Genomic DNA, 115,343 nt, shown 5'->3' on the forward strand with positions numbered 1-115,343 from the left:
AGACGGAAAGCTCATTGGCAATTGGATTGATGATCAAGAAGAGCTCGTTTGGGAAGGTTTGGATTACTCATGGGATAGAGCCAATTTCCCTTGGGGTTCAGCACAAAAAAGCGAACATAACCTATTGAATTTTGTTGATGATGAGGATGATGAGTTCAGCTGGAAAAGTTTAGATTATCCATGGAATGAAGCAAATGTTCCTTGGGTATCAGATCAAAAAAATGGGCGCGATATATTGATGGCGGATTGGTTTAAAGGTCGCACCCTTTATCTGGCTTTAAGAGATAACGATGATAAGCTGATTGGTTATCGAAGATGTAACATTGTCCAGCAAGTGACAAGAGTTTCAGATGGAGTTTACAGTCATTCAGGTCATCACTTTACACCCTTTATAAAGGGTACAAAAGTTTTGCTTGCTGCACGAACGCAATTTCATGATGTTGATAATAAACAAGCAGCATCTGTCTCTATTTTTGTTCATGCGACCCCTGCAAAACACATCTCGCCTGGCAAACTGTGGTTAAAACCTGATGAGCTTATTGGTGGCGTGGAGATTCTTAAAACCCCTATTTCTCTATCTTTACGTAAAGATATTCGTGAACAATTCAAAATTTTATTGAGGTTTTAATATGGAGCATGAAAGCGGTTTACCGTTTGCAATTGACCGATCTGTAGGTAAAGACGAGCAACAAAGTGTTGTATTTTATGGAGAGCGCCCTTTTATTCAAAGTGCAGAACTCAATGAAGTTCAAACCATTATTCGCGGCCGTCATGACCGTTTAGGAAGACTTGTGGCCAAAGAAGGTGACCGTATTGAGCGTGCAGATGCTTTTGTTGATCAAGAAAACAAAAAAGTTACTTTGACAGAGGGAAAGATCTTTATTGCAGGTGATATCTTCCCTGTATCAGAAGCCATTTTAGACAATATTCCCATGCTTGGACGTATGGAGATTGGTGTAAAGCTTCAAAAACAATGGATAACCCATGAAGATGATCCACAATTATTAGGTCAAATTCCAGGTACATTGGCAGAAGGTGAACCAGGAGCAGCAAGGGAAACAGCAAAGCTTGTATGGGCTTTGGAAAATGACGAACAAGAAGGTGCTTTCTTCCCTGTCTATGTATTGCAAGATGGCATTTTGATTGATCAAAAGCCCCCATCATTGTTAGAGCCTGCCTTGCAAGCCATTGCAACTTATGACCGTGCTCATGGGCATTACATTGTCAATGGTTGTCGAGTAACAGCCTTAGGGCAAAATGATGGCAAACAAATATTTAGTATAGAAGAAGGTGAAGCTAATATTAATGGTTTTAAACGCAAACGCCTTGCTGCTTTAAGACATGAAGAGCCAGAAGATTACTGTGAAGGTGTCGTGCCAAGTGAAACGCATCTGTTTACAAATAAGAAAACCAAAGCAGATAAATCAGAGGAGACAAGCTTTACTTTTGAAACTTATTATTTTCCTATTGCAGCTGTTCACTCTATTTTGCTCACAAAAGAAAAGACCACCAATGTCACCCGCGGTGCGGTAGCCTCAGGGCGTGATGGTGTTCCTGATAAAAGTATTGTGAGTTTTATAAAAGTCGTTCAAGGGGATAAGGAGTTTAAAGAAGGTGTAGACTTTAAAAAGACTGGTGATACGATTGACTGGTCTTTACTTGGTGATGAACCTAAAACAGGCAGCACTTATGAGGTCACCTATCATTATCGTACAAAGGTGGATGCCGATAAGATCACAGCGCGGGAAATTACTGTCTCAGATGGTGCTGAAGGTGGAGATATCATTGTCAGTTACACCTATAAACTCCCCCGTATTGACCGCATAGGTTTAAATTCTCAAGGTGATGTGGTTTATATTCAAGGGATTTCAGCAGACAATCCTATAGCACCTAGTGTTCCTGATGATATATTATCACTTGCAACGATCACAAATAATTGGCTTGATTATCCACGTGTAGATAATAATGGCACGCGTGTTGCCCCTTATGCTGAAATGTGGCGCTATTTTAACCGTGTTCTTGATCTTGATCGGTTGTTACAGCTTGAAAAGATTAAGAGTAATGTTGATTCAAAAGAACCTGTCTCTAAAAAAGGGATGATTGCCGATCCTTTTCTTGATGATAGCCTTCGCGATGAAGGAATCGAGCAAACAGGTGCAATAGGTCATGGCTTATTACGCCTTGCGATTGAGCCTACATTTTACTACGCTACCTTAAATGAGCCTGTTACCCTTGATTGGGAGAATGAAGTGATCATTGCGCAAGAGTTGATGACTGCTTGCGAGAAAATCAATCCTTATCAAAACTTTGATCCATTACCAGGCACACTTGCCCTCACCCCTGCAACTGACTTCTGGCGTGTTCAACGCACAGATTGGCTTTCAGGTGTAACAAATGAACTGTCTATGGGCAGTCGTCCTGGCGGTGGGCGTGAAACAGAAGTAAAGGATGAACTGGTCAGTACACATCAAGAGCAAATTGATTTCTTAAGGCAAATTGATCTCAACTTTAAGATTGAAGGCTTTGGTAAAAGAGAGGTTTTAGAAAGTCTAACATTTGATGGCGTTAGTGTTTTACCAAAGGAAACACTTGCTGCCAATGCTCAAGGCATTATTGAAGGGAAATTTAAAATTCCTAAAAATATCACAGCAGGAACAAAGAACGTCATTGCTGTTGGTAAAGGAAAAACGACGGCTACGGGCCTTTTTACGGGTCAAGGTACGATTGATGTGAAGGTTATGCGGCGTGTAACAACAGTGCGTGTATGGAAAAAATCTGATCCACAAGCGCATGTCTTTACACCTGATGAAACGCGGCAAATAACAGGCATTGATTTTCATATTTGCAAGATTGGCAATCGTTCCAATGATTTGATGATTGACTTAGTCACAACGGACAATGGCTATCCTACAGCTGACATTCAAGCACAAGCTTTCTATTCGATGAAAGAGGCTGAAACGGGATGGGCTGCAGCACGCTATAGTGTCCCATTGACAGTACAAAACGATCGCTTAACAGCTTTTGTCATTAAAACAGATGATGGCGATCATTCTGTTTCTCTTGCAAAACTTGGAGATTTTGATGAAGAAAACCAAAGATACGTCTCCAGTCATCCTTATATCACAGGACCTCGTTTTTCCTCTGTTAATGCACAAACATGGACAGCTCACCAAGATGAGGCCTTAGCATTTCGTGTACTTGCTGCTCGTTATACACAAACAGAAAAAACTGTCGATTTAGGTGAATTTGATCTTAAGGAATGTTCTGATTTACAGGTGCGTGCAGCAATTGAACTGCCCTCCAGTGAATGTTCTGTCATCTTTGAAATTGAACGCAACAACGGTACAATTTATCAACTCTTACCGTTCCAATTACTTAGTTTAACGGAATACATCAGTGAAAAAGTCCAGTTACGAGCCATTTTAAAAGGGACCGAGAAGCTATCGCCAGTGTTGTTTGCTCCCGTTGAATTGATTGCGGGTAAGATTAAAAAGGAAGCAACTTACGTCACACGTGCTTTTTCCTTTGGCGAAAAGTCGAGACTAACCAGCTATATTAAAACTTTTTTACCGGGTGGCTCAACTTTCAAAATGGAGATCCAGCTGGATGATGGTGATTTTACTTCTTTGAAATTAGAAGAAATAGAACAACTCCAACAACCACTTTGGACGGAACGTAAATTTGTAAGTGAAGACAAAACAGCTGAGCAAGCGCGTTTGAAACTGACATTGACTGGCGGTCCTGCTGCACGTTCCATGGTGAGTGATTTTGGTGCAGGAATTATGTAACAAGGGTTAATATAATGGCGAAAACAAAGAAATTAGGAATGGAATTACCATTAGAAGGTCGCTTTATCAGTGCTGAGTTTCCTATTTTACGTGAAAACCTGACAATCATTGACCAAGCCGTTTCTGATCTTGATGAAAAAGCAGATGGTAAAGCACCTTTACAGCACACTCATGTGATAAGTGAAGTAAGCGAACTTGAAGATGCGCTAAGTGGTAAGATGGCATCAGATAAAACCTTTGCTCTGATTGATTTAACTGATGTTAAAGGTGCTAAGAATGCAGCTGAAAATCATGTTTTATATAAATCAGGTAAGGATCGCTTTGCATTTGGCTCTGCTCTCTCACTCTTAGGCGAACATCAGCATACGATTGAAGATATTGTAGCTCTTGAGGAGTATGTAGAAAGCATCAACGAAGGATTAACAGGTTATGGGCGTTTGTCGGGTAAAAATGAATGGGAAGATACGAATGTTTTTAAAGGAAAAGTTAGTATTGAAGAAGGTGTTGAATTAACTGAAACCTCCTCTTTAACTTTGAAACAAAATGATAAAATAGTGACGAATTTAAACGCAACTGGAAGTTTACTCAAAGGACCTCTTAGGGTTGATAGTAAACTCGTTTATACCAAACCGCAATTGGATGAAGCTATGTCAAAAGAAATCGAAAAACTGAAACAGTCTCTAACTGATGAGAGTACGAGTTGCTCTAATCTTGCTGATGTTGAACTACTTATCACGCAAAGTATGAGAATCCAATGGCCATATTGGGTCACTGATAAAACCAAAGTTGAGATCCAAGCATGGGGCGGCGGCGGTGCCGGTGGTGGTGCAAATAGTGATGATTATCCAGGTGGCGGTGGCAGTGGTTGCGTTGTATGGTATGGTTATAAATCAAGCTTAAATGGACATGCGGATATCGTCATTGGTAAAGGGGGATCGGGAAGCAGTTCTGGAGGACACACAATTATAGGCAATAATTTTATTGCAGTTTCTGGTGGTGCTAGTGGCCGCTCAGGCGGTTCCAATTATTCAGGAGCTGGTGGTCCTGGGGGAGTTGGAGGAAACTTTGGCTTGGTAACTGATGAACGCCCCGGTCTTGTTAAAGGTTGTGATGGTTACGGTGGAGGGAGTGGACAATATAAAACAAGAAGTGGTTTTGGTGGTAATGCAGGTAATGCCATAAAAGGAGCTACTGGAGGACAAGGCACAGGTGCGCATCTTACAGGCTCTTCAGGTCGTGGATTTGGTGGTGGTGGTAGTGGTGCTCATGGAGCTAGTGGTACTAGTGGTAAAGGATCTGATGGCGCTGTCCTCATAAGACCATGGAAGAATTAATTAATGCTTTAAAGATTTTTACAAAGGAGTTTTTATGCAATACGCAGTTGTGGAAAATGGTGTGGTAACCAACATTATTGTTGCACCAGAGGATTATGTTTACCCATTTGAAGGTGAGGCCATTGTCTCAAATGAGGCCCAAATTGGTTGGACTTATAAAGATGGACAATTTTATCCTCCTGTTGATGAGGGAAGCGTTTTAGAGTCGTCTGTAGAGTCTGTGAAATAAATTGTATGAAAGGATAATCATCTAAGCTATAAGGCTTTCAAGAGGAATATTAAATTGTTGGTGCAAATTTTTAATCATACGCAGAGTTAATTTTCTTTTGCCGTTTAATATTTCATAAACACGATTTAAATGACCAATTGCAGGAACTAAATCTTTAGCACTCAAGTTCATTTGCTCCATTCTAAATTTAATTGCTTCAATTGGATGAGGAGGAGAAACAGAAAAATGTTCCGTTTCATAAGCCTCAATTAACAAAACAAGGATCTCCATTTTATCAAATTCTGAAGTATTCATTTCAGGTTGATTATCAAACATTGTAGATACAATTTCTAATGCTTTTTGATAATCTTCTTCAGTGCGAATGGGTTTGATATTCATTGCTAAAACTCCTTTAATTCTACAGTATTAGCATCAATAGCATCGTATTGTTTATGCGTTCCTATGAACTTTATATAAAGCCAACCTGCTGGATAAAAAATTGATACAATTAAGCGATAGTCATTGCCTTTAATATTAAAAGCAACGCGATTATTTTTTAGTATGCTCGCACTTTTATATTTCTCTTTAATATCATGAGGAGAACGCCACTGTGCATTTTTTGCTTCATCTACCCACGCTTTTAAAGGTTGCTCAGCATCAGGATGTTGTATCCAAAAAGTCTGAAGTGTGGAAATTTTAATAATCTTCATAAGGATATCCTGACTTTTTATTTAGATTAGTACCATTTTGGGACTAAGTCAAGATCTTTTAGAAATTTCTCCAAGGCCAAATAGATTTATTTGGCCTTTATTTTTTAATCAGCCAATCATTTTAAGGAGCACAAAGAATGGCATCAAGTTTTTTACATGGTGTTGAAGTCATTGAGAATGACGACGGCACACGTCCTATTACGCCAGTTCAATCGTCAGTTATAGGCATTGTAGGCACAGCACCCAATGCGGATGAGGACGTTTTTCCTCTTAACACACCGGTGTTAATATCGGGATCTCGTTCCAAAGCAGCCAAACTCGATAAATATAACTTAGGTAAAGGTACACTACCCAATGCTGTTGATCTGATTTTCAAACAAGCAGGTGCCATTGTTGTTGTGGTGCGAGTAGAAGAAGGCAAAGATGAAAACGAAACATTGACAAATGTTTTAGGTGGTGTCAATGCCAATGGCTCTTACGAAGGTATCCATGCTTTAGTAGGAGCACAATCCATTGTTGGGCAAACGCCACGCATTTTAATTGCCCCTGGTTTTACCCACAAACGTGCTGCTGGTGTGTCCGCTATAGGTGTCTCAAACGGAGGCAGTGGCTACACATACGCTACTGTTAAAATAGAAGGCAATGCTAAGGCGACAGCTTATGTTTCTGATGGAGAAGTGCAAAGTATTTCAGTTGATGAGAGTGGAAGTGATTATGAAAAAGAACCCCGCATCACCATTGAAGGTGATGGAGAAGGTGCCACAGCTATAACCATCATCGAAAAAATGTCTAATCCCGTAGCAGGAGAGCTGATTAGTATTGCTGAGCGTTTGCGTGCTATTGTTGTAATTGATGGACCAAACACAACGGATGAAAAAGCGATTGAAGCCAGCAAAGATTTTGATTCCAAACGTGCCATCATGGCTGACCCATTTGTAAGCGTCTTGCGTAATGGAAAAATTTCACAAGAACCATCAAGCTCAGTAGTTGCCGGTATTATTGCTAAAACAGATTTCACTCACGGTTTTTGGCATTCCCCTTCAAACAAAGTGATCAATAGCATTAGTGGCACAGCACGGCCCATTGATTTTGCCATTGGTGACAGTTCTAGTCGTGCTAATTTGCTTAATGAAAAGAATATCACAACAATCATTCGTGAGAATGGCTATCGTTTATGGGGAAATCGCACACTTTCATCAGATCCAAAGTTTGCTTTTATATCCGTGGTGAGAACTGCAGATATGATCAATGATGCCATTTTGCATGGGCATATGTGGGCAGTCGATCGAAATATCACAAAGACTTACATGAGTGATGTGAGTGAAAGCGTTAATGCTTATTTGCGTGACTTGAAAACACAAGGCGCCATTATTGAAGGGCGTTGTTATCCCGACCCAGAACTTAATACACCAAGCGCCATTGAAAGCGGAAAAGTCTATTTCAATGTCGAATTCCAACCAACCACGCCAGCAGAACGTATCACGTTCCGTTCGCGTATTGTTAATGATTACATAGAGGAGATCCTTTAATGATTATACCCAAATTACCAAGAGCTTTGAAGCATTTTAACATTTATGTTGATGGGATTCCCTATAGAGAAAAATGTGACAGTGTTACTTTACCAAACTTAAATTTCGTTGTTGAAAGTTTTCGTGCAGGTGGCATGGATGCGCCCATTGGAATTGAAATGGGAATGGAAGAGCTCACACTTTCTATGACTGTTGCAGATTGCTCTAAAGAACTTTTAAGGCTTTTGGGTAAATCCAATATTGATATTTCTCTGCGTGGGTCAGCTCAAGCGCAAGGCGCATCAGCAGAGAAAATTGTAATCTCCATGCGTGGATTTTGCAAAGGCTATGAATATGGCCAATGGCAGCCGGGCGCTAAGTCTACCACAACGATCAATTATACATTGAATTATTTCAAATATGTTCAAGGTGGAGATGAAATCGTTGAGATTGATATTCCCAACATGGTGAGAAAATTCGATGGCATTGATCAATTAAAAGAACATAGAGAAAATTTAGGATTATAAAATGATTAAACAACAAAACATTACTTATAAATTGTCTTTTCCTTTTACATTTGAAGACGAAGATTATACTGAAATCACCTTCCGTCCCATCACAATAAAAGACATAAAAATCACTAATAAAAAGAAAGAAGGCATTGATCAGGCAGCTGCTATGATCGCGCGTCTTTCTGGGTGGTCTTATGATGCTGTTGATGAACTTGACGCTCGTGACCTGAAAGGTATCTCAGAAATTTTGGAGGGTTTTACCGAGCGGCTGGATACCTAACCTGGGAAACAGCCGCTAAACTCATGGCCGACATTGCTGTCGTGTTTCATTGGCCCCCATCAGAGATGATGGAAATGGAACCTTAAGAGCTCTGGTTTTGGCGCAATGAAGCCGCGGAAAGGTATAAGAAAAAATGAGTAAAACAGTTGCAGATGCTAAGGTGCGATTGACCCTTGAAGACAAGATAACCGCACCCATTAAACGTATTCAAAAGCGTTTGACGCACTTATCAAATACATTAAGAGTCCCTCGCCTTATGGCTGCGACACGCAAAATGACAGCAAGCTTAAAAGGGGTCAACAATGCTCTTGGTACAGTAACCAACCGTGTTTCTATGTTATCAGGAGCATTAGGCCTTGCTGGTGGCGGTCTTGCTGCAAGCTTGACTGCAGTGACTATGAAAACCATGCATATGGGTGATAGTCTTCACCATGCATCGCGCCATTTAGGCATGAGCGTTAAGGATCTTCAGTTATGGGGAGATGCGGCAGATAATTCAGGTTATTCTGCCGAGAAATTCCAACAATCCCTGGCTGTTTTAAACAGGCGTTCAGCACAAACTTTAGCTGGACAAAGAAGAGGGATTATGGAGTTTCAGGCGCTTGGCATTTCTGTAAAAGATGCCTCTGGAAAGCTTAAATCAAACTCAGATCTATTGGAAGAAATTACCGATAAGATGAGTAAGATAGACAATCAAGCGCAAAGACAACATATCGCCGCCTTGCTTTTTGGCGGCGATGGTAAAGAAATGGCCGCCATGCTTTCGCAAGGTATGGAGCCCATTAAAGAGTTATTTGAAAAGGCAAAAAAGAGCGGTTGGCTTATGGGGGCCGATGTTGCCCACTATGCCGCAGATTTAAGTGATAAGCTCGGAGCCTTTAAGAAAAAACTGGGAGGTGTTGCTACTTTTATTGGCGCACACTTCATGCCGGTGATCAATGATATGATTGATGCCTTTTCAAAGCTGATTGATGAAAACCGTGATCTCATTCAAACAACTGTCGCAAATTGGGCGAAGATTGTAAGAAAAGCTATACAAGATTTATGTGATCCAACTTCTGAGTTAAGGCAAAACATCACAAATGTTACTGAAAGTATTAAAGGCTGGTTTAAATGGTTAGAGCCACTGACTGGCGAAATAAGCCTCTTTAAAATAGCTCTTGCAGCACTTGTTTCCTTCATTGTAGGGCCACTTATAGCAGCGATTGCTTCACTTACTGTGGCCTTTTTTACATTTGGTACAGCCGTTATGACAACACCTATTGGGTGGATTGCAGCAGCTATTATAGGGCTCATTGCAGCAGGAGTCGCGCTTTATGTTTATTGGGATAAAATCAAGAAATGGTTTAGTGCGCTATTAGATGGAATTTCAGATGCTTTTTATAAATTTGGAGCCATCATTATACTTCTACCCGGTGGTTGGATTATAGGGCTCATTGCAGGAATATATAAGCTTTATAAACATTGGGAAACGGTCAAAGCCTGGTTTATTTCAGCGCTCAATAAGATTTGCGATGCCTTTGTTAAGCTGGGTGACTTCATCATGAAGTATACGCTTATCGGTTATATCGTTAATGGTATTAAGAAGCTTGTTGCAACAGCTGTTTGGCTTTATGAAAATTGGGATGAAGTCATGGCCTCCTGTGGGCGGTTATGGGACTCTCTTGGGGAGACAATTAATCAATTTTTTGAATGGTTTTCTAATCTCAATTTATCTGAAGCCGGTTCCAATCTGATTATGGGCTTGTGGGATGGCATTAAAAGCAAATGGAATGCTATGGCACAATGGCTTCATGGTGCGGTGCAAAAATTAATGAGTTGGATGCCTGATTTTGTCAAAGACAAGTTAGGCTTCAACGTTACAGTAAGCAAAAGCACGACCGAGAGTTTAAAGAATCTCACACAAGAGACAACAACATACGCACAAAAGATTATTCATTCAACTGTTGTTCCAAACATCCCTCCTGAACAACGTGATTACAGAAATGGAGAATATGTTAACGATGGAGGCAAACAACCTTCCGTAGTGGTATTTCAAGCGCCTGAACCGATTATGCCATATAAGGAACATAATAATAAGCCCACTAATATTGATGCATCTATTACGATTAGCGGTTTAAACATCAATGGGGGCAACGGCTCTCCACAAGAGATCAGTGCTGCTATCAAAAAAGCTCTTGCAGATCAGGCTAGACAGCAACGTTTAGCGATTAACTCAAGTTTTTCGGATTAAGCATCATGATGTTAGCATTGGGGGATTTTATTTTTTCTGTTCAAACAGCTGCCTATCAAGAACTTGAGATGACTTATGATGTTCCATGGGTAGAACAAGGACGTCTAGGCAGTAAAGCAGCGTTTCAGTTGCCGGCCATTGCCAATGCAGAATATTCTCTATCAGGCGTGATTTATCCGGGTTTTAAGAGAAGTTATGGTCAGTTAAACAGACTACGGAGTATGGCTCATATGGGGCCACATTTGCTGGTCAGTGGAAAAGGCAAAATTTTCGGCAAATTTGTTATTCTTTCCGTAGATGAAAAACAGAGCTTTTTTCGTCTAAACGGGGATCCACGCAAGCAAGAATTCACATTACAACTTAGAGAATATGGTGGAGATGGAGGCATTTGGTGAGTGATATTTACGTTACCAAAGATGGAGATATGGTTGATGCCATTTGCTGGAAACACTATCCAAAGGGTCAGCAAGCACTGGCTGTTGAGCGTGTTTATACAGTTAATGATGGACTTGCAAATCTTGGACCAATTTTAAAAGCGGGGGTCACAATTGTTTTGCCTTCCCTACCCTATCCTCAAGCAACACCCGTCATTAAGCTCTGGGGGAGTAAACAATGAAACCTTTCTGCAGAGTAATGTCTAATGGCGAGGATGTCACAAAAGTTTTGATGGATTATGTTTTATCCATTGAAATAACCGATGAAGCAGAAGACAAAAGTGACCGGATCACCATAGAGCTCGATGACCGTGCTCGTATCAGTGATAATGGTTTTTTAGAGATCCCTTTAATTGGGACAGTTCTTTCTATAACACTTGGCTATGAAGACGGTAAAGCGCGTGACATGGGATCCTACCTGATTGATGAAATATCTGTCAGCAGTCCACCACAAAGTTTAAGTGTGACGGGACGAGCGGCTTCTATGAATACATCTTACCGAACTCCAAAAAGCCAGTCTTATCATCAGACAACACTAGGCAAGATCATTCAAGAAATAGCAACGCGCAATGGCTATATTCCCGAGGTTGATCCTTCTCTTGCAAAGATTGTCGTACGTCACATTGATCAAACGGGTGAAAGCGATATGGCTTTTGCAGCACGTCTTGCTGCAGAATATGACGCTGTAACAAAACCTATGGATAGCAGACTTGTTCTGGCCAAACGTGGTGAAGGCAAGGCTACCACTGGAGAGATGTTGCCTGTGGTCGCTATTCATGAAAGGATGTGTAGCTCTTGGGATTTTAAATATAGTGCACGTGATGAAGCAGGTGAAGCACAGGGCTTAACACCAGGTGAAGGAGATGATCAAAAAGCTGCATCAGCAGCACAAAACCCAGAGATAATTGAAGAGTATGATGAAGGTGTTATTCATATGGATGAATCCCCTTTGCGTTCATTAGCTCGGTCAGCAAAACCACTTCAAAAACAAGACAAAGTTGAAAAGCAAGAGGAAGAAAAAAAAGGAGGTGTGATAGCAACCTATCATGATTTACGCAGTGGTGAAAAGAAAGAGGTCAAAACCGGTCAGGCGCCTTTTCATGAATTAAAATATACCTACCACAATCAATCAGAAGCCGTTGCTGCTATTGCCGCTTATCGTAATAAATCATCACGTGGTAAAGCTACCTTTTCGTGTGATATGGGCGGAGATCCGTTCATTCAATCTGAAATGAAGCTTATTCAAACACCACCTTTCCGTCCTTACATCCCCGAGCAATGGCGCATTAAAAGCGTCAAACATAAGTTGGATACAGCAGGCGGTTATACAACAAGCATAGAGTGTGAGCTGTTTAATGAAGAGCAAGAGAATACGGCGCAAAACGTCATAAACACTACACCAGATAAAGATGACACAATAGATGATAACGCCCCGCCTCATGCTTCTGATGAAGGTGAAGGTGTTATTCATATGGAAAAGGAAAATACATGACAGAGATTGTAGAGAAATTACTCAATGGTGACTGCAAAACACGCACGAAAGGTCTGATTAAATCCTTAGCACAAGAGATCGGGTGTGAAGAAGCTGTAATTGCTGCGATTGTTTCTGTTGAGTCAGCTGGTAAAGGTTTTGATGATGAACGGCGTGTAAAAGTACTTTTTGAAAAATATCAGTTTTATAAGAATTTACCCCCTCATAAGCGTAAACAAGCTGTCAAAGAAGATCTTGCTAGAAAGGAATGGATAAGCATCCAAGATGGGGGATATAAAGAACAAAAAACCAATACTCAAGCTTTAGAATTGCTCATTGCAGCTATGACCATTGATGAAGAAGCTGCTTTAAAATCTGCTTCTTATGGTGCAGGTCAAATTTTGGGAAGTAATTATGGTATGCTTGGTTGGAAAAGTGTTCAAGATTTTGTTACCAGCATGTGTTCGTGTGAAGATGAACAAATAAAAGCAATGTTTACTTTTTTCAAAAAACGTGGCCTTGCTTCAAGTTTACGAGACAAGGATTTTAATGCCATTGCGCGTGCTTACAATGGAAGTGGTATGGTCGAAGAATATGGCCGACGCATGCGTAGTGCTTATTGTGCCCTCACAAAAAAAACAGCAGCAGTCAGTAATCCTATTCGTGCCACTGGTTTACGACTAGGATGCAAAGGTTACCGTGTTGAAGCACTGCAAAAACGTCTCAATGATCTTGGTTATCCTGTTGCAATTGATAGTGATTATGGACCAAATACACGCAGTGCAATCTTTGCTTTTCAAGCTGATCATAATTTAGAGGTTGATGGTGTTGTTGGCGCTAAAACTCAAGCAGCGCTAGATGTGGCCACTCCAATGATTAGCCCCCGTCGGTCTGGTGTAAGCATGGCTTATTTAAGAAAGAAGGGTACAAACATTATCAAAGATGCAGATAAAACCGAAATGGTAGGTAAAGCTGTTGTTGCCGGTTCAACTCTCATGGGAGCAGAACAAATGGGAGTATTTGATAATCTCAAACTCTGGACAGGAAAAATGAGTGCTCTTGTAGAGCCACTTGCTCACATTGGCAAAGCAATTTCAGATCATTGGTGGATTGGCGCTATTTTTATAGGTTTAATTGTTGTGGTTGTCTCAGGTCGCGTCAAAAAAGCTTATCTAAACGCTTACAAAAAAGGCAGAGCTATCTAGGAAGTTAGTTTAAGCAAAAAGGAGAGCCGTGAGTGAAAAAATATTTGGCGATTGCAATAACAACATCCGTCACTTTTTTTATAGCTTTAGCAAAGGCCTTTCGTCTTGGAAAGAAAGTTGAACAACACAAACAAACAGAGGAATCTTTAAAGGCAGCTACAACAAGGTTAGAAATAGAAAATGAAATTAATAAGAAACATGACGATGATATACGTGCTGCTCTTTCTAACTGGGTGCGCGACAAATAAATACACTTCTTGTGTCGGGTGGTTGCCTATTTATTTGGATAGAAAAGATCTCAATGCGATCAGTTCAAACTTAGCGCGAGACATTTTAAAACATAATGAGCACGGTAAACAGTTATGTGAGTGGAAGCCTGTTAACAAGAATTCAAATCGTTCCTGATACAAATGTAGCCCACTGTTCTAAGAGATCATGTCGTTGTTCTAAAAAATCTGTTCGCATGTAAGCTTTTGTCACTGAACTACCAACTGAATGAGCAAGGACAGTTTCGGCAATCTCAAATGGTGTTGATGTTGTTTCTGCTATCCAGTCTCGCAAACTTGAGAGAAAACCATGAGGACGATACTTTAAGCCACAAGATGCCATATACTTTGCCATACTTGCAGCATAAATCGGTGTGCCTTTAAGACCAGAAAATAGAAAACCATTTTTTTCAAAGAGGAGAGCTTTTTCAATGACTCTTAAAGCTTCACCACTTAGCGGTACACGAAAGTCTGAAACTTTTCCCACAATACCCTTCATATTTTCTTTTGGTATCGTCCATATATTTTTATCAATTTGCTCAAGACGCAAATATCGCAAGGGATACGACCGTACTCCAGTCAAAATCAATAATTTCAGTGCTAAATTTGAAAGGAGATCATCATTTAAGTTTTGATAAAAAGCCGGAACTTCCCGCCATGGCATAGCAGGAATATTTGTTGATATAGCGCGTGACTTTCCCAAAAGAGCGCGTGCTTTCATACAAGCCTGTAAATCAACATCCAAGCCAAGAGCAGCAGCGTATTTCAAGCAAATATTGATACGATTAAGTGCTTTTTGCGCTGTATCTCCCTTTTTATGCCAAAGTGGAGCAAGAACATTGCGAATAATATTCGCTGTTAATTTTTCTATAGGAAGATTGCCTATATGTGGAATAACGTGTAACTCTAGTGGAGAAAACCAACGACCATTTTTACCTTCATTTTTTAACTCAGCTTTTTTACTCTCAAAAGCTGCTTGAGCAATTTCTTGAAAAACATTACTTTGCTGCCTTAAAATGCTTTGTTCTCGAAACACAATAGGATCATTGCCATCTTTAAGAATATCGCTATAATGTTTAGCAAGCTCGCGTGCTTCTTTTAAAGAAATTTTGGTAACAGAACCAAGCCCCATTTCACGGCGTTTATTGCGGTATGTATAACGAAAAAACCAAGCGCGTGTATTGTCTTTTCGAACATTCAACCACAAACCTGCTCCATCACAATGCTTGCCCTGAGGAGATGTCTTTACAAAGGATGCTGATAACCTATGAATCGCCCTCACTTAACTCTCCTTTCTAGACCACCTTTAAGTCCACCTTTATTTTTTGATATTAGATTTTTTATTTAATCATTAATTTTCTTACTGCATCATAAAAAGCTATATATAGCAACACGTCTTTGCACTATTTTATGTGATTGGATTCTACTTGCTAAAATATACTTCGCCGCCGTCCGCACCATTAATTATATAAAATATTTTTCTATTCCAGTTTTATTGGAAGTGATAAAAAATCACTTTAAATCATCTTATATAAAGAATTATAGCGTTATCAAACTGCGCAGTAATTACCAAAATTGTAAATAAAGAGTCCTGTTAAAGCATTTTTTATCATGCCTTTTTGGCAATTTACTAATAATGCTCCGCTAAACAGTTAGGGCTGCCACTATGAACTGGATGCAATTGCCCTAAACACTTTTTAAAAGCAATTTTAAGTTCTACAGTTTGAACATCTTTTGTAGTTAATGAAATTTAAGATCTATATAGCTTTTCCAAGCAACTGATTTTACATATCTGAATTAAGCATAATAAATGCGTATCAGCCGTCTTCTTATTTTCTCTCTGATCTTCTTGAAGATTGCTCAATCTTTTTTATGAAAAAGCACCAAAATTTTTACAAATATATCATCAATTCTATAACCAAATAGATCAGAAAGCTTTACTATAAAACCTTCCAACAAGCGCCTTATAATAAAAGAATCACAAACTATTTTACTTAAAAAATACTCTACTTTCGTCTATCTCTATAGTATCGTCTGCTTTTATTGCGTAATTATCCTTATTGGAAAAAGTAATAAAACAGCCCTTTGTACAAACTGTAATCATTTGGCCAGTATCTAGTGAAATATTTGAACGTGCACTTCCTTCAGCAATAATAAGCAACTGTACTGTTAAACCATTATTTTTCACAGTTGCTGCAAAAACTTTCATAGAAAAAACACTGAACAGTGTCACCGTAATAAAAATATAAAAATATTTTAGCACTCTAAAATCCCTTCTTCAAAAAAACGTTTATAAAGCATAAAGCGAAGAGCATTGTTTACCTTAGAAGTAGAAGTGATATTAGGTACGTAAATAGCCAAGGTAAATGAAAAGTTTTGTTTATCAAATCCAGTAAAATTCACCTGCGGTGCGGGGTTTTTCAAAACCCCTTCCGTCGCAGAAGCAATCTCTAGCAATATTTGAACGACGTATTCTGGATCAACATTAGTTGCAACAGTCAAGGGTATATCAATTCGCCCCATTTTGCTACGACGTGTCCAATTATTTACGTTGTTATTGATGAGATTTGAGTTAGGAATAATGATTGTCTGGCGCTGAAATGTCTCAAGTTCAGTTGCACGCACACTAATACGTTTGACAATACCACGAACTGATCCTGATTCTACATAATCACCTAATTTAAATGGCCGCCCAATTAAAATAATAAGCCCAGATACAAAATTTTGGACAATATTTTGCAAACCAAAACCGATACCAAGTGAAAGCCCTCCAGCAACGAGCGCCAAACTACTAAGATTAAAACCTGCTGTTGACATTCCTAACAAGACCGACAAAGCGATACCCCCATAGCTTATGACCGTTTTGATAGAATTACGCACACCCAGATCGAATTCTCCGCGCTCCATTACTGTGCCGTCTAGCCAACAAATAAATAGACGAATAATGAACAAACAAACAAAGAAAACAATTATTCCCATGACAATAGAAATCAAAGAAATAGATATATTTCCAATCTGAAAACCTGTCATTAATTGCCAAAATAGTGCCCCTATTTCAGAATACGAAAATCCAAACTTCCCAATAATCGGTATTGTACAAAGTACAAACACGACCACATTAAGAAGAATACTAATAACAACTCCTAATTGATCCATCGTTTTTTCTTCGAAATGAAACCATTTCATCAAAGTGTGACCAATTCCTGTTTTGATAAATTCCCCTTTAGATGCGATAGCACGTGTACTTTGTATCCCCAAATACATCAAAATTAAAAATGCACTACTGGTCACAATCAGCTGCACGACAAACCGTGCCAAACCAATATAACCTAAAAAATCCATCACAATAAGAAATAATCCCAATACAAAGAGAGGAATACGTATATAAAGTGGCCAAGGTAGTGGTTTTATTTCTTCATTTTGAAAACGCTTGCGCCTAAACTGCAAAGGTATAAACGCAATGATAAACAACAAAACTCCTACAAGAAAAACAGCAATAAAGCTTTTAGCAATTGTTAAAGAAAGAGATGCTGAAACCGCCCAATAAATACTATCAAAAACAGCATCAAGCGCTAAAACTCCACCTAACAAAGTAAGCAAAATTATCAATTGATATGCTGGCGATGGTGCAATATTCAAAAGGCGGATAGGCGCCATTTTTGGTGATAAAAGAGCAACTGCTATACGGTTTATCAAGAAGACCATAATAACCTGGTGCCCAATTGTATGAAATACTTCTGTAAGCTTCCCCAAAGTCAAACTGAAATGGTGCAATAGGAAAAATGTCAAATAAATGCAAAGAACACATACAAATGAAGGCAAAAGAATTGAAATAAAAGCAACCAATAAACGCTGTAGATAAGGGACTTCGTCATTACCTTTGATAACACGGGAGCTTACGTGCGCAATACTTTTGTGCGAAAAATAAGAAAGACCTAAAGCAACAATCAGTGGAATAAAAAAGGTAGAAAGTAATTGTAATGGTTTGAAATGATACACAAATTTCCACCAAGAGTTAAACAACGAAATAAAATCAAATGAAGCCTCTTTGGTTTTTGTAATAATATCTTCAAGCATTGACATTGAAAATTCAAATTTGTACGTAAGGGCGCGCGTAAACAATGCTCGAGATTGAGAAATAGCACGTTCCGTCATCTTATTTGCAGTCAAAAATATCTCTTCAAACTGACATACTATACTATTAATTTTAGCCTTTTGCTCTATCAGACTAGAGCGTTCTTTATTTTGGCTTTCTAAGTCTGTTTGACCATCTTGTAGTTCAGCCGACTGGCTAAGAAGTATATTAATGTTATTAAGAGGAGCGCGTAAAACAAATGCAGCTTCTAAAGCACGCTTACTTATATCTTGTGCCTGCAACCGCCATTCTTTTAAAATGTGCTCATCTTCTGATTCACTTTCAAAGTTTTTTTGTAAAGACTCGATATCTTGCTTAAGAGTCTCAAGAATTGGCTGTTGTTGCTGAACAATTTCTTCAACCAATTGTGAAGTTATTGATTGCCCAATTTCTGTAGTTGGAGATGCTAAATTTCCCCATGAAAAAGCGCTAAATAAAACACTAATCGTGATGATTGAGAAAAAAACATATAATTTTTTTTTAAAGAATAAATACATATCCGCCCTAAAAATAAGTAAAAAGAGTAATTCCTTTTTAAATATGGCATAAGATAATATTTCCAACTCTCATAAGAATAATCCCATAAAAGCCTCCCCTCACCCAATAATGCTAATAAAGGAGACTAAATAGACCTAAAATTAATAAGACAAAAAATAATTTAGCATGTTTTTTGCTCTTATATTGCAAAAAATTTTCTCTTTTGTACAATTTGTTTTTTTGTGCAACATGAGCAATGTAGCTGCTTAATAACTTAGAAATGCGTATGCACTTGATCAGAGTACGACATACTGATAATGTAGTAGGTATTATGGTTTTATCTAGAAAATAAATACAATCAACTGAATTTCACAATGATTACAAACAAAAATGTATAACAGCTTATACCCACTATGATTGACCTGTTGCAACTTTCTAAACAGGCATTGAATATATTTTCAAATCCTATAATTATTGCTCATATAAGGTGTTATAGTCTTCAAAAATAATACTTTTTAAATTAACATGCTCCTTCCGTTGTTTGAGCTGCAAAATTATCATTTTAATTTTACTTTGCGCGCTTAACTTCAATAACTCTTACAGTGTTCTATTAGTTGGAATATATCATGCGTACACCTGGCTGGCTAATTACTCTCTATTGCCTTATCCTTTTAAGCGGCATTTATGTTGCATTACCTAATTTATTCTCACAAGAACAAATTAAAAACTCTAAATTCCTGCCTAACACCCACGTGACGCTTGGACTTGATCTTCAAGGAGGATCTTCTCTCTTACTGGAAGTTGATGTAAAAACATTAAAGCGTGATCAGTTACGCACAATTTTAGACAATGTACGCACAAAACTGCGTGAACAAAAAATCCGTACATCCAATATTCGTATCATTGAAGATGACATTATTATTGTTATTTCAGATCCTACACAAAATCAAAAAGCTGTTACTGCTTTAGAAACATTGATCATGCCGATACAAAATAGCTTTGGTACCACAACCAATGATATCGCTATTAGCACTCAAAATGAGAATATCCGTGTAACATTAACTGAATCTGGTATTAAGGATCGTATTAAAAACACTGTTGAACAAAGCTTAGAAATCATTCGCCGACGTATTGATCAAATAGGTGTAGCTGAACCAGCCATTCAAAAAGTAGGAACTAATCGTATTATGGTTCAATTGCCTGGTCTCCAAGATCCAAAGCAATTACGTGATCTTCTAGGAACAACCGCAAAAATGACCTTCCATCTTGTTCCTTCCAATGTGGATGTAAACACCCCACCTATAGGTGTTTCAATTCTCCCTGGGTATACTGATGAAAGTCAACATTATGCAATTTATGATCAAATTGCTTTGGATGGAAATGTACTAAAAGATGCACGTGCAGGTTTTGACCCGCAAATGCCAGGGCGTGCTATTATCTCATTCACCATGAATTCAATTGGTTCTAAAATATTTGCGGAAATAACACGTAAAAACATTAACCGTCCCTTTGCAATCGTTCTTGATAACAAAGTTTTGACCGCTCCTGTTATTAATGGCGTTATCCCTAATGGACAGGGTCAAATCACAGGAAATTTTGATATAAAAGAAGCATCAACCCTTGCTGCTTTACTGCGAGCTGGCTCTTTGCCCGCACCATTAATTGTTATTGAAGAAAGAACTGTAGGCCCAGATCTTGGTGCAGACGCTATTAAAATGGGACTTTATACAGGAATTATAGGCTTTATTCTTGTCGCCATTTTCATGTTTCTTCTATATGGCATTTGGGGCATTATCACCGACATAGCGCTAGCATTACATACTATTTTGACACTTGCAGCATTAAGTCTTCTCGGTGCTACACTCACACTGCCAGGTATTGCTGGTATTATTTTGGGTATTGGCATTGCTGTAGATGCCAACATTTTGATTAATGAACGTATTCGAGAAGAAAGTCGAAAAGGCGTCAGCGCCTTTGCTGCCTTAGATCGCGGTTTTAAACAAGCTTTTGCGACCATTGTTGATGCCAATGTTACAGCTATTATTGCAACCATTTTACTTTTTTGGTTTGGTAACGGCCCTGTTCGCGGTTTTGCAATCACAATGTTACTTGGAATTATTATTTCCATGTTCACTGATATCACCATAGTGCGTATCATCATGGTTTGGGTTGTCCGTAAATGGAAAATAAAGACGTTGCGTATTCAACCCTTCTTTGACTTTACCCTATACAATACAACTTTCCACTTTATGAAAGCCCGTTTTATAGGTATTGGTATTTCAATTATTTTATCACTTGCTTCAATTTTTCTGTTCTTTAAACCTGGTTTGAATTTTGGTATCGATTTTATTGGTGGCAGCCAAATGAGTATAACAACAAAGGCACCAGCAAATTTGGCTACCCTGCGCTCAACACTTTCCGCCCTTAATATTGGTGAAGTAAAATTACAAAATATTGACAACGCACACACAGTTTTAATTCGTATCCAGAAACAAAACGGTGATGAAATACAACAAACCGTTGCCATGGATAAGGTTAAGGCAGTCATACAGAATATCTACCCAGATACTATATTTGATCAAATAGAAATTGTTGGCCCTAAGATTTCAGAAGAATTTGTTACAGCTAGTGTTATTGCTGTTATACTAGCAGCAATTGCTATGTCACTCTACATTTGGTGGCGCTTTGAATGGTTCTTTGCAGTTGGAGCAATTGTTACACTCATTCTTGATATCGCAAAAATGATTGGTCTTTTTGCTTTGTTTCAATTTGATTTTAATTTGACCGCTATTGCCGCCCTTTTAACGATTGTTGGCTACTCGATTAACGATAAAGTAGTTGTTTATGACCGCATGCGTGAAAATATGCGTCTTTATAAAAAAATGCCTATGTATCAGTTGATAGACCTCTCGATTAATCAAGTTTTTACACGCTGTCTCTTCACATCAACCACTACAATATTAGCCATGTTGCCTATGGCATTATGGGGTGGAAGTGCTGTCTATAATTTTGCATTGCCTATGGTCTTTGGTATCATTATTGCCACATTATCTTCTATCTTTATTGCAGCACCTATTTTATTATTGTTAAGTAATTGGGGTATAAGCAAAATAAAAGAGAAGGCATAAATAATAAAACCCAATAAACCTAATTGGCACATCAATTCATATGACGTGCCATTTTTCTCTCCCTATAAAAATACAATCGTTTTAAATAACCAAAAAATCTCAAAAAATTATATTCTATGATATGCTACCAGTTACAATTATTGTTATTGAATTCAATGTTGAGCATCTCTTTCTGAAATAATTGCTTATCATTTACGTATTTCATTACTGGCGAGATACTTGTTCTCTAAGGATTATTAGTACATAACCAAATACAAGCAGTTCTAAAATAGAACTCCCTCTCTTATCAATCAACTCATTGAAAAATTTGTCATTTTTTGATATTTGGTGTTGAAGTGCATTTTTATTAAAATGCTTGTATCTATCAAAGCCATTGCAACCTTTGTTATCATTATACAAATGGCGTTTGCTATCTTTAAGGTTACGTTCCTACCTGGACTATGGATTGTAGTTTTTAGAAAATTTTTTATCCCCGCAAAATTAAATTCAAACTCAGAATCTCTTGAATAATGCCTCTATGATTTGATCTTTGCAGAAATAGCTCTTTCTATTGTGCTCAAATCTTTCCGTTTTCATTAACTTTGGAAAATTAAAAATATTTAGAGAAATTTTCACGTAAATTAATGAAATACGCAAATAATTCTTAATATTAATAAAAATTCTAGCCTAGAGTTCCTATTCACTATTTAAAAAATCAGTCATGTTGTGATGAGTGATTACAACTGTATTGGCAAATAGATTTGCGCTTTTCCTTAACAAACAAAGGTAAGTATTTGATTTAAAAATATTTTTGCCAGTAGAATAATTGCAGATAAAATCGAAACAATTAGCAAAAAATACCATAAAACAAGAAATTATTGATGCAACTAATATTTAGAAATATACAAAAAGATGTTATTGTACTATTGAAGTAGGATAATGCATAACCAATATACCCAACCTTAAAGCTTATACACTACTTACAACAAAAACAGCTTGTTTTATTAATTGATGTGTAGCCATTGTAATGATAATGACAAAAAAGCACTTGAGATTATGGAAAATTTAGCAAAACAATGATTTGCAACCTAAAATGAATAATCACGAATTATGTGCATAAAAGTCATAAATAAAAACCCGGAAATGGATAAAAAGTGTGAAATTAAAAAAATTTATATGGCCATTTATCGGTATTCTAACAATGCTGATATCGATCCGTATTCTTTATATAAAGCTATCAACTATTTTTCTAATTGATGTACTGGATCGTTTAGCCGATTTAAAAGTACATCAGTGGTTACTGGCCTGTTTTTGTTCACTCATCGCTTATGCAGCTCTTGCTGGATATGACCGAATTGCTTTGCAACATCTTAGTCGTAAAATTTCCTGGGTATTCATTGCCATCTGTTCATTTACCACTTATGCTCTTTCACACAATATTGGAGCTTCAGTTTTTTCTGGTGCTGTTGTACGCTACCGTGCTTATAAAATGAAAGGGTTAAGTGGAACAGAAGTTGCAATATTAGTTGGCTTTTGCTCCTTTACTTTTGTAATTGGTACAATCTTGCTTTCTGGCATCGTTTTAATTCTGCAGCCTGAAATTATCACGCTCATTTACGAAGATCTTCCCGTATGGCTTGGCACAATAATTGGTGTAATTTTACTCGCCTTTATAGCGCTATACACTTTCGGCAGTTGGTTTCAGTTAAAACCTTTACACATAAGCAAAAAAATTCAACTTTCTTATCCACGGCTTAAAATTGTTATCCAACAGCTTCTGATTAGCCCATTAGAACTTTTAGGAGCAGCGGGAATTATATATGCCGTACTGCCACACAATACTGATATTTGTTTTATCTCTGTACTCGGCGTTTTCCTAGCATCTTTTACCATTACCCTGCTCTCTAATGCCCCTGCAGGAGGCGTAGGTGTACTTGAAGCTTTATTCATGGCAGGTATGCCTCAAATAGATCCTACTAATGTTATTGCAGCACTTATTGTATTTAGAATGCTCTATTTGATTATACCGCTTATCATTTCACTATTCTTTGTAGCAATTTTTGAGATTCACCAATATCGAAAACGAACGCAGCATACCTAACTTGAAAAAAGCTAAACTCATTTCACTTTTTTTGCGTTCAAACAAATAATAAGAATTGTGCTAATTTTAACTAATACTAAAATCAGTATATTTACTTGATTTTCCTATAAATGCACAACATAAACGATATACTAAAATAAACGTATATTTTTCACGATTATAGATACCAATTTAAATTCAAATAATATTTATAACCTCATAACAATGTATTGATCAGTAATTATTCCTTACATAAATATATAGAAATTAACGGAATAAATACTACTTTTTTAACATAAATCTTTTTAATACTTCTATACTTTTATATATTCATAAATTTGTATAAGCCTATTAAAAGCATAATAAAAAAATTGGTTATTCTTTTTATTTTCTAAACCATTACTTCTTTTGCTACAAAATTAAGGGGAGAGATGAGCACTTTAGAAATATTTCGACGGTCCATTTCAATTACTTTAAAACACAAACCTTCAGTTTCAAAACTTTCATCTTCATTTGGTAAATGGCCAAAATGCCAAAGCATAAACCCTGCAAGCGTAGTATAACGGTCTGCCTCATCAACAAAATCACGCTCAAGATAACTACTTAAATGGCGAATATCCGCACACCCCTCAACAAGAAAACTTCCATCTTCAAGTCGCTCCACCACAACATGTTCTTCATCATCATCAGGAAAATCACCAGCAATAGCCTCAAGAATGTCCGTTGGTGTTGCAATACCTTCAAAAGATCCATGCTCATCCACAATAATCGCAAGCTGGATTGAAGAATGGCGTAATTGCTCCATCAATCGTAAAACACTCGTATTTTCATGAACAACAAGTGGTTCACGCATAGCTTTTTGCCAATTAATCTTTTGATCTTCAGCCCAATTTAAAAGCAGATCTTTAGTTAAAGCAACGCCAACAAATTCGTCCACTTTTTCGCGCGCAAGAATTAAACGGCTATGTTTAACTTTTTGCAATTCTTCACGCATCTCACTCTCATTGCCGTTCAAGTCCAACCATTCAATCTCATTACGGGGTGACATAATAGAACGCACAGGACGATCAGCTAAATCTAGAACACCACGTATCATTTCTTTTTCTTCTGGTCGAAAAAGCTCAGAAATAGCCGCTTGTTCAACAATGACATCTACCGTTTCACTCAGATTACCGTCTTTTTTTCCTCCCCCTAAAAGCCTTAACACAGCATCAGCTGTCCGCTCACGTAAATCATTTGTTGTAACCATCTTTTCACGATTACGACGCCCAATTTGATTTAAAACCTCAATAAGAACTGAAAAACCTATAGCTGCATACAAATAACCTTTTGGAATGTGAAAGCCCAGTCCTTCAACAATGAGAGTAAAGCCAATCATCATCAAAAAACCAAGACAAAGAATGACAATAGTAGGATAACGACTAATCAAACGCATAATGGTGCCAGATCCCCACATCATTACACCCATTGCAACAACAACCGCTATGTACATAACAACTGCCTGATCTCTGGCAATCATGCCTGTTGCAGTAATAATACTATCAAGAGAAAACACTGCATCAAGTACAACAATTTGAACAATCACTTGCCAAAAAACAGCATAAATAACACCAGTTTTCCTTTCATGTGCTGCCCCCTCCAATCTTTCATGTAACTCCAGCGTTCCTTTTGCTAACAAAAAAGCTCCACCACTAATTAAAATGAGGCTGTGCCAACTAAAACCAAAGGATGCAATAGAAAAAATTACTTTATCAAGACTCATTACCCAACCAATAACCATGAGAAGGCAAAGCCGCATAATTAATGCTAAAGTTAAACCTACCAAACGTGCACGATTACGTAAATGTAATGGCAATTTTTCTGCTAAGATTGCAATGAAAACAAGGTTATCTATTCCTAAAACAATTTCGAGGAAAATCAACGTAACCAAACCAAACCACACATGGGGATCAATGACCCATTCCATTATAGTTCATCCTTTGAAAAGGTTGTAAAAAACTTAAATGCGCATCGTTGATGAAATAAATTCATAAGCTTTCATTCGCACAATTGATCGATAACATTGAATGCAAATAAATTGCACCCAAAAGCAGGTAGCCACAAGGCATTATTTAAATTCATATGAATGTTGACAAGATTCATACCGTGAAAGAAAAGCTTACATCGTTTGATATTATAAGAAAATTCTTCTGAATTTTGTTCGGGCATTACGCTCGACAATCCTTTAGCACCGTTCTGCATAGATAATTAGAACATTTATTAGTAGAATTATCTTATAATGGATATTTTTGTACAAGATCAAGAAAAAATACTATATAAAGCTTATATGCCTTACTGGTTTAGCTACAAATTTTATTTATCTTACAAAAAACAATGAGACCATCTAGACATCCTCCTCTAGGAACGTTATAGAACCCCTCATTCTCTTCTTTGGAAGAACCCTGGGTGATTAGCTCAGTCGGTAGAGCAGCTGACTCTTAATCAGCGGGTCGTGGGTTCGATTCCCTCATCACCCACCATTTATTTATAAGATTTTATTGTTAAATTTTGTGATAATATCACAATATTTCTATTTAAAATTGAAATTCCTTCCCATTTTATTACCAAAAATTTTCAATATTTATTGTACCTGTTCTCTATCATTCCCTTTTAAATTTTATAGCAAAAATGCTTTATAAGAGTCATCCATTATATTAAATAATATAAGCAAACTAGACACTATGAAAAAACTATAAATACAATAAACTTTCTCAATAAAAATAAATTGACATTGAAAACATATTTACGAATGTTTAAATAGACTATATCAATTTTTATTAAAATTTGTTGATTATAACTCATTTCAGCACACACTCATCTTACCAACAAACTTTACTCATAAAAAAGTATAGTAAGTAAAACGGCTATAATCATGTTCCCTTTGTGTAGAAAACATAATTACAGTTATCACTTGAATAACAAATTTTCACGCTTATTTTATCAACCATCAACCTGCTTTACAAAAGTAATTGGTAAATTGCTATATTACAAAATACCAATTACTTTATTAAGAGTAATATCCTAAAGTTTATAGATTAACTTCCATTGTTCTATTTGAACAAATTGATGAGTTTTACCAATATTATATCACTATATTCACTTTTCTTCTCTATGAACCACTGACCTTTAAAGTTATTGAAAGTGTTTTTCTACTTTACGACTCACTTGTATCATGCTTCCATATGGGAAATTGTCTTTTTGTTAGCGTAATTTAGTCTTAAATAATAAAGGGGATCTCCTAAAAATGGACCATAAACCAAATTTAGCTGAAGATTATAAAAAGGAATTACAACGTGGATTAGATAATCGCCACGTACAACTTATTGCTATTGGTGGTGCTATCGGAACAGGTCTCTTCATGGGATCAGGCAAAACAATCAGCGTTGCAGGCCCCTCAATTATACTAGTTTACGCCATTATTGGTTGCATTCTCTATTTTGTAATGCGAGCTATGGGAGAATTGTTACTTTCTAATACACAATATCGATCCTTTATGGACTTTTCATCCGAACTATTAGGGCCGACTATTGGTTTTTTTATTGGTTGGACTTATTGGTTATGTTGGATTGTAACCGGAGTTGCAGATATTATTGCTATCATTAGTTATGCACAATTTTGGTGGCCTACACTCAACCCATGGATTCCCGTTCCTATTTGTATCCTTTTCTTCTTAATGTTTAACCTTGTAGCCGTAAAATTATTTGGTGAACTTGAATTCTGGTTCGGTCTTATCAAAATCATAGCAATTCTGGTATTAATTATTGTTGGATTTTATATGGTTTTTATCGGTTTTACTTCCCCCAATGGCACTGTTTCCTCTCTTAGTAACGTATGGAATGATGGAAATGTCTTTCCTCGAGGAATCACTGGATTTTTTGCTGGATTTCAAATTGCTATTTTTTCTTTTACTGGCATTGAACTTGCCGGAACAACTGCAGCTGAAGTCAAAGAACCTGAAAAGATATTACCAAAAGCAATCAACTCAATACCTATTCGTATTGTACTCTTTTACATCTTCTCTCTTTTTGTGATTATGTCAGTCATACCTTGGTATCAAGTTGTTCCAGATAAAAGTCCATTTGTAGAAATGTTTTTGCTTGCTGGTATTCCAATCTCTGCTGGCATAGTCAATTTTGTCGTTCTTACATCAGCAGCATCTTCTGCAAATAGTGGTATTTTTTCTACTAGCCGTATGATATACGGCCTTGCTACTAAACAGGGAGCTCCTGCTTTTTTAGGAAAACTTTCCAACAATCACGTTCCAGCCAATGCATTAGTCTTCTCTTGCCTGTGCATTTTATTAGGCTACATTTTCTCATCGTTATCTCCAACTGCTATAGGTGCTTTTACAATCGTTACAACCATTTCAGCAATTTTATTTATATTTGTATGGTCCGTGATTTTAATCAGCTATATTACTTACCGCCGCAATTACCCTACGCAACATAATGCATCTACCTATAAAATGCCAGGAGGTGTTTTTATGTGCTGGGTTACTTTGGCTTTCTTCGCCTTTATTATCTCTTTATTGACGCTAGAATCCGATACTTTAGCAGCTTTAAAATACACATCACTTTGGTTTGTTTTCTTAACTGTTATGTATTTTATATTTGGAAAGAAGAATTTTATCAGACACAAAAAATAAAGGCTATGCGTAAAAGCACATCATAAAAAAGGGTTCTTGTTACCTAGTTTTATATTGAAGCTTTTTTACGCATAACCCAATAAAACTCAGTTACGTTCCTTATCAACCAAAGCATTAGAGCTAATCCAAGGCATCATAGCGCGTAGTTTCTTACCAACTTCTTCAATAGGATGTGCATCATTTAAACGTCGAATGCTTTTAAAACGGGCTGCGCCAGCTTTATATTCTTGCATCCAATCTGATGTAAATTTACCTGTTTGAATATCTCTTAAAATACGTTTCATCTCTGTTTTGGTTTTATCAGTGATCACGCGTGGACCAGACATATATTCCCCCCATTCAGCTGTATTGGAAATTGAATAATTCATGTTTGCAATACCGCCTTCATAAATGAGATCAACAATCAATTTAACCTCATGTAAACACTCAAAATAAGCCATCTCAGGTGCATAACCTGCTTCTGTTAATGTTTCAAAACCTGCACGAATAAGCTCAACAAGCCCACCACAAAGAACAGCTTGTTCTCCAAAAAGATCTGTTTCACATTCTTCTCTAAAAGTTGTTTCAATCACACCGGCACGTCCACCACCAATACCACAAGCATAAGATAACGCCACATCATGCGCATTACCTGAAGCATCTTGCGCAATCGCAATTAAGCAAGGAACACCACCACCGCGTTGATATTCGCCACGCACTGTATGGCCTGGACCTTTGGGTGCAACCATCACAACATCAATGGTTTCCTTAACCTCAATCAAGCCAAAATGAATATTCAAACCATGAGCAAAAGCAATCGCCGCTCCATCACGCAAATAATTATGAACATGCTCTTTATAAATATCAGCCTGCAACTCATCAGGTGTTGCCATCATAATAAGGTCTGCCCACTGTGCTGCTTGAGAAACATCAACAACTTTAAAACCATCTGTTTTGGCTTTTTTAGCCGTTGCCGATCCTGGACGTAAAGCAATTTGTATATTTTGAACACCAGAATCCTTTAAATTTAACGCGTGTGCACGTCCTTGTGAACCATAACCGATAATTGCTACTTTTTTTTCTTTAATTAAATTAACGTTGGCATCACAATCATAATAAACACGCATGAAAATATTCCTTTATATCTACACTTTAATTGAAGCTTAAATGTCTTTCACTCAAATAAACAAAAGAGTAAAAAACCACTCTACGTATTTTGCACCTTACAAATGCTCAAACTTCCACTCACAATAAGACGGTAATTAAATAATTTTTAAATTCGCATATTGCAAACAACCAAACTATAAATTCGAAGATTTTTTTTAAAAATATATTTAGATCTCAAAATAAATAGTAAAAAATCATAATAAACATAATAACCTAGTCATACTTTGGCGTTAAAACCAATCTTACCTACCCTATGATAAAATACAACCACTCTTTAAAATGATTGATAATCATCTGTATAATTCTACTTAGTTAACAAAAATAATTTTTTAAAGCTTATTTCTTATTTTTACTTTCAGGTTAAATAGGGAAATACCATGTTAAACGACTGATAACAATTATAAAAACACCGGCTATATAATAAAATATTTCCGTCAACCATAAGCAGTGCACTCAACACATTGTAACATTTTGATTCTACACTTGTTAAAGGTTTTTATTTTAACTTAAAATGAATATCCAATTCGCTATTTGGAATAAAGCTATTAAATCGCAAATAATATCAATTGCGATTTTTTAATGACTATGATTTTGGATAAATTATAAACAAGCAATTTTTCCGATTTACAAGAAAATTTTACCCCACATTAACAAACTAATGTAAGTAAAATTTATACTAATAAACGGGTGAAACGCTGAACAGTCTCATGTATTCCATATTCTAACGCATCGGCGATAAGCCCATGGCCAATGGAAACCTCATCAAGCCAAGGTATTTGATTAACAAGAGCAGGAAGATTAGAAACTGTCAGATCATGTCCCGCATTGATACCTAATTGCAATTCTCTGGCTTTTTTTGCCGCCAATACAAGTTTATCTAATTCCTGCTTCTGTTTTTCCTTATCTTTAAATGCTCCACCATAAGCTCCAGTATAAAACTCTACACGATCAGCACCAATCGTTTTAACAATATCAAGACCCTCTACAACTGGATTAGCAAATAATGAGACACGAATTTTCTTTTCTTTTAGGCGTTGTACAATAGGTATTAAAAACTCCGCATCATTAGAAAAATCCCAACCATGATCGGATGTCGACTGAGCTGGATCATCAGGCACAAGTGTAATTTGATCAGCATATTTTTCTGCCATATCTAAAAACGTATCACTTGGATAACCTTCAACATTAAATTCAGCAGTGGGAAAATTATTGTTAATTAAAAAACGTATATCTGGTAAATCGGAAAAACAAATGTGTCTTTCATCCGGCCGTGGATGAACCGTCAACCCTGCTGCACCAGCTGTAAGTGCTTTATACCCAATATCTGTAACACTCGGCCATGGCAGATGGCGCCGATTACGTAAAACAGCAACAGCATTGAGATTAACTGAAAGTTTTACTGCCATACACACTTCCATTTCTATTAAATTTTAAAGACAGAGAAAAATACAATTCCCTGTAAAACCAGGCAATAAAAATTATTATCCTATCGAACAATTGTTAACTGTTTTGCTGCGCGCGTAATCCCCGTATAAAGCCAACATGCATTCATATCACGAAATGCAAAACTTTCATCAAATAAAACCACATTATCCCATTGAGATCCTTGAGCTTTATGAACAGTCAACGCATACCCATAATCAAAGTCATCGTATCTCTTTTTTATTTGCCATGAAATTTCATCTTCAGGATTTTCAAAAATTGCTTTGAGCAGTTTAATTTTTACAACTCCCCATTCGCTCTCTTCCGAATTAACAAGAAGATGAATCCCTGGTTTAACAAGTTCCTTCTTTGAAGTCATAACTGTCCACAAAGAGCCATTCAACAAACGTTTTGTTGAATCATTGCGCAAACACACAAGCCTGTCTCCAACCTGCGGATATTTTTCTATAAACCCCTTTAACTCACGCAAACGCCTATTATAAAGATAGCGCGTTCGATTCAGCCCTACCAAAAGTTGATCAGCATCTAATACCAATTGTTGATCAAGCTCTTTGCGCTTAACAACACGCGCTAGCCCATAATCTCCATAAGCAATATCACGCCCCTCACGTACATCCATAGCTAGGCGAATAATTGGATTATCATACGCTTGTCGATGAATTTCTGATAAAAGAAAATCTGGTGTACCATTAGAAAAAAAACCGCCCCCTGATATGGGAGGCAACTGACCTGGATCACCAAGGACAAGAATTGGCGTGCGAAAACTCATCAAATCACGTGCTAATTGTTCATCTACCATTGAACATTCATCCACAACAACAAGCTTGGCCTGCGCAATTGGACTTTGTCGATTTAATGAAAATGTTGGTGTTATAGATGTTTTACCTGTGACTTCATCAGAAACTTCTTGTTCACCACGAGGACAATAAATCAATGAATGAATGGTACGAGCATTACTTGCCCCCTTAGAACGCAAAACTTGTGCTGCTTTACCTGTAAACGCAGCAAACTGAACAGAACCATCTATTGTTTCTGCAAAATAGCGAGCAAGTGTTGTTTTTCCCGTTCCTGCATAGCCAAAAAGGCGAAAAACAGGAGAGGTCCCGTCTTTCAACCACGCGGCTACAGCCTTCAGCGCATTATCTTGTTCTGATGAAAACTGCATGGTCTATCAAGACAAGATTCGCACAAAAAGAGCAAGCATTTTGAAAATAAAAACTATTATCAAAGATAAGCTTATCCTTAGGTTTCTTTAAAATCTCAGCTCATTTTTGAGCCAAAATTTAGTATATTTTATAAACTTCAAAAAACGTAGAGCATTTACCAAATTGATCAATGTTAGATAGGTTTTCAATAATTTAAAAATTAAAATAATCCATTGTCATACTAATTTTACACAAAATACTTTCACCATTTACAAAGCTTTGTGCCTGTTCACGCCTATACCCCCTTAATCAAGTCTACTCTTGTTGAAGAAAAATATTCCACTTGACCGATAAACAGTCAAACCAACACAATATAATAAATGGCAATAATTTCCATATTCTAAAAATAAATCAATGATATATGCTTAAATACCCGACTTATTATCAACTTAAGACCGACATACTAATTTCTATTAATCATGATCACGAATAGTGAAATACGCTGAAATAAAATTCTTAATTGAATATAACAGATTTCAAACTCTTCATACGAATAATTTTCCTGTAACAGGAACAGCATTAGCAACTACTTCATCATTGGCCTCATCAGGCAACAGCATATCATTATGTGCACACCCAGACGGGATCATAGGAAGACAATTTTCTAAATTATCAACACGGCAATCAAATAAAACCGGTTTATCGCAATCAATCATTTGCTGAATTTTATCATCAAGTTCATCTGGTTTTGAGCAACAAATACCAACTGCTCCATAAGCCTGCGCCAATTTAACAAAATCAGGCATCGATTCTATATAAGAATTAGAAAGACGATTACCGTGTAATAATTGCTGCCACTGACGAACCATACCCATATACTGATTGTTCAAAATAAAAACCTTTACAGGTGTATTATGCTGAACTGCTGTTGCAAGTTCTTGAATATTCATCTGAATTGAAGCATCACCAGAAACACATATAACAAGTGCATCAGGATGTGCAATCTGAACACCAATAGCAGAAGGAAAACCATACCCCATTGTTCCAAGACCACCAGAAGTCATCCAACGGTTTGGTTCCTCAAAACGACAATATTGTGCAGCCCACATCTGATGTTGCCCAACATCAGTTGTAATATAAGTATTGGCATCTTTGGTAAGAGCGTGAAGCCGTTCAAGAGCATATTGCGGCATAATAACATCTTTTTTCTCGACATATACTAACGAATTACGAGCACGCCATTGATTAATTTGTGTCCACCACTCATCCTGAATTTTCTTATTCAATACAGGTTGTAGTGCACGCAAACATTGTATCATATCTTTTAAAACATAGGCGACATCCCCAATAATAGGAACGTCTACTTTAACTATTTTATTGATAGAAGAAGGATCAACATCAACGTGTATAATGCGCGCATGAGGTGCAAATGCATCAAGCCGCCCAGTAACACGATCATCAAACCGCGCGCCAAGAGCTAACATGACATCACAATGATGCATGGTCATATTAGCTTCATAAGTTCCATGCATTCCGAGCATTCCAAGCCAATTTTTGCCAGAAGCAGGGTAAGCACCAAGCCCCATTAATGTTGAAGTAATCGGAAAATCTCCCAATTGAACTAAATCACGCAAAAGTCGTACAGCTTCAAGTCCTGATGAAATAACACCACCACCAGAATAAATAACAGGCCGTTTAGCTTCTGCTAAAAGAGAAGCAGCATGTTCAATAGCTTTTGCATCGTCTTTTGGTTGGGCATGATAATGTGTAGATGTCATAGTTTGAGGCGCCCTATAAACACCTGAAGCACATTGAATATCTTTAGGAATATCAACTAAAACTGGCCCTGGACGCCCCGATCGAGCAATATGAAATGCTTCATGAATAATTTGTGCAAGATCATTCACATCTTTAACAAGCCAATTATGTTTAGTACAAGACCGCGTAATACTAACTGTATCCGCTTCTTGAAAACCATTTGTTCCAATCAAAGTTGTAGGTACCTGACCAGAAAAACAAACAATAGGGATAGAATCCATCAATGCATCTTGCAAAGGAGTTACAGCATTGGTTGCTCCCGGACCAGAAGTTACAAGCATAACGCCAACTTTTCCGGTACTGCGTGCATAGCCTTCCGCCGCATGGCCTGCTGCTTGTTCATGACGCACTAAAATATGTTGAAATGAATCTTGTTTATAAATCGCGTCAAAAATAGGAAGAACAGCTCCACCAGGATAACCAAAAATATATTCAACCCCCTGATCAATGAGAGCCTGAATTACCATTTCAGCCCCTGACATTATCTTCCCATCTGCTCTATCTTTTGTTCTTGGATGATCTGTCATTTTTTCTACTCGCCTACTCTACAGCATAACAAAAAAGGCTCCAAAGGAGCCTATAGCATATAAGGAGAAAATATCATAAACCGAACTTCTTATCTTCATAAGCAACTATGATAAGAGCACTTTCTATAGATGAGGATTTTAATTTCATTAATGTTATTCGTCAATTGAAAATTGCTTTTTGAAAAATTTTTAATTCAAAATATTCTCTTTTCCTTAAACGATTTTGATATTTTTTCCTACTCTTTGTTTTATGAATAAATGAGACTCCATTTGTCATCAAATTGGTTATTAAACCACGTCATTTGCCTTTTTGCATATCTTCTAGTTTGCATTTTTGCTTCTTCAATAGCATCTTCAAAACTTTTATACCCATCTAAATAAGCCATAAGTTCACGTACCCCTATAGCTTTCATCGCTGGTAGTAAAGGGGAAAGCATGAGTTTCTTCATAGCAATTACTTCTTCTAACACTCCTCTTTCAACCATATGGTTAAACCGTTCATTAATGCGTTCATAAAGTAATTGACGTGGGGGAATAAGAAGAATTTTCTCCAAACAATCTTGCGCAATTAAGGATTTTGTTTTTTTCTTTTGCCACCAACTTAATCTCTTACCTGTCGATTCATAAACTTCCAAAGCACGAACAATTCGTTGTCCATCTTGTGGAGCAATTTTTTCACAAAGAACAGTATCAACCTGCAATAACTCACGATAAAGACTTTCAGCTCCTTCTTTATAAAGTCGCATTCGCCATTTTTCTCGTATAGCATCTGGAATAGAAGGGATTTTTGAAATCCCCTCTAAAAGCGCACGAAAATAAAGCCCTGTTCCCCCGACAAAAATAAGTGGTTTCAACGGAAATGAGCTTAAAAGCTTTTCAACATCGCTCAACCATTGCCCTACCGAATAGTTAAAAGTGGGACTTACATAACCATAAAGATAGTGTGGAATAATCAAAGTATCAGCTTTTGTTGGCCTTGCTGTTAAAATATTCAATACATCATAAATCTGCATAGAATCAGTATTAATGATAATAGCATTCTTTTTTTGAGCTATTTTTAATGCAAGTTTTGACTTTCCGCTTGCCGTTGGACCAGCTATCAATGTAACCATTCTCTGTGTCATGAATGGAAGCCTTTTATATCCATTAATCAATCACTCAATTGCAATGCTCATCATTAATATGGAATTCAGTATTTACCTATGACGTTATAAATAAATTTTTCAAAATGTGAATACAAGAAGCATTGATACATTTAAATAAAGAGAAAAAGCTAACGCAACGGTATTTTTATTCTTTAAAAAGTAAAACAAGCAATGTGATAATTCTAAAATAAGATTAAAGCAATTATGATTAATAGATAAATTAAAACTACTCTCTATAAAAACTTTTTCTTGTAGGTATGAACTTCAATTACGATAAAATATATTCTAAATGGGCTAAAAAATTAGAATTTGCATACAGATATTATTAACATCATGCGTTATCTATAAACAATAATAGCTTTTTTATCAGCATTACGCATAAAAGCACTGCCTTATAAAAATTATTTCTTACAACGAAAACAAAGGTATTGCAAAGCAATCAATCCATTCGGATTGTTACAAATCGCAATTCTCCATCAGGACGAGCAACAATAAATAAAGCGTTTTTGCGTCCTGCTTCACGCAATTTATGAAAACGTTTTTTAGCATCATCAACTGTTGTGACCGTACTTTGATTGATATCAACTATTACCTCACCAACACGAATACGTTTTTTATCAGCCGCACTATCTCGTGCTACAGATGTCACAACTAATCCATTAAGCTTATCAGTAATTGAATAACGTTGGCGTAAATCAGAGTTAAGTGCCGATAATGTCATCCCCATAAGCTGAATTGTAGTAGGATCTGCGCTACTTTTTTTCTTATCAGATTTTTCCGCTTTACTTTCATCTGAATCAGTTTCAACTAAACGACCAAGTTTAACTTTTACTGTTTTTTCCTGCCCATCACGTAAAACCGTAATATTTACCACTTTCCCTACAGGACTTTCTGCTGCTAAACGCGGTAAATCACGTGCATTCTTTATTTTGGTATTCTCAAAATAAAGAATAACATCACCAACATGTAATTGACTATTATCTACTTTTGCATGTTCGATTTTACCCGCAACTAACGCCCCAACAGCCTGATCCAATTTCAAGCTTTCTGCAATATCATCTGTCACAGGTTGAATACGAATAGCCAACCAACCGCGTCTTACTTCCCCAAAATCACGCAATTGATTGATAATAGAAATAGCCATATCAGATGGTATGGCAAAACCAATCCCTATCGATCCTCCAGAAGGCGAAACAATTGCTGTATTAATGCCAATCACTTCACCATTTCTATCAAATAATGGACCCCCAGAATTTCCTCGGTTAATTGCTGCATCTGTTTGAATAAAATTATCATAAGGACCAGCATTAAGATCACGATTACGTGCAGAAATAATTCCAACCGTTACACTACCACCAAAACCAAAAGGGTTACCGATAGCCATAACCCAATCACCAATACGTACTTTTTCTGAATTACCAAAACGTACAGCTGTTAATTTTTTGCTTCCTGGTGTTACTTGAAGTAAAGCTAAATCTGTCTTACTGTCTTTTCCAAGTAATTTTGCTTTTAGCTTTGTGCCATCAGTAAAATTAACCTCAATATCATCAGCATCCACAATAACGTGGTAATTTGTAACAATAAGCCCTTTTTGAGCATCAATTACAAAACCTGATCCAAGGGAACGTACTTTTTGAAACTGACTACCCTCCTGACCATCTTTTGGTGTAAAAAAATCATCAAAATACTCCTGTAGTAATGAATCTTTCGAAATAACAGGAGCAGGAGTATGTTCATCTTGCTCAGTCCCATCAACTATTTGCGTTGTAGAAATATTCACAACTGTATCTAAAAGGGTAGCAGCTAAATCAGGAACTGATAGTGATATATCTTTCTGTAAGGTAACATTAGACCAACTTACTGATCTTAATAAAGACAAAACCATACAGATAATGATTACCGTGACAAAGCGTTTCAGTAACATATTTCTACCTATAACATGCGTTTGCTCAATGCTTAAAAAGCATTATCAAATTCATTTCTGCAAAACTAACATGTTCGTTACAATACCATACAAACTTCATCATAAAAGAAAATGGCCACACGTTACGCTTTTAATGAAAAAGCAAAGTCTACAGCTGTGATCTATTCCTTCATTTTTTTATCAGTTTTATTACCCCATATCAACCATCAGTGCTAACATTTGATTTTGTTTGCGGTAAATTACGGAAATAGAAAAAGAAATCCTCCTTTGGTGAAATCACCATCGAAGTTTGCTCCAAATTCTTATACTGCTCCATTGCCAACCAAAAATCATAAAACGATGGATTGGTTTTTCTGGCATTTAATAAAAGGCGAATACTTTCAGCCTGCCCTTCACCACGTGTAATTTCAGCATCACGTTTTGCTGCTGCTACAATTTCTTCATATTCACGGTTAGCTTCTGCCACAATACGATCTCTCTCTTGTTGACCACGAGCACGAATATTTTCTGCAGCTGCTTCACGTTCAGCCGCCATTTGCCGATATACATCTTCAGAAACAGCATCAGTTAAATCGGTTTTACGAATACGCACATCAACAATGGTAATACCCAACGAACCTGCATCCACAGAAAATTGTCGTTGTACCTCAGCCATCATTGCTCCACGTTCGTCCGATAAAGCTGCTTTGAATTCTCTTTTACCGTAAACAGCGCGCAAAGCATCAATAAAACGCGGTGCAAGATTTTCACGTGCAGCAATGTGTGGCCGACCCGACGCAATGCGTTGCAAGAACAATTTAGGGTCCGTAATGCAATAGATAAAGAATGCATCCACTTCATAATAGGCACCACCACGCACTTGCACAGATTGTGTAGGCAAATCATAACGCAACAGCCGGTTATCAATAACAACTGTCTGATCCAAAAAAGGAACCTTAAAATAAATACCAGGATCAGATTCTACTTTTACGATCTGTCCAAAACGCTTAATCGCCATCTGCTGACGAGGATAAACAATAAAAATAGATGCCCATAAAGTAACAAGAGCAAATACTATAACACCCAAAATAAAAAAGAAACGAGATTGCTGCATAATTAACGCCCTCCAGAAACACTAGACCCCAATAATGATGAGGAATGTGTTGATGTTGTCGCTGTTTTTTCTGATGAATTACGCAACAATTCATTCAGTGGTAAATAAGGTATTGCTGGAGAATCTGTTTGATTCAAAACTAATTTATTAGGTGAAGAAAGAATACGCCCCATTGTTTCCATATAAAAACGGTAGCGAACAGCCTCAGGCGCAATTGCAGCCTCACGAGCTATAGCTTGAAAATGTTGAGCACGCCCCGTTGCTTCTTCAATCATCCGTGCTTTTTCACCTTTTGCAATTTCCCGTGTGCGTGAAGCTTCACCATTAGCTAAACCAATCTTAGTAAAACGCACACGATTACCCTCCTCAATCATCCGCCCACGTTCTTGCTCTGCTTGTTGGACAGAGTTAAACGCAGCAGCAACTTTAGTAGGAGGAGCAGCCTCACTAATTGATACACGGTTTATTTCAACACCAAGTTGATATTTATTTGCAGTCAACTGAATAATCTTTTTGACATCATCAGCCACTTCTTCTTTCTTATCGCGTAAAACATCATCAACAGGTCGTGACCCAATCACTTCGCGCATTGCACTTTCAGCAACCTGACGTACTGTTCCTTCTTGATCGCTCACATTAAACAAAAATTGGCTAGGATTTGAAATCCGATAATATATAGAAAAATTTACATTAACAATATTTTGATCACTTGAAAGCATCAAGCCTTCATTTTGTTGCGTCTGATTAGACTGACCACCAATTGCGATTGTTTTTTCCGTTAAAGGCACTTTCATATAGGTTTCAATTGGCCAAAAATGAAAATGCAAACCATCACCAACAATACCTGCTTTAGGAACACCAAAGCGCAACTCTACTGCTTGTTCATTTTGCTGCACAATATAAACAGACTGGAATAGCCAAAAAAGAACAGCAAGCAAAAATAACACAATAAAAATACCACTCTCACCAAACTGCTTAAGCTGATGCTGCCCTTTACGCAGAATATCATCAAGATTAGAGCCATTATCACCGCCGTTATTGCCACCAGAACCAAAAGGATTCTTAGGCGGTAATTTTTTATCACCACCAAGTTTATTTCTATCGCCACCCCATGGGCCACTGCCATTTTGATTTGTCCAGGGCATCATTACCTCTTTAATTAGTGCTATGAATCACAACCAACCATTTTCAAAACTTAACCATTGACCTTATAGAAGGTCTATGACCTGTTTACAATCAATCGATAAATTCTTTCATTTAAATGGCTACTGCCGTTCATAAATTACAAAACGCGTCGGATAATTGTCTTTGTCTCCTTGTGGAATATATTGTGTTTCAATAATAGTCCACTTTTCTTTATCAAAAATGGGAAAAAAACTATCACCTTCAATAGATGCAAAAATTTCTGTTAAGAATATTTTATGAGCAATCATTAATCCTTGTTGAAAAATTTCACCACCCCCAATAATAAAAACTGCATCTGCACCATTTTGAGTGGCCGCCTCTTCTGCTATATCACAAGCTTGAGACAAAGAATGAGCAATAACAGCACCTTCAGCTGTAAAAGTACGATTGCGCGTAATTACAATATTTGTGCGCCCTGGTAAGGGGCGCCCAAGAGAATCCCAAGTTTTTCGCCCCATAATAATGGGCTTACCCAAAGTCAAAGCCTTAAAACGTTGCAAATCTGTTGATAAACGCCAAGGCATTGTGCCTTCACAACCAATAACACCATTTTGGGCAACAGCCGCAATCAAATAAATTGGAAGCTTCATACTGCCACCGGCGCTTTAATATGGGGTTGAGCTTCATAATTAAGCAAGTTAAAATCCTCAAATTTAAAAGAAAAAAGATCTGTTACTTCTGGATTTATAAACATTACAGGTAAAACACCCGGTGTACGGGATAATTGCTGTTTTGCCTGTTCAAAATGGTTAACATAAAGGTGAGCATCACCAAGAGTGTGAATAAAATCCCCCACTTTCAAACCAGTAACTTGAGCAATCATCATCGTTAATAACGCATAAGAAGCAATATTGAATGGAACCCCTAAAAAAATATCTGCCGAACGCTGATAAAGTTGGCATGACAATTTACCATCAGAAACATAAAATTGGAATAAACAATGACAAGGTGGTAAAGCCATTTCCTCTATTGACGCAGGATTCCACGCTGATACAATCAAACGACGCGAATCAGGATTTGTGTTAATCGTATCTAAAAGATTACTGATCTGATCAATATAATGCCCATCAGGTGCAGGCCAAGAACGCCACTGAAAACCATAAATAGGACCAAGATTTCCATCTTTATCGGCCCACTCATCCCAAATAGATACGCCGTGTTCCTTTAGCCACGCAATATTTGTGTCACCTTTAAGAAACCACAAAAGTTCATAAATAATTGAACGCAAATGCAACTTTTTTGTTGTTAAAAGTGGAAAACCTGCTTGCAAATTAAATCGCATCTGATATCCAAAAATTGATCGCGTTCCCACACCTGTCCTATCTGAACGATCAACACCGTTACTTAAAACATGGGATAAAAGATCAAGGTAAACTTTCATAAAAGTATTATGGCTGATTCTATTTATTACAGGAAATTGAAATTTTAAAATTCATAAAAACACAATTCAAATAAACCAAAAAGCATCTTTCATAGGAAATTATTATTATGCGATTTAAATTTTGATGACGCAAAAGATAAAATACTGTAGAAGGAAATAACCCAATATGAACTCAAGAGGGATAATATGGAAAATAATGTAACTTTAGCAGCACATGATACAAAAAAACGTATCATGTCTATTGTATCTAGTGCATCAGGTAATCTGGTAGAATGGTATGACTTTTATGTTTACTCCTTTGCTTCTATTTACTTTGCGTCGCAATTCTTTCCCTCAGATGGTGATGTTGTTGCCCAACTCTTAAAAGCTGCCGCAGTCTTTTTCATTGGTTTTCTTATGCGTCCAATCGGTGGATGGCTTTTTGGTTATATCGCTGACCGTTATGGCCGCAAACGTTCAATGCTTATTTCTGTTTTTATGATGTGCGGAGGTTCATTTTTAATCGCTATACTTCCCACATACGAAACTATCGGAGTAACAGCAGCAGTTCTTCTTCTCTTACTTCGTATGCTTCAAGGACTTTCTGTTGGTGGTGAATACGGTACGACAGCAACTTATATGAGTGAAGTTGCTCTTAAAAATCACCGGGGCTTCTTTAGTTCTTTCCAATATACTACACTGATTGGTGGTCAGCTTTTAGCTAGCCTTGTTATATTTATTCTGGCACTTTATCTTACAGAAGATCAGTTGAAAGCATGGGGCTGGCGTATTCCATTCGCCATTGGTGGACTAGCAGCGATTGTTGCGATTTTTTTACGTCGTACTCTCCATGAAACAACCACTGAAGAAAGTCGTTCTAAAAAACAAGCAGGTAGCCTTATGGAACTTCTGCGCAACCATAGAAAAGCTTTCTTTTTGGTTATTGGTTTTACAGCTGGAGGATCGCTCACATTTTATACCTACACAACTTATATGCAAAAGTATTTGATCACTACCAGCGGGTTTGATAAGCACACAGCTACAACCATAATGACAATAGCTCTTTTTGTTTTTATGTTATTCCAGCCAGCATTTGGTGCTTTAGCTGACAAGATTGGAACAAAAGCTTCACTCTTTATGTGGAGTCTTTTATCTGTCATTTTCACCATTCCTGGACTTAAAATAATTGGTAATACCGACAATATGTGGGTTGCCTTATCAATTATTATTGGAATGCTATGCATTCTAAGCTTCTACACATCCATTTCTGGTATCATAAAGGCAGACATGTTCCCCTCTTCCGTACGTGCAATAGGGGTTGGTTTATCTTACGCCATTGCTAACGCGCTATTTGGTGGTTCTGCTGAATCTGTAGCACTTGGATTAAAAGATATTGGATATGGATCTGTCTTCTATTTTTATATAACCGGTATGATGATAATTGCATTCATCGCAATTGTTTTGATGCCAGATCCTCGAAAAAATGGATATCTTCAAAAAGATGAAATCCAGTAAGTTTTTCATTTTTTAAAAAGATCGATTAAAAAGCCCGGTTTTCTCGGGCTTTTTTTTGATTGTTCTATAAAAACTTGCATTAGAATTTCATCAAGTGCATTTGCTTTTCTAGTAACTATAACAAAAAGCTGTATATTTTTTACGATTTCCCAATCATACCACCACTTTTGAAATAGCCATTTCAGTGCTTTGCTTTTATCACCCAATAAGTTTTGAATTCACTTCACGCTCTCTTTTATCCAGCAGAAAATGGCTGCATTTAGTTTCTATAGGCAAAGCTAAGCGATATCTAAGCCATTTTTAGCCAATCTCATCAAAATCGTTTTATATTAAACTACTCCACTAAATTATGTGTCATTTCATACATAAAACTAAGAATGAATAATTACATTTTACAATCACATTATAAAATCTTGAAACCTACCAATAATGAAAAGATTTAAAATATTAACAATTCCCCCTTTCCCAAAGACTGTTCTTCATCTATATTTAAAAGTGCTGGTTTTCCAGCTATGGTAATAAACGGACAATGGAATAAACTCATTGGACCCGGGGGCGGTACCCGGCGCCTCCACCAAAATATAATCAACAAGCTTATACTTTGGTGGGGGCGAAATAGGATCGACAAGGGTGTAAAGATTGCTCTTTTACTCGGCATTGTACCACCGTCATCGGACTAAATTAGTAGTTGCAAACGACAACTATGCGGAAGCACGTCTCGCTGCTTAAGCAGTGCGAAGGCTTCAAATTAAGCCTTAAACCGTCGCAGGTTTAAGCGGGGTTCGGAGGCACCTGGCAACAGAAGCCTTCACTTTTATAAGTATTTATTTTGACAAACAAGATATACGAATTGTTATCAAATATGTGGTAGAAAAATATTGCCAGCTTTAAAAAACGTTTCATTGCACTTATATTACTTGCGCTTCAACAATTGCATAAATTAAAAGGAATAAACTTCAATGGTTCAAGATCAAATCCGTTACGATATTCTCGTTCAGGATGCGCTCCGTGGAGTTATCCGCAAAGTTTTGTTAGAAGTGGCTAAAGCAGGTCTTCCGGGTAATCATCACTTTTTTATTACCTTTTCAACAAAGGCACCAGCAGTAAAAATCTCTTCTCGACTCAAAAGTCGTTATCCTGATCAAATGACAATCGTACTACAACATCAATTTAGAGACTTGAACGTATCAGAAACCGCTTTTGAAGTTACTTTATCCTTTGGAGAAATTACTGAAAAATTAATTATTCCTTTTACCTCCATTCAAGTTTTTTATGACCCTGTAGCGGCATTTGAAGCGGCATTTGATTTGCCTGCTAATCCCACTTCTGAAGAAAATGAAAATCCAGAAAGTGCTCCACATACACCCGATATTTCTTTAAACAAACAAAAAACAGAAAATGAGCTTATAAAAACACAGAATCCCAAAAGGGATAAAGAACCTTCAAACAATGATACCAAACAAAGTGCTGATGTTGTTTCTTTAGACTCTTTTCGAAAAAATAAATGAACCTGTCCATGACTAAAGTAATTAACCTTCGTCAATTTCGAAAACAGCAGAAACGTATTGAGCAAACTATTCATGCAGAGGAAAATCGTTATCGTTTTGGACGAACAAAACTTGAGAAACTTTTTGATAAAAAAGAACTTTTAAAAGCTCAAAAATTTCTTGATCAAAACCGTCTATCTAACAGTGAATGAGAAAAAATGAAAATAAATGTTTGGTCAAAAACTATTCGCTTATATTGATAAGCCTTTTACAAGTAGATTTTTAGAATAACCATTTTGGAGATAAAAACAGTTCGCAAAAAAATAATTTTTATATTTAATGACCCTTAATATTGAAAATAAAAGACTGAAAAAATTTAATATTTCAGTTTTATTATTGTGTTTACCGTACTTTATAATCTCTCACTTAATAGTTTTAATACTGCTTTTGTTTCATTTCTGTTATTTTTATAAACTCATTCACCTGAGAATGTTGAGATTTTCTCCGAGAAGAATTTTAAAACTAGCGTTTCAATCAAAAAAATAATACATAAAAAATATAATGAATGACTTTTCTAATCACGTACCATTTTTTGAAGATGAAGAGCTCCCCCATAAGCCTGAAAATAATTCTGAATTAACTCCCGGTGCTATAGTAGCAAAAGAAAAAGCACAATACGAGCCCGAATATTTGGAAAAACTTAACCCAGAACAACGAGAAGCTGTTATAAACACAGAAGGGCCTTTGTTAGTTCTTGCCGGGGCTGGTACGGGAAAAACACGTGTTCTTACCACACGCATTTTTCATATTTTGCACCTTGGTCTTGCCCACCCTAAGCAAATATTAGCGATTACTTTTACAAATAAAGCAGCACGTGAAATGAAAACCCGCATTGCTGAACTTGTTGGTGAAGCTATTGAAGGTATGCCGTGGCTTGGAACGTTTCATTCCATTGGTGCAAAAATTTTACGCCGCCATGCAGAACTTATCGACTTAAAAAGCAATTTCACCATTCTTGACACTGATGACGTTGTTCGTCTTTTAAAACAGCTCATTCAAGCTGCAGGTTTAGATGACAAACGCTGGTCGGCACGTAGTTTGGCAACGATGATAGATGCTTGGAAGAACCAGGGGCTTTCACCAGATCATATTTCAGAAAGTGATTCTTATGCCTTTGCTAAAGGTATGGGGCGTGAACTCTATCACAGTTATCAGGATCGGCTAAAAAGCCTTAATGCTTGTGACTTTGGTGATCTCTTGCTCCATTCCATTAACATCTTCCAACATAACCCAGATATTCTTCATGAATATCATGCTAAATTTCGCTATATCCTTGTAGATGAATATCAAGACACAAATACAGCGCAATATCTTTGGCTTCGTCTTTTGGCGCAACAATCTACAAGACAGCAGGTCAATCTTTGCTGTGTTGGTGACGATGACCAATCCATTTACGGATGGCGTGGTGCTAAAGTTGATAATATACTGCGCTTTGAAAAAGACTTTCCTCCTGCAAAAATCATCCGTTTAGAACGCAACTATCGTTCTACATCGCATATTCTTAAAACGGCCTCTCATTTTATTTCTCACAATCAGGGAAGGCTTGGAAAAACGCTTTTCTCAGATAAAACAAATAACGAAGAGAAAAAAGTAAAAATCCATGCCGCATGGGATTCGGAAGAGGAAGCACGTGCCATCGCGAAAGAAATTGAACAAGTACAACAATCTGGGCATTTTTTAAATGACATGGCTATATTAGTGCGAGCATCATTTCAAATGCGCGCATTTGAAGAGCGTTTTATAACACTTGGTCTTAACTATCGTGTCGTTGGTGGTCCACGTTTTTATGAACGAATGGAAATACGTGATGCCTTAGCTTACTTGCGTGTTGTTGCTCAACCTTCCGATGATTTAGCCTTTGAACGTATTATCAATACACCCAAACGTGGCTTAGGAGAGACAACACTACGCCACCTTCATAATAATGCACGTGCACGCGCTATTCCTCTCTTTTCTGCTGCTATTGAAATAATTGAAACAGATGAACTAAAACCTAAAGCACGAAATGCTTTACGCAACATTATTGAAGACTTTCATCGCTGGCAAAACCTATCACCACGCACACCACTGACAGAGCTTACTGAAATGATCCTTAATGATTCAGGCTACATGGAAATGTGGCAAGAAGATCGTTCGCCAGAAGCACCAACACGCTTAGAAAATCTTAAAGAAATGATTCGTTCTATGGAACAATTTGAAAATCTTCACAGTTTTTTAGAACATGTTTCATTAGTTATGGATGTTGAGCATAACGAAAATATGGATGCAGTTAATATTATGACCCTTCATTCAGCTAAGGGGCTTGAATTTAAAACAGTTTTCCTTCCTGGCTGGGAAGAAGGACTTTTTCCCAATCAACGCTCACTAGATGAAGGTGGCCGTGCAGGACTAGAAGAAGAACGCAGACTTGCTTATGTAGGTCTAACAAGAGCACAACAAAATCTGCATATATGGTTTGTCTCTAATCGACGCATTCATGGGCTTTGGCAATCTAGCCTTCCCTCTCGTTTTCTAGATGAATTGCCAGGAGAACATATAGAAGTGCTAGAAAATGAAACATCTTATGGTGGTTACGGTCAGTACTCAAAACCAGGGTGGAAAAGTGCACATAAAAATCAAACAGAAGCAAGACATAATAATTGGAGTGCACAGTCATCCAGTTATATTAAGAAAACTGATTATGAAAATAGTGATTTAGATTTTAGTCCCATTCAATTTCATCAGAAAAAAAATATTGAAAGAAAAGCCACTTCCCAATCCGCGTCTGATACACCATCAGCTTTTTCAATTAATGATCGCGTTTTTCATATCAAATTTGGTTATGGTCATATTTCAGCAATAGGTGGTAATAAATTAACTATTTTGTTTGATAAAGCCGGTGAAAAACGTGTTCTTGATGACTTTGTAACTAAAGCTTAACACAAAAACCATTAGCACGCTTATTTCCAAATAACTGCGCTTTACGCAATTTTATTATCGTTTAATATCAGGATGGTTTTTCCAACCTTTAAAAAATTTTTTTAAAATTCATTCATCCTGCATCAGTTGTTATTGCATTACAAAACAATAAAACAGCATGCTGATTTTAGATAGTAAAATGACCCCTCACATAGAAAATACAACACTTCATTGCTCATTATTGCTCATCTGCGATATGATAATTTTGTGATCTATATTTTTTATGAAACTTACAGCACAAATCACGCTTCATAATGTTGAAACAAAGATTGCAAAACTAATCTGTCAGCATTATAGCATTCCTGATGCTTTAAAATTAAGCTATAAAATTCAAAGAGGTTAAGCTATGAAAAATGTAATATACATCTTTGGGTTAACAATCATATTTCTCGCTGGCGTTTTTACTTATGATGCGTGGAAAAATAAGCCACTCGGTGATGATTTTACACTCATCGATTCCAATGGCCAAACTGTTACTGAAGCTGATATTAGAAGTAAACCTTCAGCCATTTTTTTCGGTTTCACCATGTGCCCTGAAAGTTGCCCTACTACACTGACAGATCTTGATCGGTGGCTTACAGAAATTGGCCCTAATGCTGATAAATTAGGTATATGGTTTGTAACTGTCGATCCTGAACGTGATACACCAGAAGTACTACGTGATTATTTAAGCAATTTTACCAACAACATTATTGGTATAAGTGGAGATCCTGAAAAAGTCCATAAAATGGTATCTTCTTTCAACATTGTTGCAGAAAAAGTGCCTGGAACAAATGGTAACTATACTTACGATCATACAGCTGCAATTTTCTTGCTTAAAAAAGGTGGAAAACTAGCTGGTATTATTCCTTACAACACTGAAGAAAATGAAAATCAATTAAAAGATGATATTGCCATTAAACGGCTTAAAAAGCTCATCTCAAACTAAATTAAAAAGCGTTTAATAAAGAAAAAATATGTCTCAACAAATTCGTTTATTTTGTACAACCCTCAAAGATGAGGCAGAGCAGTTTTATACTCTTATGGAAGAAGCCTTTGAAGAAGAAGGATATCCTCTTGCTTTGGTAGAAATAGATGAAAAAAACGCTATTTATGAACTGTCACTTTATGTTGACAAAGAAAACCAAGACAGTGCGTACAAACGCTTTGCAGATATTCTTGCTCTAGACCCTAATAAAATTAATATAGAAATTTTACCTGATATTGACTGGGTCCAACAAAGTCTTAAAGGGCTAAAACCTGTATATGCAGGTCCTTTCTTTCTTTATGGAAGTCATGACCGAAAAAATATCCCACCTGATGTTTTGCCAATTGAAATTGAAGCCAATCAAGCTTTTGGTACAGGTCACCATGAAACAACATCTGGTTGTTTAGAAATGATCACCAAAATTATGCGAACTGAAAATCCGCAAAATGCTCTCGATCTTGGCACAGGGAGTGGCGTATTAGCCATTGGTATGGCAATGCTTAAACCCATTTCTATACTTGCATCTGATAATGATCCAATTGCCGTTCAAATTGCACAACACAATATTAAACTCAATGGTGTTAAAAAATATATCACAGCTATTACAGCGACGGGCTTTAATCATGATACAATTGCATCACGTGCACCCTTTGACCTTATTGTTGCTAATATCCTCGCCGGCCCTCTTATTGAACTTGCACAAGAAATGACCCAAGCTTTGCAAAAAAATGGATCTATCATATTATCGGGTATCCTTGAAGAACAGCATGATCATGTCCTAAAAGCTTATGTAAAACAAGGCTTGCAACACATTGAAACATACCACCGCCAAGGATGGGTTACTTTACATCTCAAATAAAAAAGGACATCGTGTGTATCAATCTTTTGATGTTATAACAAACCCAACCCATGCTGCAGAGCGTATCTTTGCCCTTCGTCAAGAACTTGAACGTATAGGGCTAGATGGTTTTCTTGTACCAAGAGCAGATGAACATCAAGGAGAGTATATTCCACCGCACGCTCAGCGCCTTAGCTGGCTAACTGGTTTTACTGGATCAGCTGGTATGGCATTAATTTTAAAAAATAAAGCTATTATATTCACAGACGGGCGTTATACACTCCAAGTCCGCCAACAAACTGATCCTCAGATTTTTGATTATGAAGACCTGATGACTTGCCCACCCTCACAATGGTTAGAAGAAAATGGTCACAAACTTTCTATTGGCTTTGACCCATGGCTTCATACTATTGCTGCTACCGCTACATTGAGAAAAGCATTAGAATTTAAAGCAGGAGGAAAGCTTATAGCAACAAAAGCCAATCCTGTTGATCTTATTTGGCAAGACCAACCACAATTACCGCAAGCTGCCTTATCAATTCATCCTCTTGAATATGCAGGATGTACAACTGACGAAAAATTAGCATTGATTTATGAAAACATACAGCAAGCCGGAGCGAATGCTTTTATTTTCACAGATCCTGCTTCTATTGCATGGACATTCAATATACGGGGCAATGATGTCTCTAACACACCCTTTGCCCTTTCTTTTGCTCTCATTTCAACCAAAGAAACGCCATCCCTATTTATTGATAGCAAAAAACTTGGCCAAGAACAGAAAAACTATCTAAAACAATATGTAGAATTATATGAACCGGAAAAACTCATTCCAAAGATCAAAGATCATGTTCAAAAAGGAATGATTTTTGCTTTAGATCCACTGCGAACATGCGAAAAATTGCGTACTGTTATTGAAAATGAAAATAATTCTTTCATTACGCTTACTGACCCAGCTGCCTTGCCACGTGCTATTAAAAATAGCACAGAATTAGACGGTGCACGCAAAGCTCATTTGTGCGATGGTGTATCACTTACCCGCTTTTTTGCTTGGTTGGACAAACAAACACCAGGCACAATTAGTGAAATTTCTGCTGCCCAAAAATTAGAAGAATTTCGCATAATAACAGCAAAAAAAATGGGAACAAAACTCGAAGACCTTTCCTTTGATACGATCTCAGCAGCAGGCGCAAATGGTGCAATTGTTCATTATCGTGTAACAACTGAAACAAACAAACCACTCAATGCCGGTGAGCTTTATCTTGTTGATTCAGGTGGACAATATCGCAACGGCACAACAGATGTCACACGTACAATAGCAATTGGCCTTATTGGAGAAGAAGAAAAACGTTGTTTTACTCTTGTTCTTAAAGGTATGATTGCTCTTTCAACTGCACGATTTCCAAAAGGTACACGCGGACAAGATATTGATGTTCTAGCACGTATCTCTTTATGGAAAGCTGGTTTTGATTATGCGCATGGTACTGGCCATGGAGTTGGCTCTTACCTCTCTGTTCATGAGGGACCACAAAATCTTTCACGTTACGGAAGTCAAGAACTCATTCCCGGAATGATTATTTCTAATGAACCAGGGTATTACCGTGAAGGAGCTTTTGGCATTCGTATTGAAAATTTAATGATTGTGAAACCTGCACAAAAAATTACTTCTGGCGATATAGACATGCTATCATTTGAAACACTCACAAATTGCCCTATTGATCGACGGCTAATCTTACCAGAGCTTTTGACAACTCAAGAGCGACAATGGCTTAATGACTATCATGCGCACGTTTATAAAGTGAATGCACCTTATCTTAATACAGAAGAAAAAAAATGGGCAAAAGAAGCCACAATGCCCCTTTAATTGAATAAAAGTGCACACTTATTCTGTTTCAAAAGCATTCTCTTTGGTATTTTGGAAAAACAAATGCGTATTTCTCATAAGCAGAGATAAATAAAACCCTAAAGCTCATAATTGCACAAAGAGTGACTAATTGGAATATATCATCAAAAAATTTAAATATAATACTCTTTAATCAACTGGGACCAGCTATCTTCATCGATAACCTCAACACCTAACTCTTTTGCTTTGGTCAATTTTGACCCCGCTCCAAGCCCTGCAATAAGAAGATCAGTCTTTTTAGAAATAGAACCAGATGTTTTGGCACCTAACCGCTCTGCTAATGCTTTTGCTTCATCTCGCGACATAGACATTAAAGTTCCCGTAAAAACAATTACTTTTCCCGCTATTGGCGAATAATCTGTTGCAATAGCTTCCTCAGGAAGAGGTGTCACTTCTTGAAGCAAGGCTGATAACACATCACGGTTATGTGCTTCTTGATAAAAATCAATAATTGCCCTGCCAACACGAACTCCAATCCCTTCAATACTGATCAGGTCTGTCCACTCCTCATTACCTTCATCTGCCTTATCATGTGGCACAATAGCTGCCATTACAGCAGCCTCAAAAGCAGTATAATTTCGATAAACACGTGCAAGACGTTGTGCATTAACTTCACCAACATGACGAATACCTAATGCAAACAAAAAACGACTTAAAGGAATTTCTCGACGTGCATTAATAGCGTCAAAAAGTTTGCGGACAGAAAGACTGCCAAAACCCTCTATATTTTCCAAACGTGTTAAAGCTTTTTTTTGGCGTTTCTCTAAAGTGAAAATATCAACCGGTGAACGGATACAAAGCGTTTCATCTTGAATATTAAAGAAAAATTCCACCTGTTTTTTACCAAGCCCCTCAATATCAAAAGCATTACGTGAAACAAAATGACGAATACGCTCAATCGCTTGTGCTGAGCAGATAAGCCCACCTGTGCACCTATACACTGCCTCACCCACTTCACGAACAGCATGACTCCCACAAGCAGGACAATGATGAGGAAAAACGAAAGGAGTTGCGTCTTTTGGACGCTTGCTAGAAATAATATCAACAATCTGAGGAATTACATCACCAGCACGCTGTACAATCACTGTATCACCTATACGGATATCACGCCCCTCACGAATTGGTTCACCTTTACGACCAACCCCTTTAATATAATCCTCATTATGCAAAGTTGCGTTGGTAACCACAACCCCACCTACAGTGATAGGTGCAAGGCGTGCAACTGGCGTTAGTGCTCCAGTTCGACCTACTTGAATATCAATACCTTCTAAAAGTGCTGTAGCTTTTTCTGCTGGAAATTTATGTGCAATTGCCCAACGTGGTGAACGAGATACAAACCCCAAACGCATTTGTAGCCCTAAATCATTAACTTTATAAACAACCCCATCAATATCATAGCTTAAAGATTGCCGCTGTTCTTCAATAAAATGATAATATGAAATAAGGTCTTCTACTTTTTCGAAAACTTTTGTAAATGGATTAACAATAAAGCCATATTCTTTTAGCTTATTCACCATCTCCATTTGGCTTTTAGCCGGCATTTCACTCACCTCACCCCAAGCATAAGCAAAAAACTTAAGCTTCCTGCTAGCAGTTATCCGTGAATCAAGCTGGCGTAGAGAGCCAGCCGCTGCATTTCTAGGATTTGCAAAAGCTATTTTCCCTTCTTTTTGCTGGTTAATATTGAGTACTTGAAAATCCTCTTGCCTTATATAAACTTCACCACGAACTTCAATAATATCAGGATATTCACCCTGTAAAACCTTTGGAATATCAGAAATTGTTCGTGCATTTGTAGTTACATTTTCACCTGTATACCCATCACCACGCGTTGCAGCACGCACAAGTTTCCCTTGTTCATAACGCAAAGATAAAGATAAGCCATCAATCTTCGGTTCAGCCGTCATTTCTAGTGTCTGTGTTGATGGAAGTCTTAAAAAACGGCGAACACGCTCAACAAATTCACTGACATCTTCAGCACTAAATGCATTATCAAGAGAAAGCATCGCCTGTGCATGAACAGATTTTTCAAATTTTTCTGAAACTGGTGCACCAATTTTATATGAAGGGGAATCTGCACGAATTAATTCAGGAAATAGAGCTTCAATTTCCGTATTGCGACGACGAAGAGCATCATATTGTGCATCAGAAATCTCAGGTTGATCATTATTATTATAAAGAACATCATGACGTGCGATTTCTTTTGCTAACCACTCTAACTCACTTGCCGCTTCAAGAGCAGTAAGATTTTTAACCGCATTTTTGTCCATATACTTTATTCCAAGTCGTGCAATTTATAATTATATGAATCTCAATTCTTTGTTATCAATAGATATCCAAACGAATATATATTCGCTTGTCATTTCAATCATTAATCAATTATATCTGCGCTAAAAGTTTTTGGGCCGCTGCACGTGCCTCTTCAGTGATCTGTTCCCCTGCCAACATACGTGCAATTTCTTCAGCACGTTCACACTCTTCCATTTTATGAATACGCGTAACAAAATGCCCTTTATCGCCTTCAACTTTTGAAACAAGAAAATGACTATGAGCTTTGGCTGCAACCTGAGGTGCATGTGTAATAGCAAAAACCTGAACACTTTTTGATAAACACAGCAACCTTTGCCCAATCGCAGCAGCCACAGCCCCACCAATTCCCGTATCAATTTCATCAAAAATCAGTGTAGGAGCTGATCCACGATCAGCCAAGACAACCTTTAATGCTAATAAAAAGCGCGATAATTCACCGCCAGAAACTACACTCAACATTGGTCCAGCTCGTGATCCAGGATTTGTTCGTACCCAATATTCAACACGATCTATACCATCTGCATTACGTTTTTCAGAATCACTTTGCACGTTCACAGTAAATTCTGCCTTTTCTAACTTCAACGCTGGCAACTCAGCCATAACGCTTGTAGATAAACGGTGCGCCACTTCTTGGCGTTTTATGGAAAGGGCTTGTGCAGATGCATCATACTTTTCTTGTGCCTCCTGCGCTTTTGCTCTTAAATGCTTCAACGTGGTCTGAGCAGAATCAAAATCAGAAAGTTCATCTCTCATTTTATCACATAACTGAGATAATTCAGCTACAGAAACATGGTATTTACGCGCCAATCCCCGAAGTGCAAAAAGACGCTCTTCTATTCGCTCCAATTCACCAGAATCAAAATTCAATGCTTGCATTGCTGTTTCAATACCCTCTTGCGCTATTGAAAGTGCCTGCAATGCTTCATCAATAGACTTAACCACAGGTGTAATGAGTGTTTGTGCTTCAGGAATTTTCCGTTCTAAACGCCTCACCAAATTGGACAGGATAGAAATTGGTGATTTTGGACCATTGAAAAGATCATCAGCTTCCTTAATATCAGTCGCTATTTTATCTAGTTTCAACATATCTGCACGACGAAGAGACAGTGTATTTTCTTCATCAATTGTAAAATCAAATTTTTCAAGTTCTTCCACACTTGCACGAAGGTAGCAAGCTTCACGTGTAGCAGCTTCCACTTTGATACGCTGCTGTTGCACATGTTCCTCTAATTCATGCCATATCCGATAACATTTGCGTACATTTTCTGCCTCACTCTCAAGCCCACCAAAAGCATCTAATAACCGGCGATGCGTATCAACATCAACAAGTGCACGATCATCATGCTGCCCATGAATTTCAACCAACATACGACCAACATTGCGCATCAATGCAATACTAGCCACCTGATCATTGATAAAACCACGGCTACGACCATCATTTGATTGTACACGTCGTAAAATGATATCGCCTTCATTATCAAAACCATTCTCACGTATAAGCTGGCGTACAGGGTGTGAAATAGGCACATCAAAAACAGCTGTCACCTGCCCTTGCTCTGCACCATGGCGCACAAGTGAAGCATCTCCACGCCCTCCAAGAGCTAATGATAAAGAATCAAGTAAAATAGATTTTCCAGCACCCGTTTCCCCAGTTAAAACTAATAACCCCATGGGGAAACTAATATCGAGCTTCTCGATCAAAACAATATTATGAATCGAAAGCTGTATCAGCATATGAAATCAACGCGCCTCATTTTTATCACCACTTAAAGCACGTGAAATCCAAGAAGACTTATGCTCTTGCGGTGACACTCTATTTTTCTGTAACAAATCATAGGAGAATTTATACCACTTACTTTCTGGATAATTGCGCCCTAAAACAGCTGCTGCTGTCTGCGCTTCTGCAATTAAACCAAGAGCAAGATTAACCTCAGTCAAGCGGAAAAGCGCTTCCTCAATTTGGTTTGTATCCGAATACTCTTCAACTACTGTGCGAAATCTTCTGCTTGCTGCTAAATATTGCCGACCTTCCTCATAGTAACGGCCAACCTGCATTTCTTTACCAGCCAATTGTTCTCGGCCAAAGCGTATTTTATCTTTAGCATCTTTTACATACTCAGAGTTTGGGTAGCGTTCTATTAAAAGCTGCATAGCAGCAATAGCGCGTTTGGTATCTCGTTGGTCGCGTGTAACATCGCGAATTTGATGAAAAGAAGAAAGACCAACAATATAATAAGCATAAGCAGAATCGCTGGCGTTTGGATAAAGAGTAATATAGCGCTGTGCCATACTAATTGCATCATCATACTTGGCCAGTCGGTAACTTACAAAAGCGCCCATAACTAAAGATTTACGGCCCCATTCTGTATAAGCGTATTGTTTTTCAATAATAGAAAACTTCTTCAACGCCTCATCAAATCGCCCTAGATCAAGGTTAGTAAGCGCTTGATTATACAATACATCTGGTGGATCCATTATTAAAACATGCATAGCTGGATTAAAAGCATCTGTATCTTTGCTTAAACAACCCGCTAATAAACAGAGCCCCCCTCCTAAGATCCCAATCAATACTTTGCGTACAATGTTAGATTGCCTATGTGCCATACTTTTAATATACATATTAGACCTTTTCATAGTGTTCCCAGCCTCCCAAAAATATCACCTTGGAGTAAAAGCTATTTATCAAAAAGCTTTATGCCACATCATTTTAAAACTGACTAACTGATTTAGTAGTTTTTGGTCAATCATCCCCTTAAAAATCAAAGAAGCTTAAGTAAAATTTTCCAAATCTTTTTATTCCAACTACAAAATACTTTTTTCGTAACACGACTCATCTGTCAAAACAGCCTTAACTAATTGTGAATTAAGTGCATGCCCACTGCAATGTGAACGAAATAATCCAATAAAAGGTGCACCAAGCAAAGCAGTGTCACCAACTGCATCAAGAGTTTTATGCCTAACAAATTCATTTTCAAAATAAGGGCCATCTGAATTAATGATTTGGTTATTAAGACCAATAATAAGAGAATTTTCTAAAGAGGCGCCTAATCCTTTCCCAGAAGTCCACAATTTTTCTACATCTTTAACAAAACCAAAGGTACGTGCACGCGATAAATCATCTCGAAATGCCTGTGACGTAAGATCAAAACTTAATTGCTGCTTCCCAATAGCAGATGAAGCAAAATCGATTGTAACATCAAAACGGCGGCCATTAAACGGCAAAAATTCTGCAAAGCCATTGGTCGTTTCAACGCGCATTGGTTTTTTTATAATAAAATAAGGACGCAATACTGCCTGCTGTACAATACCTACTTTCTCGAAAAGCTGACAATACTGCCATGCAGCACCATCTAAAATAGGTATCTCATTACTTGATACTTCAATGATGAGGTTATCTAAATCATAAGCAGCAATTGCCGCCATCAAATGTTCAATTGTCTCAACCCGTACATCTCCATGGCCAAGCACTGTTGATAATTCAGTCTTTCCCGTTTGCGATACATGTGCCTGAAACGTTTGTTCTTTTCCGTCCTCCCCAAAACGTTTAAAGATAATACCACACCCAACATCGGCTGGACAAACTTTTACTATAGATAGGCACCCACTATGCACACCATATCCTTTAAACGTCACTGCATTCTTAAGAGTCGATTGATACCTTTTCATCAAACGCATAATACCACTTCTTAATTTTCTTGATGATCTTTAAAGGTCTTAACAAAATCCTCAACAAATTATTTCTGCGCAAAATAATAAACCCGCTTATTATAAAGCGGGCTTATAAAAAATATAGAATCTTATATAAAAACTCAACATATTTTACTTATAATTTATCACGATAAAGAGTCTTCTCTTCCTATCCTTTTATCTATTAATGTGCTTGGCGACGCAAAAATGCAGGTATTTCCAACTGATCTTCTTCACTTACCAAAATACGCTGATCTTGTAATACGCGTGGCTGTGATTCAGTAGAACAACGTGGAACATAAACAGAAGCATCCTGAGAAAGCATTTGACTGTTTTCATTAGAATTTTTAGATTCCTCATGCTGAGAAGATCTTACAGCAGGCTCCAACCGAGCTTCTAGTTCATCTTCCTCACGATATGTTAAGCTCTGCTTTAAACGCTGCCAAAGATTACGTGGACCTTGATCAGAAATAGAAGAATGCACATCTTGTTCAAGAGAAACGGAAGGAAAATCTTTTAATTCAGGAATATGCGCCGATGTTGAGCGAGGCTGCACTTGTACTTTCTTTTCCTCCTGTTCTACAATTTCAGTCATTTCATCAAGAACATGCGCAGTCGCCTCCATACTAACTGCTGCAGCCAAAGGCTGTGCAGAAACACGATTAACCTGCATACGCGGTGTATTTGATATCTGCCCATGAGAGATATTTTGCCCATAAGGAAGAGTATTTGTATTTCGTGTAGCAACTGTATCTGTAGGGCGCGTAAAAATTTGACTTTTAGGGCGGAATGGCTCTTCAGCTGATTGATTCATTTCCAATTCAAGCGCTTCCATCACATCTACCATTGATTCAGAAGACGATGATGATGATTGAGAAACTGTTTGTTCTAGTCCATTATCACCCCTACGCATTGAAACTGTAGGTCGTTGAAATTTAGGACCAGAAGGCTGAACAACATCACTAACCATACGGTCAATACCTGTTGCAACCACCGACACACGAATAAGACCTTCAAGTGAATCATCATCAATGGCACCAAAAATAACATTCGCATCAACATCAACTTCTTCACGAATACGATTAGCAGCCTCATCCACTTCAAACAAAGTCATATCACGGCCCCCTGTAATGGAAATCAAAAGACCACGAGCCCCACACATAGAGGTTTCATCTAACAGCGGATTTGCAATAGCAGCTTCAGCAGCTTTTAAAGCACGTCCTTCACCAGAAGCCTCACCTGTTCCCATCATCGCACGACCCATTTCATGCATAACAGAACGAACATCAGCAAAGTCAAGATTAATCAACCCTTCTTTAATCATTAAGTCCGTGATAGAAGCAACACCAGAGTAAAGCACCTGATCAGCCATGGCAAAAGCATCGGCAAATGTTGTTTTTTCATCTGCAATACGAAATAGATTTTGGTTAGGAATAACAATTAATGTATCAACAGATTTCTGTAATTCTTCTATACCAGCTTCCGCGGTTTTCATACGGCGTGCACCTTCAAATTGAAATGGCTTGGTTACAACACCTACAGTCAAAATACCTTTTTCACGCGCTGCACGAGCAACAACAGGTGCCGCCCCTGTTCCAGTGCCTCCACCCATACCTGCCGTAATGAAAACCATATGGGAATTTGCAAGATGATCCATAATCTCATCAATACATTCATTTGCAGCTGCCTGCCCAACTTCCGGCAAAGCACCAGCACCCAAACCTTCTGTAACTGCCGCACCAAGCTGGATTACACGCTCAGCCTTTGACATAGCCAAAGCTTGTGCATCTGTATTGGCAACAACAAAATCAACTCCTTGAAGGCCAGCATTAATCATATTATTGACGGCATTTCCACCACCACCACCAACACCAAAAACGGTAATGCGTGGTTTCAATTCCGCGATATCTGGCCGGTGCAGATTAATCGTCATTTTCTTTTCCTTTTCATAAAGTACCGCAAACTAAAACGGTAAAAATTAATTTCATTCCTATATTTACTAAAAACTCTCACGCAACCACTGACCAACACGTTTGAAATATCCATCCGTGCTTGTCGATAAACGATTCACTGCAGTTTGGACTGTTTTTTCTTCAAACCCCGCCAATTGCGGATAAATCAACAATCCAACAGCAGATGAAAATGCCGCTCCTTTAGCAAAGGAAGGAAGCCTGGAAATACCCAAAGGCCGCCCTACACGAACATTTCTCCCCAATATACTACGTGCTATTTCCGGCAAACCCGCTAATTGGCTTGCCCCCCCGGTTAAAATAACACGCTTACCAATGATGTGACCAAAACCTGAACGGTTCAAACAATCACGCATCATTTCTAATATTTCTTCAACACGCGCACGAATAATACGACCAAGAACAGCGCATGGATACTGGATTTCACGACGTTCATTTCCAATTTCTGATACATTAATCATCTGACGCTCATCACAATCTGCTGAAAATGTTGAGCCATATATAACTTTTAAACGCTCAGCCTCTTCAATAGACATCGATAATCCACGAGCAACATCAAGAGTTATATGATTCCCCCCAATTGCAAGTGCATCTGCATGAACAAATTTTCCTCCAGAAAACACAGAAAATGTCGTTGTTCCACCACCAAAATCAATACACGCCGCTCCTAAACGCGCCTCATCATCAACTAAAACCGAAAGACCACTAGCAAAAGGTGTTGCCACCATCGCTTCAACACTTAAATGAGCACGGTTAATGCATGCTTCCAAATTACGTAAAGGCGCTGTTTCTGCCGTCACAACATGCACATCAACACCAAATAACTCTCCCATCATCCCAACAGGATCAGAAATTCCCTTATCTCCATCTAACGCATAAGACACTGGAACTGAATGCATAACGTGACGTTCAGCCTTAAAAGCTTTACGCGAAACATCTGCTAATGCCATACGCATATCACGCGTAGTAACTTTACGCCCCCCCAAACGCACAACACCATTAACAAAGGCACTCTTCAACCGGCTTGAAGAAAAATTCACAATGACTGAATCTACCACTAAACCAGCCATTTTTTCTGCTGCATCAACAGCCAAACGTATAGACTGCTCTGCCGCATACATATCCATCACAACACCAGATTTAATACCACGTGAACGTTGCACACCAAAACCTAAAATTTCCATAGAGTGTGTACGAGCATGTAAATGGTGTGTATGCCTCAAAGGATGCAAACAAGCAATAAGACACACAATCTTACTTGAACCAACATCAAGAACCGTTAAAAAACGTGTTTTGCGCCCTCCACTATGATGCGACCCAAGCAACATTACACATCCCCCGCCTTCAAGACGCGCTCTTCTTCTGCTACAGCAGCACGATGACGTGCCAACGCTTTATCGGATAAAGAAACTGTTATCCGATCAGAAAGACGCAAATCAACACTTAAAACATCACGCACAAAAAGATCTTGTACCATACCTGTTTTAATAAGAGAAGAAAGGCTTTCAACAGCTCCCTTTTCAGGCAGCATAATACGCATTCCATTATCTAGAACAATATCCCAACGCCGATCACCCACACGCACATAAGCACGGATACGGTCGCTCAACTGTGGATATACCGAAAGCTCTTGAATAAATAATTTTGCTGCACTTTGTGCACCATAACCAACCACAAGAGGCAAATTCTGAACCAGACCCGCCTGAAATGGAGCAATCACACATCCTGTATGATCAACAATATCTATTATACCATCATGTTGCCAAACGGCATATGGTTCACGCTCTATCACTGAAATACGCACACGATTAGGATAAATCTTCTGAACATCAGCAGATTGAATCCAAGCCTGTTGTTCTAAAATAAAACGCGCTTTATTAACATCAAAATTGATAATTGATGGATAAGTATCAAGCTCTAAAATCTTCAAAATATCCTGTCTTGCTACACGCTTATTGCCATTCATATCGACATCAGTCACTACAAAACCAAAATTCAATGGTACAGCTTTTATAATACTATCCATCTGACCATTAAACGAAATCCCATAAAGCACCGAAAGAAAGAAAAAAAACAAAACGGCAAAAGAACCAAAATGGCGAGGCACATAAATACTGGCAACAAACTGAAATATAAACCGACAAAAGCGACGATAAAGACGCGGAAAAACTGGCACTGACTGCACCATCAGAACATTTATTCTATCAACATTCAACGCATACACGACGCGTCCTCCGCTATCCATTTAACAATATCACCGTAAGTACGGCCACTCGCTTTCGCTATATCAGGAACAAGAGAAACCGATGTCATACCAGGCTGCGTATTAATTTCGAGCCAAACTAGCTCCTCTGTCTCCTCGACAAAACGAAAATCTGAACGGCTAACACCTCGACAACCTATAGCTTGATGTGCTGCCAAAGACATTCTTTGCACTTTTTGGTAAATATTTAATGAAAGTTGTGCAGGACAAATATGAAGAGAACCACCAGGCTTATATTTTGAATCATAATCATAAAATTGAAAATGTTTATCAGGCACAATTTCACAAACATCCAAAGCTTCATCCCCTAAAACTGCGCAAGTAAGTTCACGCCCAGGAATGTACTTTTCGACAATCACTTCATCCCCATAAACCCATTCACTACTCATAACATTACGCAGTGGCAAAGCCTCATCACCACTTACAATCACCACACCAAAACTTGACCCTTCACGCACCGGTTTAATGACATAGGGTGGTTCCATAGGATGCTCTCGCCCTATAGCAAAGCGATTCATCACACAAGAAGGAGCAACATGTACACCAGCGCTAGCAGCAATGACTTTCGCACGTCCTTTATCCATTGCCAAAGCTGATGCCATCACTCCAGAATGAGTATAAGGAATTTTCAAATATTCAAGAATACCTTGGATACAACCATCTTCACCAAATGGTCCATGCAATGCGTTAAAAACAATATCTGGCTGCAATTGCTTAAGAACAGCAGCAACTTGTTGATCAACATCCACACGAATTACGTGATAACCCTGCTTTTCAAGAGCATCAGCACAAGCAGTACCTGAAGATAAGCTTACAGAGCGCTCAGATGAAAATCCGCCCATCAACACAGCTATACGCTTATCTTTCATAACAATCTATTCCTCTTGACATACTAGATATAGACTCTATCAAAACAATTCATACTATACATAAGAACAAACTAGATTTATCCTTGCGAATCAACATCCTAGCATTTTCTATAATGAATCAGAATCAAGAGTATGAAGCAAGAGTTTTTCTGTTAATTTATTGATTTTTAATGGAAAATTTTTCTTATCTCTTTGAAATGACTCAATTTTTTAGTGATTTAAATAAATCAATAAAACTGATCAAAAGAAGGAACGATATGGTCTTGTTCAAACTGACCAAGGCGCTGTATTTCCCATTCTAAATAATGGGCCGAATGAGCAAAAACACGAGCACGTACAGTTTCACCCAACTGCTCAAGATCATAGCCTGTAGCCTTACCTGTATTAATCATAAAATTACAATGCATCTCACTCATTTGAGCACCACCGATCTGTAAACCACGGCACCCCGCTTCATCAATAACGCGCCATGCAGATGTACCTTTAGGGTTACGAAAAGTTGACCCACCTGTTTTTTCGCGAACAGGTTGTACTTTTTCCCGATGCAGAACAACTTCATTCATAGCAGCATGAATATTATCTTTATTTCCTGGCTTTCCTTCCAATACAGCAGCAGTAAAAATAAGCTCTTCGGAAGCATTACAATGACGATACGAATAATGCATATCGTTTATACTCAAGACATGGCGCTCACCCTTACGATCAAGTGCATAGACCTCAACAACACGCTCAGCTGTCTCAATGCCATTAGCCCCTGCATTCATTTTTAATGCCCCACCCAAATTACCAGGAATACCATAATAAAAATGAAAACCAGAAAGCTCAGCCTCTAAAGCCGCTGCTGCTAAATGTTTATCTGCCGTAGCAGCACCAACAAGAAGGCGCTTTGGAGAAACCTGCTCTAATTGTCCAAAACCTTTTGCTGAAAGACGAATAACGACCCCAGGAATTCCCCCATCACGTATAAGAAGATTAGAACCAATCCCCACAATTGTTATAGGAATAGATTCTGGTAACACTTGAAGAAACAAAGCTAAATCTGCTTCATCAGAAGGCTGATAAAAAAGCTCAGCTAACCCACCAGTACGAAACCATGTCACCTTACGCATCTCAACATTGGGAGTAAATTTACCCCGTATTTTCTTCAATGCCGGCTGTAACTGTGCCAACAGCGTTTCACCATCAATTGGCTGAAAATTAACCATTTCTATTAAGTTCCGCTAATTGTTTAGGTAGAGCATAAGCCCATTGTGTAATGCTACCTGCACCAAGAAAAACAATATAATCACCAGGTTTCGCTAATGTAGCTATAATCAAAGTAATATCTTCAAGAGTATTCACTAAGCGCACATCACGATGGCTTGCCATTTGAATATGTTCAACCAATTCTTTAGAACCAAAACCAGTAATTGGTTCTTCACCAGCTGCATAAACTGGTGCAATCATCACTGTATCAGCATCATTAAAACAAGTGACAAAATCATCAAATAAATCATGCAAACGTGAATAACGGTGCGGTTGTACAATCGCAATAACCCGTCCTTTCGCACTTTCACGAGCTGCACTTAAAACAGCTTTTATTTCAACCGGATGGTGTCCATAATCATCAAATATCTCAACACCACACCAACTTCCCGTTTGTGTAAAACGCCGTTTTACTCCACAAAATTTCGCTAACCCTTTTCTAATAGATTCATTTGAAATACCAAGCTCATGTGCAATAGCAATCGCTGCAGTAGCATTAGAAATATTGTGTTGCCCTGACATCGGTAAAACCAAATTTCTCAATTCAGTCTCTTCATTTGTTTTTCGGGATCGAATAAGAACGTCAAAATGCGTTTTTTGACCTTCCATCGAAAGATTAAGAAAACGTACATCAGCTTGCGGATTAGCACCATAAGTCACCACCCAACGATCATCAATACGACTGGCCAATGTCTGAACCTCTGGATGATCAAGGCACATAACAGCAAAACCATAAAAAGGCACATTCTCTACGAATTGCCGAAAAGCCTCACGTACAGCATCAAAACTACCATAATAATCCAGATGTTCAGAGTCGATATTGGTGACAACAACAATATCAGCAGGCAATTTTAAAAATGTACCATCACTTTCATCGGCTTCAACCACCATCCAATCTCCACAGCCCATACGTGCATTGGTTCCATAAGCGTTGATAATGCCACCATTAATGACCATCGGATCAAAATTACTAGCGTCAAGAAGTGCTGCTACCATTGATGTGGTGGTTGTCTTACCATGTGTACCACCAACAGCTATTGCTCGGCGAAAACGCATCAATTCTGCTAACATTTCCGCACGCCTAACAATTGGTAAATGCTTTTCCTTAGCAGCAATATATTCAGGATTTGTTTTTTTTATAGCAGTGGAAATAACAACAACTTTTGCCGCTTCTAAATTTTCAGCACGATGACCTATATGAATATTAATCCCTTTACCCCGTAAACGCTCCACATTTGCATTATCCGTTTGGTCGGATCCTTGAACTTTATAACCAAGATTATGAAGAACCTCAGCAATTCCACTCATACCAATACCACCAATACCTACAAAGTGGATAAGGCCAATATCAAGCGGCATTTTCATTAAAAAGCTCCTTTCTAATGTCTGATAATGACCTTCCTGCAATCAACGCTTCAGCCATATCTGCAAGAACTTTGGTTGCATGAGATTGCCCAACCTTTTTTGCAGCAAGCGCCTGTTTTTTTAATAAGTCTGGTTCACGACAAGCTTTCGTTAAAAGAGAAGCGAGTATTTGTGCATTTAAATCTTTTTCAGCGATAATTTGAGCTGCTCCCGTTGCAGCAAGCATTGCCGCATTTTCTGCTTGATCATGATCTAAAGCATGAGGATAGGGAATCAATAAAGCTGGCCTACCAATAACAGCTATTTCACAAACCGTTGAAGCACCAGAACGTGACATAATAAAATGAGACCAAGCAATATGTTCAGCCATATTATCAAAAAAAGGAGCAACTTTTGCTTCCACCCCCATATTGCGATAAATTTGTACCAAATCCATCACTTCACCACGAACCTGCTGAATAATACGTAAACGTTTACGGATATTATTATCAAGTAAAGCAATCGCTTCAGGGACAATTTTTGAAAAAGCAGAAGCCCCTTGGCTACCACCAAAAACCAAAAAATGAAATGGCTTGTCCTCAGTAGAAGGATAATAAGGAATTTCTGCCGCTTTAAGGATAGCCTCACGAACAGGATTGCCTGTAAGAAACGTTTTATAAGCATAAACTCCATTAGCTGACAATAAACCACCTGCTATTGCATTGACCCTAGATGCTAAAACTTTATTAGCACGGCCCATAACAGCATTTTGCTCATGAATAAATGTTACACGTTTCGTTAAGGCAGCAATCAAAACAGGTGGAAAGGTAGGATAACCACCAAATCCCCCCACAAGAACAGGACGTAATTTATAAAAAAGCACCCACGATTGACATATTCCCTTTAACAAACGCCAAAATGTTTTTATAAGTGCAAAAGGATGATACCGTGTTAATGTTGCTGATGAAATAATATGGATATGTTTTTTATCAAAATGGCGCACAAAATACTTCGCTCTTTCATCCGTTGCCAAATGAACATCATATCCGCGCCGTCTTAATTCAACAGAAAGTGCCTCTGCAGGAAAAAGATGCCCACCTGTACCTCCAGCAACCAAAATAATAACCTTTTTTTTATGCGTCATTAGGTAACATCCTAAACAGTAAGCGGAGGAAAAGCTGAAAACCGCGTTTCTGGCCAACGGCGTGTTAAACTAAGCAAAATACCCATCGAAATAGCAATCGCCACCATAGATGAACCACCATAAGAAATAAATGGCAATGTCATACCTTTTGGAGGTATCAAATGAAGATTGACTGCCATATTAATCCCCGATTGCAAACCAATCATTATCGCCATGCCAGTAATACCAAAACACGTAAATGAATCACGCGTATTCAACGCTATATAAAGTGAACGTATAACAATAAAACCAAAAAGGGCCATAATCAATAAACAGAAGATAATACCATATTCTTCAGCTGCAACAGAAAACACAAAATCTGTATGGCTATCAGGAATAATGCGCTTAACTGTCCCCTCACCTGGCCCTTGACCAAACCACCCACCATTTAAAATAGCTTCACGCCCTACATCTACCTGAAATGTATCACCTTCACCTGTTAAAAAACCATTAATACGTTCGCGCACATGGTGAACAAAAAAATAAGCTAAAAAACCTCCTAAAACCGCTAAAACAACAAAGAACAAAATAATAGTAAGAGATACACCTGCTACAAAAAACAAACCACCCCATGTTGCACTAATCAAAAGTGTTTGACCAATATCAGGCTGTAAAACAAGAAGTGTGCAACAAAGAGCATAAAGTGCAATAGCCAATGTATAGCGCAACCTACCGTAATGTTTCATTTGATCTGAAAACAACCAAGCTGACACAACCACAAACGCTGGTTTCATAAATTCTGAAGCTTGCAAAGAAAAACCAAACAAAGAAATCCAACGCCGCGCCCCTTTTAACTCAGAACCAAATAATAAAGTTGCGACCATAAGAATAAGTGTCGCAAATAATAAAAGAATGGATAAACGGCGAATATTATGGGGTGAAAAAAAAGAAATAGTAACCATAGTAAAAAACGCAAGGATACTAAAAATGATATGCCAACGAACAAAATAAAAACTATCCGCAATTCCTATTTTTTTCGCAACAGCGGGACTAGCTGCAAAAGACAACATAACGCCAATCCCCATCAAAATCAGACAAGCAGCAAAAATAAAACGATCAATCGTCCACCACCAATTAGCAATCGGATCTTGATTTGCACGAGTAATCATCACCTTCACTTTATCCTTTTTATCATTCCACTCAAAGCGATATGATGTTTCTATTTTTTTTGGCAAGCATTTCAAAAACTAAATTACACTAAAAAAGATTCTGGATTATTAATAGTAGAATAATTTTTTTATAATTCGTTTTCCTTCAACTGCCTAACCAAAGAAATAAAAGTCTCTCCACGCATTTCATAATTTTTGAATTGATCATAACTCGCACAAGCTGGCGAAAACAAAACCACGGCTTCTTTTGCATTGGCGTGAATTGCATCAATAGCCGCTTCCCGCACTGCATTTTCCAAAGTTAAGCTCATTGAAAAAGGAAAAGCAGAGCCAATAGTGTGGGCAAAATCCTCTGCAGCAGCACCAATTAAATAAGCTTTATGAATTTTATCAAAAAATCCTTTTAAGGGAGCAATTCCACTTTCTTTTGCCTGCCCTCCAGCGATCCAAAAAATATCGTTAAAAGTAGCAAGCGCGCAAGCTGATGCTTCCGCATTGGTAGCTTTACTATCATTAATAAATAAAACCGGTCCAATTTTGCGTACCTGCTGCATACGATGGGCAAGCCCCATATAACTTGCTAAATGCTTCTCTATATGCGGATCAGTAATTTTTAACACCTGCAATGTCGCTAAAACTATAAGAGCATTTTGCACATTATGGGCACCGCGTAACGAAGTTATTGTAGCAAGATCTGCAAGCAAACAACGCTGCCCATGGCTAATAGAAAAAAGTTTCGTTCCTTCTGCATAAAAACCATCATCAATACAGTATTCTTTAGAAATTGCCTTAACTTGATGCCCCCCATTTATAAGTTGTTGATATAAAATCTGACAGGCGGCATCATCAACTGAAACAAGAGCATGAAAAGCTTTAGAAACTAAACGCCCTTTGACTTGCGCATAATGAGTAAAGCTGCCATGTCGGTCAATATGATCAGGTGTTAGATTTAACAAAAGACCAACTGTAGGTTGAAGAGAAGGACTTAAGTCAATCTGAAATGATGAACATTCAATAACATAAATACGTTTTTTAACAAATGGCTTAAGAGTTAATATCGCTGTTCCAATATTTCCTCCCATTTGTACATCATAACCCATCTTGTCTAAAAGATGGGCAAGTAAAGTAGTAGTGGTCGATTTACCATTCGTACCTGTAATAGCAATAAATGGAACATCCTGATCACAAAAACCATGTTGACGTAAAAAATGGTTCCGTGCACGAACAAATAGTTCAATATCACCAATAATTTCTATACCTGCCTGACGTGCTTTATTAACCGTCCAATGAGGTTGAGGGTGAGTTAAAGGTACCCCAGGCGCTAAAATCAATGCAACAAATTCTGACCAATCTTCATAACGAAGATCTCTCGTTGGAATATTTTTTCTACAAGCAGCTTCTACGCTAGAAGGATTTTCATCCCACCCAATCACTTCAGCTCCACCAGTAATGAGTGCTTGCGCTGTAGCTAATCCAGACTGCCCTAGTCCAAATAGAGCAACTTTTTGACCTTTATAGCATTCAACTGAAATCACAATCTTATCTCAACTTAAGTGTTGAAAGACCAATCAACGCTAAAACAATCGAAATAATCCAAAAGCGTACCACAACCTGACTTTCAGTCCACCCCTTTTTCTCAAAATGATGATGAATTGGTGCCATAAGGAATACACGCTTTCTCGTCAATTTAAACCAACCTACCTGAATGATAACCGACAGCGTTTCTAAAACAAAAAGCCCACCGATAACAGCTAAAACAATTTCATGTTTAGTCGCTACAGCAACAACACCCAACAACCCTCCAAGCGCCAACGAACCGGTATCACCCATAAAAATAGCCGCCGGAGGTGCATTAAACCATAAAAAACCAAGACCAGCACCCACAACTGCTCCTAATAAAACAGTCAATTCTCCAGCTCCAGGTACATAGTGGATCTGTAAATAATCAGCAAAATTTATATTACCCGACAGATAAGCAATTAACGCAAACGATAAAGCAGCGACCATTACAGGAACAATAGCAAGCCCATCAAGACCATCCGTTAAATTAACCGCATTACCGGTCCCCACTATAACACAAGCAGTAAAAGGAATAAAAAACCAACCTAAATTAATAAAATAGTCTTTCACAAAAGGTAAAGCCAATCCTGGTGAACCAATCTTTACAATAATCACACAAGCAGTTGTCGCAATTAAAAACTCTAAACCCAATCGTGCTTTACCGGAAAATCCCTTGTCTGTTTGCTTTGTCACTTTAAGATAATCATCATAAAAACCAATTACCCCAAAAGAAAGCATAACTAATAATGATACCCAAAGATAAGCGTTCGATAAATTACACCACAGAAGCGTCGATGCCACAATGCCACTCAAAATCATTAACCCACCCATGGTAGGTGTCCCAGCTTTTTTAAAATGGGTTTGAGGGCCATCAGCTCGAATTGGCTGCCCCTTTCCTTGCCGCACTTTAAGAGAAGCAATAATACTAGGGCCAAACAAAAAAACAATTAAACCTGATGTCAGCATAGCTAACACAGTGCGAAAAGTAATATAACGAAAAACATTAACGCCTGGCAGCCAATCACTCAACGAAGAAAGTAACAAAATCATAGTGCAAAAAACCCGGTAAAATTATAAAGATATCTTTTTATAGCGATCAAGAAGAGCCACCACAATACGTGACAAACCAACACTATGAGATGATTTAATCATAATAAGATCGCCTTCTGAAATTTCTTGTAAAATAAGCGGTAAAAGTTCCTCAATATGTTCAGAGTAATAAACTTTGATATAAGTAGAAAGCTCATCAGCCAAAAATTTCATTGCTTTTCCAACTAAAAAAACCGGATTAGCACCAGAAATACATATTGGCTTCACCAGATCACGATGAAGCTTTTCACTATAAACTCCTAACTCAAGCATATCACCCAAAATTGCTATTTTACGACCACGTGTACCGACTGGTCCCGCAGCAAGAAGATCAAGGGCAGCACGCATAGAAGAAGGATTGGCATTATAACTTTCATCAATTAAATGAAATTCTCCTCCATTTGGCAAAGATAGTCGATAGCGGTTACCTCTGCCTTTTGGAAGAGAAAAACAATTTAAAGCAAGTGAAACACGTGTTAAATCAGCACCAACTACATCACAAACCGCTAAAACGCCCAAAATATTTTGTACAATATGCCGCCCAGGAGCACCAATTTTAACCGTCATATCTTGGTTAGAAAAATGCATAGTCATGCAAGAACAATCTGTCAAAAGATGAATCTCTTTTGCCTGGTAATTAGCACCTTGCGATTCTCCAAAACTCAAGATTTTTTTTACACCACATTGTTCTGCTTTTTGAACCAAACGAGAAAAAAAATGACTATCCGCATTTAAAAGAGCTACACCTTCATCATCCAGTCCTTCAAAAATTTCAGCTTTTGCATCTGCAATTTCTTCAAGATTTTTAAAAAAACCTATATGTCCAGCAGCAATATGAGTAATCAAAGCTACATGTGGGCGAACTAATTTTACCAAAGGACGAATTTCATTCTTATGATTCATCCCAATCTCAAATATGCCATAATCACTATCTGCAGGCATACGTGCTAAAGTTAAGGGAACACCCCAACAATTGTTGAAAGAACCAAGATTAGCATAAACCCTTCCAACAGTTCCAAGTGCTTGTTTAAGAGCTTCTTTTGTTGTTGTTTTTCCAACAGAACCTGTAACAGCTATAATTTTAGCTTTTGAACGCTCACGTGCTGCTTGCGCAAGTTTTTCTAACGCTTTTAAAACATCGGGAACCACAATCAATGGAGCAGCTAATGTCTTCATTTCAGCCAAACGATTTTGCGCAACCACAAGAACTCCAGCACCTTTCGCGTAAGCTTGTGCAGCAAAATCATGACCGTCTAGACTATTACCCTTAATGCAGAAAAAAATATCACCCTCTATAAGAGATCTACTATCAATAGAAATCCCCGAAAAAGTCTCTGGCAAGCATCCAACCGATAGACCATTCATAACAGAAAGAAGTGTCTGTTTATCCCATAAAACTGTCATTTATTTCGTTCTTTCAAAGCAGAAACTGCTCTTAAATGATCTGAAAAAGGATACGTTGTCTTTCCTATAATTTGACCATTTTCATGACCTTTTCCTGCAATAATCAACGTATCTCCAGCTTCAAGTAACCTCACTGCATAATCAATAGCTTCACCACGATCTGCTATTTCCATTGCTCCTGATGCTGCTTGTAAAATATCTTTTCGAATTTTTGCAGGATCTTCCGTGCGAGGATTATCATCAGTAACAATAACAATATCAGCTTTGCTTGCTGCAATTTTTCCCATCAAGGGTCTTTTGCCCTGATCACGATCACCACCACAACCAAAAACAAGAATCAAACGCCCCAATGTAAAGGGGCGAACAGAAAGTAATACCTGCTCTAAAGCCTCTGGTTTATGAGCATAATCCACATAAACAAATGCATTATCTTCCGTATTTCCGACCAACTCTAACCGGCCAGGTGCTCCTTGTAATTTTTTCAAAGAGCGAAAAACACTACTGGGCGGTACATTTGTCGCAATTGCTAAACCTGCAGCCATAAGTGCATTAGTCACTTGAAACTCCCCCGCAAGAGGCAAATCAAATGTGTAAATATCGTTTCCCATACGACACTCAACACACTGTTTTAAACGCTGATGCTCAATACGATTAATCGTAATAAACTTGCCGCTACGTCCAACCGTTAATACTGGGCGCCCTGCTCGTGTAACATGATCAATCACCTTTTGTGAATAAACATCATCTGCAAAAATAATAGCGGGTGCATCACGTGGCAAAAGCGTATCAAACAATCTCATTTTAGCACGTAAATAATCTTCCACACATGGGTGATAATCCATATGATCGCGCCCTAAATTAGTGAAAGCTGCTGCTGCTAAACGCACTCCATCAAGTCTACCCTGATCAAGACCATGCGAAGAAGCTTCAAGTGCCGCATGCGTAACACCCTCACCAGTAATTTCACACAACAAACGTTGCAACATTACTGGATCAGGTGTTGTGAGGGAGCCATAATCATTACGCTTAGGTGAAACAACACCAACTGTCCCTATGCTAGCTGCACAAAACCCAGCATGCTTCCAAATTTGCCTAACAAAAGACACAACCGATGTTTTTCCGCTTGTCCCCGTAACAGCTGTAACAATTTCAGGTTGAACACCATAAAAACGTGCAGCTGCAATGGCTAAGCTATGGCGTACATCTACAACACGCAAAACCGGAACACATACCCCCTCAAGGGTACAATCATAATCTGTAACTATTACTCGTGCACCACGCTCTATAGCATCGTTCACATATTGCCTGCCATCACCTTGTTTACCTTGAAGAGCCACAAAAACATAACCTGGCAACACTTGCCGAGAATCTGAACTTATTCCCGTAATTTCAATTGAGGCAAGACAATTATCTTCAATACATTCTGTAAATAATGCTCCAAGAAACATGATTGCTTATCTTTATGTTAATTGTTTACCGTTGTCTTAAATAATGCAGAATTATTAGTTGTACTTAAAGTTAGCTCATATTCTTTTTTAAAATCTGATTTTACTCCAAGAAAACTGGCTGAACGACGAATGATATTCGCAAGCATCGGTGCTGCATTCATTGCTGCCACTGCTGAGCGTTTGCCTTCTTCAGGCTGAGGTTCATCAACAATTGTTAAAACAACGTAAGAAGGATTATCCATAGGGAAAGCAGCAAGAAAACTGTTGAAATTCTTCATCTTAGAATATTTTCCATTTACAACTTTTTCAGCTGTTCCTGTCTTACCGCCAATACGATAACCTTCCACCTTTGCATTACGCCCAGAACCAATAGCACTATTTAACTGATAAAGGTAGCGCATATCCTGGCTAGTTCGGGGGTGTAACACTTGTTTAGCATGTTGCAAAACTTGCGCTTCAGTTCGCTTTAAAAATGTGGGTTCAATCAGCCAGCCACCATTCATTAAAGCAGCTGTTCCTACCGCTGTTTGCAATGGTGTTGTTGCCATACCGTGACCAAAAGAAATCGTCATAGAATCTATATCCCGCCAACGACGCGGCAAAACAGGACTAGCAACCTCAGGTAATTCTGTTGTCATACGGTCAAGTAAACCAAGACGTTTTAAAAAATCACGATGTCCATCAATCCCTATTTCTAATGCTTCTCGAGCAGAACCAATATTAGAAGAATAAACAAACACCTCCCATAGCGTTAAGAAGCGATTTTTCCCATGAAAATCACGAATAAAACGGCTATGACTTACTTGAATTGGTTTTGAAGCATCAATGATACTATTTAAATGAAAAACTTCTGAATCAAGCGCCATCGCAGTAGTAAAGCTTTTGATAATTGATCCCATTTCAAAAGTTCCAGCTGTCATCCGATTAAGGCGGTCACCTTTAAGAGAATCAACAGGATTCCCAGGGTCAAAATCAGGCACAGATACCATAGCAACGACCTCACCGGTATGGATGTTCAAAATAACAGCTCCTGCAGCAAGCGCTTTATAACGCTCCATCCCCTTCATAAGCTCGTCACGTACAATTGCCTGAACACGTATATCAATCGAAAGTTGAACTGGTTTCAACAATGCCTCAGTTGCAAGACCAGCATCTCGAAGAACACTCAAACCCGTATCATCAATATATTTTTCTATGCCTGCTATGCCTTGATTATCAACATTAACCATACCAAGAATATGTGAAGCTATAGGTCCACCTGGATAAAAACGACGTACTTCAGTACGAAAACCAATACCTGGAATACCAAGTGCCATAATTTGCGTTTTTTGTGTTGGAGTTAACCCACGTTGGACCCAAGAAAAACGAGATTTTCTTTTTAAGCGCTTATAAGTTTCTTGCCAATTAAGCTGAGGTAAAACCGTTGAAATCAATTCTATTGTTTCATCTATATCAATAATGCGACGTGGTTCGGCAAAAAGTGAATAAGTTTCAATATCTGTTGCCAATAAACGCCCATTACGATCAATAATATCAGGTCGAGCAGCCAGCTGTAATGCTCCCGGTCCTTTTGCTTCTTCAATCTGACCACCTTGAAGCCCATAAGAAATAAGGCACTTCGCCATAATACCGTACAGAATAAGAAAACACAGTATAGAAAAAATCAATCGTGAACGGTTAAAATATGAGTGATAAATAGAAAGATCTGAACTGCTCAATTGGTCGTTTAATTTCTTTTTACGTGAAAACAGGAGCAATAATCGCATTACTGCACACCTTTTTGAATAACGTTATTATTCTGAGAAACATGATTTTTAACAAGAAGAGCCTTATCTTCTTCAAAGGTATTTTTCTTAATCAATTCGTCAATTTGATCGTATAAACGTGCTGGAATATCTTTCAATTCTACAATCTGACGAGGTTGTATTATCTCCAAACCTAGTTCTTTTTGATAATATTCTGCAAGTTTTTGCATACGTGATGGTTCTATCATCACAGCCCACTCAGCATGCAAAAGCTTTACCATATTTTTTTCTGCTGTAATCTCCCGTTCAAGACGGTATGCTTCGCCAATTTGTTTTTGGACATCATATTTTACCTTATAAGTAATAGCTGCCATACAAATCATAATAGTCACTAAAACCACATCCAATGTACGAAAAAATGTCATTTCTTACTGCCTTTAAAACTGGTAATTTCTGCCAAACCAAACAATTCCATATCCGCTTTAATGACATCCTCTTGAGTACGAAGAACATCTTCTTGAGTACGTATGCCTACACGTAACTTTGCAGAACGTGCACGAGGATTTTTTTGTACTTCCTCTTCATTTGCGGTCTTCACACCTTTAAACAAAGGCAAAAATGTTGCTGGACTAGATTTTATTTCAGGAAGATAGCGCGACCTTCCCCCTTCTCCTGAACGAGCAGAAAAAAATCTTTTTACTATGCGATCCTCAAGAGAATGAAAACTAACAACTCCTAAACGCCCCCCTGCTTTCAAAACTTTTTCAGCAGCCAATAAACCTCGCATAAGTTCACCAAGCTCATCATTAACGTAAATACGAAGAGCCTGAAACACACGTGTTGCAGGGTGAATACGATCATTTGGTTTACGACCCACTAAAACCTCAATAGCATTGGCAAGATCACATGTACGCAAAAAAGGACGAATACGACGACGCTTTTCAATCATCCGCGCAATTCGACCCGCATGACGTTCTTCACCCAATATCCTAAATATATGGGACAATTCATTGACTTTTAAACAATTAACAACATCGCTTGCTGTAAAACCAGTCTGTGCCATTCGCATATCTAGTGGACCATCTTTTTGAAAAGAAAACCCCCGTTCAGCTTCATCCAATTGCATTGAAGATACGCCAATATCAAGAATAACTGCATCCACCTTTTCTTCCACCACACAATCCAACCGTGAAAACTCTATTTGCACCAAACGAAGACGTGGAAAAAAATGATCAACAAGCAATTGCCCCTCACGGATTGCATGAGGATCACGATCAAGAGCAATAACATCTGCACCTGCATCAAGCAAAGCACGCGTATACCCCCCAGCACCAAAGGTGCCATCAATTACTTTTGCCCCAGCTAATGGTACAAGCGCAGCTAAAACTGGCTGCAACAATACTGGAATATGGCTTTCAGTTTCGTTACCCTGCCCTGTCAAAATAACCCATCTTGATTTATATTTTTTCGCATCAATAACCACCAATGGCAAATGATGTCATAATAACTAAAACCTTAACTTTCACACTTATCTTAACAAAAGAAAATGCAGTTAAAGTTATCCTAATGCACACATTAATTCATTATATTTAAAGAAATGTTATAATTTTAAAAAACATTTTTAAAAGTGTGCAATTTAAACATAAATTTTTTTGAAGACTTGTGCCAATACTATAAAAATATAAAAAATATCAGTCGGCCTGTAAGCCGGGTTCTGTATGATAAAGTTTACACTCTACATGGCAACCATTCATCTGGGACGGATGTTACCATCCGCCTCGTGCAACCTACCCAAATGACTCACCTGGAAACTGGCTGCAAGTTAAGCCTTGCGCGTCATTTCTATTCGGTCTTGCTCCCGGTGGGGTTTACCTTGCCACACTCATTACTGAGTGTGCGGTGGGCTCTTACCCCACCCTTTCACCCTTACCTATAAAAATAGGCGGTTTGCTTTCTGTGGCACTTTCCCTAGGGTCACCCCCGCCGGGTGTTACCCGGCACCGTTTTTCCATGGAGCCCGGACTTTCCTCACCTGCTCTTTTAAATACTGAGCAAGCGCGGCTGCCCAGCCGACTGACTTGATGATTTATAAAACATTTTTCACAAAGTGAAAATAGCCCTTAAAAATATTTTACATATCCTTAAAATCGTTCATTACCATTAAAACATAGTGTTGTTTCAATAAATCTAAATAGATTGTAATTTTTGAACAATATTTTAAACTAAAATAGAACTCATTTGCGCAGCACGATCGGCATTATATTTTTAAAATTATACAGCTATTGTCACTGTTTAATTTAGGTATTTATATCAATAATGTACACCGCATTCAAAATTGCCTTAAGAATGATAAAGATCTTTACACAGAGTTATTTTGTAACTCCCCCTCGCAGGTCAAATTTATTGTACCAAAAAATTTTTTGTATACGTACGACCATTACCTTTAATACTAACAACAGCTTATACTAAATTAATTGGAATCTTATATTGAATTGCAATTTTGAACTAAAATTTCATAAAAAAGAATGAATATCTTAAAAGAAATAACAATTAAACTGCTGTTTAAGCTTAAACTTTCAATATCAGTATAAGCTTTTTCACACAAAATATAAAAATAGAGAAAAGATTGCTGTTTAAAAAGATTTTCAAAAATTGCATTCCTTCTCTTTTCATTAAAATACGTTTAATCACAATTATAAAGCTTTAAGGTGTATTTCATCTAGAAAAAAGTTTAAAAGTGACACAATATATTCATTTGATAGACATACAATACTAATTGTATGCAAAAATAATGATGAAAAACTCCATCATTTATCGCTTACAGATATTAAAAACTCCATTATCGCCAAATCTACTATTTACAATACCAATATCGACTAAGAATCTTTTTAACGAATGCTCTTTTATTCATTAAACATATAGAATCCCTAGAAAAGATCATCAGTTCAGTTCTATTTAAAGCCAATACCAATTAGCCAAAAGCTCATGTCATAAAAACCATTCTCCAGAGCTAATTCTCTTATGAGAAACTACACTAAATATGTTAACAAGTCAGTCTTTCAATTGTATATTATTTAACTGCTTTCAAGCACAACTTAATGACCAGTTAATGACCAGCTTCTATCTATTTTTCAGATAATTTTGTAAAAAACATTGATAATTTCAATTACCAACTAATAAAGCAATACCTATTAACAAGCAATTTATGCTTCGGCCCCCCTAAAAACATTACCTAATAAATATTTTGGCTTACATTCACACACACGCGGGCTTACGATACACTAACCTCACGCAGCTAAAATGGATAAACAGCTTAAAATTTTATAGAAAAAACATTTTAACAATTTACCTATCATTCATCCCCAATAACGCAGCAAATAATTCAGAATGTATTTTTTACGCTTTTTATATTCTGGAGAAGGACGGAACAAAGCATTCTTAAAACAAGCTTCAAATAATTATTCCTAAATCATTATAGATAAATGATTAAAAACCAACATCAACAACAGGAGAATAAGAAATTACTTTTAATGCAGCTGCAGCTGCAATTTTCCCAAATTGTTGTGCCTTTTTATTATTCTGACCGCTCGCAAGGGCAGCAGCAATCGCATCTTGACGTGCTTGCTTAACAATGCTCTTTTCTTGCTGAGAACTTATCTTAAAAAGATCCCTTGGAATATCCGGTGAAAATACTGCCACCCTTCCTAGGGCGCTATCTGTTGTATCAGTCTGGCGTGAAAAGCTCGCCTCACCAAATACAAATTGATACACAAAAAAACTCGCTACCACAACGAACAATAAAAGAAGCATTAGAATAACAAGATAACGCCAGCGAAACTTTATCATCTTTGATCCTAAACATTATAACACACTATAATTACATCATTTATATAATGTTTTTTATTTTTTAAATTTAAAAATAATTATGTCACTTACTGAAAATAATACATAAACACCTAGAAAAATATTCCCAACATTTATGTACTAACACCATACTATAAGTAGCTGTTTGCACTTGCTAAATGACATATGTACCAATGTAATGCTGAATTCAAATTTAATTTAAATAAAAAAATAAAACCCGACTGAAGAATTTTTCAGTCGGGCCAGACAATCTAGGGATCCACGCGGGGGAGGGGGGAGAGGCTCCCTGATTGTCTTATTACATCAACCATTATAATCGCTAATGCAATAACCTAACTATGAAATAAAACATTTTAAACAACAAGAAATTCTCACCATTTTAGCTAAAGAAAGAGCAAAAAACAGCCTTAAGCCTTGCAAAAATGGAAAAATTTAGGCAAAAAATATTTAAGATGATCCAATTTGAAGCACACTTTACTCCAAAGTGTGTTAATAAAATTCTTTTTAGTAATTTAAATCTTTAGTACAAGATTATGAGAAATAATTTACTGTAACAAAAACTTAAAAATAACAAATAGTTTTTATAGATCACATTCCAATAAGCAGAATAAATTATATCAATTAATTAAACAACTTATTACAATAAAAATCTTAAACAGCCCTGCTCTGTCAAATCAAGTAACTATATTTTGCAAAATACAGGCCTTAGATATTTTCTAAAAAGTATTATACTGACAAATTAGGAGTATAAGTATTCATATAAGAAAAGCAGTGTTAACGGGCGAGAGGTTTATAATTGACACGTTTAAGATTAATAGCATCTGGACCAAGACGACGAAGTTTATCAGCTTCATATTCAGCAAAATTACCTTCAAACCATTCCACATGACCATTACCTTCAAACGCCAAAATATGAGTAGCCAACCTATCAAGAAACATACGATCATGCGATATCACAACTGCACAACCAGCAAAATTTTCCAGCGCATCTTCTAACGCACCTAATGTTTCTGTATCAAGATCGTTTGTAGGTTCGTCAAGAAGAAGAACATTACCTCCATTTTTTAAAAGTTTAGCTAAATGAACACGATTGCGCTGCCCTCCCGATAAATTCGCCACCTTTTGCTGCTGATCTGAACCTTTAAAGTTAAATGCTCCACAATAAGCACGGCTATTCATTTCATATTTGCCTAACTTAATAATGTCATCTCCACCAGAGATTTCCTCCCAAACAGTCTTATCTCCTGCCAACGCATCGCGATTCTGGTCAATATAACTCATCTGAACCGTTTCCCCGATGCGTACTGTACCTGAATCAGGCTGTTCCTGCCCTGTTAACATTTTAAATAAGGTGGACTTCCCTACACCATTGGCACCAATAACGCCCACAATTCCACCGGCGGGAAGCTTGAAAGAAAGAGAATCAATCAATACACGCTCACCGTACGCTTTTGACAAATTATCAACCTCAATAACAACCTGTCCCAATCTTTCTCCAACTGGTATAATAATTTGCGCATCTCCAGGACGGCGTTCACGCGCAGCCTGAACCAATTCATCATAAGCCCTGATACGAGCTTTTGATTTTGCTTGGCGCGCTTTCGGACTGGAAGCTATCCATTCCTTTTCGCGTGACAATGCACGTTGACGAGCAGCTTCTTCCCGCCCCTCTTGTGCCATACGTTTAGCTTTAGCACTCAAATAAGCAGAATAATTTCCCTCATAAGGGATACCTTTACCGCGATCTAATTCTAATATCCAACCCGTTACATTATCGAGAAAATAACGATCATGCGTAATCAGAAGTACTGCACCTGGATACTCACGTAAATGCCTTTCAAGCCAAGCTGTAGTTTCAGCATCTAAATGGTTTGTTGGTTCATCTAAAAGCAATAAATCAGGTTTTGACAAAAGTAATTTACAAAGCGCAACGCGCCGCCTTTCACCACCTGAAAGTTTAGTTACACCCTCCTCCCCTGGTGGGCAACCAAGAGCAGCCATAGCCATTTCTACTTGATTGTCTAAATCCCAAAGATTTTGACTGTCAATAATATCCTGAAGTTTAGCACTTTCATCGGCTGTTTCATCACTGTAATTCATCATCAATTCATTATAGCGATCTAAAATTGCCTGCTTATCTGAAACCCCTTCCATCACATTACCCCACACATCCTTGCTTGGGTCAAGAACAGGTTCTTGCGGAAGATAACCACAACGTGCTCCTTCAGAAAGCCATGCTTCTCCTGTATATTCTTTATCTAACCCACTCATAATACGCAAAATCGTCGACTTACCTGCACCATTTGGCCCTAAAATACCAATCTTAGCATCTGGATAAAAAGATAAATGGATATTTTCCAAAATTTTCTTATTGCCGTAAACCTTATTGACTCCAGCCATATGATAGATAAATTGACGCGCCATAAATCTCTCTTTGATATTATGCAAAATTAAAGGGTGAGAATTTCGAAAGTATTATTTTCGCTTTTCTTAAATTTCACAATTAGCAACACTTAAATAATGCCCTAACAGCTTTATCTTTATATTGATATATTTTTTCTAATCCCACAAGCCCTACTTTGCGCTTCAAAGGCAGAAAAACACTATCCCAAAGTACAAAAAGCAAATATTCTTAAATTATACTTGAATTATGCTATCAAATAGCTGCTTTCTTCTCCATATAAGATACAAAATTACACTTTTATCATATTAAACCAATCTATTAGTGCAACAAAAATCATAAGAGAAAGCCAATTTTCTATGCACCATTTTCCCGCCTTACAGATTTTACATCACGCCACCTTCCTCCACCTCGTGTTTCATCATTTTGATGTCACCAAAATAAACGATCACCACTATATTATTTTATTGTGATTAAAACTGCATAAAAAATGAGAACATATTTAAAAATCTAATGCCCCAGCCCTATTATCTATCATCAAAGTTTTGTACCAACAAATAGCTTATCATTAAAACAGTGCACCACTTATATTGACCAATAGTTATAAATTAGCACAAAATTACAAAAATTATCGTACCAACTGATCCATTCATCTCTTTTAGTTTCAATCATCAAAATAAGCACAAACATTGACCAAATCATCTCAAAACTTTAAGACGAAACACAATCTTTAAAAGGCTACGACAAAAAAATCACCCACAGGAATAAATTTATGGAAAAAAAAGCCTTAATCGTTATCGATGTACAAAATGACTTCTTACCAGGAGGAGCACTTGCAGTCCCACAAAGCGATATTATTATACCTGCCGTTAATGAACTTATAAGTCGTTTTGATCATGTCATTTTAACCCAAGATTGGCACCCAAAAGGCCATTGCAGCTTTGCTTCTTCCTATCCCCACAAATCTCTTTATGATACGGTTAAACTTGACTACGGACTTCAAACACTGTGGCCCGATCATTGTGTACAAGGAACACAAGGAGCGAAATTTCATACGTCTCTCATGGTTGGTAAAGCACAACTTATCCTTCGAAAAGGTTATCATCAGAAAATTGACAGTTGTTCTGCTTTTTTTGAAAATGACCAAAAAACGCCAACAGGCTTACAAAATTATCTCAAAGAACGTGGTTTTACACAATTAATTATATGTGGTTTGGCTACTGATTTCTGTGTAGGATTTTCTGCACTTCACGCTGTAAAATGCGGCTTTAAAGTGAGTGTTTCATTGAACGCTTGTGCCGGTATTGATCTAAATGGATCATTAAATACGATGCTTAAAACTATGAATGAAACCGGCATAGAGCTCTTAATGACATTATAAACTACTTCCCGTCTTGTTTTGTGATAATAAATAGAAGAGATTTTTATAAAATCTGTATTTCAAAACAACAGATTATTCGGGAGATAATGTTTTATGTTTAAAGCGAATGGAGGAATAAAATGCTACCCCAAGAATACATACACCAATAAGTCCTGTTAATGCTTCAGGTACTGGCATAATAATTTGTATATACATAATCACTGCAAGTACCAAGATTGCGTAAAAAGCACCGTGTTCCAAATAGCGGTAATGCAACAATGTTCCTGTTTCAACCAACATGATAGTTATAGCACGTACATAAAATGCACCGATACCAAGACCAATTGCAATAATAAAAAGATTATGTGAAAAAGCAAAAGCACTCATAACACCATCAAAAGAAAAGCTAGCATCTAGAATTTCTAAATAAAGAAATGAGCCCACTCCTCCCTTAGCAATAGCGACTAAAGTATTTTTTTGGGAATCCAAAAGTGAACTAACTGCTTCAACCACTAAAAATGTTAAAAGCCCATAAAGCATAGCAAATAAAACAGTCAGCTTATTTTCTGTTGTAATTTGCCCTGAGAAAAATAACATCAGAATTAAAACAATAGCAATATCAACTCCCACAAATGAACCAACCTTTTGAGCTGGTTTCTCTATAAATGCTAGCCAATGCACCTCTTTTTTAGGATCAAAAAAATATTTTAAACCAACCATCATGAGGAAAGTTCCCCCAAAAGCAGCAATGCCCACATGAGCATTTGTCAAAATTTCAGTATACTGATGTGGCTCCCATAGTGCTAATTTGACTGCTGCAATTGGACTAATCCAAGCTGCAAAAGCAACAATCAGTAATGGAAAAATAACCCTCATACCAAATACTGCTATTAAAATGCCCCATGTCAAAAAGCGACGGGACCATAGCTGATCCATCTTTCCAAGAATACGTGCATTGATAATAGAATTATCAAAAGATAGAGAAATTTCTAAAATTCCCAAAACACAGCAAATGAAAAAATATTTTAAAAAACCAATGAGACTACCCGTCTCAAACCAACCAACAAATCCACCCCCAAAAACACCAATAATTGTGAAGAAAAAAGCCCATCTAAAATAGCCTAATAGGGCCATGATCACGCCTCAAAATTCATCTCTTTTATCCATCCTGGTACTCACTCATATTGAAAGATCACAAGACTGAAAGATTACATCTATCGATAAGTACAATAATATACATTGTAAAATGTATATGGAATCTCTCCAAGAAAAAACAAGAGAAGAATCAAAAAAGCCTATATTTCTTCCAATAAAAAGGTTATTCCTTATAATAATAAAATACAAAAAATTAAAATTTAATCCAAATATTTATTAGATATTTTAAAAAATAAGAGGAATAAAAGTCAATAAATATTGACATTAGGCAATGAGATATTCATACATTGTGTGCTTTTACCAACACAAAGCTCATACCATGATGATTTACTGAGGGAGATAATTCGTGGCACGTCCTGAAACTGAAGCAAAAACTGTATTTGGAAAACGTTTACGTCATGTACGCCTCGCTTTAGGCGATCCGTCACGTGAAACATTAGCTAAAAATTTTAGCATGACAAAAAATTCCATCGCCTTTTATGAGCGTGGAGAAAGAGAACCTAACCTTAGCGTATTACAAGCATATCGCACGTTGTATGGAGTCAACATTAATTGGCTTTTAACTGGACAAGGAAAAATGTTTGACACCGAATGCACTAGAAGTGAATTCGATTGGAATTATTTTATTAAAAAAATTGAAGCAATTGAAGATATTCTTACCAAAAATGATCATAACGATACACTAAATCAAAAAAAGATTGAAAATTCTTATGAAAAATTACAGCAATATCTTCTAACACAAGGTATATCCAATGGCCTCAATCCAAAGGCAATTACTTCTCTGGTCAATATGAAAGCAAATATGGCCAACTCTTACGCTCTTAGTTTGTTTATCGATTTACTTATTCGAAGCATATCGCACAAAGAAACGACCGCTAGCTAATAATATTCATTTCAAATAAAATCAGGCTTAAATTTTATTAACGTGAACAATAGTATTGTACTTCTACCATATTGATAAAGTTTAAGCCCTTTTATAATTTTTGCTGTAGTAAAATAATCAAACAAGCCCTGTTTGCAGTGATACAATTTTTCTTATTTTCAACACCAGTTAAAATTGAAAACAATCAGTTCTAAAATATGAAATAGCTCCTTGTAAAAATGGCTACTTGACTTTAAAATGGCTACTTGGGTCGTTCTTAAAAGGAGAAGGACATTAAATGTTTTTTGTGGTCGCCAACGCACTTATTCACAGCTTCTACTCACGTGCTTTATAAGTAATACACCTTTTGCCAAACTAATCACAAATCACCATTAAAGCTTATCATCATCCTGCAAATAATATCGATTATTCTTAATTGAAAAGAAATAACCCGCTTCATCCCTTAAAAAAAGAAACCTTCTTTATTTTCCATTTTTATAATAGCAGTTTCCAGCCCATGCTCTAAAAAGAATCGCCGCTCTTAAATATGTTATTTTTATATCCACTAGTGGATATAAAAATAACATATAAATGAATACTTATAAATTTTTCAATTTCCATTTCATTGATGTCATAACTATTCAATGTAATTTATTTTATAAATTCGATAACAAAACCTTATTCTGATACTTTATAACACATAAAAAAATACATATATTATGGATGATAAAGAAAAACCTAGTCTATTGGATACGAGCACCTTTAAAAGCTAATAGCTTTATTTAAAATATCCCCCTTCCCTCACAAAACTTTTGAAATCTAATAAAATTCCATATTTTGTGCGAAAATAGCAAAGGAATATATTGGGAACAATATTGCAATCAACCAATAGTATACAAACAAACACTTTATTCTAAAGCATCGACCAAAAAACTTGACCAAATAAATCATAAAGTTACAAAAATGTGTCCGATAGGAATCCAAAAAATAAACAACTATGTAAATCTTCACTCTAAAAAGATATTTTGACTTACTAGATGACTTCTGACCCCGGAAGACATATCATAATGTAATAAAATCAACTGCTTATAGGGATAAAAAAAGGAATGGTGGGCCCGGAGGGACTCGAACCCCCAACCAAGCGGTTATGAGCCGCTGGCTCTAACCAATTGAGCTACAGGCCCTACAGACTATTTTTCTCTAAACTAAAATGCCTCACGATACAAGAGACTGCTTGAATTATAATTCACTTTTTTAAGTTTCTCTCGTTTTTTATCTTTCAGTATCATAATTCTTTACAATGATTCCCGAAAATGGAAAAGTGACAATCTATAAATCAACGGAGTGAAAATGAATATGACACAAATAATTTTCCAGCTAAAAAATGCTAACTTAATTAAAGCTTCCATGTTAGCAGCATTAACATTACTAACCACTTCATTCTCTGTACACGCAGAAGAATGTACAATGAAAAATTCAACTATTGTAGTTACTGCAACAGGTGAAAGCCAAGCAATACCAGATATGGCAATTATCAATCTATCTATTGTTACCCACGACAAAACCGCTCAAAAAGCATTAGCGGACAATAATAAATTTATGAACAATGTTGTAGATTCTTTTAAAAAAAATAACATTCAAGAACACGACCTACAAACATCAAATTTGTCTATTTATCAGTCTAGCTCAGATAAACAGCAAGAACAAAAAAATAGCGAAACCATTTATGAAGTTTCCAATTCTTTAACAGTACGTATCCGTGATCTTGCTAACGTTGGTAAAATATTTGATCAAGCAATATCTTTTGGCATTAATTCTGTCCATGGTATTACCTTTACCAATGCTGATACAAAACCTTTTTATAAAGAAGCACGTCAAAAAGCTATTGCTGAAGCTATTGAAAAAGCAGAAACTTTAGCACAAGCAGCAAATTTGAAATTGGGTAAAATCATTGAAATTAATGAAAATAATAATAGCTTTCATCCAACACAGCGCTTAAGCAGAAGTGCACAATTTGCAAGCTATGCAGATACAAATTTTTCAAGCGGTGAATTAAACTATAATGTCAGTGTTACTGTAACATTTTCTATCGACTAAGTAAGGTATCGTCGTTAATTCGTATATAAAACGGTACATAAAAAAATTGTATCACCGGCCCTCATATAAAATGCCGGTGATATATTGAAGATAAGCCTCGTCAGATGATAATTCATTTTCGTGAGCTTCAATCTTCCCGTGTGCAGAGAATTGTGCTTGATGTACCGTTTGGCGATTTCCTGATATAAGTGGATGCCACCAATGAAGGTCTTTCCCTTCATTAATTAACCGATAAGCACAATTTTTTGGCAGCCAATGAACTTTTTTCACCGTTGCAATATCCAATAATATACAATCTGGAACTATTGATTTACGATGAGCATAATCTTGACACTGACAAGTTTCCATATCTAAAAGACGGCAAGCAACGCTAGTTGCATAAATATAACCCGTGTTTTCATCTTCTACTTTATGCAAACAACAAAAGCCACAACCATCACAGAGACTCTCCCACTCAACAATGGACATCTCTTCTAATTTTTTAACTTTCCAAAAGGGAGCCTCTTTACTCATAAATCGATTATACTCTTTTTAAAAATAAGAAAATTTACGCAAAATAAGTACAATGTTGTCCCTGTAACACTATACACCTCTAAGCTAGCTTAATACCATCCATATTCATTTTGCCCCAAATCTTCCCAAAGATTAATTCAACAAAGATAAAAGACATCTCTAGAAAAAATCTTACACGAAAAACACCTTATGAAGATATCTTACCACAAATGACCTTAAACTCAGAAACAATACCTAATTGTAATATCCTACAGACTATAATTACTGATAAAAATTAAATGAAATTTTTTCTACAAACTATACACTTGTATAAGCCATTTTATAAAAAAGAGATTTGTTGTTTTTACCTATGATTTGACACACTTCAACGTGAAGCATATTCAACATCATCCCCTCTGGAGTTAACTTCACCTACATGTACAAATAATAGTTTTTATGACGTTATTTATTTCTTTGCAGATCATCTCTATGATTTTACACTGTCTTTTTTTCCACAAAGCGTAGTAATAAATATTTAAGTCATTATATTGCTTAAACAGTGAACTTTCTCCAATTATTCAGCATACCTCTTTTATCTTTTTAAAAAAAATTTTTCAAAAAATGACACAGTAAACTTTTTATTACAATAAACGGTACATTTTGAAATACACTATAAAATTATTAAGAATCAAGAAAACTGCGTAATTTCCGTGAACGGCTAGGATGCTTTAACTTACGAAGCGCTTTTGCTTCAATCTGACGGATACGCTCACGTGTAACTGAAAACTGCTGACCAACTTCTTCCAACGTATGATCAGTGTTCATTCCAATACCAAAACGCATCCGCAAAACACGTTCTTCACGCGGCGTTAGTGAGGCAAGTACGCGAGTTGTTGTATCTCGTAAATTAGCTTGAATAGCTGCATCAATCGGCAACAAGGCGTTTCTATCCTCAATGAAATCACCTAAATGGGAATCATCCTCATCACCAACTGGTGTTTCAAGTGAAATAGGCTCCTTTGCAATTTTAAGCACTTTTCTCACTTTTTCTAATGGCATGGAAAGCTTGCTAGATAATTCTTCCGGTGTAGGTTCACGCCCAATTTCATGCAAAATCTGACGTGATGTACGAACAATCTTATTAATAGTTTCAATCATATGAACAGGAATACGAATGGTGCGCGCTTGATCAGCTATCGAACGCGTAATTGCCTGACGAATCCACCATGTCGCATAAGTCGAAAATTTGTATCCACGCCGGTATTCAAATTTATCGACCGCTTTCATCAAGCCAATATTGCCTTCTTGAATGAGGTCAAGAAACTGTAAACCACGATTAGTGTATCTTTTTGCAATTGAAATCACAAGGCGTAAATTGGCTTCCACCATTTCCTTTTTAGCGATTGTTGCTTCACGCTCACCTTTTTGTACCTGCGTAACAATCCGACGAAACTCCCCAATTGAGATAGCAGTTTCTTGCGCAAGACTTTGTATTTCACTGCGCAAACTCTGTATTACCTTGGCCTCACGAGTTGAAAATTCTTTCCAGCCAGACCCTGGCAAAGTTGCAACATAATTAATCCAATCTGCATCTAATTCACGACCCTGATATTCTTTTAAAAAATCTTCGTGCCCAACTCCATAGTTGTTAGCAAGCCGCTTCAATTTACCTTCACTATGAACCAACCGTTTATTGATATCATAAAGCTGTTCAACCAGCGCCTCAATACGATTTTGGTTTAAAGAAAGAGACTTTACTGCTTGAACTAAATCAGCTTTCAATTGAGTGCATTTCTTTTTTTGAGAAGATGAAAGAGCATCCTCTTTACAATCTGCCAAACTGCTTTCAACGTGTTGATCTTGCAGTTTTCTCAGTTTTACATACGTCTCAGCAATAAAATCTAAAGTTTCCATAACCTGAGGACACAGCTCATTTTCCATCGCTGCAAGCGATAAGTTAACTTCATCCTCCTCATCATCTTCAACCCCAATGTCTTCTGCAAGATCGTCTACATCATGCATACTAGAACATGGCATTTCCTCTTTTATTTTTTCTACTTCACTGCGTTCAATAGCAGGAGCTTGCTTGGCTTCTGGACCAGCATAAGTCATTTCAAGATCAATAATTTCACGAAGAAGGATACGCTTCTCATTTAATTCTTCACGCCATATAATTAAGGCTTGAAATGTTAAAGGGCTTTCACATAGCCCCGCAATCATCGTTTCACGCCCTGCTTCAATACGCTTGGCAATGGCAATTTCACCCTCACGTGAAAGTAATTCAACTGCTCCCATTTCACGCAAATACATACGCACCGGGTCATCAGTCCGATCTGTTGCATCTCGTTTTGATATCGTTGCAATTGATCGGCTGGTGGCTTCCACCAAATCGCCACCTTCTATCGTAATTTCTTCCTCATAAGGTTCAGAATCGACTTCATCTTCGTCGTCTACAACATTAATCCCCATTTCAGACAGCATGGCCAATGTATCTTCAATTTGCTCAGATGTAACTGATTCAGAAGGAAGAACTGCATTCAATTCATCCATTGTCACATAACCATTTTTCTTGGCGAGTTTAATCATCTTTTTGATAGCATCATCGGAAAAATCAAGAAGAGGACTGTCCAAACTTACTTGGCCCGTTTCTGCCACGCTATCTTTTTGTTTAGCCTTTGTTGCCATACCATTAACTCCACTTGATCACTACTAGATTTCATGTGATCAGCTTTTTGCGTTTTCATTTAGCGCGTCAACAATTTCTCATATGCATTTTATCCTAGGATAAAATCCTCATTTTTAAAGACACACTTTATATACGCTTTTACCCACATAAAAACGCGGGAAAACTACAGAAGTTTCCCCGACACTTTCAGCCCTTTTGAGATAATCTCTACACTCCATAGTAAGAATCAATTTCCGCTTTTTTAAAATTCACTCGCCATTCTTCACAAAAATGCCGTCTCTTACAATAGATTTTTTCACATTAGACTTTGGTGACTGATTCGCTTTAAAAAAGCGAATCATTTTATCTTATTTGGCTCACTCTCATCTGTTTCTTCATCAAACCAACATCCAAACCCTTCAATCAAAGCTTCTGTTGCCCGCATTTGCTCCAATTCAGTTTTCGTTTCACGCAGTAGATCAAAAACCTCATTATTAGGATTTTCCATGAGTTGTTCCTCAATATCTTGTAATCTCTTATGTAGGTGGTGTTCTCGAAGATGCAAGTAGATAGCTTGTTTTAATACAGCACGAGCATCTTCTATGGGAGCTTTAGTAAAAGTAGTACGCATACCAACGCTTTGCACAAGATTTCTCATACGTTCTAAAATAGCCTTTTGTCCTTTTTTTTCTAAAAGCTCAATCATTACTGCTTTATCATGAATCTGTTGGCTTCCTAGAATTTCCAGCATCGATTGATGAAAATTTGCTAATTCAGTATTTTTTAATTCTAACTTAGAAAGAACTTCAAAATTCTCATGCCAAAGATCAGGATAATGAGCTAAAATTAATAAAATAACTGCCTCACGCAAAGGAATAGAATGCGGCAAATTACGTACCATATTAGAATTTTCTAACGAAGAAAAAGACTGCCCTTTAAATATTTCATCTTTCTGGTTTTTACCATATCCTGCTGTATTCTTTTTTTGTAAAAAAGGAGGAGAAAAAAAATCAAAAAGCCGTTTCTTTATATCTTGAAAATAATAACGACGCACATCTTCATCTTTAATCGTAAAGACCTCTTGTTTAAGTCTTCGTTCCAGTGCTGCCCGTGTTTCTGGTGTTTCAAAACGTTTCCCATAAGTAGCGCGCCACCATAAAAGCTCAATCAGTGGAATTGATTTTTGCAAAAAAGAATTAAAAAGAGGAGCACCACCAGCACGAATAATTTCATCTGGATCTTCACCTTGAGGCAATAAAATAAAATGTACAGATACCCCCACTCTTAAAAGGGGTAACACACGATCAGCTACACGAAAAGCAGCTTTTAAACCAGCATCATCCCCATCAAAACAAAAAACACAATCAGGTTCTATTTGCCATAAAAGCGCAATTTGTTCCTCTGTTAATGCTGTCCCCAAAGGCGCTACCACTTTTTCAAAACCAGCCTTTGTTAACGCAATTACATCCATATAGCCTTCAACGACAAGAATAGAACGTGCTTTTTTCTCTTCTATGGAATGATTGCTTTTGCGAGCAGAAGCTGCATTATAAAGCATATTCCCCTTATGAAAAAGTACCGTTTCAGGACTATTGAGATATTTTGCTCGCACGTTTTTATCTAATCCGCGCCCTCCAAAAGCCACTACACGTCCACGTAAATCTTCAATAGGAAATATGATACGATTTCTAAATCGATCGTAGGGAACTGTAACATCCTCACCCGATACAAGAAGACCACAATCTTCCATCTGCTTTACCGAAATACCACGCATACTTAACGCTTCTTTTAAAGCTGTACGCTTTGTTGGAGCAAAACCAATCCGAAAGCGTTTTATAAGTTCTGGTGTTACGCCACGCTCACCAAGATAATAACGCGCCTGTTCTCCCTCTTTATTATGTAAGCTACATTGAAAAAAATCCGTAGCCATTCCCATAACATCATAAAGACTGGCTTTTTGCATTTCACGTTCATAACTTTGTGGATCAAGAACAGGTAGTTTCATACCTGCAAGATCAGCCAAACGCTCTACAGCTTCTAAAAACTGCAATCCATCAAGTTCACAAAGAAAAGTGAAAATATTACCGCTTACACCACAACCAAAACAATAATAACAACCTTTACGATCATTACAGTGAAAACTTGGGGTTTTTTCACCATGAAATGGGCAACAAAACCAAAAATCTCCTCGTGCGGGCTTGCTTTTTTGAGGGTCAAATGTCACCCTTTGGCTAATAACCGTTGAAATTGGTAATCGGCTGCGGATCTCGTCAATGAAATCAGGTGGAAAACGCATTATATCTCACAGAGTTTTAAATTCTTTTTTGTATGTTTAACTACTTTGAAGCATAATTCCAATACTTCTCTTAAATGGTTGATAAATTCCAAGTGATCAACCCCAAATAATTTGAGAAACGGAGATAGAAAAGTGACCGAATTTCTTGCTCAATATCCATTGTTAGAGGCTATTTCTTGGCTCATTATCCTTACTCTTATTGCTATTTTAATTAATATTTTAGCACGCAAACTGCTTATTCATAAAGCAAAACAGCTTTTTTCTTTTCTTCCCGCAGATACAACTAATGACACTGAGTATACCATTCGGCACATGGCTAATACTGCTTCAGCCTTTATTTTCTCAATCGGTGTTAATTTTATCCCTACATTGCCCAATCCACTTAGTACCATTATTCGTAATGTTTCCAACGCTTTTATTATTTTTGTTATTGTCTTAATAATTTCTGCGCTTCTTAATATTGTTAATACTCTTTATGAACAACGGCCAACATCACGGTTAAAACCGATAAAAGGTTATATTCAAATCGCTAAAATTGCACTTTTTACTGTTGCCACTGTTTTAATATTAGCAAAATTAATTGACCGCTCCCCTCTTATCCTCTTTTCCGGTCTTGGTGCGATGGCAGCTGTCTTGATTTTGGTCTTCCAAGATACGCTTCTTTCCCTCGTTGCAAGTATTCAAATTTCATCTACTGATATGGTGCGTGTTGGTGATTGGATTGAAATCCCCAATCTCGGTGCAGATGGAGACGTAATTGAAATTGCACTCCACACTGTTAAAGTTCAAAATTTTGATAAAACGATTACCAACGTCCCTATTCGTAAACTTGTAACCGATCCTTTTAAAAATTGGCGTGGTATGCAAGAATCAGGTGGAAGGCGTATCAAACGATCTCTTTTTATTGACCAATCCAGTATCCGATTCCACAAAGAAGAAGAACAAGAATACTTGATGCAATTTAATCTATTAGAAAACTATTTTGCAAAAAAATTACCCGAACTCAATGAATGGAATGCTAAATTAGACAAAAATCGCGATATATCAGCTAATACCCGCCGCTTAACAAACATTGGAACTTTCCGCGCTTATGTTTTATCTTATTTACAAAATCACCCCAATATTACAAATAATATGACACTTATGATACGGCAATTATCCCCTACACCAAATGGTTTACCTTTAGAAATCTATTGTTTTACGAACACCACTATTTGGATAGAGTATGAACAAATTCAAGCTGATATTTTTGACCATCTTTATTCCATCCTTCCCAATTTTGGTCTTAAGCTTTTTCAAAACCCAAGTGGTTATGATTTTGTTCACGCATTTGAAACCAAACAAAACCGTAAGTCTTAATTATATAAATTCTTTAAATTGAACTATATTTTCAACATAAAAAGGAAAGAAAAAGCATCACGAATAACATTAGTCATTCTTCATCTTGCAGGTGCTATTTCTCTACTTTTTTGGATTACACACGCATGGTGTGAACAAGAATTGATATAATAAACACTGCCACAAAAACTTTATATATATGATAGCGCGATTTTGCCTAATACTACTATTATCTTTCAACAGACCTTATTTCTGTTTTTTGTTGGTGGCAATTGTAACTTATTTTTTACATTCATTCCATTACAGGAATCATTTTGTTAATCAATTTTGCTAATTATAATCTTACTCATACCCAACTATCGTTATTATGGTCCTTAGCATTAATTTAGGCTCTTTTTTCGCAGCTCCAATTTTAATACACAATGCCTACATCATTTTAATTTTAATATGTTCTCCCTTCTTGAAAAAACATTATCAAGATGAGTTTAAAAACTAATCCCTAAACTTATTCATATAAGTACAAATGCAGCCTGACAAAACTCCTGATTTAACTAAACAGACAGCTCTTGATGATAGTGTTCTTAATCGCCCAACTTCAGCGTTTTCTAATGTCATGTGTGAGAAGTGATCCATATCTGTGATCTTGTTGATTATAATGCTGCAAAAAATGGAATTTTATGAAAATCCAGATCACTCTACCGTATATGAGCTTAATTAATAAATATTAGTTGTTAAAAGAAATAAAAAAGTCCACAATTCACTCACAACAGTTGAAATACCCCGCTTTTCCCATGCTACTGTTTTAGCTAATGCGCATATTGCATTTAATGTTTTCATCTCATGCGATACCCATACTGTACATATATTAGCGCAAAAAAGATCAGCTCCGTAATTTAGAAAAAATGAGCTTTAAAAACTTAAATACTTACATGAAAGTAATATCCAAAATATAGAAACATTCTGTCTGTATCTTGATAGTGTTCATCATCTAAAAACAAATTAATTTCCTTCTCTCTTCCATGGTCTATCCCATTTTAGAAGAATAGGAACTACCCTAAAGTTCTCGCCTCCATAACCTTTCTAAACAACAAGTAAGACTTGACCTTTAAAAAGCTTACCCTACCTAGAATTTACAGTTTAATTCAGGCAAAGGAGAGCGTAAATGGAAGATGCAAACATCGGCTGGATTGCAGCTATTATTATTGGTGGTTTTGCAGGTTGGGCTGCACAATATTTTATGAACAGTCGAACAGGAATATTTTTAAACATTATCCTAGGAATTATTGGAGCGTCATTGGCTAGCTTTCTTTTTGGCCTTTTTGGTGTTACTTTTGTTGGTATATTTGGTTACCTTATTTCAGGTTTCATTGGTGCCTGCATTCTTATATGGGTCGGTCGAAAAATCCGGCCATAAAATGTTTATTTTCAAAGGCACCTTCTGGTGCCTTTTTAAGTCACCTTAAAATTCTATCTTAGTTTTAAATTATAATCTACCAGCTAAATACAGCAAGTAACCATTCAGTATAACGATCACCCTACTAGAATTAATCTCGATTTATCAACGACTAAAGCCTTAAAAGCATAATCAATGATAAAATCTTGACGTGAAGACGAAAAAATATTTTTCAACACACTAGCTAATATTCTCTAAAAACTTTTTCTATATAGAAAATTGCTTAAATAATAACTGTGTCCAGTATGAAATAATTACTGTAATTCACATTTATACCATTAGCATTTCCTGCATAAAATAATGTAAAATAGTAAAATATCGATAATCAAAATTCTTAAACTAAAATAAAATGCGCTAATCATACTAATAAATTTTGTTTATCGCCAAAATCTTAAAACTATAGTCACAAAGCCAATAATCCATTTTTATGCCTATCCTTATCAGCTTGCTGCTGTTGTATTTCTACATTATAATTAGAAAATTTTATAATTGGTATTAACCTGTATTATCTAGAACAACATGCAGTTTGAATCATGTCAAGTACTAGAACTAGAAACTCTATTTTACCACCGATAAAGTGGTTATCTGATCAAGACCCTTCAGTGCCTATTACTATCAAAGATTGGTTGATGGAACCAGGCTCTATGACTCGTCGTTTGGAACGTCACTGCACTCAGCTACATATTAAACTGCAACGTGAATGCTTCATTACTTATAACGAGCTAGAGGAAGAGGCAGAACATTTGCCTGATACCTCCCGTTATTGGCTACGCGAAATTGTACTAATGGGAGAAAATCAATCTTGGCTTTTGGGGCGTACAGTGATCCCACAAGAAACTCTAGATGATCACAATCAACTAACAAACTTGGGAAATATACCTCTAGGGCGTTATTTATTTAACAGTAAAGAACTAACCCGTGATTACATTCATATTGGCCGAAAAGATGCGCTATGGGCGCGCCGTTCTCGTTTACGGCTAGCAGACAAACCACTATTGCTGACTGAACTGTTTTTAATTGCTTCACCAATATATAAAACTGATCTTACATAAATCAGAAAAATCAATATTTTGAAAAAAAACGTAGTCTACAATATAAATAACAAAGATCTTATTCATTGCCTTCCATCAATGAAAACTCACTAATTTGACTACTTTTACTCATTCCCTCATAACATTTATATAGCTGAGTGTTATTTATAATAACGCACTCTATTTTTTGCTAGCTTAACGCTCTACTCGTTATAAAAAACAGCTTGAGATATTCTTAGTCAATTTCATAAACTTATTTAAGCGTTTATGAAATGCTATCAACTATAACCTTAAAAAATCTACTTATCTATATAATCGTCTCTTTTGAACAAAGTTATAATTTACCCACCCTATATTGCATCATTCTTTAACTCTTATTACCTAAAATACCATAAAAACCAATCACCTTGTGCTCTATTAACTGGTAGAGAAATCGCAAACAACACCCCCTGCTACTTGCGTTTTAAGCTCCAAAATATCAGTTTATTTATAAACACGTGTTGATTTCTAAAACCATTATTTTTGTTAAAATAGAGTGTTTCTGGTTATTATCACTTTTATTTTTTTCACCATCATCAAACACTCTAAATACTCTGACATTTCTTAATCACGTAATATCCATTAAATAACGTAGAGCAAAATGTTGTCTCTTCTTCTACAAAATCATTTGCAGTGCTCTATTAATCTAATCAATGCAATATAATTTATCCAATTTTGTTCAAATGAGTACACTCTCTTTCAGTACTCTTTAATATCTGACAATGCATAATAATAACAAAAGTCTCGGAAAATCTAAAATGGGGCTTTACCTATGTATGGAATATACTTATACTTTCAAAATTAAGCAAAACATTGCAAGATAATATACAGCATCTGCTATGGCTGCGGTTTTCGTATGACGTCGAACTGTGAGCGCACACTATGACACAAACCACTCTATCTCCCAAACCTTGGTGCACCAGCAAACCTACAGCTCTTTTAGTATTAGCTGATGGAACTGTTATTGAAGGCAAAGGTGCAGGAGCTACAGGTATTGTTGAAGCAGAAATATGTTTTAACACTGCCATGACAGGTTATCAAGAAATTCTCACCGATCCATCATACACTAAACAAATCGTTAATTTTACCTTTCCTCATATAGGCAATGTAGGTATAAATAGTGAAGATATTGAAGATCTTACACCAATTAATCACCATGGTGCAGTTGGTGCTATTTTTAAGGCAGATATTACTCAGCCCTCTAATTACCGTGCGAATGAAAACTTAAATCAGTGGCTTAAAATGCGTCAAATCATTGCAATTTGCGGCATTGATACACGTGCACTAACTGTTCTTATTCGTGAAAAAGGTGCGCAAAATGCTATTATTGCTCATGATTTAAATGGTAATTTTGATCTTAGTGCTTTAAAAAAACGTATGCAAAAATGGTCAGGGATCACCAATCTCGACCTCACAAAAAAAGTGACATCACACCAGTTAATGGAATGGAATGAAAAAGCGTGGAGTTGGAATCAAGGTTACGGTAGAAACAGTAAACATAATTTTCATATCGTTGCGATTGATTATGGTATTAAGCGCAATATACTTCGCCTTATGGCAACACAAGGTGCGCGTATTACTATTGTGCCAGCACATACAAACGCAGAAGAAATTCTGGCAATGAAACCTGATGGCATTTTTCTTTCCAATGGACCAGGAGATCCATCTGCCACAGCCGCATACGCAGTCCCAACTATAAAAAAACTAATTGACTGTAATATTCCACTTTTTGGTATATGCCTTGGCCATCAGCTTCTTGCGCTTTCTGTTGGAGCTAAAACCATAAAAATGCATCAAGGGCATCACGGAGCAAACCATCCTGTAAAAGACCTTACCACTGGAAAAGTAGAAATTACGTCAATGAATCATAGTTTCACTGTAGATGCAGCATCTCTACCAAAACATGTTGAAGAAACACATATTTCTCTTTTTGATGGCTCAAATTGTGGCATTCAGATTATTGGAAAACCCGTTTTTTCTGTTCAACATCATCCTGAAGCTTCCCCTGGGCCACAAGACAGTCAATATCTTTTCCAGCGTTTTCATAATCTAATCGTAGAGTATAAAAAACAGCCTAATTAATTTGAATTTCCCACCAACAAACATTGGTGCACTTTTATTGTATTCAAATACACCAGCTCTTGAAATAACAAAATAGTTAGATTCACTCCTAGAGCATAGGAGTTATAGTTTTATTGAATTATTTTGGTAAAACATCTCCAGAAAGCTTTTTTAGAGATTTTCTTACCCAGAAAGCAAATACTAAAATTGCTAAAAAAAGCACACAGAAACTCCCGGCAAAAGGTGCACCAGAAAAATGAAATGCTGTATCTTTATGTGTAAATTGTTCGAAGAGAAATGTATAAAAAATGGGCCCAATTATCAAACTTAACGAAGTAATAGATGTCATTGCCCCTTGTAATTCCCCTTGTGCATTGGCTGGTACTTGTGCTGCAGCAATAGAACGTATAGGTGCATGAACAAGATATTCAAGCACTGTACAGACAAAAACAACATAAACCATCCACCCTTGCGCTGCAAACATATAGCCAAGCATAGCAATTAATGAAAAAAGGAGTCCTACCATAGTCATGCGCCAATCGCTCCAGCGCTTAGAAAGATATGGTAAAATGAGAACCATCACAAAAATCTGGCCTACACCAAAAATACTATAAGACAATCCAATAGAAAACGTGTTCCAATCATAGCGTTCTTTAGCAATAAATGCCCAAACGCTCGGCCATACAGCTTCTGCAAGCCAATAAAGAAAAAAGGCTAACAACACCCAAATAACTGCTGGATATTGTCTAAGTTGCAAAAGTGCACCTAAAGGATTAGCACGCTTAATATCAAAACGGCGTCTATCATGCATAGCAAGAGTTTCTGGAAGCATAAACCATGCAAAAATAAAATTAACAAATGAACAAGCAGCTGCAAAATAAAAAGGCAAGCGCAACTCAAATTGGCCCAAAAAGCCACCAATAAGGGAGCCTATAATAAACCCTACCCCAAATGCCATTCCTATCATACCAAAATTACGTGTACGAGTTTTATCATCTGATATATCTGCTAAATAAGCTGAACAAGTTGCAAAGCTAGCACCACTTATCCCCGATAAAAGACGCCCAATAAACAACATAGAATAACTCCATGCTATAGCGCATATAAAATTATCAATAGCAAAACTGATAATAGAAATAAGCAAAACAGGACGTCGACCATAACGGTCAGAAAGATTACCAATCAAAGGAGCAAATAAAAATTGCATTACTGAATAGACTGCCAGCAACACCCCCCCATTTATGGAAACTTTACTAAGATCCTCTCCAGTCAAATGATGAAGATATTCAGGCAAAACAGGACTAATAATCGCAATACCAATAATATCCAATAACAGAGTAATAAAAACTAAAATGAGCCCACGACGGATAAATTTTGGATCGAGCTTTTGATCTTTTACAGCATGCATATTTCTTTGCCTATGTCTTTTAGACCTTACTTATTTTTAGAGCCGCCCAAAAACATAACTCGAGTTTCATATATAACAATAACAAAATAAAAAAAGGTTACGGAAACCATAAAAAAATATGATATAATATTTATTTATTACTAAATTTTATAACCATGTTTAAACTATTCACCACACGTAAGAAATTTGAATAAATTTCAAAACTCTGTAGCCATGTATGTTTTTTTCAAAACATTATCATTAATTTTACTACCCACGTTTAGTATTTCTACACCATCACTTTTGGAAAATCTTTTTTAGTTGGTTAAATCAATCAAAATCTTAATGTAACAACCCTTGTAATTCTATTCATACAAGAAATATTAAAAGTGCTATAAACCTATTGCATATTTATGCAGGTTATTTCTTAAAAGAATACATCAAATCCATACATAAATAACATGAGCTTAGAAAATAGCGCAGTGTGCGATTTTAGGCATCACTATTCAGTTTGGAATACACCACTAAAATAAAAACTTATAATCAGCCCAATAGTGATAAAACCAATAGCAAAGATGCAATCTATAAAAATATCAACATAAGTTCTTGCTAACACGTGTTATATCAGCAGAAAATTGCAGCCAAGTATTTTTCTAGCAATGTTGAACATTCATTACCCATGTTTAAAAGAGAGCTCTATTTTGAAGGTCATCACTAAAGTGAACACAATCAAAATCATCACCCAAAAATTTAATAAGGATAATCAGCACATAAGCATGCTTACAGTTATTGCTGTACACAAACAGCTTAATTTCTATCTATCTAAATTCTATTTACAATCAACAGCTGTTTATATCTTATCAAACACACCAATCTTCAATACACTGATTTGAACATGCTTTTTACTAATACACTATTGTCTCTTTTATCAAAAAACATACTTTCACAAGTATATAAAGCTTATCAGCAACAAAGAAGAAAATATTGATTTCCAATTTTTATAAAAAAAGCATGGAAAAAACATTTTATGGATTACTTTCCTCGTTTATTAACCTATAAAGTGAGTTTAGCCTTAAAATTTTTCAATATTCTGCCTGCCACAACTGCGCACAGAAATTTGTGATAGGAAAAAACATGCCAAAACGTACAGATATAAAATCTATCCTTATCATTGGAGCAGGACCTATTATTATTGGCCAGGCATGTGAATTTGACTATTCAGGCACACAAGCTTGTAAAGCTTTAAAGGAAGAAGGCTACCGAATTATTCTAGTCAATTCCAATCCTGCCACCGTTATGACTGATCCAAATTTAGCGAATGCAACTTATATTGAACCCATCACTCCAGAAGTAGTCGCCAAAATCATCGCTTATGAACGCCCAGACGCTCTTTTACCTACCATGGGAGGACAGACAGCACTCAATACAGCTTTATCATTAAAGCGTATGGGAATCTTAGACCGTTATAATGTTGAAATGATTGGAGCTAATGCCGACGTTATTGATAAAGCCGAAGATCGTGCTTTATTTCGCAAATCAATGGCAAAGATCGGCTTAGAAACACCGCGTTCTATGTTAGCCAATGCAACAGAACTTAAAGAAGAAGATCGGCGGTTATACGAAAAAAAACGTAATGAACTGAAAACTGAACTTTCCGGTGATGCACTTGAGCAAGCATTAGAAAAACTTGATCATGATTGGTATCATACAGAAGCCGATCGTAAACAACGTTATATAGCACATGCCACAGCAAAAGCAGTTCAAGCTCTTGATATTATTGGGCTTCCAGTTATCATTCGCCCTTCATTCACGCTTGGTGGCACAGGTGGTGGCATCGCTTATAACCGCTCTGAATTTTATGAAATTATTGAACGTGGCCTTGAAGCATCTCCCACAACGGAAGTTCTGATTGAAGAAAGTGTTTTGGGGTGGAAAGAATATGAAATGGAAATCGTCCGCGATAAACAAGATAACTGTATTATCGTTTGTTCCATTGAAAATATTGATCCTATGGGTGTCCACACTGGTGATTCTATTACCGTTGCCCCTGCTCTTACTTTAACCGATAAAGAATACCAAATCATGCGCAACGCCTCAATTGCTGTATTGCGTGAAATTGGTGTCGAGACCGGTGGAGCTAATGTGCAGTTTGCTGTCAATCCTGAAAATGGTCGTTTAATTGTCATTGAAATGAACCCTCGTGTTTCACGTTCTTCAGCACTTGCTTCAAAAGCAACAGGTTTTCCAATTGCCAAGGTGGCAGCAAAATTAGCAGTTGGTTATACACTTGATGAATTAAAAAACGATATTACAGGTGGTATAACACCAGCATCATTTGAACCCTCTATCGATTATATTGTCACCAAAATCCCTCGTTTTGCTTTTGAAAAATTTCCTGGTTCATCATCTGTCTTAACCACTGCAATGAAATCTGTAGGGGAAGTCATGGCAATTGGCCGTACTTTTCAAGAATCATTGCAAAAGGCACTCCGTGGACTTGAAACAGGTCTTACCGGCCTTGATGAAATTGAGCTTCCTGAACACGCTGAAGGTGATGAAAATAATTCTATACGTTCAGCCATCGCAATACCAAGCCCTAATCGTCTACGTTATGTGGCTCAAGCAATGCGCATGGGGTTACCGTTAAATGAAATCCACCAAATAAGTAAAATTGATCCATGGTTTTTAGAACAAATAGCTTCTATCGTTGAAATGGAACAGCGTATTCGCTCTCATGGTCTTCCTCAAGATGCAGACAATCTACGTATGTTAAAAGCCATGGGCTTTTCAGACGCACGCTTAGCTAACCTTACAGGGCAAGAGCCAGACAATATTGCTACTTTACGTAAATCACTTAATGTTAAACATGTGTTTAAACGGATTGATACTTGTGCTGCTGAATTTGCTTCACCTACAGCTTATATGTATTCAACCTATGAAACACCTTTTGCAGGAGTAACATGTTCAGAAGCACACGTTTCTAAACGTAAAAAAATTGTTATTTTGGGTGGTGGTCCAAACCGCATCGGCCAAGGAATTGAATTCGACTATTGTTGTTGCCACGCTGCTTTTGCCTTGCGTGATGCAGGCTTTGAAGCCATCATGATTAATTGCAACCCCGAAACTGTTTCGACTGACTACGATACATCTGACCGCCTTTATTTTGAACCTTTAACAATAGAAGATGTTTTAGCTGTTTTAGAAACGGAACAGGAAAAAGGTGAGTTGATTGGAGTTATCGTTCAATTTGGCGGACAAACACCGTTGAAATTAGCAAGTGCGTTAGAAAAAAATAACATTCCCATTTTAGGTACTTCACCTGATGCTATTGATCTGGCAGAAGATAGAGATCGCTTTCAACAATTATTATTCAAGCTTAACTTAAAACAACCCAAAAATGGTATTGCCCATTCAATTGAACAAGCGCGTCTTATTGCTCATGACCTAGGGTTTCCATTAGTTGTACGCCCTTCTTATGTTTTAGGCGGACGTGCTATGCAAATTATTCGCGATGAACGTAGCTTGCAAAATTATCTGCTTGAAATAGTTCCTGAATCAGTTTCAGAAGATCTCAAAGCCTGTTACCCTAACGACACAACAAAGCAGATCAATACATTACTCAGTAAAAACCCACTTTTATTTGATACCTATCTAACACAAGCTATTGAAGTTGATGTTGATTGTCTGTGCGATGGTGAGGAAACACTGGTCGTTGGCATTATGGAACATATTGAAGAAGCAGGTATCCATTCTGGCGATTCAGCTTGTTCTTTGCCTGTAAACACACTTTCACCTGAATTGGTCCTTGAATTAGAACGTCAAACCAAAGCTTTAGCGCAAGCACTTCATGTTGTGGGCTTAATGAATGTACAATATGCCATCAAAGATGGAGTGATTTATGTTTTAGAAGCCAATCCCCGTGCTTCGCGTACTGTTCCATTTGTTGCAAAAACCATTGGTCGACCAATTGCTAAAATTGCTGCACGTATTATGGCGGGAGAAAAACTTCACAGTGCACTTCAAGCTTACGGTGGATTACCTTCTGCACTACAAAAACCGCATATCGCCGTCAAAGAAGCAGTCTTTCCTTTCGATCGTTTTCCAGGTGTAGATACGCTACTTGGTCCAGAGATGCGTTCAACCGGAGAGGTTATGGGGATTGATTATGAATTTGCACTTGCTTTTGCTAAAGCACAACTTGGGGCTGGTGTTGACCTGCCATATGAGGGAACTGTATTTGTTTCCGTAAGAGATGAAGATAAAAAACGTATCCTTAAGTGCGTCAAACGTTTAACTGAGCTTGGTTTTTCTGTTTTAGCGACAAGTGGAACACAAAAATTTCTTGATGTTCATGGTGTTAAAGCCCAAAAAATTAATAAAGTGCTAGAAGGCCACCCTCATATTGAAGATGCCATTCGTAACCGGCAAATCCAATTGATTTTCAATACAACAAATACGGCTAGTGCCATTTCAGACTCTAAATCATTGCGCCAAGCAACACTCATGCAAAAAGTACCCTATTATACAACAATAGCTGGAGCTGAAGCCGCAGTACAAGCCATTGAAGCACTCAAATCCAGCCCTTTGGAAGTGCGCCCCCTACAAAGCTATTTTGCTTAAGATTTGAACTGCAATCTATAAATAACGTTTCTTACTTCTTACTGACCTTTTCTTTGCATAAAGATAGTGATTAGACTTGTTTATTATTCAAAAGTCTTTTATCATTATCGTGATCGGATTTTCGGTTACGTGACTTTTTTCCTGTGCAATACGCATTTTTGACAAAACTTCTCCTGCCTATAATTTCGATTTAAAGCCATATTGAAAGCTTTTAGCTTCAATATATGATAATTATTTATATAAGGAGTTTCCTATGTCTTCTACAGGAACAGTTAAGTGGTTTAATACAACAAAAGGTTTTGGTTTTATCCAACCTAATGATGGGAGTGCAGATGTATTCGTACATATTTCTGCTGTTGAACGCTCTGGTTTGAGTAACCTTAATGAAGGGCAGAAAATTTCGTATGAAGTTGTTCAAGATCGTCGTTCAGGAAAACTTGCTGCTGGAAATCTTGCAGTTCTTTAACTTCAAATTTATTTTATTTTTTAAAATCTCGTCTTCATAGGCGAGATTTTTATTTTTTGTAAAATATTTTACCCCAATAAAATAACGACTATTTCCAACATTTTTGTACTTATCTTAAAATTTGCTTACAATTATCCATAATTTTTTGGGAAAATCCTTAAGAAAAATAACAAAAAATATGGAAAATTAACTAAAAAAAATTTCAAGTATAAATTTTTCTCTCTTCTGTAAATGATAGCACTATTTTATCAGAAAAATTCAAAGTAAACGCCTGCATTATTCCAAATAAAATGAGACTTTCTTCACGTTCGCTTTTTAGACATTCTTCTAAAACTTCAAAATAAAATTATATAATCTGTGCTTAAAATAAAATTTTCTAAGAGTTTTCTTGTAGTTTTTTATTGCTTACGACATAATCTTTTATTGCAATATCTATTGTAAAAAATCACCCGCTTAGATCATTAAGGATTCTAATTATGGCTTTTATTGCTGATAAGCTTTCTTACATCAAACCTTCTGCAACAATTGCTGTTGCTCAAAAAGCACGTAATTTAAAAGACTTAGGTCGTGATATCATTTCCTTAAGCGCTGGAGAACCAGATTTTGATACCCCAGACAATGTTAAAAAAGCTGCTATTGAAGCTATTCAACGTGGAGAAACAAAATATACACCTATATCTGGTATTCCAGAATTGCGTAAAGCAATTTCTGCAAAATTTAAAAGAGAAAATAACCTTAATTATACACCAGAACAAATCATTGTCGGTACAGGCGGGAAACAAATTCTTTTTAATGCGCTTATGGCAACTTTGAATAAAGAAGACGAAGTTATTATTCCCTCTCCTTATTGGGTGAGTTATCCTGAAATGGTTATTATCAATGATGGCACACCTGTCTTTGTAGAAAGTAAAGCAGAATTTTCTTATAAACTCCAACCACAAGATTTAGAAGCTGCTATCACCCCTAAAACCAAATGGTTTATTTTTAACTCTCCTTCAAATCCATCAGGAGCTGCTTACACATATGACGAATTAAAAAAGCTAACGGACGTTTTAGTAAAATACCCTCATATTTATATCCTCACCGATGATATATATGAACACCTAACATATGGAGATTTTACTTTTGTTACTCCAGCTCAAGTAGAACCAAAGCTTTATAACCGTACATTAACAATGAACGGTGTTTCCAAAGCCTACGCAATGACAGGTTGGCGGATTGGTTATGCAGGTGGCCCTCAAGAATTAATTAAAGCCATGGATACAATTCAGGGGCAACAAACATCTGGTACAAGCTCCATTTCACAATGGGCAGCTGTTGAAGCACTTAATGGACCACAAGACTTCATTATTCAAAATAAAAGTGTTTTCCAAGCACGTCGTGATCTTGTCGTCGCCATGCTTAATCAAGCTCCTGGTATTAATTGCCCAACGCCCGAAGGTGCTTTTTATGTCTACCCTTCTTGTGCAAATCTCATTGGCAAAAAAACACCCGGAGGGAAAATTATTACAAATGATGAAGACTTTGTAACAGAGCTTCTAGAATCAGAATCTGTTGCTGTAGTGCAAGGATCTGCCTTTGGGCTTGGGCCAGCATTTCGCATTTCCTATGCAACATCAGAAAAAATACTTGAAGAAGCCTGCTTGCGTATCCAACGCTTTTGTAACAGTTTACTTTAAAAGTTCTGAATCATTTTTCATATCTCAAAACAAAAACTAGGTATACACTTGGCTAATTTGTTAGATTTGTAGAGATAAAATCAATCTAACAGACCTTCTCAGGAAAATACCAAAAAACGTAATAGAAGTAGATGTAACTTAGAAGTAACAGATTTATAGCATTTTACAAAGGAGCATAATAAAAACTTAAAATTAGTCACTGCACACTAAATATAGCTTATTAAAGCTTTTTTACTTTAATTACCCAATAGTTTTAAAAACATCACTCTATTAAAAAGACCATTTACGAGCTTTTAGAAAAATATAATCTCGAAAAGCATTGAGCTTTGCCGAATTTTTCAAAGCGTCAGGATAACAAAAGAAGGTATCAAAGGAAGGAATATCAACCATATCAGGAAAAAGACGTACAAGCTGCTTATTGTTATTCACGATATAATCGGGAAGCACAGCAATACCAAAATCACGCATAAGCGCATTCTTGATTGAAATAATATTATTAATTTGTAAGACTGAAACACGCAAAGAGCCATCACTTCTCCCTGCTTTTTCCAACCAATTCAAACCAGACAAATAAGAGGGGACAGGTTCACCAAATGAAATAATACGATGTGAATCTAGTTCAGATAATTTCTCTGGCTTTCCATAAGTTGCAATATAATTTACCGAAGCATAAACATGCATATGAACCGTAAATAATTTTCTTTGTATAAGACCAGGTTGTTGGGGTTGACGTAAGCGAACTGCACAATCTGCATAACGTATTGTTAAATCAATCTCTTTATCATCAAGCAAGAGTTGTACTTGCATATCGGGATAAAGACTAAGAAATTCATGCACACGTTTTGCAAGCCAACCCGCTCCCATTCCAAAAGTTGATGTAACGCGTAAACGCCCCGTTGGTTTTTTGCTGCTTTCATTTAATTGTGAACGCGCATTTTCAAGCTTCATTAACACATCATAAGCGGTACGGTAGAGAATTTCACCCTGCTCTGTTAAAATTAAACCACGCGCATGACGTTGAAACAAGGGCACACCAACATCCTGCTCTAAAGCAGCGACCTGTCGTGAAATTGCTGATTGAGACAAATGAAGTTTTTCAGCTGCATGCGTAAAAGAACCTGCTTCTGCTGCAGCATGAAAAACTCTCAATTTATCCCAATCTAACGGTAAAGTCACAATTTTTCTCTAATCTTTTTTACTAATTAAATAACTGCTGTTTTAAAAACACTTATGTCTGTAAATCTAAAAACCGTTCTGCCTCTAACGCGGCCATACATCCCCTTCCTGCAGCAGTCACAGCTTGGCGAAATACATCATCCGCCACATCCCCTGCAGCAAAAACGCCAGAAATGCTTGTAGCTGTTGAATCTGGTGCTGTCCATAAATAGCCACCTGGTTTTTGTTTCAATTGCCCTTCAAACAAAGAAACAGCAGGTTCATGCCCGATAGCAATAAATATCCCGTCTGCATCTATTTTAAGTTCTTGACCTGTTTTAATATTTTTAAGACGCGCTCCTGTCACAACAGCACCGATTGATGAATTAGCTGGTAAACCAACAATTTCTTCTACTACATGATCCCAAATAATACGCACATTATCGCGAGCAAATAATCTATCCTGCAAAATTTTTTCCGCACGAAAATGATCTCTCCGGTGAACTATACTAACACTTTTAGCCAAGTGTGATAAATAAAGTGCTTCTTCAACAGCTGTATTTCCACCACCCACAACAATAACATCTTTATCACGATAAAAAAAACCGTCACAAGTAGCACAAGCAGAAACACCACCGCCCATAAAGGTTTGTTCGCTTTCCAAACCAAGCCAGCGAGCTTGTGCTCCTGTTGCAATAATCAATGCATCACAACAATATTGTGTTCCTGAATCACCATATAAAGTAAAAGGACGTTTTGATAAATCAGCTTTTATAATATTGTCATAAACAATTTCCGTACCCATATGCTCAGCTTGTTTTGCCATTTGTTCCATCAACCATGGCCCCTGAATTGAATCAGAAAAACCTGGGTAGTTTTCAACATCGGTTGTAATTGTCAACTGCCCACCCTGCTGCACTCCTGTAACCAAAACAGGTTCAAGCATTGCTCTTGCCGCATAGATTGCCGCTGTATAACCAGCTGGCCCCGAACCAATAATAAGAACGCGAATATGCGGTTTTGTCATAAAATCTTCCTCTTTTAATCCTCTTTATATCTATAAATCATGATGAAAAATGTAGCCTTTTTAAAATATTTCTCTTACAATTCAAGTTATGGTTCACCTGTATTTTTTTCAAGGTCTACTAAAGGTTGATTGCCAATTTATCATAGCTTGCTTACTATAGAGACTAAACTACATTTTATATAGATATATACACACTAATGAGTACAAAACCACAAACAAAATAAAAAAGAGATAGGAAACGGTCATTTTTCAGTTTATTACCAATATCTGCGCACGTTTTGCATTAGTCATGGGAGCAGCAATGCTTTTACCTGCTCTTGCAGATTTGCGTGATGGAAACCATAATTGGGCAGCTTTTCTTTACTCTTGTGTTATAACTACCATGCTAGCAACGCTGATTCTTTTAGCTACCAGAGGTGCGAGCTGCCGTTTTTCAGTACGCCTTGGTTTCACACTGACTCTTTGCCTTTGGTTAACAGGTAGTATAGTGGGTGCTCTCCCTTTGTATCTTTCTCCACTCCCAATTTCCTTAGCAGGAGCAATTTTTGAATCTGTCTCTGGAATTACAACAACAGGTTCCACCGTAATCACAGGTCTTGATAATCTTTCACGAAGCATTTTGCTATGGCGTTCTCTCATCTGTTGGATAGGAGGTATTGGTTTTATTGGTTTAGCTTTATTGCTTTTGCCTTCACTTCGTGTTGGGGGAGTACAACTTTTTCATATGGAATCATCAGATAAATCAGAAAAAATATTGCCCCGTATTAATCAAATCGCTAATGGAATTATCATTGCCTATATTGGACTAACGCTTGCTTGCATGCTCTCTTATTTTGCTGCTGGCATGACCTTATTTGATGCCATCAACCATGCAATGAGTACGATAGCGACTGCTGGGTTCTCAACTCACGATGCCTCATTTGGTTATTTTTCTGATAAGCCAGCCATCCTGATTGTTTCAACAATCTTCATGTTGCTTTCTGCTTTACCCTTTGTACTTTATGTAAAACTAGTGCTTCCTGGCCAATCAAAACGCTCTATTGATCCACAAGTTATCGTTTTCCTAAATATTGTTTTCTTTTTCAGCTTTGCTTTAGCTGTGTGGCTACGATCTCAGGATCATCTTACCTTTCATTGGGCTTTTCTTGATGTGATTTTTCACTTTGTATCTATTATCAGCACCACTGGCTATAGTGCTGAAAATTATCAACTTTGGGGACCTTTTGCTTTTGGTGTTTTTTTCATTGTTTCTTTTACAGGTGGGTGCGCTGGTTCCACCTCTGGTGGTATAAAAATCAACCGCTTAATTATTCTTTGGCGCATTGCACAAACAAATATGGCAAAACTCCTTTCTCCTAATGCAGTTGTAAAAGTTCGCTATGATCATTCGAATATATCTAGTGACATTGCTCAATCCGTTTTGCTTTTTGTATGCCTGTATATGTTTTGTCTTCTTATCGGTACTACACTTTTACTCACCACCGGGCTTGATTTCACTTCTGCTTTTACAGGCGTTTTAACGGCACTTTCAAATATTGGTCCAGGTTTTGGAGAAATTATTGGTCCTTCTGGTAATTTTACGACGATTAATGATAACGCTTTATGGATCTTGAGCTTTCTTATGCTAGCCGGTCGTCTTGAAATTATAACTATATTTGTATTTTTTATCCCTACTTTTTGGCGTGAGTAGTTTTTATGCTTGACGCTTAATTTTGTAATAAAAGAAACTCACAAGCAAAACAAAAAGATGAATAACACACACATTAAAACTAATCTTCAATCCAATTGATTGGAAAATCCTTAAAGAAACCTCAAACGGATAGCTACATTAGTAATGTTAAGTTTAACATCAACTATAATTTCTGCTTCATCTGTCTAAGATACATTTGTCAATAAGTAAGGTAATGTTATCAACATTGAGTACAACAACTTCTTATATTGACTAAGATTTGTAACATCCTGCTTTGTAGGTCTTTTCTATCAGCCCAAAGCTGATCTGCACTACTTCTTTGTTATGACTTATAAATGGCTACCAGTTCATCAACATAGGAAAGTTTTGATAAATCTGATTTTTCTATATTATATTACATTTAATATCAAAAATTTTTACAGCTTTGTTGTTTAAAAACTTATCTTTATTTCTAGTATTGAATCAATACAAAAAGCTTTAACAACCTGCATCTCGAAAGAAGAACTATTCTATACCCCTTAAATGGAACGCTGTAGAAAAAATAACAGTTTTTTAAAAATTCACTGATAGTAATGTAACAAAACAAAAATCTGAAATAATTATTGTTAACTATACTCCACCCAACAAGAATTTAACACTTTACCTTAACTGCAACTCCTCTTGAGATGGACAATCAATTAAGTTCTAGTGAACATACTTGGAATCATTTTGCAAACGGTATACGGCATTTCTTTCCAAGGTATCCGTTTTCTTTCTTCAAAATAATTATTCTAAAGACTTTGAAATATATTTAAAATGTTTTTCCCTCAAACATCATCTCATAGACACTCCCAATTGCAGCAGCTTCCTTTTCTAAAGGAAAATGAGTGCGAACATGAGCTAAAGCCTTTTTCCCTGTAGCCAATGTTTTTTCCAAATCAGCAAAATAAGGTTCAATTGCGGCAGTTAAAGCTAATCCATCTCCTGCTTTAACAACTGTTCCTGTTCCTTCTACTACTAATTCTTCATAAACACCTGCATCACTGGTTACTACAGCTGTTTGCGAAGCCATCGCCTCTAGTGGTGTTAAACCAAAACCTTCTAAACGAGAAGGTGCTACATAAAGCGATAGACGACGGTACCATAAAGGTACATCTAATACTTCACCAAGAATAATAATGCGATCATTCAAACCAGCATGAGCGATCTTTTGACGTAATTTCTTTTCAAAATTATAATGTTGTGTTGTAGTACAACCAGCGATAATTGCTGTCCAATCAGGATAATGTGGCAATAATTTTAACATTGCATCCACAAATAAATCAGTACCCTTTAAATAGCGCACACGCCCAAAACACCCTACTGCATATTTTCCCGGTAGCCCTGTTGCTATAAAACAATCACTAACAGTTTTTGGTGGTGAAAAACGCTCAAGGTCCACCCCATGCATAATAACTTGATAAGGAACTTCTAGATAAGTTCCAGTGCGCGCACTAGTAGCAATAACTTTATCCATGCGGCGAATTAACCATTTCGTAAAAGGCTTATGCTGACGCTGAGATGCCGACGTAAAAATGAGTTTAAGCTTCACGCGTAAAACATCGCGAAAAAAGATACCGCAGAGCATCTCAATATTGCGTCGTGCATGCCAGATACGAAATGGCTTGCTTACTGGCTTTTTCCAAAGCCCAAAAAGATCTCTAAAAGAAAGAGCTGGCAAACTTTGCGGCAATCCCCACCCCAAAGTAGATATATGTATCCCCTGTTTTCGTTGCAATGGAATAAGTTGAATAATTGTAGACGTTACCCCTGACATACGTTTTTTAAAATGAGGAATAATAATATCAGTCTCTTTCAAAGACACATACATAAAATTTAGATATATTGAATCTTAATAATTTCATAATTATGCGCTCCACCTGGAGCATTGACTTCAATGACATCACCCTCTTGCTTACCAATAAGTGCACGTGCAATAGGTGAAGAAATAGAAATTTTACCAGTTTTTACATCAGCTTCTTGATCACCAACGATCTGGTAAACCTTTTTTTCTTCAGTATCTTCATTCAAAAGCTTTATAGTAGCCCCAAATTTAATTCTATCACCTGAAAGGCGAGAAACATCTATAACTTCTGCCCGTGCAATGTAATCTTCAAGTTCGTTTATACGCCCTTCATTATGACTTTGCGCTTCCTTAGCGGCGTGATATTCAGCATTTTCCGACAGATCACCATGCGCACGTGCTTCAGAAATTGCTTCAATAATCCGTGGACGTTCCTGCTGTTGGCGCCAACGCAACTCTTCTTTGAGATTTTCAAAACCGGTTGTAGTCATTGGAACTTTTTCCATGATCCGTCCCTTTCTTTTACACAGAAGGCCTTATAAAAATACAAAAACGGCTTCCAAAATTGCTTTTGGAACCCGAGCATTACAACTTTCTTATTATATAGAACAAAAACCTCGTTTTCCATATAAAAAAATAAAAACAATAAATAGCATATTGGGATTCTTTTAGATAAATTTATATTTTCGGCTTAAATACTCAACCATAACACCTATAATGATAGGACACATCAAAGGAACAATTATATTTTTCTATCTTATCATTAACTTAAACAAAAAAGATATTGTGTAAAACTAAGAAGAATGGAACTATATAAAAATCCTATGAGGTCAATAATGAAAAAAATGATTGTTTTTTTTGTGTTCGGCTTTTTTTTCCTGACAACAACCGCAAGCCAAGCCACAACCGCAATCGTAACAAGAAATCTTAATCTTAGAGCAGGACCAAGTATTCATTACGCACTTCGAGGTTTCATTCCTGCAGGACACTTAATAACCGTCTATAGCTGTAGAAATAACTGGTGCCAAATTAATTATGACTCACGAACCGGTTGGGTGTCATCTCGTTATTTATCATTTAAAAATGGAAATGACCTCTATTATACATATAAGATACCATCATCTTCAACTACCTACCATCATTATTGATAACAGTTGAGTGAATTTAAAAATCCCAACACCGTATATTTTTACCATTCATCCCACTCTAGCAGCTATACTGTTCTAATTTTTAAGCTAACTACATTTCTATTAAAGGCAATAGTTATTAGTTAAGTAGCGTAATCATAAAAAACTACATAAAAACTATCACCCACAACAAATAAACAATAGGTACAAGCAACTCTAGTGTTATCAAACTAAAAATGCTAAAAACCTCTCCATAATAGGTAGAATGCAAAGCTGATGATAACATTGAAGCCTCTTTTACCTTATCTCTTACGATAAAAACCCATAAAATGTTTCTATAATGTCGTACCAAAAACCTAAAAGACCTGCCCCAAAATCTAATAAAACATCCTGCAAGATAAAAACAGGCCATACTGCAACTGCTAAACAACCTTCTGCTACTAACTCTAACCCAGTAATAGAGTCTGAGATTTCTTTTAAAACTGCAAGTGATTTTACATCTCACAATGCAACAAAAACTGGTGTTACAGCAACAGTTGAAGCTCTTTCTACGCTTATTGCTTCGGATAATCCCCTTTTTAAAAATGGTACAGTATGGACACCTCATCGCCCCATTCGCCCTGAAAAATCTGAAGGTGGAATTCCATTCCAAATAAACACACCTTTTGAACCTGCAGGAGATCAACCAGCAGCAATTAAAGCTTTAGTTGAGGGTGTCGAGCGAAATGAGCGCACTCAAGTACTTTTAGGCATTACCGGTTCAGGAAAAACTTACACAATGGCTAAAATTATTGAAGAAACACAACGCCCTGCTCTAATTCTGGCGCCAAATAAAACTTTAGCTGCGCAACTTTATGGAGAATTCAAAAGCTTCTTTCCCCAAAATGCTGTCGAATATTTTGTTTCTTATTATGATTATTACCAACCAGAAGCCTATGTTGCACGCTCTGATACTTATATCGAAAAAGAATCTTCTATTAATGAACAAATTGATCGTATGCGCCACGCTGCAACACGTGCTGTACTTGAACGCGATGATGTCATTATCGTTGCATCTGTATCCTGTATCTATGGAATTGGTTCAGTAGAAACTTACACCGCTATGACCTTCCAAATGCAAAAAGGTGATAAGTTAAATCAACGGCAATTATTAGCTGATTTAGTTAGTCAACAATATCGTCGACAAGATATAAATTTTACGCGCGGTTCTTTTCGTGTGAGAGGTGATACGATCGAAATATTTCCTTCTCACCTTGAAGATCGTGCTTGGAGGATCTCACTATTTGGTGATGAAATTGAAACAATTACTGAATTTGATCCTTTAACAGGACAAAAAACGGGGGATCTTCAATCTATTAAAATTTATGCAAATTCACACTATGTCACACCACGACCAACATTAAATCAAGCAATAAAAGCAATCAAAATGGAATTAGCCCAACGCCTTGATGAATTAAATTCTGTTGGCCGCCTTTTAGAAGCGCAACGTTTAGAACAGCGCACAATATTTGATTTAGAAATGTTAGAGACGACTGGTTCTTGTTCTGGAATTGAAAATTACTCACGCTATCTAACGGGCCGTAATCCTGGTGAACCACCCCCAACCATGTTCGAATATATTCCCAACAATGCTCTTATTTTTATTGATGAAAGCCATGTAACTATTCCCCAAATTGGTGGGATGTATCGGGGTGACTTTCGACGAAAAGCAACCCTGGCTGAATATGGATTTCGCCTACCCTCTTGTATGGATAACCGTCCTTTACGCTTTGAGGAATGGGATGCTATGCGCCCACAAACAATTGCCGTTTCTGCAACACCTGGACGTTGGGAAATAGAACAAACATGCGGCGTTTTTGTCGAACAAATCATTCGTCCAACAGGGCTCATTGACCCACTAACACAAGTGCGCCCAGCACGCACACAAGTCGATGACGTTATGAATGAAATTCGCAAAACAATTAAAAAAGGTTATCGTACATTAGTAACTGTTCTAACCAAACGTATGGCTGAAGATTTGACAGAATATCTCCATGAACACAACATTCGTGTACGCTATATGCATTCTGACATTGATACATTAGAGCGTATTGAAATTCTTCGTGACCTACGACTTGGTACTTTTGATGTTTTAATTGGCATTAATTTACTACGAGAAGGATTAGATATTCCAGAATGCGGTTTTGTTGCTATTTTAGATGCTGATAAAGAAGGATTTTTACGTTCAGAAACCTCTCTTATTCAAACAATTGGACGAGCTGCGCGTAATGTAGATGGCCACGTTATTCTTTATGCGGATACAATCACCAACTCCATAGAACGAGCATTGCAAGAAACAACGCGACGCCGACAAAAGCAAATAGCCTATAATGAAGAGCACCATATCACCCCCACCAGTATCCAAAAAAATATTGGCGATGTCCTCAATTCAGTTTACGAAAATAATCATCATGCAGATATTCCTGATTTTATCGCACAAAATAACAAAGTTGATAATAATTTAGCTAACCATATTCAACATCTCGAAAAATCAATGCGTGAAGCAGCTGCCAATCTTAACTTTGAAGAAGCAGCTCGACTTCGTGATGAAATCAAACGGCTACAGAAAATAGAATTAACAATTGCTGATGACCCCTTAACACATGATAATAGTGAACATTCCACTAATGAGACCACGATACAATCAAGCCTTTTCTCCAAACCTGATCTTGACCATATAGGACCTACCATGGATGTCGGTCTTTTAGAAAAGCATCCAATAGAAAAAAAGCTGCATAAAAAAGCTCTTGATAAGAAAGTAATAAAGGAAGCTAAAGTCTCTTCAACTGCTAGTATTTCTAAAAATGACTCTCATACAACTAGAAAACGGAAACGCTTTACAAAAAATGGTCTTCCAAAACATCAGTAAGCGCTAAATCCATAATCAAAAAATTGTATTTTTTTGTTTTTATAATTCATAGTAAAATAAAAAGACTTAATCTTTTAAAACCATTTTTAAATGAAAAAATGACATAAGAAAGTAGATTGTACGAATAAAATTTTTGTCAAATATCTTCTGCTTAAAAAACTTACCAACTTTTGATAAGT

82 protein-coding genes, 2 tRNA genes, 2 other RNA genes and 2 pseudogenes are annotated in these 115,343 nt (G+C 37.1%); 40 read left to right on the forward strand and 48 right to left on the reverse strand.

Annotated elements, in window-relative coordinates; translation table 11 throughout:
- The 4 genes and pseudogenes from GGR10_RS04370 to GGR10_RS04385 all read left to right on the forward strand — a co-directional run.
- Nucleotides 1-628: pseudogene (locus GGR10_RS04370) on the forward strand (phage tail protein); the annotation flags it as partial.
- Between the two features lies 1 nt (nucleotide 629).
- Nucleotides 630-3,788: a DUF4815 domain-containing protein gene (locus GGR10_RS04375; RefSeq protein ID WP_182480100.1), complete on the forward strand. Its 3,159-nt coding sequence runs from the start codon at nucleotides 630-632 to the stop codon at nucleotides 3,786-3,788.
- Between the two features lie 14 nt (nucleotides 3,789-3,802).
- Entirely contained in the window at nucleotides 3,803-5,122 is a 1,320-nt protein-coding gene (locus GGR10_RS04380; RefSeq protein ID WP_182480101.1) for a Bgr_08870 family protein, read from the forward strand.
- A 34-nt stretch (nucleotides 5,123-5,156) separates the two neighbouring features.
- The gene (locus tag GGR10_RS04385; RefSeq protein WP_182480102.1) at nucleotides 5,157-5,351 is read left to right on the forward strand and encodes a hypothetical protein; all 195 of its coding nucleotides are present in this window, start codon (nucleotides 5,157-5,159) and stop codon (nucleotides 5,349-5,351) included.
- Nucleotides 5,352-5,372: 21 nt separating this feature from the next.
- On the opposite strand, the gene GGR10_RS04390 is transcribed toward GGR10_RS04385, so the two are convergent.
- Entirely contained in the window at nucleotides 5,373-5,729 is a 357-nt protein-coding gene (locus tag GGR10_RS04390; protein ID WP_078690071.1) for a helix-turn-helix domain-containing protein, read from the reverse strand.
- Between the two features lie 2 nt (nucleotides 5,730-5,731).
- A complete protein-coding gene (locus GGR10_RS04395) occupies nucleotides 5,732-6,040 on the reverse strand; it encodes a type II toxin-antitoxin system HigB family toxin (protein ID WP_182480103.1) in 309 nt (102 codons plus the stop codon).
- A 137-nt stretch (nucleotides 6,041-6,177) separates the two neighbouring features.
- Here GGR10_RS04395 and GGR10_RS04400 point away from each other — a divergent pair, with 137 nt between their 5' ends.
- The 10 genes from GGR10_RS04400 to GGR10_RS04445 are packed head-to-tail and all read left to right on the forward strand — an operon-like array spanning nucleotide 6,178 to nucleotide 13,931.
- Nucleotides 6,178-7,569, forward strand: a complete 1,392-nt coding sequence (locus GGR10_RS04400) for a phage tail sheath C-terminal domain-containing protein (protein ID WP_182480104.1) — start codon at nucleotides 6,178-6,180, stop codon at nucleotides 7,567-7,569.
- Nucleotides 7,569-8,075, forward strand: coding sequence for a phage major tail tube protein (locus GGR10_RS04405; protein WP_182480105.1), 507 nt, complete (start codon nucleotides 7,569-7,571; stop codon nucleotides 8,073-8,075). The genes GGR10_RS04400 and GGR10_RS04405 overlap by 1 nt, the downstream gene beginning before the upstream one ends.
- A gap of 1 nt (nucleotide 8,076) precedes the next feature.
- The gene (locus tag GGR10_RS04410; protein WP_182480106.1) at nucleotides 8,077-8,340 is read left to right on the forward strand and encodes a phage tail assembly protein; all 264 of its coding nucleotides are present in this window, start codon (nucleotides 8,077-8,079) and stop codon (nucleotides 8,338-8,340) included.
- A gap of 23 nt (nucleotides 8,341-8,363) precedes the next feature.
- Nucleotides 8,364-8,426, forward strand: a complete 63-nt coding sequence (locus GGR10_RS07025; RefSeq protein WP_182480218.1) for a GpE family phage tail protein — start codon at nucleotides 8,364-8,366, stop codon at nucleotides 8,424-8,426.
- Between the two features lie 47 nt (nucleotides 8,427-8,473).
- Nucleotides 8,474-10,573, forward strand: coding sequence for a phage tail tape measure protein (locus GGR10_RS04420; protein WP_182480107.1), 2,100 nt, complete (start codon nucleotides 8,474-8,476; stop codon nucleotides 10,571-10,573).
- 5 nt (nucleotides 10,574-10,578) lie between these two features.
- A complete protein-coding gene (locus GGR10_RS04425; protein WP_182480108.1) occupies nucleotides 10,579-10,968 on the forward strand; it encodes a phage tail protein in 390 nt (129 codons plus the stop codon).
- The gene (locus GGR10_RS04430) at nucleotides 10,965-11,189 is read left to right on the forward strand and encodes a tail protein X (RefSeq protein WP_182480109.1); all 225 of its coding nucleotides are present in this window, start codon (nucleotides 10,965-10,967) and stop codon (nucleotides 11,187-11,189) included. Before GGR10_RS04425 ends, GGR10_RS04430 begins: the two co-directional genes overlap by 4 nt.
- Entirely contained in the window at nucleotides 11,186-12,499 is a 1,314-nt protein-coding gene (locus tag GGR10_RS04435; RefSeq protein ID WP_182480110.1) for a contractile injection system protein, VgrG/Pvc8 family, read from the forward strand. Before GGR10_RS04430 ends, GGR10_RS04435 begins: the two co-directional genes overlap by 4 nt.
- Nucleotides 12,496-13,683 (forward strand): N-acetylmuramidase domain-containing protein, encoded by a 1,188-nt coding sequence (locus tag GGR10_RS04440; RefSeq protein ID WP_182480111.1) that lies wholly within the window; start codon nucleotides 12,496-12,498, stop codon nucleotides 13,681-13,683. The genes GGR10_RS04435 and GGR10_RS04440 overlap by 4 nt, the downstream gene beginning before the upstream one ends.
- A gap of 32 nt (nucleotides 13,684-13,715) precedes the next feature.
- On the forward strand, nucleotides 13,716-13,931 hold the full coding sequence (locus GGR10_RS04445) for a hypothetical protein (protein WP_010703951.1): 216 nt from the start codon (nucleotides 13,716-13,718) through the stop codon (nucleotides 13,929-13,931).
- Between the two features lie 142 nt (nucleotides 13,932-14,073).
- Here GGR10_RS04445 and GGR10_RS04450 read toward each other — a convergent pair whose 3' ends face one another.
- The 3 genes from GGR10_RS04450 to GGR10_RS04460 all read right to left on the reverse strand — a co-directional run bounded on the left by GGR10_RS04450 (nucleotide 14,074) and on the right by GGR10_RS04460 (nucleotide 18,581).
- Nucleotides 14,074-15,231, reverse strand: coding sequence for a tyrosine-type recombinase/integrase (locus GGR10_RS04450; RefSeq protein ID WP_182480112.1), 1,158 nt, complete (start codon nucleotides 15,229-15,231; stop codon nucleotides 14,074-14,076).
- Nucleotides 15,232-15,939: 708 nt separating this feature from the next.
- Nucleotides 15,940-16,212 carry a hypothetical protein gene (locus tag GGR10_RS04455; protein WP_078689909.1) on the reverse strand — a complete coding sequence of 91 codons (273 nt, stop codon included), beginning with the start codon at nucleotides 16,210-16,212 and terminating at the stop codon, nucleotides 15,940-15,942.
- Entirely contained in the window at nucleotides 16,206-18,581 is a 2,376-nt protein-coding gene (locus GGR10_RS04460; RefSeq protein WP_182480113.1) for a mechanosensitive ion channel family protein, read from the reverse strand. Before GGR10_RS04460 ends, GGR10_RS04455 begins: the two co-directional genes overlap by 7 nt.
- A 606-nt stretch (nucleotides 18,582-19,187) precedes the next feature.
- Here GGR10_RS04460 and secD point away from each other — a divergent pair.
- On the forward strand, nucleotides 19,188-21,689 hold the full coding sequence (gene secD / locus GGR10_RS04465) for a protein translocase subunit SecD (RefSeq protein WP_182480114.1): 2,502 nt from the start codon (nucleotides 19,188-19,190) through the stop codon (nucleotides 21,687-21,689).
- 1,135 nt (nucleotides 21,690-22,824) lie between these two features.
- Nucleotides 22,825-23,769, forward strand: coding sequence for a lysylphosphatidylglycerol synthase transmembrane domain-containing protein (locus GGR10_RS04470; protein ID WP_182480115.1), 945 nt, complete (start codon nucleotides 22,825-22,827; stop codon nucleotides 23,767-23,769).
- A 370-nt stretch (nucleotides 23,770-24,139) separates the two neighbouring features.
- Here the strand turns inward: GGR10_RS04470 and GGR10_RS04475 are convergent, their stop codons facing one another.
- Nucleotides 24,140-25,714: a TerC family protein gene (locus GGR10_RS04475; RefSeq protein ID WP_182480116.1), complete on the reverse strand. Its 1,575-nt coding sequence runs from the start codon at nucleotides 25,712-25,714 to the stop codon at nucleotides 24,140-24,142.
- 477 nt (nucleotides 25,715-26,191) lie between these two features.
- On the opposite strand from GGR10_RS04475, the gene GGR10_RS04480 reads away from it, so the two are divergent.
- Nucleotides 26,192-26,267: transfer RNA gene (locus GGR10_RS04480), tRNA-Lys, on the forward strand.
- 764 nt (nucleotides 26,268-27,031) lie between these two features.
- The gene (gene cycA, locus GGR10_RS04485; RefSeq protein ID WP_182480117.1) at nucleotides 27,032-28,432 is read left to right on the forward strand and encodes a D-serine/D-alanine/glycine transporter; all 1,401 of its coding nucleotides are present in this window, start codon (nucleotides 27,032-27,034) and stop codon (nucleotides 28,430-28,432) included.
- An 86-nt stretch (nucleotides 28,433-28,518) separates the two neighbouring features.
- Here the strand turns inward: cycA and ilvC are convergent, their stop codons facing one another.
- From ilvC to GGR10_RS04535, 10 genes are all read right to left on the reverse strand, one after another.
- Complete coding sequence (ilvC, locus tag GGR10_RS04490) at nucleotides 28,519-29,538, reverse strand: ketol-acid reductoisomerase (RefSeq protein ID WP_078689914.1); 1,020 nt, start codon at nucleotides 29,536-29,538, stop codon at nucleotides 28,519-28,521.
- Nucleotides 29,539-30,249: 711 nt separating this feature from the next.
- Entirely contained in the window at nucleotides 30,250-30,984 is a 735-nt protein-coding gene (locus GGR10_RS04495) for a pyridoxine 5'-phosphate synthase (RefSeq protein WP_182480118.1), read from the reverse strand.
- Between the two features lie 80 nt (nucleotides 30,985-31,064).
- The gene (locus tag GGR10_RS04500) at nucleotides 31,065-32,186 is read right to left on the reverse strand and encodes an ATP-dependent DNA helicase (RefSeq protein WP_182480119.1); all 1,122 of its coding nucleotides are present in this window, start codon (nucleotides 32,184-32,186) and stop codon (nucleotides 31,065-31,067) included.
- Nucleotides 32,187-32,711: 525 nt separating this feature from the next.
- Nucleotides 32,712-34,511, reverse strand: a complete 1,800-nt coding sequence (locus tag GGR10_RS04505) for an acetolactate synthase 3 large subunit (RefSeq protein ID WP_182480120.1) — start codon at nucleotides 34,509-34,511, stop codon at nucleotides 32,712-32,714.
- Between the two features lie 248 nt (nucleotides 34,512-34,759).
- Complete coding sequence (miaA, locus tag GGR10_RS04510; RefSeq protein WP_182480121.1) at nucleotides 34,760-35,635, reverse strand: tRNA (adenosine(37)-N6)-dimethylallyltransferase MiaA; 876 nt, start codon at nucleotides 35,633-35,635, stop codon at nucleotides 34,760-34,762.
- A gap of 460 nt (nucleotides 35,636-36,095) precedes the next feature.
- On the reverse strand, nucleotides 36,096-37,580 hold the full coding sequence (locus GGR10_RS04515) for a Do family serine endopeptidase (RefSeq protein ID WP_182480122.1): 1,485 nt from the start codon (nucleotides 37,578-37,580) through the stop codon (nucleotides 36,096-36,098).
- A 199-nt stretch (nucleotides 37,581-37,779) separates the two neighbouring features.
- Nucleotides 37,780-38,673, reverse strand: coding sequence for a protease modulator HflC (gene hflC, locus GGR10_RS04520; protein ID WP_010703965.1), 894 nt, complete (start codon nucleotides 38,671-38,673; stop codon nucleotides 37,780-37,782).
- A 2-nt stretch (nucleotides 38,674-38,675) separates the two neighbouring features.
- Nucleotides 38,676-39,818: an FtsH protease activity modulator HflK gene (hflK, locus tag GGR10_RS04525; RefSeq protein WP_182480219.1), complete on the reverse strand. Its 1,143-nt coding sequence runs from the start codon at nucleotides 39,816-39,818 to the stop codon at nucleotides 38,676-38,678.
- A gap of 120 nt (nucleotides 39,819-39,938) precedes the next feature.
- Nucleotides 39,939-40,448 (reverse strand): dihydrofolate reductase, encoded by a 510-nt coding sequence (locus tag GGR10_RS04530; RefSeq protein WP_182480123.1) that lies wholly within the window; start codon nucleotides 40,446-40,448, stop codon nucleotides 39,939-39,941.
- On the reverse strand, nucleotides 40,445-41,239 hold the full coding sequence (locus GGR10_RS04535) for a thymidylate synthase (protein WP_182480124.1): 795 nt from the start codon (nucleotides 41,237-41,239) through the stop codon (nucleotides 40,445-40,447). Before GGR10_RS04535 ends, GGR10_RS04530 begins: the two co-directional genes overlap by 4 nt.
- Before the next feature lie 186 nt (nucleotides 41,240-41,425).
- Here GGR10_RS04535 and GGR10_RS04540 point away from each other — a divergent pair, with 186 nt between their 5' ends.
- The 8 genes from GGR10_RS04540 (at nucleotide 41,426) to GGR10_RS04575 (ending at nucleotide 50,904) form a co-directional block, all read left to right on the forward strand.
- Nucleotides 41,426-42,733 (forward strand): MFS family transporter, encoded by a 1,308-nt coding sequence (locus GGR10_RS04540; RefSeq protein WP_010703971.1) that lies wholly within the window; start codon nucleotides 41,426-41,428, stop codon nucleotides 42,731-42,733.
- Nucleotides 42,734-43,190: 457 nt separating this feature from the next.
- Nucleotides 43,191-43,546: a transfer-messenger RNA gene (ssrA, locus tag GGR10_RS04545) on the forward strand.
- A gap of 146 nt (nucleotides 43,547-43,692) precedes the next feature.
- Nucleotides 43,693-44,241, forward strand: coding sequence for an SspB family protein (locus GGR10_RS04550; protein WP_182480125.1), 549 nt, complete (start codon nucleotides 43,693-43,695; stop codon nucleotides 44,239-44,241).
- 8 nt (nucleotides 44,242-44,249) lie between these two features.
- Nucleotides 44,250-44,432, forward strand: a complete 183-nt coding sequence (locus GGR10_RS04555) for a DUF4169 family protein (protein ID WP_182480126.1) — start codon at nucleotides 44,250-44,252, stop codon at nucleotides 44,430-44,432.
- A gap of 349 nt (nucleotides 44,433-44,781) precedes the next feature.
- Complete coding sequence (locus GGR10_RS04560) at nucleotides 44,782-47,199, forward strand: ATP-dependent helicase (RefSeq protein WP_182480127.1); 2,418 nt, start codon at nucleotides 44,782-44,784, stop codon at nucleotides 47,197-47,199.
- A 385-nt stretch (nucleotides 47,200-47,584) separates the two neighbouring features.
- On the forward strand, nucleotides 47,585-48,166 hold the full coding sequence (locus GGR10_RS04565; protein ID WP_182480128.1) for an SCO family protein: 582 nt from the start codon (nucleotides 47,585-47,587) through the stop codon (nucleotides 48,164-48,166).
- Between the two features lie 28 nt (nucleotides 48,167-48,194).
- Complete coding sequence (locus GGR10_RS04570) at nucleotides 48,195-49,064, forward strand: 50S ribosomal protein L11 methyltransferase (RefSeq protein WP_182480129.1); 870 nt, start codon at nucleotides 48,195-48,197, stop codon at nucleotides 49,062-49,064.
- A 13-nt stretch (nucleotides 49,065-49,077) separates the two neighbouring features.
- The gene (locus GGR10_RS04575) at nucleotides 49,078-50,904 is read left to right on the forward strand and encodes an aminopeptidase P family protein (RefSeq protein ID WP_182480220.1); all 1,827 of its coding nucleotides are present in this window, start codon (nucleotides 49,078-49,080) and stop codon (nucleotides 50,902-50,904) included.
- Nucleotides 50,905-51,056: 152 nt separating this feature from the next.
- Here GGR10_RS04575 and ligA read toward each other — a convergent pair whose 3' ends face one another.
- From ligA to ettA, 22 genes are all read right to left on the reverse strand, one after another.
- On the reverse strand, nucleotides 51,057-53,213 hold the full coding sequence (ligA, locus tag GGR10_RS04580; protein WP_182480130.1) for an NAD-dependent DNA ligase LigA: 2,157 nt from the start codon (nucleotides 53,211-53,213) through the stop codon (nucleotides 51,057-51,059).
- Between the two features lie 109 nt (nucleotides 53,214-53,322).
- Nucleotides 53,323-54,987, reverse strand: coding sequence for a DNA repair protein RecN (recN, locus tag GGR10_RS04585; protein WP_182480131.1), 1,665 nt, complete (start codon nucleotides 54,985-54,987; stop codon nucleotides 53,323-53,325).
- Between the two features lie 6 nt (nucleotides 54,988-54,993).
- Nucleotides 54,994-55,887, reverse strand: a complete 894-nt coding sequence (locus GGR10_RS04590) for an outer membrane protein assembly factor BamD (RefSeq protein WP_182480132.1) — start codon at nucleotides 55,885-55,887, stop codon at nucleotides 54,994-54,996.
- Nucleotides 55,888-56,055: 168 nt separating this feature from the next.
- Nucleotides 56,056-56,928, reverse strand: a complete 873-nt coding sequence (lpxC, locus tag GGR10_RS04595) for a UDP-3-O-acyl-N-acetylglucosamine deacetylase (protein WP_182480133.1) — start codon at nucleotides 56,926-56,928, stop codon at nucleotides 56,056-56,058.
- Nucleotides 56,929-57,124: 196 nt separating this feature from the next.
- Nucleotides 57,125-58,873, reverse strand: coding sequence for a cell division protein FtsZ (gene ftsZ, locus GGR10_RS04600; protein WP_182480134.1), 1,749 nt, complete (start codon nucleotides 58,871-58,873; stop codon nucleotides 57,125-57,127).
- A gap of 66 nt (nucleotides 58,874-58,939) precedes the next feature.
- Nucleotides 58,940-60,238: a cell division protein FtsA gene (ftsA, locus tag GGR10_RS04605; RefSeq protein ID WP_182480135.1), complete on the reverse strand. Its 1,299-nt coding sequence runs from the start codon at nucleotides 60,236-60,238 to the stop codon at nucleotides 58,940-58,942.
- Nucleotides 60,238-61,155: a cell division protein FtsQ/DivIB gene (locus tag GGR10_RS04610; protein WP_210268793.1), complete on the reverse strand. Its 918-nt coding sequence runs from the start codon at nucleotides 61,153-61,155 to the stop codon at nucleotides 60,238-60,240. The genes ftsA and GGR10_RS04610 overlap by 1 nt, the downstream gene beginning before the upstream one ends.
- The gene (locus tag GGR10_RS04615) at nucleotides 61,122-62,042 is read right to left on the reverse strand and encodes a D-alanine--D-alanine ligase (RefSeq protein WP_182480136.1); all 921 of its coding nucleotides are present in this window, start codon (nucleotides 62,040-62,042) and stop codon (nucleotides 61,122-61,124) included. The genes GGR10_RS04610 and GGR10_RS04615 overlap by 34 nt, the downstream gene beginning before the upstream one ends.
- Before the next feature lie 227 nt (nucleotides 62,043-62,269).
- Nucleotides 62,270-63,247: a UDP-N-acetylmuramate dehydrogenase gene (gene murB / locus GGR10_RS04620; RefSeq protein WP_182480137.1), complete on the reverse strand. Its 978-nt coding sequence runs from the start codon at nucleotides 63,245-63,247 to the stop codon at nucleotides 62,270-62,272.
- Nucleotides 63,240-64,652, reverse strand: coding sequence for a UDP-N-acetylmuramate--L-alanine ligase (gene murC / locus GGR10_RS04625; protein ID WP_182480138.1), 1,413 nt, complete (start codon nucleotides 64,650-64,652; stop codon nucleotides 63,240-63,242). The genes murB and murC overlap by 8 nt, the downstream gene beginning before the upstream one ends.
- The gene (gene murG / locus GGR10_RS04630; RefSeq protein WP_182480139.1) at nucleotides 64,636-65,775 is read right to left on the reverse strand and encodes an undecaprenyldiphospho-muramoylpentapeptide beta-N-acetylglucosaminyltransferase; all 1,140 of its coding nucleotides are present in this window, start codon (nucleotides 65,773-65,775) and stop codon (nucleotides 64,636-64,638) included. The genes murC and murG overlap by 17 nt, the downstream gene beginning before the upstream one ends.
- An 11-nt stretch (nucleotides 65,776-65,786) precedes the next feature.
- Nucleotides 65,787-66,923, reverse strand: a complete 1,137-nt coding sequence (locus GGR10_RS04635) for an FtsW/RodA/SpoVE family cell cycle protein (RefSeq protein ID WP_176692445.1) — start codon at nucleotides 66,921-66,923, stop codon at nucleotides 65,787-65,789.
- Between the two features lie 128 nt (nucleotides 66,924-67,051).
- Nucleotides 67,052-68,458, reverse strand: coding sequence for a UDP-N-acetylmuramoyl-L-alanine--D-glutamate ligase (gene murD, locus GGR10_RS04640; RefSeq protein WP_182480140.1), 1,407 nt, complete (start codon nucleotides 68,456-68,458; stop codon nucleotides 67,052-67,054).
- A gap of 4 nt (nucleotides 68,459-68,462) precedes the next feature.
- Nucleotides 68,463-69,533 carry a phospho-N-acetylmuramoyl-pentapeptide-transferase gene (mraY, locus tag GGR10_RS04645; RefSeq protein WP_182480141.1) on the reverse strand — a complete coding sequence of 357 codons (1,071 nt, stop codon included), beginning with the start codon at nucleotides 69,531-69,533 and terminating at the stop codon, nucleotides 68,463-68,465.
- A 21-nt stretch (nucleotides 69,534-69,554) separates the two neighbouring features.
- Nucleotides 69,555-70,976 (reverse strand): UDP-N-acetylmuramoylalanyl-D-glutamyl-2,6-diaminopimelate--D-alanyl-D-alanine ligase, encoded by a 1,422-nt coding sequence (locus tag GGR10_RS04650; protein ID WP_182480142.1) that lies wholly within the window; start codon nucleotides 70,974-70,976, stop codon nucleotides 69,555-69,557.
- A complete protein-coding gene (locus tag GGR10_RS04655; protein ID WP_182480143.1) occupies nucleotides 70,973-72,424 on the reverse strand; it encodes a UDP-N-acetylmuramoyl-L-alanyl-D-glutamate--2,6-diaminopimelate ligase in 1,452 nt (483 codons plus the stop codon). The genes GGR10_RS04650 and GGR10_RS04655 overlap by 4 nt, the downstream gene beginning before the upstream one ends.
- A gap of 17 nt (nucleotides 72,425-72,441) precedes the next feature.
- The gene (locus tag GGR10_RS04660; protein ID WP_182480144.1) at nucleotides 72,442-74,190 is read right to left on the reverse strand and encodes a peptidoglycan D,D-transpeptidase FtsI family protein; all 1,749 of its coding nucleotides are present in this window, start codon (nucleotides 74,188-74,190) and stop codon (nucleotides 72,442-72,444) included.
- Nucleotides 74,190-74,594, reverse strand: a complete 405-nt coding sequence (gene ftsL, locus GGR10_RS04665) for a cell division protein FtsL (protein ID WP_182480145.1) — start codon at nucleotides 74,592-74,594, stop codon at nucleotides 74,190-74,192. The genes GGR10_RS04660 and ftsL overlap by 1 nt, the downstream gene beginning before the upstream one ends.
- Nucleotides 74,591-75,610, reverse strand: a complete 1,020-nt coding sequence (gene rsmH, locus GGR10_RS04670; RefSeq protein WP_182480146.1) for a 16S rRNA (cytosine(1402)-N(4))-methyltransferase RsmH — start codon at nucleotides 75,608-75,610, stop codon at nucleotides 74,591-74,593. The genes ftsL and rsmH overlap by 4 nt, the downstream gene beginning before the upstream one ends.
- Nucleotides 75,611-75,856: 246 nt before the next feature.
- An RNA gene (rnpB, locus tag GGR10_RS04675) (RNase P RNA component class A) lies at nucleotides 75,857-76,246 on the reverse strand.
- Nucleotides 76,247-77,655: 1,409 nt separating this feature from the next.
- On the reverse strand, nucleotides 77,656-78,015 hold the full coding sequence (locus GGR10_RS04680; protein ID WP_182480147.1) for a hypothetical protein: 360 nt from the start codon (nucleotides 78,013-78,015) through the stop codon (nucleotides 77,656-77,658).
- A gap of 792 nt (nucleotides 78,016-78,807) precedes the next feature.
- Nucleotides 78,808-80,457, reverse strand: coding sequence for an energy-dependent translational throttle protein EttA (gene ettA, locus GGR10_RS04685; RefSeq protein WP_182480148.1), 1,650 nt, complete (start codon nucleotides 80,455-80,457; stop codon nucleotides 78,808-78,810).
- Nucleotides 80,458-81,206: 749 nt separating this feature from the next.
- On the opposite strand from ettA, the gene pncA reads away from it, so the two are divergent.
- Nucleotides 81,207-81,815, forward strand: a complete 609-nt coding sequence (pncA, locus tag GGR10_RS04690; protein WP_182480149.1) for a bifunctional nicotinamidase/pyrazinamidase — start codon at nucleotides 81,207-81,209, stop codon at nucleotides 81,813-81,815.
- A 72-nt stretch (nucleotides 81,816-81,887) separates the two neighbouring features.
- Here pncA and GGR10_RS04695 read toward each other — a convergent pair whose 3' ends face one another.
- Entirely contained in the window at nucleotides 81,888-82,928 is a 1,041-nt protein-coding gene (locus GGR10_RS04695) for a DUF475 domain-containing protein (protein ID WP_182480150.1), read from the reverse strand.
- A 367-nt stretch (nucleotides 82,929-83,295) separates the two neighbouring features.
- On the opposite strand from GGR10_RS04695, the gene GGR10_RS04700 reads away from it, so the two are divergent.
- The gene (locus GGR10_RS04700; RefSeq protein ID WP_010704001.1) at nucleotides 83,296-83,832 is read left to right on the forward strand and encodes a helix-turn-helix domain-containing protein; all 537 of its coding nucleotides are present in this window, start codon (nucleotides 83,296-83,298) and stop codon (nucleotides 83,830-83,832) included.
- Nucleotides 83,833-84,918: 1,086 nt separating this feature from the next.
- On the opposite strand, the gene GGR10_RS04705 is transcribed toward GGR10_RS04700, so the two are convergent.
- Nucleotides 84,919-84,995 (reverse strand) — tRNA-Ile (locus tag GGR10_RS04705).
- A gap of 172 nt (nucleotides 84,996-85,167) precedes the next feature.
- Between GGR10_RS04705 and GGR10_RS04710 the strand changes: the two genes are divergently transcribed.
- A complete protein-coding gene (locus GGR10_RS04710; protein ID WP_182480151.1) occupies nucleotides 85,168-85,908 on the forward strand; it encodes an SIMPL domain-containing protein in 741 nt (246 codons plus the stop codon).
- A 51-nt stretch (nucleotides 85,909-85,959) separates the two neighbouring features.
- Here the strand turns inward: GGR10_RS04710 and GGR10_RS04715 are convergent, their stop codons facing one another.
- The 3 genes from GGR10_RS04715 to dnaG form a co-directional block, all read right to left on the reverse strand.
- A complete protein-coding gene (locus GGR10_RS04715) occupies nucleotides 85,960-86,421 on the reverse strand; it encodes a YcgN family cysteine cluster protein (protein WP_182480152.1) in 462 nt (153 codons plus the stop codon).
- Between the two features lie 660 nt (nucleotides 86,422-87,081).
- Nucleotides 87,082-89,085: an RNA polymerase sigma factor RpoD gene (rpoD, locus tag GGR10_RS04720; protein ID WP_182480153.1), complete on the reverse strand. Its 2,004-nt coding sequence runs from the start codon at nucleotides 89,083-89,085 to the stop codon at nucleotides 87,082-87,084.
- A gap of 338 nt (nucleotides 89,086-89,423) precedes the next feature.
- Nucleotides 89,424-91,361, reverse strand: coding sequence for a DNA primase (gene dnaG / locus GGR10_RS04725; protein ID WP_182480154.1), 1,938 nt, complete (start codon nucleotides 91,359-91,361; stop codon nucleotides 89,424-89,426).
- 132 nt (nucleotides 91,362-91,493) lie between these two features.
- On the opposite strand from dnaG, the gene GGR10_RS04730 reads away from it, so the two are divergent.
- From GGR10_RS04730 to carA, 5 genes and pseudogenes are all read left to right on the forward strand, one after another.
- Nucleotides 91,494-92,720: a mechanosensitive ion channel family protein gene (locus GGR10_RS04730; RefSeq protein WP_182480155.1), complete on the forward strand. Its 1,227-nt coding sequence runs from the start codon at nucleotides 91,494-91,496 to the stop codon at nucleotides 92,718-92,720.
- Between the two features lie 278 nt (nucleotides 92,721-92,998).
- A pseudogene (locus GGR10_RS07030) lies at nucleotides 92,999-93,745 on the forward strand (Na/Pi cotransporter family protein); the annotation flags it as partial.
- A gap of 116 nt (nucleotides 93,746-93,861) precedes the next feature.
- On the forward strand, nucleotides 93,862-94,113 hold the full coding sequence (locus GGR10_RS04735) for a GlsB/YeaQ/YmgE family stress response membrane protein (protein ID WP_182480156.1): 252 nt from the start codon (nucleotides 93,862-93,864) through the stop codon (nucleotides 94,111-94,113).
- Between the two features lie 572 nt (nucleotides 94,114-94,685).
- Nucleotides 94,686-95,204: a chorismate lyase gene (gene ubiC, locus GGR10_RS04740; RefSeq protein ID WP_182480157.1), complete on the forward strand. Its 519-nt coding sequence runs from the start codon at nucleotides 94,686-94,688 to the stop codon at nucleotides 95,202-95,204.
- 900 nt (nucleotides 95,205-96,104) lie between these two features.
- Nucleotides 96,105-97,304, forward strand: coding sequence for a glutamine-hydrolyzing carbamoyl-phosphate synthase small subunit (gene carA / locus GGR10_RS04745; protein WP_182480158.1), 1,200 nt, complete (start codon nucleotides 96,105-96,107; stop codon nucleotides 97,302-97,304).
- A gap of 118 nt (nucleotides 97,305-97,422) precedes the next feature.
- Here the strand turns inward: carA and GGR10_RS04750 are convergent, their stop codons facing one another.
- Nucleotides 97,423-98,691 (reverse strand): TCR/Tet family MFS transporter, encoded by a 1,269-nt coding sequence (locus GGR10_RS04750; protein WP_182480159.1) that lies wholly within the window; start codon nucleotides 98,689-98,691, stop codon nucleotides 97,423-97,425.
- 1,113 nt (nucleotides 98,692-99,804) lie between these two features.
- Between GGR10_RS04750 and carB the strand changes: the two genes are divergently transcribed.
- From carB to GGR10_RS04765, 3 genes are all read left to right on the forward strand, one after another.
- Nucleotides 99,805-103,290: a carbamoyl-phosphate synthase large subunit gene (gene carB / locus GGR10_RS04755; protein ID WP_182480160.1), complete on the forward strand. Its 3,486-nt coding sequence runs from the start codon at nucleotides 99,805-99,807 to the stop codon at nucleotides 103,288-103,290.
- 253 nt (nucleotides 103,291-103,543) lie between these two features.
- Nucleotides 103,544-103,756: a cold-shock protein gene (locus tag GGR10_RS04760; RefSeq protein WP_007476813.1), complete on the forward strand. Its 213-nt coding sequence runs from the start codon at nucleotides 103,544-103,546 to the stop codon at nucleotides 103,754-103,756.
- 476 nt (nucleotides 103,757-104,232) lie between these two features.
- Complete coding sequence (locus GGR10_RS04765; protein WP_010704044.1) at nucleotides 104,233-105,435, forward strand: pyridoxal phosphate-dependent aminotransferase; 1,203 nt, start codon at nucleotides 104,233-104,235, stop codon at nucleotides 105,433-105,435.
- A gap of 270 nt (nucleotides 105,436-105,705) precedes the next feature.
- Here the strand turns inward: GGR10_RS04765 and GGR10_RS04770 are convergent, their stop codons facing one another.
- Both GGR10_RS04770 and trxB read right to left on the reverse strand, forming a co-directional pair.
- Nucleotides 105,706-106,611 carry a LysR family transcriptional regulator gene (locus tag GGR10_RS04770; protein ID WP_182480161.1) on the reverse strand — a complete coding sequence of 302 codons (906 nt, stop codon included), beginning with the start codon at nucleotides 106,609-106,611 and terminating at the stop codon, nucleotides 105,706-105,708.
- A gap of 52 nt (nucleotides 106,612-106,663) precedes the next feature.
- Nucleotides 106,664-107,617 carry a thioredoxin-disulfide reductase gene (gene trxB, locus GGR10_RS04775; RefSeq protein ID WP_182480162.1) on the reverse strand — a complete coding sequence of 318 codons (954 nt, stop codon included), beginning with the start codon at nucleotides 107,615-107,617 and terminating at the stop codon, nucleotides 106,664-106,666.
- A gap of 301 nt (nucleotides 107,618-107,918) precedes the next feature.
- Between trxB and GGR10_RS04780 the strand changes: the two genes are divergently transcribed.
- Nucleotides 107,919-109,307: a TrkH family potassium uptake protein gene (locus GGR10_RS04780; RefSeq protein ID WP_182480163.1), complete on the forward strand. Its 1,389-nt coding sequence runs from the start codon at nucleotides 107,919-107,921 to the stop codon at nucleotides 109,305-109,307.
- Between the two features lie 790 nt (nucleotides 109,308-110,097).
- Here the strand turns inward: GGR10_RS04780 and GGR10_RS04785 are convergent.
- Nucleotides 110,098-111,156: a glycosyltransferase family 4 protein gene (locus tag GGR10_RS04785; RefSeq protein ID WP_182480164.1), complete on the reverse strand. Its 1,059-nt coding sequence runs from the start codon at nucleotides 111,154-111,156 to the stop codon at nucleotides 110,098-110,100.
- A gap of 5 nt (nucleotides 111,157-111,161) precedes the next feature.
- On the reverse strand, nucleotides 111,162-111,635 hold the full coding sequence (greA, locus tag GGR10_RS04790) for a transcription elongation factor GreA (RefSeq protein WP_007476805.1): 474 nt from the start codon (nucleotides 111,633-111,635) through the stop codon (nucleotides 111,162-111,164).
- A 339-nt stretch (nucleotides 111,636-111,974) separates the two neighbouring features.
- On the opposite strand from greA, the gene GGR10_RS04795 reads away from it, so the two are divergent.
- Together GGR10_RS04795 and uvrB are read left to right on the forward strand one after the other, a co-directional pair.
- Nucleotides 111,975-112,277, forward strand: a complete 303-nt coding sequence (locus GGR10_RS04795; protein WP_422614142.1) for an SH3 domain-containing protein — start codon at nucleotides 111,975-111,977, stop codon at nucleotides 112,275-112,277.
- Between the two features lie 319 nt (nucleotides 112,278-112,596).
- Nucleotides 112,597-115,164, forward strand: a complete 2,568-nt coding sequence (gene uvrB / locus GGR10_RS04800; protein ID WP_182480166.1) for an excinuclease ABC subunit UvrB — start codon at nucleotides 112,597-112,599, stop codon at nucleotides 115,162-115,164.
- The last annotated feature ends 179 nt before the right edge of the window (nucleotides 115,165-115,343 follow it).

This window comes from Bartonella chomelii, from assembly GCF_014138465.1.
In the GTDB taxonomy this organism is placed as follows: Bacteria; Pseudomonadota; Alphaproteobacteria; order Rhizobiales; family Rhizobiaceae; genus Bartonella; species Bartonella schoenbuchensis.

Excerpts from the sequence above, each read along its gene's own strand:
- ftsA (WP_182480135.1), bottom strand. The coding sequence starts at position 60,238 with ATGTTGCTTGGGTCGCATCATAGTGGAGGGCGCAAAACACGTTTTTTA.
- GGR10_RS04680 (WP_182480147.1), bottom strand. The coding sequence starts at position 78,015 with ATGATAAAGTTTCGCTGGCGTTATCTTGTTATTCTAATGCTTCTTTTA.
- GGR10_RS04710 (WP_182480151.1), top strand. The coding sequence starts at position 85,168 with ATGACACAAATAATTTTCCAGCTAAAAAATGCTAACTTAATTAAAGCT.
- GGR10_RS04530 (WP_182480123.1), bottom strand. The coding sequence starts at position 40,448 with ATGAAGCTTCCAATTTATTTGATTGCGGCTGTTGCCCAAAATGGTGTT.
- GGR10_RS04750 (WP_182480159.1), bottom strand. The coding sequence starts at position 98,691 with ATGCATGCTGTAAAAGATCAAAAGCTCGATCCAAAATTTATCCGTCGT.
- GGR10_RS04460 (WP_182480113.1), bottom strand. The coding sequence starts at position 18,581 with ATGTATTTATTCTTTAAAAAAAAATTATATGTTTTTTTCTCAATCATC.
- cycA (WP_182480117.1), top strand. The coding sequence starts at position 27,032 with ATGGACCATAAACCAAATTTAGCTGAAGATTATAAAAAGGAATTACAA.
- GGR10_RS04550 (WP_182480125.1), top strand. The coding sequence starts at position 43,693 with ATGGTTCAAGATCAAATCCGTTACGATATTCTCGTTCAGGATGCGCTC.
- uvrB (WP_182480166.1), top strand. The coding sequence starts at position 112,597 with ATGTCGTACCAAAAACCTAAAAGACCTGCCCCAAAATCTAATAAAACA.
- GGR10_RS04505 (WP_182480120.1), bottom strand. The coding sequence starts at position 34,511 with ATGACAGATCATCCAAGAACAAAAGATAGAGCAGATGGGAAGATAATG.
- GGR10_RS04560 (WP_182480127.1), top strand. The coding sequence starts at position 44,782 with ATGAATGACTTTTCTAATCACGTACCATTTTTTGAAGATGAAGAGCTC.
- trxB (WP_182480162.1), bottom strand. The coding sequence starts at position 107,617 with ATGACAAAACCGCATATTCGCGTTCTTATTATTGGTTCGGGGCCAGCT.
- GGR10_RS04440 (WP_182480111.1), top strand. The coding sequence starts at position 12,496 with ATGACAGAGATTGTAGAGAAATTACTCAATGGTGACTGCAAAACACGC.
- GGR10_RS04400 (WP_182480104.1), top strand. The coding sequence starts at position 6,178 with ATGGCATCAAGTTTTTTACATGGTGTTGAAGTCATTGAGAATGACGAC.
- GGR10_RS04395 (WP_182480103.1), bottom strand. The coding sequence starts at position 6,040 with ATGAAGATTATTAAAATTTCCACACTTCAGACTTTTTGGATACAACAT.
- mraY (WP_182480141.1), bottom strand. The coding sequence starts at position 69,533 with ATGATTTTGTTACTTTCTTCGTTGAGTGATTGGCTGCCAGGCGTTAAT.
- GGR10_RS04405 (WP_182480105.1), top strand. The coding sequence starts at position 7,569 with ATGATTATACCCAAATTACCAAGAGCTTTGAAGCATTTTAACATTTAT.
- GGR10_RS04660 (WP_182480144.1), bottom strand. The coding sequence starts at position 74,190 with ATGCGATTATTGCTCCTGTTTTCACGTAAAAAGAAATTAAACGACCAA.
- GGR10_RS04475 (WP_182480116.1), bottom strand. The coding sequence starts at position 25,714 with ATGGAATGGGTCATTGATCCCCATGTGTGGTTTGGTTTGGTTACGTTG.
- hflK (WP_182480219.1), bottom strand. The coding sequence starts at position 39,818 with ATGCCCTGGACAAATCAAAATGGCAGTGGCCCATGGGGTGGCGATAGA.
- GGR10_RS04780 (WP_182480163.1), top strand. The coding sequence starts at position 107,919 with ATGCTTTTACCTGCTCTTGCAGATTTGCGTGATGGAAACCATAATTGG.
- murG (WP_182480139.1), bottom strand. The coding sequence starts at position 65,775 with ATGACGCATAAAAAAAAGGTTATTATTTTGGTTGCTGGAGGTACAGGT.
- GGR10_RS04540 (WP_010703971.1), top strand. The coding sequence starts at position 41,426 with ATGGAAAATAATGTAACTTTAGCAGCACATGATACAAAAAAACGTATC.
- dnaG (WP_182480154.1), bottom strand. The coding sequence starts at position 91,361 with ATGCGTTTTCCACCTGATTTCATTGACGAGATCCGCAGCCGATTACCA.
- GGR10_RS04610 (WP_210268793.1), bottom strand. The coding sequence starts at position 61,155 with ATGGATAGCGGAGGACGCGTCGTGTATGCGTTGAATGTTGATAGAATA.
- GGR10_RS04655 (WP_182480143.1), bottom strand. The coding sequence starts at position 72,424 with ATGTTTCTTGGAGCATTATTTACAGAATGTATTGAAGATAATTGTCTT.
- ftsL (WP_182480145.1), bottom strand. The coding sequence starts at position 74,594 with ATGACATTTTTTCGTACATTGGATGTGGTTTTAGTGACTATTATGATT.
- recN (WP_182480131.1), bottom strand. The coding sequence starts at position 54,987 with ATGCTGATACAGCTTTCGATTCATAATATTGTTTTGATCGAGAAGCTC.
- GGR10_RS04590 (WP_182480132.1), bottom strand. The coding sequence starts at position 55,887 with ATGAAAAGGTCTAATATGTATATTAAAAGTATGGCACATAGGCAATCT.
- GGR10_RS04425 (WP_182480108.1), top strand. The coding sequence starts at position 10,579 with ATGATGTTAGCATTGGGGGATTTTATTTTTTCTGTTCAAACAGCTGCC.
- GGR10_RS04435 (WP_182480110.1), top strand. The coding sequence starts at position 11,186 with ATGAAACCTTTCTGCAGAGTAATGTCTAATGGCGAGGATGTCACAAAA.
- secD (WP_182480114.1), top strand. The coding sequence starts at position 19,188 with ATGCGTACACCTGGCTGGCTAATTACTCTCTATTGCCTTATCCTTTTA.
- murB (WP_182480137.1), bottom strand. The coding sequence starts at position 63,247 with ATGGTTAATTTTCAGCCAATTGATGGTGAAACGCTGTTGGCACAGTTA.
- GGR10_RS04570 (WP_182480129.1), top strand. The coding sequence starts at position 48,195 with ATGTCTCAACAAATTCGTTTATTTTGTACAACCCTCAAAGATGAGGCA.
- GGR10_RS04535 (WP_182480124.1), bottom strand. The coding sequence starts at position 41,239 with ATGAAAGTTTACCTTGATCTTTTATCCCATGTTTTAAGTAACGGTGTT.
- GGR10_RS04410 (WP_182480106.1), top strand. The coding sequence starts at position 8,077 with ATGATTAAACAACAAAACATTACTTATAAATTGTCTTTTCCTTTTACA.
- GGR10_RS04735 (WP_182480156.1), top strand. The coding sequence starts at position 93,862 with ATGGAAGATGCAAACATCGGCTGGATTGCAGCTATTATTATTGGTGGT.
- murC (WP_182480138.1), bottom strand. The coding sequence starts at position 64,652 with ATGAAAATGCCGCTTGATATTGGCCTTATCCACTTTGTAGGTATTGGT.
- ftsZ (WP_182480134.1), bottom strand. The coding sequence starts at position 58,873 with ATGACGATTAATCTGCACCGGCCAGATATCGCGGAATTGAAACCACGC.
- GGR10_RS04555 (WP_182480126.1), top strand. The coding sequence starts at position 44,250 with ATGACTAAAGTAATTAACCTTCGTCAATTTCGAAAACAGCAGAAACGT.
- greA (WP_007476805.1), bottom strand. The coding sequence starts at position 111,635 with ATGGAAAAAGTTCCAATGACTACAACCGGTTTTGAAAATCTCAAAGAA.
- GGR10_RS04615 (WP_182480136.1), bottom strand. The coding sequence starts at position 62,042 with ATGAAAGATAAGCGTATAGCTGTGTTGATGGGCGGATTTTCATCTGAG.
- carA (WP_182480158.1), top strand. The coding sequence starts at position 96,105 with ATGACACAAACCACTCTATCTCCCAAACCTTGGTGCACCAGCAAACCT.
- GGR10_RS04635 (WP_176692445.1), bottom strand. The coding sequence starts at position 66,923 with ATGATTACTCGTGCAAATCAAGATCCGATTGCTAATTGGTGGTGGACG.
- GGR10_RS04565 (WP_182480128.1), top strand. The coding sequence starts at position 47,585 with ATGAAAAATGTAATATACATCTTTGGGTTAACAATCATATTTCTCGCT.
- GGR10_RS04695 (WP_182480150.1), bottom strand. The coding sequence starts at position 82,928 with ATGGCCCTATTAGGCTATTTTAGATGGGCTTTTTTCTTCACAATTATT.
- GGR10_RS04380 (WP_182480101.1), top strand. The coding sequence starts at position 3,803 with ATGGCGAAAACAAAGAAATTAGGAATGGAATTACCATTAGAAGGTCGC.
- pncA (WP_182480149.1), top strand. The coding sequence starts at position 81,207 with ATGGAAAAAAAAGCCTTAATCGTTATCGATGTACAAAATGACTTCTTA.
- carB (WP_182480160.1), top strand. The coding sequence starts at position 99,805 with ATGCCAAAACGTACAGATATAAAATCTATCCTTATCATTGGAGCAGGA.
- GGR10_RS04495 (WP_182480118.1), bottom strand. The coding sequence starts at position 30,984 with ATGGCAGTAAAACTTTCAGTTAATCTCAATGCTGTTGCTGTTTTACGT.
- GGR10_RS04390 (WP_078690071.1), bottom strand. The coding sequence starts at position 5,729 with ATGAATATCAAACCCATTCGCACTGAAGAAGATTATCAAAAAGCATTA.
- GGR10_RS04500 (WP_182480119.1), bottom strand. The coding sequence starts at position 32,186 with ATGCAGTTTTCATCAGAACAAGATAATGCGCTGAAGGCTGTAGCCGCG.
- GGR10_RS04795 (WP_422614142.1), top strand. The coding sequence starts at position 111,975 with ATGATTGTTTTTTTTGTGTTCGGCTTTTTTTTCCTGACAACAACCGCA.
- GGR10_RS04650 (WP_182480142.1), bottom strand. The coding sequence starts at position 70,976 with ATGACAGTTTTATGGGATAAACAGACACTTCTTTCTGTTATGAATGGT.
- rpoD (WP_182480153.1), bottom strand. The coding sequence starts at position 89,085 with ATGGCAACAAAGGCTAAACAAAAAGATAGCGTGGCAGAAACGGGCCAA.
- GGR10_RS04385 (WP_182480102.1), top strand. The coding sequence starts at position 5,157 with ATGCAATACGCAGTTGTGGAAAATGGTGTGGTAACCAACATTATTGTT.
- GGR10_RS04375 (WP_182480100.1), top strand. The coding sequence starts at position 630 with ATGGAGCATGAAAGCGGTTTACCGTTTGCAATTGACCGATCTGTAGGT.
- ettA (WP_182480148.1), bottom strand. The coding sequence starts at position 80,457 with ATGGCGCGTCAATTTATCTATCATATGGCTGGAGTCAATAAGGTTTAC.
- GGR10_RS04785 (WP_182480164.1), bottom strand. The coding sequence starts at position 111,156 with ATGTATGTGTCTTTGAAAGAGACTGATATTATTATTCCTCATTTTAAA.
- ubiC (WP_182480157.1), top strand. The coding sequence starts at position 94,686 with ATGTCAAGTACTAGAACTAGAAACTCTATTTTACCACCGATAAAGTGG.
- ilvC (WP_078689914.1), bottom strand. The coding sequence starts at position 29,538 with ATGCGTGTTTATTATGATTGTGATGCCAACGTTAATTTAATTAAAGAA.
- miaA (WP_182480121.1), bottom strand. The coding sequence starts at position 35,635 with ATGACACAGAGAATGGTTACATTGATAGCTGGTCCAACGGCAAGCGGA.
- GGR10_RS04765 (WP_010704044.1), top strand. The coding sequence starts at position 104,233 with ATGGCTTTTATTGCTGATAAGCTTTCTTACATCAAACCTTCTGCAACA.
- ligA (WP_182480130.1), bottom strand. The coding sequence starts at position 53,213 with ATGGACAAAAATGCGGTTAAAAATCTTACTGCTCTTGAAGCGGCAAGT.
- GGR10_RS04515 (WP_182480122.1), bottom strand. The coding sequence starts at position 37,580 with ATGTTACTGAAACGCTTTGTCACGGTAATCATTATCTGTATGGTTTTG.
- hflC (WP_010703965.1), bottom strand. The coding sequence starts at position 38,673 with ATGCAGCAATCTCGTTTCTTTTTTATTTTGGGTGTTATAGTATTTGCT.
- GGR10_RS04760 (WP_007476813.1), top strand. The coding sequence starts at position 103,544 with ATGTCTTCTACAGGAACAGTTAAGTGGTTTAATACAACAAAAGGTTTT.
- GGR10_RS04420 (WP_182480107.1), top strand. The coding sequence starts at position 8,474 with ATGAGTAAAACAGTTGCAGATGCTAAGGTGCGATTGACCCTTGAAGAC.
- GGR10_RS04715 (WP_182480152.1), bottom strand. The coding sequence starts at position 86,421 with ATGAGTAAAGAGGCTCCCTTTTGGAAAGTTAAAAAATTAGAAGAGATG.
- lpxC (WP_182480133.1), bottom strand. The coding sequence starts at position 56,928 with ATGCGTTTGATGAAAAGGTATCAATCGACTCTTAAGAATGCAGTGACG.